Raw genomic sequence first — 88,503 nt, 5'->3', positions numbered from 1 at the left:
ACGTAGGCGTTGTGGTGCTTGCCGTAGTGGTACTCGAGGGTCTCCTTCGAGTACTCGGGTGCCAGCGCGTCGAGGGCGTAAGGCAGGGGTGGGAGGGTGTGTTCCATGGTGGGGTCTTCCTTTAGGGTCTAGGGGTTTGGAATGGATCAAGGCGGGTTCTTCGGGCTCACCTGGTAGGCGCAGCGCCGCGCGCCCGCGAGCACGTGCTCGACGCGGCTCACGCTCACGCCGGGCCCCAGCAGATCGTCGAAGAGCTGCAGTTCGCTGCGGCAGAAGCCCGTGCAGGCCCGCGCCGCGGTGCAGATGGGGCAATGGTTCTCGATGAACAGGAAGCCGTCACCCTCGGGCCGGAACTCGGCCATGTAGCCTTCGCGGCTGCGGATGTCGGCCAGCCGCTCTAGCCTGGCCTTGAGGCTGCGCGCGCCGTGCAGGGCCTCGCGGTAGCTGGCTCGCATGGCTTCCTCGCGTGCGCCGATGAGCTGGTCCATGCCCTTGTCGCCGAAGACGTTGATCACTGCGCTGATCATCTGCACCGTCATCTCGGCGTGCGTGTCGGGAAAGCGCGCGTGGCCGGCGCCGGTGAGCCGCCATATCTGCGTCGGCCGGCCGCGGCCCGCGGGGCGGCTCTCGGCATCGACCAGGCCCTCGGCCTGCAGCTTGGCCATCTGCTGGCGCACGGCCTCCACCGTGACGTCGAGCACCTTGGCGATGTCGGGAATGCCCAGCGCGCCACGCGTCTTGAGCGTGGACAGGATGCGGTCTGCCGGCTGGTGCGGCATCCAGGCGGGCTTGGCATCGAGGGGGCGCGTGGTCATCCTTTTTCTTTTATTCAAAGATGGTCCTTTGATTATCAAGGGACACGCCAGCCGTTGTCGAGCACTTTGAAAAGTGGGGATGCCTTTACGGTTTCTTTATGCGCCGCCACCGACTCTGTTCCCTGTTTTTACGGGCGCCTGCCGAGACTCGAGGTCTTGTTTCGCTGCAGGAGTGATGAATGGATTTCGTCTGGATGGGCGCCTTGCTGGCGCTGTGGGCGGTGATGGCGGCCATGGCCGTCGGGCTGGACCGGCTCAACGGGCCGAACGCGCCAGGCGCGCCGAAAGCCGGCATGGGAGAACGGCCATGATCAGCCTCGAAGCTCTTTATGGTTTCGGCGCATTGATCGCCGTGGTGCTGTTCGCGTACCTGGTGTTCGCATTGATCTGTGCCGAGGAGTTCTGAAATGACCGCCTCCGCCTGGTCCTTGCTGGCTTCCTTTCTCGTCGTGCTTTTGCTGCTGGCCTGGCCTGTCGGCAAGTTCCTGGCCGCGCTGTGCGACGAGCGCGTGCCGCGCTGGATGCAGCGCATCGAAGCACCGATCTACAAGCTCGCCGGCACCCAGCTGGGGCAGTCGATGCATTGGCTGACCTATGCGCTTGCGCTGCTGGCCTTCAATGCCGTGGGCGCGATCTTTCTCTACGCGCTGCAGCGCCTGCAAGGTTCGCTGCCGCTCAACCCCGCCGCCATGGGCGCCGTGTCGCCCGACTCGGCCTTCGACACCGCGGTGAGCTTCGTCTCCAACACCAATTGGCAGGGCTACGCCGGCGAATCGACCATGAGCTATCTCACGCAGATGCTCGGGTTCACGGTACAGAATTTCTTCTCGGCCGCCACGGGCATTGCGGTGGCATTCGTGCTGGTGCGCGGCTTCGCGCGCCGCGGCGACGGCAAGAGCCGCGGCCTGGTCGGCAACTTCTGGGCCGACCTCACGCGCATCACGCTCTGGCTCCTGGTGCCACTGTCGTTCGTGCTCGCGCTGATCTTCGTGGGCCAGGGCGTGATCCAGAACTTCGACGGCTACAAGACCGTGCAAACGGTCGAGGCCGCCGCGAGCCCGCAGACACAGACGCTCGCCATGGGCCCTGTCGCGTCGCAGGAAGCCATCAAGATGATCGGCACCAACGGCGGTGGCTTCTTCAACGCGAACTCGGCGCACCCGTACGAGAACCCGACCGCGCTCAGCAACCTGCTGCAGATGATCGCGATCTTCCTGATTCCCGCGGCCCTGTGCTTCGCCTTCGGGCGCGTGGTTGGCGACCGGCGCCAGGGCTGGGCGGTGCTCGCGGCCATGGCGGTGATGTTCGTGGTCGCAGTGGCGGTCATCATCCCGGCCGAGCAGGCCGGCAATCCGCTCTTCGGCGCGCTGGGCGTCGACCAGGTATCGAGCGCGCTGCAAAGCGGCGGCAACATGGAAGGCAAGGAAGTGCGTTTCGGCACCGACGCCTCGGCGCTCTTTGCGGCCATTACCACCGCGGCATCCTGCGGCGCGGTGAATGCCATGCACGACTCCTTCACGCCCATCGGCGGCATGGTGCCGATGGTGCTGATGCAGCTCGGCGAGGTGGTCTTCGGCGGCGTGGGCAGCGGCCTCTACGGCATGCTGATCTTCGCGATGCTCGCGGTGTTCATCGCGGGGCTGATGATCGGCCGCACGCCCGAGTACCTGGGCAAGAAGATCGAGGTGCGCGAGATGAAGCTGATCTCCATCGCCATCCTGGTCACGCCGATCCTGGTGCTGGCCGGCACCGCGGTGGCGGTGATGGCCGGCGCCGGCAAGGCCGGCATCGCAAACCCCGGCGCGCACGGCTTCTCGGAGATCCTGTATGCGCTGAGCTCGGCCGCCAACAACAACGGCAGCGCCTTCGCGGGGCTCTCGGCCAACACGCCGTTCTACAACGGCCTGCTCGGGCTTGCCATGTGGCTCGGCCGCTTCGCGGTGATCGTGCCGGTGCTGGCCATCGCCGGTTCGCTCGCGGCCAAGCAGCGCCTCCCGGTCACCGGCGGCACGCTGCCCACGCACGGGCCGTTGTTCGTCTCGCTGCTGATCGGCACCGTGCTGCTGGTCGGCCTGCTCAACTACGTTCCGGCATTGGCCCTCGGGCCCGTCGTCGAACACCTCGTGCTCTGGAAGTGAAGGAGCGCACCATGACAAACACCAAGACTTCCCTTTCGCTCTTCGACGCCGCGCTGGTCAAGCCCGCGCTTTGGGGCGCCTTCGCCAAGCTCGATCCGCGCACCCAGTGGCGCAACCCGGTGATGTTCATTGTCTACATCGGCAGCATCCTCACGACGCTGCTCTGGGTGCATTCGCTGACCTTCCCCGGCGACACCGGCATGAAGCCGGCCTTCGTGCTTGCCGTGTCTGTCTGGCTGTGGTTCACCGTGCTGTTCGCCAACTTCGCGGAGGCCCTGGCCGAAGGGCGCAGCAAGGCGCAGGCCGCCTCGCTGAGGGGGCTGCGCAAGGACACCTGGGCCAAGAAGCTGCAGGAGCCTCGCCACGGCGGCCAGTGGCTTCCGGAGCAGGCGCCCAACTTGCGAAAGGGCGACGTCGTGCTGGTTGAAACGGGCGACGTCATCCCGCTCGACGGCGAAGTGATCGAAGGCGTGGCCTCGGTCGACGAGAGCGCCATCACCGGCGAATCGGCGCCTGTGGTGCGGGAGTCGGGCGGCGACTTCTCGGCTGTGACCGGCGGCACCCGCGTGCTGTCCGACTGGCTGGTGGTGCGCATCTCGGTGAACCCGGGCGAGTCTTTCCTCGACCGCATGATCGGTATGGTCGAAGCCGCCAAGCGCCACAAGACGCCCAATGAGATCGCGCTCACCATCCTCCTGGTGGCGCTGACGCTGGTGTTCCTGATGGTCACGGTCACGCTGCTGCCGTTCTCGCTTTTCAGCGTCGAGGCTGCGGGCGCCGGCACCGTGGTGTCGCTCACTGCGCTGGTGGCGCTCCTGGTGTGCCTGATCCCGACCACCATCGGCGGCCTGCTCTCGGCCGTGGGCGTGGCCGGCATGAGCCGCATGATGCAGGCCAACGTGATCGCCACTTCGGGCCGCGCGGTGGAAGCGGCCGGCGACGTCGACGTGCTGCTGCTCGACAAGACCGGCACCATCACGCATGGCAACCGCCAGGCCAGTGCTTTCCTGCCGTCACCCGGCGTACCCAAGAGCCGTCTTGCGCGCGCTGCCATGCTCGCATCGCTGGCCGACGAAACGCCTGAAGGGCGCAGCATCGTCGAACTTGCGCGCCGCGATGGGCTGGAAGCCGCATCTGTCGAGGGCGCCCGCTTCGTGCCCTTCACCGCGCAGACGCGCATGAGCGGCGTCGACCTACCGGCCCCGCCCAACAGCCTCGATACCAACGCCATCCTGCTGCGCAAGGGCGCGGTCGATGCGGTACGCCGCCATGTGGAGTCGCTCGGCGGTGCCATGCCGGCTGAAGTGCTGCGCGCGGCCGAAGAAACGGCGCGCCGCGGCAGCACGCCGCTGGCCGTGGCCGAGGGTGCCCGCGTGCTCGGCGTGGTCGAGCTCAAGGACATCGTCAAGACCGGTATCAAGGAGCGCTTTGCCGAGCTGCGCCGCATGGGCATCAAGACGGTGATGATTACCGGCGACAACAAGCTCACCGCCGCGGCCATTGCGGCCGAGGCGGGCGTCGACGACTTCCTGGCCGAAGCCACGCCCGAGGACAAGCTCGCGCTGATCCGCAAGTACCAGTCCGAGGGCCGCCTGGTCGCGATGACCGGCGACGGCACCAACGACGCGCCCGCTCTCGCGCAGGCCGACGTGGCCGTGGCCATGGGCAGCGGTACGCAGGCCGCCAAGGAGGCCGGCAACATGGTCGACCTGGATTCGAACCCCACCAAGCTGCTCGAAGTGGTGGAGACCGGCAAGGCGCTGCTCATGACGCGCGGCTCGCTCACCACCTTCTCGATCGCGAACGACGTGGCGAAGTATTTCGCCATCATTCCGGCGATCTTCGTCTCGACCTACCCGCAGCTCGGCGCGCTCAACGTGATGCGGCTCGCAAGCCCGTCGTCGGCGATCCTGTCGGCCGTGATCTTCAACGCGCTGGTCATCGTCTTTCTGATTCCGCTCGCGCTCAAGGGCGTGCGCTACAGGCCGGTGGGCGCGGCCGCGCTGCTGCGCCGCAACCTGGCCATCTACGGTCTGGGCGGCCTCGTCGTTCCCTTCATCGGCATCAAGCTGATCGACTGGCTGCTCGTTGCCGTACATCTTTCTTGAGAAGCGCTCCATCATGAACAATCTCTTTCGTCCCGCGCTCGTGCTCTTTGCGCTGCTGAGCGCGCTCACCGGCCTGATCTATCCGCTGGCCGTCACCGGCGCCGCCAAGGCGCTGTTTCCGTCGCAGGCAGCCGGCAGCCTGATCGTGCAGAGCGGCACCACGGTGGGTTCGACGCTCATCGGCCAGAACTTCAGCGATCCGAAGCACTTCTGGGGCCGGCCATCGGCCACTGCGCCGCAGCCCTACAACGCGAGCGCTTCGGGCGGCTCGAACCTGGGCCCGCTCAATCCGGCGCTGGTGGATGCGGTCAAGGCGCGGGTCGAAGCCCTGCGCGCCGCCGACCCGGGCAACACCGCACCGGTGCCGGTCGATCTCGTCACGGCCTCGGCCAGCGGGCTCGATCCCGACATCAGCCCCGCCGCCGCGCGCTACCAGGCGGCGCGTGTGGCGCACGTGCGCGGCGTGCCGGTCGAACAGGTGAATGCGCTGGTCGCCAGCCACACGCAGGCGCCGCTCTGGGGCTTGCTGGGCGAGCCGCGCGTCAATGTGCTGGCGCTGAATCTCGCGCTCGATGGGAGCGGGCCGATGCGCTAACCTGCGCAGCCACCGCCATGTCCGACGCCCGCCCTGATCCCGACGCCCTGCTTGCGCAATTGCGCAGCGATGCAGCGCGCGCGCAGCGCGGCAAGCTGCGCATCTATTTCGGTGCCAGCGCGGGCGTGGGAAAGACCTGGGCCATGCTCAGCGCCGCACAGCGCGAGCACGCGGCGGGCCGCAACGTGCTGGTCGGCGTGGCCGAAACACACGGCCGCAGCGAAACCGCGGCGCTGCTTGGGGGCCTGGACGCGTTGCCGATGCGCGAGCTGGACTACCGCGGCCGCAGGCTGGCCGAGTTCGATCTCGACGCCGCCCTGGCGCGCAAACCCGCCGTGCTGCTGGTCGACGAGCTGGCCCACACCAACGCGCCCGGATCCCGCCATGCCAAACGCTGGCAGGACGTGCAGGAGCTGCTGACCGCGGGCATCGAGGTCTGGTCCGCGCTCAATGTGCAGCATCTCGAAAGCCTCAACGGCACGGTGGGGGCCATCACCGGCGTGCGGGTGCACGAGACCGTGCCCGACACCGTGCTCGACGAAGCCGATGAGGTGGTGCTGGTCGACGTCACGCCCGACGAGCTCACGGCGCGGCTCGCCGCCGGCAAGGTGTATCTGCCACAGCAGGCCGAGCGTGCCGCGCAGAACTTCTTCCGCAAGGGCAACCTGATCGCGCTGCGCGAGATTGCACTGCGCCGCACCGCTGAGCACGTGGAAGACGACGTGCGCGGCTGGCGCGTCGAGCAATCGGGCGCGGCCGGCAACGGCGAGGGCGGCGCGCTGCAGGCCTGGAACACCTCGGGCGCAATCCTCGCGTGCGTCGGACCGCACGAGGGCGCCGCGCAAACGGTGCGCACCGCGGCGCGGCTGGCGGGCCAGCTCAACGTGCGCTGGCATGCAGCCTATGTCGAGACGCCGCGCCTGCAACGGCTTGCCGCGCAGGAGCGCGACCGCATCCTCGCGGTGCTCAAGCTCGCGGAGGAACTGGGCGCGGCCACCGCGGTGCTCACGGGTTCCGACGTGGCGGAGCAGTTGGCCGAGCAGGCGCGGCGGCTCAACTGCGCGACGCTGGTGCTGGGACGCTCGGCCCCCCCCAAGGGATGGCGTCGCTGGTGGCCCGCCACGCCGATGCCACTGCCGCGCGCGCTGGCGCAACGCGCGCCCGCGCTCGACATCCTGGAAGTGGGCCATGCCGACAGTTCTCGGCGCCTCTCGCGCGCAGCCATCAACGGCATGCGTGCCGACGAGGGCGATCACGAGAAGGCGCCCATTCATTGGCCGGGCTACGCGTGGGCGACGGCCATCAGCGTGGCGCTCACGCTGGTGTGCACGCCCCTGGCCAGCGTGCTGGAGCTGTCCAACATCGTGATGCTGTTGCTGCTTGGCGTGATCGGCGTGGCGATGCGTTTCGGCCGCGGCCCTTCGGCACTCGCGGCTCTGCTCAACGTGGCGGCGTTCGACTATTTCTTCGTGCCGCCGCGCCTGTCGTTCGCGGTGAGCGACGTGCAATACGTGCTGACCTTCGCGATCATGCTGGGCGTGGGCCTGCTGGTGGGCCAGCTCATGGCGGGACTGCGCTTTGCGGCCGGCGTGTCTACCAGCCGCGAGCGCCGGGCACGCTCGCTGTTCGAACTTACGCGCGAACTCTCGGCGGCGCTGGAGAGCACGCAGGTCGTCGCGCTGGGCGCTGCCGCGGTGCAGGGCCACTTTGGCGGCCATGCGCTGGTGCTGGTCACCGACGCGGCCGACCAGCTCGTGCTGCCCGGGAACCCGCCAGAGGGTTTCGATGCGCACGTGGCCGACTGGGCCTTTCGCCATGGCCAGCCCGCCGGCCTTGCCACCGCCACGCTCGCAGCCCAGCCCTGGCATTACGTGCCGCTGCAGGCGCCCATGCGCGTGCGCGGCGTACTCGCGCTGTCGCCGGCGCAGCCGCGCTGGCTGCTGATTCCCGAGCAGGCGCAGCAACTCGACACGCTGGCCCGGCAGATCGCGATCGCGCTGGAGCGCGTGCACTATGTCGAAGTGGCGCAGCAAGCCGTGGTCGAGATGGAATCGGAGCGGCTGCGCAACGCTTTGCTCGGCGCCATTTCGCACGACGTACGCACGCCGCTCACGGCATTGATCGCACTCGCCGAATCGCTGCAGACCCTGCCGCCCGAAGCGCATGCCGAAGCGGCTCGCGCCATCGTCGCGCAGGCGCATGAACTGCACGCGCTGGTCAACAACCTGCTCGACATGGCGCGGCTCGAAAGCGGCATTGCGGGCGGCGCGGTGAATCTGCGGCGCGACTGGCAATCGGTCGAGGAAGTGGTGGGCTCGGCCATTCGCGCGGCGCGCACGTCGTTGGGCAGCACCATCGTGCAAACCGCGCTCGACCCGGATCTTCCGCTGGTCGAATTCGATGCCGTGCTGATCGAGCGCGTGCTGGTCAACCTGCTGGAGAACGCCGCCAAGTACGGCGCGCCGCCGATCGTCGTCGGCGCACGGGCCGAGCCTGGCACGCTGGTGCTCACGGTGCGCGACCACGGCCCCGGCCTGCCCGCCGCGCTGCTGGGCCGCGAGCAGAAGCTGTTCGACAAGTTCACCCGCGGCGAGACCGAATCGGCCACGCCGGGCGTGGGGCTGGGCCTGGCCATCTGCCGCGCGGTGGTGAGCGCGCATGGCGGCGAGATTGCGGCGGCCAATGCAGAGGGCGGCGGTGCAGAATTCACGGTCACATTGCCGCGCCGCGAGCCACCGGAACCGGCCGAAGCACAACTCTGAAACCATGCCATCCCCCACCGCCATCGTGATCGAGGACGAGCCGCAGATACGCCGCTTCGTGCGCGGCGCGCTCGAGGCCGAAGGCTGGCTGGTGCACGAGGCTGGCACGTTGCGCGATGGGCTGGCGGCGGCCGGCACGCGTCAGCCTGATTTGCTGGTGCTTGACCTGGGCCTCCCCGACGGCGACGGTGTTTCGCTGATTCGCGATGTGCGCGGCTGGTCGGCCGTGCCGATCATCGTGCTGTCTGCGCGCAGCGACGAGGCCGACAAGATTGCCGCGCTCGATGCAGGCGCCGACGACTACCTGACCAAGCCCTTCGGCACCGGAGAGCTTCTGGCGCGCGTGCGCGCCAACCTGCGCCGCCCGCGTGCGGCCGGCGGTGGCGACGAACCTGCGGATCCGCTGTTTCGTTTCGGCGAAGTCGAACTCGACCGCGCCGCGCGCATCGTTCGCCGCGCCGGCGCCGAGGTGCACCTGACGCCGACCGAGTACCGGCTGCTGTCAGTGTTGGTTGCCAACGCTGGGCGCGTGCTCACGCAACGACAGCTGCTGCGCGAAGTGTGGGGTCCGTCGCACACGGATCAGAGCCACTATTTGCGGATCTACATGGGGCATTTGAGGCAGAAACTGGAAGCGGATCCGGCGCAGCCGCGGCATCTGCTGACGGAGACTGCGGTGGGGTATCGGTTGGTGGTTTAGCCGGTGGACGCCGCGCTTTGTCGAAGGCACAGTGCCCTCACCCTAGCCCTCTCCCAGAGGGAGAGGGGACAAGACGGGAGGGGACGGATTGCGTGTTGCTCCCTCTCCCTCTGGGAGAGGGCTGGGGTGAGGGCATCGGCATTGACGCCGCCACCCACCCGAAAAAGCGATCAGCCCGCCAAGCCCTTGTTCGGATTCAACAAGAACTTCTCCCCCGTCGCCTGCTTGCCATACACGCCAATGGCATCCAGCTGCAGCGCCTCGAACAAGGAAACTTCCCGCGTGTAGTGGCTCGCAAACGTGGTCTTCAATTCAGCCACCACCCGAGCCCGCAACCGCCGCGTGCCTTCATCCCCAAGCTTCTGCAGGAACGGAAACAGCAGCCACCCGCCCATGGCCCACGCCATGCCGAAGTTGCGCACGAACTCCGTCGGCGAGCGGTCGAGCCCGCCGTAGATGTAGACCTGCTTGTGCGTGGTCGAGCCGTAGCGGCTGTATTCCTTGGCGGTGCGGTTCAGCGCGGCTTCCATGCAGCCGAGGATCTGGCCCGCGAGCTTGCCGCCGCCGGTGGCGTCGAAGGCCAGCGTGGCGCCCGTCTCGACCAGGGCCTGCGTCAAGTCTTCGACAAACGTGGGCGAGCTGGTGCTGCACACGTACTTCGCGCCGATGCCGCGCAGCAGTGCTTCCTGCTCGGGCTTGCGCACGATGTTGACCAGGTCGATGCCGTCCTTCTGGCAGATCTTGTTGAGCATCTGGCCCAGGTTGGAGGCGGCGGCCGTGTGCACCAGCGCCTTGTGACCTTCGCGCCGCATCGTCTCGACCATGCCCAGCGATGTGAGAGGGTTCACGAAGCAGGATGCGCCTTCGGCCGACGGCGTACCCGCGGGCAGCTCAAGGCACTGGGCCGCCGCCACCGCGCGGTACTGCGAGTACATCGCGCCGCCGATCGCGGCCACTGTCTTGCCGAGCAGCGCCTGAGCAGCTGGCGACGAGCCGGCCTTCACCACCACTCCCGCACCTTCGTTGCCCACCGGCAGCGACTGGTCCAGCCGCCCGGCCATCGCGGGCATGCCACGCTCCGGCACCGTGGCGGTCACAACGGGCCGATCGGGCGTGCCGGAGACCTTGGCGGTGCCCATGTCGGCCGCGCCGAACAGCAGCCCCAGGTCCGATGGATTCATCGGCGATGCCTCGACGCGGATCACCACTTCATGCGGCTGCGGTTCGGGAATCGGTTCGTCGTGCAGCGAGAGTTCGAGTTCGCCGCTCGCGCGGATGAGGGAGCGGAGTTGGAGTGCCATGAAGAGCCCCTTGCGACCTTGAAAAAGGTCCGTTCGAAGGTGGCCCAGGGCCACGGGGCGGCCAGTATAGGAGCGGCGTGCGAAAGCTGCAGGCGCCTTCAGGACACCACGGGAATCACCGGCGCATGGGCCAGCGCACGGCGCATCTTCTGCGGGTCGAGCCGGTCGATGTAGCGCGGGATGTTGCGCCACAGCGTGTGGTAGCCGTAGCCGCCGCGGAACATCTCCTGCCGCGCGCTTTCCTTGTCCCAGTCCTGCACCGCCATGCGATAGACCGCGGCGACCACGCCGGTGCGGTCGGCGCCGTGCATGCAGTGGATCAGCACCGGGCCCTGCTTCTCGGCTTCGCGTATCGCCATCAGCGCGCGCAGCACCTTGGCGTCATCGATCGACCAGGTGTTGATCGGCACGCGCACCAGGCGGATGTCGTGGCCCGCGAACACTTTCTTGTCGTCGTTGAAGGAGCGCAGGCTCACGATGGTGCGGATGCCAAGCGACTTGAGCGCCGCCACGTTCGCGATGCGCGGCTGCGCGCTGCGGTACAGCGTGGGCGTGATTCGGTGCAGGTTCTCGACCTGCAGTTCGTCCAGCGGGTCTGCCCAGTGCGAGGGGCGCGGGGTGGTTGTCATGAGGGCGAGCGGGGCCAGTGGCGCCGCAACAGTATGAGCAGGGCCACCGCCAGGCCGCCCCAATAGTCGACCGGCGCGCCCCATATCCAGTGCTTGTGCCAGAACGCATCCACCGCATTGAACCGTGGCCAGCCGAAGGCCGGGTTGATGATGAACCACAGGAAGTCTTCGCAGACCCAGAACACGATCAGCCCCGCCATGGCCAGCCCCACGTCGCGCAGTGTCCAGCGCCCGTTGAACGCCAGCGGCGAGAAGAACACCAGTGCCATGAAGGTGAACACCCAGGCGTGGTAGCCGGTCATGGCGCGTCCGCCCCAGAAGAGGTCGAGCCAGATGCTGTTCTCGATGCGCCACGTGGGCAGCGACGTGGCCCAGCCGGCGCCGCCTTCGATCTGGATCTCGGCGTTGGCAAAGAAGAACGCCATCACCACCACCCATGCCAGGTAGCCGAGCGTGCGGGCCACGCTTGTCTTCTCCGAGGTGCCGATCATTCTTCGCCCAGCACGTGGCGCAGCACCGCGGCCGCGGCGCGCGGCTTGCCGAGCGCGCGACTGCGCCGGGCCATGTCCGCCAGCTTGGCGGGGTCGGCCATCAGGCGCGCCACCTTGTAGTCGAGGCCGATTGCGTCGTATGCGAGCCAGGCCGCGCCTTCTTCCATCAGGAAGCCGGCGTTGTGCTCTTCCTGCCCCGGAATCGGCGAGATCAGCAGCATCGGCTTGCCCAGCGCCAGGCATTCCGACACCGTGAGCCCGCCGGGCTTGGTGACCACCAGGTCGGCCGCGGCCATGAGCTTGTGCATCTCGTTGGTGAAGCCGATGGCGACCACGCGGCCCGGGTGGCGCGCGGCCAGGGCTTGTAGCTTGCCGTGGGTCTCGGCGTTGCGGCCGGCCACGGCAATTACTTGCAAGCCGCTGTCGGCGCCGAGCAGAAGCACGCGCTCGACCATGCTCGCCAGATCGCCCACGCCTGCGCCGCCGGATGCCATCAACAGCACGGGCCGAGCCGGGTCGAGGCCGAGCGCCTTGGCGCAGGCATCGTGGGCGAGCGCCGGCGCATCGGGTTCGGAGAATGCGGGCATCACCGGAATGCCTGTCACGTGGATGCGCTCCGCGGGAATGCCGCGCGCGCGCAGCCTGAAGGCCACTTCTTCGGTCGCGGCAAGGTAGCCTTCCATGCCTGGCACCAGCCACATGTTGTGCAGGTCGTAGTCGGTGACCTGGAGCCACACCGGGTAGTCGATGCGGCCGCCATTGCGCTCGCGCATCAGCAGCTCGGCCGGCAGGAAGTGCGTGCAGACCACGGCGTCGGGCTTTTCGCGGCGTATTTCGCGCACCAGGGTGCCGGTGCTCAGCCGCTCGATGCCGCGGCGCAGCCGCTGCGAGGGCGCATGGTGCGGCGTGGCGTCGGAGCGCTGGTGCAGGTACGACCACAGCTCGGGGGCGCGGTTCACGAGCTGGATGTACCAGTCGGTGTAGACCTTGCGAAAGCCGCCGGCCACATGGGCCATGGCGTCCATGTGGACGGCCGTGTGCGGCGGGGTCGATTGCAAGGCGGATTCGAGGGCTTGCGCTGCGCGCACATGGCCGTTGCCGGCGCTCACACTGAGGATCAGGATTTTTGTCATGCGGGTCCGGGCCGTCGGCGGGCCATTGGCGCGCATTATCCCCATGCAATGCGACACATTCCGGAGACGGCTGCAATGGACGAAAATGCTGCTGCGTACCGCTCCACCGGGCGTGACCTGTTTCCAACTGACCGCGCCCCCTGCATGACCGACGCCACCGCCCCGATCCGCCTCAACAAACGCATGGCCGAGCTCGGCATCTGCTCGCGCCGCGAGGCCGATGAGTGGATCGCCAACGGCTGGGTGAAGGTGAACGGCAAGCCGGCCGAAATGGGCGTCAAGGTCACGCCGGCCGATCGCATCGAGGTCGACAAGGCCGCCAAGGGCCAGCAGGCGAACCAGGTCACCATCCTGATCAACAAGCCCATCGGCTACGTGAGCGCGCAGGCAGAAGATGGCCATGAGCCAGCGGTCTCGCTGTTCACGCCCCAGAACCGCTGGGCGGACGACAACACACGCTTCTTCTTCAACCCCCAGCAACTGCGCGGCCTTGCACCGTGCGGCCGGCTCGACATCGATTCGATCGGCCTCCTGGTGATGACGCAGGACGGCCGCATCGCGCGCCAGCTGATCGGCGAAGACTCGGTGATGGAGAAGGAATACCTGGTGCGCGTGGCGTATCACGGCCTGGGCCAGCCGGCGCCCACCGGGCAACTCGTGCGCATGGACGACGACGATCCCGTCACGACCAATGTGCAGGCGGTCTTCCCGCCCGCGATGCTCGCCAGGCTGCGCCACGGCCTGAGCCTTGACGGGCAGCCGCTCAAGCCGGCGCGGGTAGAGTGGCAGAACCCCGAGCAGTTGCGCTTTGTGCTCACCGAGGGCAAGAAGCGCCAGATCCGCCGCATGTGCGAGCTGGTCGGCCTGAAAGTGGTGGGCCTGAAGCGCGTACGCATCGGCAAGGTGATGCTCGGCAACCTGCCCGTGGGGCAGTGGCGCTACCTCGGTCCGCACGAGAAGTTCTGAGTTCTTGCCGATGCCCGTGGTGCTGAGCCAGCGCGCGCTGAACCGGGCCACGCTGGCGCGGCAGATGCTGCTGGAGCGGCGCAAGGCGACGGTCACGCAGGCCATCGAAAAGCTGGCGGGGCTGCAGGCGCAGGCGCCGAACCCGCCTTACATCGGTCTCTGGAGCCGGCTCGAAGGCTTTCGCCGCGAGCAATTGACCGAAGCCCTGAAGAAGCGCCGCGTCGTGCGCATGTCGACGATGCGTGCGACCCTGCACCTGATGGCCGCATCGGATGCATTGGCCTGGCGGCCGCTGCTCGAACCCGTGCACCAGCGCGGCCTCGCGGGCGAGCACGCGCGAGCTCTCGAAGGCATCGACCGCGCGGCCGTGGTGAAGGCGGGTTGGGCGCTGCTGCGCGAAGGCGCGCTTACCGGTTCCGAACTCGGGCAGGCACTCGCGGCGCGCTGGAAAGACCGTCAGCCTGCCTCGCTCGCCGCACTCATCCGCAACAGCGTGCCGCTGGTGCACCTGCCGCCCGCGGGCAACTGGAACTCGCACCAGAGCGCACAGCTGCAGCCCATCGGGCAGTGGCTCGGCGAATCCGCTGCCGGCGCCGCAGCCGCCACGCAGGACGACCTGCTGCTGCGCTACCTGGCGGCCTTCGGTCCCGCCACGCTCGCCGATGCCGGCGCGTGGTCGGGCCTCACGGGCTGGAAGGCTGTGGCCGAGCGCCTCCGGCCACAGCTGCGTACGTTTACCGGCGAGCAGGGCCAGGAGCTGTTCGATCTTCCGCGCGCGCCGCGCCCCGGTCCCGACGCCTTCGCGCCGCCGCGCCTCGTCGCCGAATGGGACAACCTGCTGCTTTCGCATGCCGACCGCAGCCGCGTGATGAGCGAGGCGCATCGCAGCCGGGTGTTCACCGTCAATGGCATCGTGCGCGGCACCGTGCTGCTCGACGGAATCGTCGCGGGCACCTGGAAGATCGAGCGGGCGAAGAACGCGGCCACGGTGGTGCTGGAACCCTTCGCGCGGTGGTCCCAACCCGACCGGCTCGGCGTGCAGGAAGAGGCCATGCGCCTGCTGGCCTTTGCCGCGGCCGGCGAGGGCGAGCGGCACGACGTCCGCGTGCTGTGACCCTTGTGCCTGCACGGCGCCTAAGCCCCGCCTAAGACTTCGCCTCTACGCTGCGCCACGGCGCAGGGCCACTACCGATCATCCCGATCGCGTGCTACCTTGCGGCCCAAGGAGTCGACGCAATGCGTGTACTGCTGGTGGAAGACGACGAGATGATCGGGCGCAGCCTGAAGCAGGCGCTCGAGGGCGCCGGCTGGTCGGCCGACTGGGTGCGCGACGGCGAGCTGGCGCAAAGCGCGCTCGGCGACGGCGACTACACCTGCGTGTTGCTCGACCTGGGCCTGCCGCGGCAGGACGGCACCGAGGTGCTGCGGCGCGCGCGCGAGCGCGGCGATGCCACGCCGGTGCTGGTGCTCACTGCGCGCGACGGGCTCGACGACCGCGTCCACAGCCTCGACCTGGGCGCCGACGACTACCTGCTCAAGCCGTTCGAATTTCGCGAGCTGCTCGCGCGCATGCGGGCCGTGGTGCGCCGGCGCGACGGCGCCGCGCATTCCCTGATCGGCGGGAGCACCTTGCAGCTCGACCTGACCACGCGCGAGGTAGTGGTCGATGGCGCGCGCGAGGCGCTCACGGCGCGCGAGTTCGCGTTGCTGCACGCCTTGCTCGAGCGGCCCGGCGCCATCCTCTCGCGCGAGCAGCTCGAGAACCGCATCTACGGCTGGGGCGAAGAAGTGACCAGCAACGCCATCGACGTGCTGATCCACGGCATGCGCCGCAAGCTCGGCGCGGATTCGATCCGCAACGTGCGTGGACTGGGCTGGCGCGTCGCGGCATGAGCGCCCACCCGGCCGTTCCGAAGGGGGCTCGCGCCGCAGTGCGAAGCACGAAGGTTTGCCAATGAGCGCTGCGGGCGGCGGCCGCTGGTGGCGCCCGCGCTCGCTGCGCACGCAGCTGCTGTTCTGGCTCGTCACGCTGCACCTTGTGGCGGCGGCGATCACGGCGTGGTTCACCTTCGTGGCGTATGGCGACCTGGTTCACAACGCGCTCGACGAGCAGATGCGGCTGGTGGCCGATTCCTATGCGGGCGGCGACCCGCCTCGGATCCCGCGCCCGCTCGACGCCGAGGCCGCCCTGGTGCGCGGCGCCTTCGTGGTCCAGCTATGGAGCGCCGACGGCCGCATGCTGCGCGCGAGTTCCTGGCCGCCGCTGGCCGTGGTGCCCTTGCAGCCGCAGCCGGGCTTTGGCGATGTGGCCACCGGCGTGCACCCGCACTCGCGCTGGCGCGTGTTCACGGCCGAACCCGGTGCGCGCGCCGACCAGCCGCGCGTGCAGGTCTTGCAGAACGAGGACTACCGCCGGCGCCGGACGCTGCGCCGCGCGCTGCTCGAGGGCCTGCCCATCGCGGTGCTGCTGCCTCTGGCGTTGTTGATCCTGTGGCTCATCGTGTCGGCGGCGTCGCGCTCGCTGCGGGCGGTGGCGCGCGACGTGGCCTCGCAGGACGAGCGCAGCCCGACCGATCTTTCATTGGCGCGCGTGCCGGACGAGATTGCGCCGCTGGTCCACGCGTTCAACAACCTGCTGTCGCGCGTGCGCAATGCCTTTGCCACGCAGCGCCGCTTCGTGCAGGACGCGGCCCACGAGCTTCGTACCCCCATGGCCGCCATTGGCCTGCAGATCGAGAACCTGCGCGCGCACGTGCCCGCCGGCGAAGCCACCGAGCGCTTCAACCAGCTCGAGGCCGGCGTCACGCGCGCGCAGCACCTGATCGAGCAGTTGCTGAGCCTCTCGCGGCAGGATGCGCCGGGCCGCCCCACGGCGCGCGAACCGGTCGACATCGAAACCCTGCTGCGCGAGAGCGTGAGCCAGCTGATGGTGCTGGCCGATGCGCGCCGCGTCGACATCGGCTTCGAAGGCCGCATCGCGCCCGTGGTGATGGCGCCGCCCGCCGAACTGCGCAGCGTGTTCGACAACCTGATCGACAACGCGCTGCGCTATGCGCCCGAAGGCGGTGTGGTCGACGTGCGGCTGCACGAGTTCGAAGGCCATGCGGTGGTCGATGTGCTCGACAACGGGCCGGGCATTCCGGCCTCGTCGATAGCCCGCGTGTTCGATCGATTCTTTCGCGTGCCGGGCGCCCCGGTGGGCGGCAGCGGGCTGGGGCTGGCCATTGCGCGCACGGCCGCCGAAAGGCATGGCTTGCGCATCGAGCTGCGCAACCGAGATGAAGAAGAAGGAGGAAGAGCAGGCCCGGGACTGATGGCGCGGGTGCACCTGCCTTCGTCGTCCATGCCCCTCACGCCGACCTAATTGTTTGCTCACGGCCCGCTCAGTCGGGCTGCCTAGAGTGCGTTCAGGCCCTGCCACGCGCAGTTCGCGCGACGGCACACGGCCCGAGACAACCATCCGCCATTCAGGAGCACACACCATGCGCACTTCCTTCAAGCTTATTGCCCTTGGTTCCTTTGCCGCGTTCGCGGCGCTCGGTGCCGTCCATGCGTCGGCCGAAACGACCGACGGTTCGGACTATCACCCGTTGCAGATGAATTCGCCCGAGAACCCCGACGTGCAGGCGGGCGCGATGGCCGCCGCGCGGCCGAGCGGCACCGAGTCCATCGGCCAGTCGACCAGCGCGCCGGCCATGAACTCGACCATTCCTGTGGCCGATGTGCAGGCTGGCGCCTATGCGGCGTCGCACGCCACGGGCACCGAATCGATCGGGCAATCGACCTCGCTGCCGCTCGTGCAGTCGGCCAGCGGCAGCTGATCGGCTGCCGGCGGCTTCAATCAGTCGTCGTTGCTGTTGCTGAGCAGCACGCGGTAGATCACCGCGCCGATGATCGCGCCCGCGATGGGCGCGGCCCAGAAGAGCCACAGTTCCGACATGGCGTATGACGGACCGAACAGCGCCGGCCCCGTGCTGCGCGCCGGATTGACCGAGGTGTTGGTCACCGGAATGGAGACCAGGTGAATCAGCGTGAGGCACAGGCCGATGGCCAGGCCCGCGAAGCCGCCAGCCGCGCGCCTGGCGGTCGAGCCGAGGATCACGATCAGGAACACCGCGGTCATCACCACTTCGCACACCAGCGCGGCGGTCATGCCGTACTTGCCGGGCGAGTGTTCGCCATAGCCGTTGGTGGCAAAGCCGCCGATGTCGGCGCCGGGCTTGCCGGTGGCAATCAGGTAGAGCACGCCGGCCGCGGCAATGGCGCCCAGCACCTGCGCAACGATGTAGCCCGCGAGCTGCGAGGCCTTGAAGCGCCCCGCGGCCGCGAGGCCGATCGACACGGCAGGGTTGAAGTGGCCGCCCGAGATGGGGCCGAGGGCATAGGCCCCCGTGACCACCGTGAGGCCGAACGCGAGCGACACGCCCAGGAAGCCGATGCCCAGGTTGCCCGGAAAGACCGCCGCCAGGACGGCGCTTCCGCAGCCGCCCAGCGTGAGCCAGAAAGTACCTATGAACTCGGCCGACCACTTTTTGTAGGTGCTATGTTCCATGCTGTTCCATCCTGAAGTTGAGAAAAGCGCATGGCCTCCCGGCCATCGTGCGGGCGGATTCTAGGAACGGAACACGCATGCGCCATGCATGTTGTTGCAGCTAACGGAACCTGTTCACAAATCGACGGCCTTTTGTTTCTGACACGGGGCGTGCAAGAGACTATCGGGCCTCATCAAAGCGTGACGACGATCTTGCCGAACGCGCCTCGCGCGAGATCGTCGAGCGCATCGGGCAGCTCGGCGAAGGCATGGCGCGCCGCGATCACGGGCTTGAGCGCATTGACGTCGATGGCGCGCACCAGCTCTTCGAGCGCGCGGCGATGCCCCACGCCAATGCCCTGCACCGTGATGCGACCGAGCACCATCGCATAGAACGACGCACTCAGCGTCTCGCCGCCCAGCATGCCGATGATCGACACGCGGCCGCCCTGCGCCGTGGCCTGCAGCGAACGATCCAGATTCGGCCCGCTCGCGAGCTCGAGCACGTGGTCCGCGCCGCGGCCGTCGGTGAGCCGGCGCACTTCGGCCGGCCAGTCGCTGTCGCGCATCAGCACGTGGGTTGCGCCGAGCGCCAGCGTTTGCGCGCGCTTTTCTTCGCTGCCCGAGACGACGATGGTGCGCGCGCCGTACAGCTGCGCCAGCTGCAATCCGAACAGCGCCACGCCGCCGGTGCCGTGGATCAGCACGGTCTGGCCGGGCCTGACCGCCTGGTTTGCGCCAGTCTCGGCCAGCGCGAACCAGGCCGTGAGGCCGGCGCACGGCAGTGTGCTCGCTTCGGCGAAGTCCAGCGTGGCCGGCGCCGCCACGGCCCAGGCCGCATCGAGAACCACGTGCGAGGCCAGCATGCCGGGACCGGGCCCGCCGGCCAGCACGGCCCCTGCCGGCCACTGCCCGTCGATCCAGCCGCCCCAGAAGGTGTTGACCACGCGGTCGCCGATGGCAAAGCGCTGCACGCCCGGCCCCACGGCCGCCACCGTGCCCGCCATGTCGGAGCCGGGCGTGAATGGCATGTCGAACTTCATGCCCATGCCGTCGCGAACCATCAGGAGGTCGCGGTAGTTGAGCGACACCGCACCCACCCGCACCAGGATCTGGCCCGGGCCGGGCGTGGGGAGCGGCAGTTCGACCTGCTGGAGGTGCTCGCGGCCGAAGGAAGAGAGTTGCCAGCGGCGAAGCATTTGAGGTTCCTGCATGAAAAAAGACTCCTTCGAAAAACAAGAGAGCCTTCATGCTATTGGCGACTTTCATTATCCAGTGATGGATAATTTTCAACCTCATGGCGCTAAAAAATATCCAATGAGCCAACGCCTTCAAGGTATCGAAGAGTTCGTCGCCGCAGCGGAAGCAGGCAGCTTCGCGCGTGCGGCAGAGCGGCTGCACGTCACGCGCTCGGCGGTGGCCAAGAGCATTGCGCGGCTCGAGGCGCGGCTGGGCACCCGGCTTTTTCTGCGCACCACACGCAGCCAGAGCCTTACCGAAGAAGGCCACGGCTACTACGAGCGCTGCCGGCGCGCGCTGGCGGAGCTCGAAGCGGCCGAAGCCATGACGGACGCCGCGCGCAGCACCGCGGCCGGGCTGGTGCGCCTCAGCATGCCGGCGATGCTCGGGCGCCTGAAGGTCGGTCCGCTGCTGCTCGCGCTGGCGCGCCGGCACCCCGGGCTTTCGCTGGAGCTTTCTTTCAACGACCGGCGTGTGGACCTGGCCGAAGAGGGCCTCGACCTCGCCATTCGAAGCGGCGAGCTGCCCGACAGCGCCGACCTGGTGGCGCGGCCGGTCGGCGTGCAATGGATGGTGCTGTGCGCCGCTCCCGCCTATCTTGCCGAGCGCGGGCGCCCCGCCGACGCGGCCGAGCTCGGCGCCTCGGCGCACGAGGCGGTGCTCTACGCCCGCGACGGGCAGATCTCGCCCTGGCGCTTTCACGACGCCGAGGGTCGGCTGGTCGAGATGGCGCCGCCATCGCGTCTGCGCTGCGACAGCGCCGAGGTGCTGCTCGAAGCCGCTATCGGCGGCATGGGCCTGGCGCGCCTGCCGGCCTGGCTCGCAGCCGATGCGCTGGCCGCCGGCACGCTCGTACGCGTGTTCGACGAGCCGCAGCCCTTCGGCTTCGAGCTCAACGTCATCCGCTCCCGGAGCCGCTATCTGCCTCACAAGACGCGGGTGGTGATCGACTGGCTGGCCGAGCATCTGCCGCCGCTGCTGGCGGCCCGCTGAGCGGCGTTGCCAGCTATCCTGCGGCCTGAGCCTTCCAATAAAACCATTTGCAGGAGAAGAACGCATGCGCCCCTTTGCCACCAGGAATGCCGCGGCCCTTGCCGCATGCGCGGGCGCTATGGCCTTTTTCTTTTCCCCGGGCGCGGCGGCGCAGGGCACGGTCAACGCGCTCTGCAGCACCGATGCCGGATGGTGCGAAGCGGCCGCCGCGGCCTTCACGCGCGAGACCGGCATCAAGGTGCAGCAGGCGCACAAGGGCACCGGAGAAATCGGCGCCCAGCTGCGCGCCGAGGCGGCCAACCCCAAGACCGACATCTGGTGGGGCGGCACCGGAGACCCGTTCCTGCAGGCCGCCGAGCAGGGCCTGCTGGAGCCCTACCGGCCGGCGTACATCAACGACCTGCACGACTGGGCGGTGCGCCAGTACGCGATGTCGCAGAACATGGTGGGCGGCTTCTACACCAGCGCCATCGGGTTCGGCTTCAACACCGACCTGCTCAAGAAAAAGAAACTGCCCGAGCCCAAATGCTGGGCCGACCTGGTCAAGCCCGAGTACAGGGGCGAGATCGAGATCTCGCACCCGGCCACGAGCGGCACGGCCTACACCATCATCGCGGGCCTGGTGCAGCAGATGGGCGAAGACGCGGCCTTCGACTACCTGAAGAAGCTGCATCGCAACGTCACCAGCTACACCCGCAGCGGCCAGGCGCAGGCGCCCAACGTGGCCAAGGGCGAGGTGGCGATCGGCGTGAGCTTCATCTTCGGCTTCGAGCGCTGGCGCTACGACAAATTTCCTGTGAAGACCGCCGCACCGTGTGAAGGCACCGGCTACGAAGTGGGCGGCATCGCGCTGGTCAAGGGCGCACGCAACAAGGAGAATGCAAGGCGCTACTACGACTGGCTCATGAGCCCGGCCGGCCAGGCCATCGGCGGCCAGGCCGGCAGCCTGCAGTCGCCGGCCAACAAGACCTTCAAGCCCGACGCGCGCATCCCCTCGATGAACGACGTGAAGCTCATCAAGTACGACTTCGAGAAATACGGCAAGGCCGCCGAGCGCAAGCGACTGATCGACCGCTGGACCCGCGAGGTCGAATCGCAACCGAGATAGCGCACTTTCAGCGGCTATTGTTTTTTGGGGCGCAAGCCCCAACTCGCAGAGTTGACAAGTAAGCCGGTCGCGCCATGGCGGCCGCCCGGCTTAGAATTTTTCCGTTCGATATTTCTTCTTTCCCATGGCTGATTCCTCCAACACGAAACTCCCTTTCCAGGCTGAAGTCGCGCAACTGCTGCACCTCGTCACGCATGCGCTGTACTCCAACAAGGAAATCTTCCTGCGCGAGCTGATCTCGAACGCTTCGGACGCCTGCGACAAGCTGCGCTTCGAGGCCATCGACCACCCCGCGCTGTACGAAGACCAACCCAACCTGGACGTGCGCCTTTCCTTCGACAAGGCCGCGCGCACCATCACCATTACCGACAAGGGCATCGGCCTGTCGCGCCAGGAAGCCATCGACCACCTCGGCACCATCGCAAAAAGTGGTACCAAGGACTTCATGAGCAAGCTCAGCGGCGACCAGAAAGCCGACGCGCAGCTCATCGGCCAGTTTGGCGTGGGCTTCTACTCCGGCTTCATCGTGGCCGACAAGATCACGGTCGAATCGCGCCGCGCGGGCCTATCGCCGGAGCAGGGCGTGCGATGGGTGAGCGGCGGTGCCGGCGACTTCGAAGTGGCCGACATCACGCGCGCCGAGCGCGGCACCAGCATCACGCTGCACCTGCGCGACGACGCCGACGAATACCTCAACGCCTGGAAGCTCAAGCAGATCGTCGGCAAGTATTCCGACCACATTTCGCTGCCTATCCTCATGGAAAAAGAGGAGTGGAAGGAAGGCGAGAACGACCAGCCCGGCGACATGGTCAAGACCGGCGAATGGGAAACGGTCAACAAGGCCAACGCCCTGTGGAGCCGCAACAAGAAAGACATCACGCCCGAGCAGTACGAAGAGTTCTACAAGACCGTCAGCCACGACTACGAGGCGCCGCTCGCCTGGAGCCACAACCGCGTGGAGGGCAGCACCGAGTACACGCAGCTGCTCTACATCCCCTCGAAGGCCCCGTTCGACCTGTGGAACCGCGAGAAGAGCGCGGGCGTCAAGCTCTACGTGAAGCGCGTCTTCATCATGGACGACGCCGAAGCCCTGCTGCCGAGCTACCTGCGCTTCGTGAAGGGCGTGATCGACTCCTCCGACCTGCCGCTCAACGTGAGCCGCGAGCTGCTGCAGGAAAGCCGCGACGTGAAGGCCATCCGCGAGGGCAGCACCAAGCGCGTGCTCTCCATGCTCGAAGATCTGGCGAAGAAGCAGAAGACCGCGCCCGAAAGCGCCGAAGGCAAGATCGACGTCGGCTCCGGGGAATCGGTGCCCGCGCCCGATCCGACCGAGATTGCGGCCGACGTCACCGACGTGGTCGACAAGAAAGCCATGCCGGCTGCCGAAGCGGCGGCCGAGTACGCCGACGAATCGGGCAAGTACGCCAAGTTCTATGCCGAGTTTGGCGCCGTGCTGAAGGAAGGCCTGGGCGAAGACTTCACCAATCGCGACCGCATCGCCAAGCTGCTGCGCTTTGCCTCCACCACGAGCGATACGGTGAGCGTGAGCTTTGCCGACTACAAGGCGCGCATGAAGGAAGGCCAGGACGCGATCTACTACATCACGGCCGACACGCTCGCCGCGGCCAAGAACAGTCCGCAGCTCGAGGTCTTCAAGAAGAAGGGCATCGAGGTGCTGCTCATGACCGACCGGGTCGACGAGTGGGCGCTCAACTACCTCACCGAGTTCGACGGCACCCCGCTGCAAAGCGTGGCCAAGGGTGCGGTCGATCTCGGCAAGCTGCAGGACGAGGCCGAGAAGAAGGCCGCCGAAGAGGCCGCGGAATCGTTCAAGCCGCTGCTCGAAAAACTCAAGGAAGCCCTCAAGGACAAGGCCGAGGACGTGCGCGTGACCACGCGCCTGGTCGACTCGCCCGCCTGCCTGGTGGTGCAGGACGGCGGCATGAGCACGCAGCTCGCGCGCATGCTCAAGCAGGCCGGCCAGCCGGCGCCCGACCTCAAGCCAGTGCTCGAAGTGAACGCCGAGCACCCGCTGGTGAAGAAGCTCGAAGGCTCGGCGCATTTCGACGACCTGGCCAACATCCTTTTCGACCAGGCGCTGCTGGCCGAAGGCGGCCTGCCGGCCGACCCCGCGGCCTACGTGAGGCGCGTGAACGCGCTGCTGGTGTGAACGCCCGGCCGCACACCGTTCGGGCAACAGCCGCCGCCGTGGCGGTGCCGCTGTTGTTCCTGGTGGGCGGCTGTTCGCACTATCACATCGGCATTCCGCTGGTGCCCGGGCTCTCGCTCGGGCTGGGCGCCACCAAGGACGGCAATTTCTCCGTCGGGCTCAACACCGGCTGGGGCCCGCTCGGCGCGGGCGTGGCGGTCAACAACGGCGGCGTGGTGGCGGGCTCGGTCGGCGTGGGTGTGGGCGTCGGTGTTGGCCCCATCGGCACCGGCGTCGGCGTGGGCAAGAGCGTGGTGCTGCACGACCCCAATGCCGGCAAGGCCGGGTACGCGCCGGCGGGCGGCGCCGCGCCAGTCACTACGGCGGCGATCGGGGCCACGGTCCCGGTATCCGGTACGGCAGGCATTACCGGCGTGGCTCCCGTGGCAACGATTCCGCCCGCTGCTGCGCCGGTCACGGTCACCAAGGGTGGCGTGACCAGGCCGGTAACCGCCGCCGCACCCCAGGCAGCGCCGCAGCCTTCGTCGATGCGCGTGTCTTACCGTGCGCCGGCCGACGCCGCAGCTCTTCCGCCCGGCAGCCTCGGCACGCCGGCCAATCCCGTCGCGCCTTGATGGCCGCGCTTTTCCAATCTTCCGCGCCGCGGACCGGCGCGAGGGTGCCCCGATGACTCTCAGCACAGAAGCCGTCCTGGCGCTCGCTCCCGACGATGCCTCGGCGAAAGCCGCCAAGGGCCTGCTCGCACCGGCCAAGTGGCCCACGCTCGGGTATTCCGACGATGCGGTGTGGGGCGAATGCCAGGGCAGCGGCAGCAAGCCTTACCAGACGCAGGCCGACCTCGCGGGCCCGGTGTTCCGCTGCTCCTGTCCGAGCCGCAAGTTCCCCTGCAAGCACGGCCTCGCGCTGATGCTGCTGCGCGCACAGAGCGAAGCCAGTTTCACCGCCGGCACGCCGCCGGCCTGGGTGTCCGAATGGATCGCCTCGCGGCGCGAGAAGGCCGAGAAGAAGGAAGCGCGCGCCACCGAAGCGCCGGCCGCGCCCGATCCCGCCGCGGCGGCCAAGCGCGACGCGCAGCGCTGGAAGCGCATCGAGGCCGGCACGCAGGAGCTCGCGCGCTGGCTCGACGACCAGACCCAACGCGGCCTCGCCTCGCTCGGCAGCGAGCAGCAGCAGGCTTGGGGCTCGATGGCGGCGCGCATGGTCGATGCGCAGGCGCCGGGGCTCGGCCAGCGCATCACGCAGGCGGCCGAACTCATCGGCGCCGGCGAAGGCTGGCCGGCGCGGCTGCTCGACCGGCTGGGCCGGCTTCACCTGATCGTCGATGCGGTGCAGCGCCGCGAATCGCTCTCGCCCGCCACGCTGGCCGACCTGCGCATCGCGCTCGGCTGGCCCCAGGATCGCGAAGCCCTGCTGGCGGATGGCGAGCGCGTTGCGGACCACTGGCTCGTGCTGGGGCAGTGCACCGACGAGCGCGACACCAAGCTGGTCGAGCGCCATGTCTGGCTGCAAGGCCGCACGAGCGGGCGGCGTGCGCTGCTGCTCGACTATTCGCATGGCGGCCGCGGCTTCGAATCCGCATGGGTCAGCGGCAGCGAGCGTGCCGCGGTGCTGTGCTTCTATCCGGGCCATGCGTCGCAGCGCGCGCTGGTGGCCGAGCTGCTGGCGGATGCACCCGCTGCGTCGGCAGCGTCCGCATCGCACGCATCCGACGAATGGCTACGCATGGCGCAGCAGATCGCCGCCAACCCCTGGCAACCGCTGCTGCCGATGGTGTGGGCCGAAGCCATTCCCGCGCGGCATGGCGACCAATGGTGGCTGCGCCTGGACACCTCGCCGCAGGCCTTGCCGATGCAACTGGCGACGCAGGAAGCCTGGCAGCTGATGGCGCATTCGGGCGGCGCGCCGCTGCGCGTCTTCGGCGAATGGGATGGCGAGCAGTTCGCGCCGCTCACCGCCTGGGCTCCGGGTGCCGCAGCGGGCAGCGCGCCGGTCTGGACCTTGAGCGGAGCGCGGGCATGAGCCGCCGGGCCGCCCCAAGGAGAATACCGCAGCGCGTGAGCGCGGAGGTTATCGAATGAGCCATTGGAACTCGCTGCTGCAGACCGCGCTGGTCGGCACCGCCCGTCAGCCCGTGCCGGCAGCTCAAGGAATGGCAGGCGACGAATTCGCCGCGCTGCTGCAAGCGATACAGGACGGCGAAGCACAGGGCCAGCTCCTGCGTGCCGCGGGCGCCGTGGCCATCGGCCGCCGTGCCGGCTTCGTGGCGCCGGGCCTCTCACCTTCCGACGCACCGGTCGCCGCCGCCGACGAACGCCCCGTGCTGAAAGATTCCGCGCTGCAGGCCGCCATCGCCGACGCACTCGCGAGCGGACCGCTGCGTTTGCAGCACGAAGGCCTCGCCGCGCTGGCCGCCGCCGGCCTGCGCCTACCTCACAAGCTGCTGCCCGCCGCACTCGACGCCGGCCGCCGAGCCGTCGACCTGCGGCCGGCCGTGATTCCTGCGCTTGGCGAGCGTGGACTCTGGCTTGCCGCACGCAACGACGAGTGGCGTTATGCGGTCGGTGCCAGCGAGCTGGCCGACGCGCAGACGCGGTGGGACGAGGGCAGCCTCGAACAGCGACGCGCAGTGCTGGCCGAACAGCGCCGCGTCGATCCCGCCGCCGCGCGCGAACGCCTTGCGGCGGAACTACCGCAACTTCCGGCGAAGGAGCGCGCCGCGCTGCTGGGTGCGCTGGCCGAGAACATCGGCCCCGATGACGAAGCCCTGCTCGACGCGCAGCTCAAGGATCGCGCCCGCGACGTGCGGCAGGCCGCGGTCGAGCTGCTGCAGCGGCTGCCCGCAAGCGCCCACGTGCAGCGCATCGAGGCCTTCCTCGTGCCGCTGCTCTCGCAGGAGGGCGGAGCGTGGCAGCTGAAAGCGCCGGAAGCCGCCGATCCGCGCTGGAAGGACGATGCCGTCGATGCGGCGCGTCCGACCCACGAAAGCCTCGGCGAACGCGCCTGGTGGCTCTATCAGCTCGTGCGACAGGCTCCGCTCGCATGGTGGACCACCCGCACCGGCATGGCGCCCGCCGCGCTGCTCGACTGGGCCGCGAAAGGCGACTGGAAGGATGCACTGCTGCGCGGCTGGAACGACGCAATCGTTGCGACCCCGGATTTCGACTGGTGCGACGCCATGCTCGACCGCGTGCGCGCCCAGCGCGCGTGGGTGGGCCAGCTGCTGGCGCTGCTGCCGCGTGAACGGCGCGAGCGTCATTGGGTCCGCGAACTCGGCGAAACAGGCAACGGCGTGCAGGAGGTGGTCGCCTTCGCCGAGCAGGCCTGCGCACCCGGCGAAACCCCTTCTGCCGAACTCTCGCTGAAGCTTGCGAGCGCACTGCGCACCCGCGTCGAACGCGGCGATCTCGTCAACGATTACGTGCTGCGCCAGGTGCTCGGCGATGCGGCCGCGCTGCTTCATGCGAGTGCGCTGCACCTCCTGGCCGACCTGCCGCGCGCGGCCGAGGAAAGCCCCGGCCTCGCCAACGCACTGGGCGACGCCGCACGCATCGTGCGGGCGCGCCAGCTGTTTTCAACCCTTCGTTCCCAGCCCACCTCTTCATCTTCTCAAGGCCGTCCATGAGCAATGTCCTGCGCCAGCATGCCGAACAGCAATTCGCCGAAGAACTCGATGCGCTCCAGAAGGTCGACGACCGCCAGCGCCCGGCCAACTGGAAGCTCTCGCCCTGGGCCGTGCTCACTTACCTGATGGGCGGCAAGCTGGCCAATGGCTTCGAGGTCAGCCCCAAGTACATCGGCAATCCCCGGCTCATGGAGATCGCCGTCTCCACGCTCGCGACCGATCGCGCGCTGCTGCTGTACGGGGTGCCGGGCACCGCCAAGTCGTGGGTGTCGGAGCACCTGGCCGCCGCCGTGAGCGGCGACTCGACCATGCTGATCCAGGGCACGGCCGGTACCAGCGAGGAACAGCTTCGCTACGGCTGGAACTACGCCGAACTGCTGGCCAACGGCCCCTCCGAAAAGGCGCTGGTGCCGAGCCCGCTGGTGCATGCGATGCGCCTGGGCAAGATCGCGCGCGTCGAAGAGCTCACACGCATTCCGGCCGACGTGCAGGACACGCTGATCACCGTGCTCTCCGAAAAGACGCTGCCCATTCCCGAGCTCGGCAGCGAGGTGCAGGCCGTGCGCGGCTTCTCGGTCATCGCCACCGCCAACAACCGCGACAAGGGCGTGAACGAACTTTCCAGCGCGCTCAAGCGCCGCTTCAACACGGTGGTGCTGCCGGTGCCGGCCAGCGAAGCGGAGGAAGTGCAGATCGTGGTCAAGCGCGTGTCCGAGCTCGGCCGCGCGCTTGCGCTGCCGGCCGAGCCGCCCGCGCTGCAGGAGGTGCGCCGCGTGGTGCAGATCTTCCGTGAACTGCGCAACGGCCAGACCGAGGACGGCAAGACGCGCATCAAGTCGCCGACCTCCACGCTCTCCACCGCCGAGGCCATCTCCGTCATCAACAGCGGCATGGCGCTCGCGGGCCATTTCGGCGACGGCGTGCTGCGCTCGGCCGACGTCGCCTCGGGCCTGATCGGCGCGGTCATCAAGGACCCGGTGCAGGACCACGTGGTGTGGAAGGAATACCTCGAGACCGTGGTCAAGGAACGCACCGACTGGAAGGACCTGTACCGCGCCTGCCGCGAACAGCTCTGAGCCCCGCGCGATCACCTGCGTCCTCACGCGATCCGCACATGGCCTCACCGCTGCACTACTTCGGCATCCGCCACCACGGGCCCGGCTGCGCGCGCAGTCTGCTGCGCGCCTTCGAATCGCTGCAGCCCGACTGCATCCTGGTCGAAGGGCCGCCCGAGGCCGAGGGCCTGCTTTCCTTCATGGCGCATGCCGAACTGCGTCCGCCGGTCGCGATGCTGGTGCATGCGAACGACGACACGCGCCTGGCTGCCTTCTACCCGTTTGCCGAGTTCTCGCCCGAGTGGCAGGCGCTGCAATGGGGCGTGAAGCACGGCCTGCCCACGCGATTCATCGACCTGCCCCAGGCGCATCGCATGGCTATCGACCAGGCGGCGCGCGAGGCCGACGAGGCCAAGGCTGAAGCACCGGTCGAAACACCGCTCGACGACGACGAGACCGACAAGGTGCCCGTCTCCGAAACGCTCGAAGCGCCAGAGCAGGAACCAGTGGCCGCCGCAGCACTGCCCGATGACCCCTTCGACTGGCTCGCCCACGCCGCGGGCTATGCCGACGGCGAAAGCTGGTGGAACCACATGGTCGAGGAGCGCGGCGACGGCGAAGATTTGTTCGGCGCCATCGCCGAGGCCATGACTGCCGTGCGCGCCGAAACGCCCGAGGACCGGCGCGGGCAACGCGCCATGCAGCGCGAACAGCAGCGCGAAGCCTTCATGCGGCAATCGATCCGCGAGGCCGTGAAAGCGGGCCACCAGCGCATCGCCGTCGTCTGCGGCGCCTGGCATGTGCCCGCGCTGCAAGGCGCGGCCACCGCCAAGGTCGATGCCGCGTTGCTCAAGGGCCTGCCCAAGCTCAAGGTGCTCGCCACCTGGGTGCCGTGGACCTATCGCCACCTCACCAGCGCCAGCGGCTACGGTGCCGGCATCGATTCGCCCGGTTGGTACGAACACCTGTGGCAGCAGGGACACGAGGTGGCCGGCCGCACGACGGGCTGGCTTGCACGTGTCGCCAGGCTGCTGCGCGCGTACGACCTCGATTGTTCGTCCGCCCATTTGATCGAGGCCACGCGCCTCGCCGACACCCTGGCCGCGCTGCGCGAGCGCCCCGCGCCCGGCCTGCCCGAACTCGACGAGGCCGTACGCTGCGTCATCTGCATGGGCGAGCAGGCGCCGCTCACGCTGATCCGCGAGCGCCTCACCGTCGGCGACCGCATGGGCCAGGTGCCCGCCGAAGTGCCGACCGTGCCGCTGCAGCGTGACATCGAGCAGGCGCAAAAAAGCCTGCGCCTCAAGCCCGAAGCGACCGCGAAGACGCTCGACCTCGATCTGCGCCAGCCCAACGACCTTGCGCGCAGCCACCTGCTGCACCGCCTGCGCCTGCTCGACCTGCCCTGGGGCGAGATCACCGCCGGCCAGCGCGCGAGCCGCGGTACCTTCCACGAGGTGTGGCAGTTGCAGTGGCAGCCCGAGTTCGCGCTGCGCATCATCGAAGCCAGCCGCTTCGGCGCCACCGTGGCCCACGCCGCGAGCGCGCGCGTGATGGAAGGACTGGCCGCGGAAACCTCGCTCACCGCACTGGCCGAGCAGGTCGACATCGTGCTGCTGGCCGACCTGCCAGTGGCCGTGCAGGCCGTGACCCGCGCGCTCGAAGACCGCGCCGCGCTCACCGGCGATGCGGTGCAGCTCATCGGCGCGGTGCCGCCGCTGGCCAACGTGTTCCGCTACGGCAGCGTGCGCCAGACCGACAGCGCGCTGCTCTCGCACGTGCTGGACAGCCTGATCGTGCGCGGCGCCATCGGCCTGCCGATCGCCTGCGGTGCGCTCGATGCCGAAGCGGCCGAGGCGCTCCGCACCCGGCTCATCGCCGCGCACGACGCGGTTCGGCTGCGAGACGGCGAAGAGACCACTACCGCCTGGCGTGCTGCACTGCGCGCCATCGCCTTCAGCGAAAGCGCGGCCTCGCTCTTGCGCGGCGTGAGCTGCCGGCTGCTGCTCGACGACGCGCAGCTCGACGGCGATGGCGCTTCGCAGCAGCTCGCGCGCAACCTTTCTTCCGGCGCACCGCCGACGGAAGCGGCCGCGTGGCTCGAAGGTTTTCTCAACCGCAATGCGATGGTGCTGCTGCACGACGAGGCCGTCTGGTCGCTGGTCGACGGCTGGCTCTCGGGGCTCGGCGAAGAACACTTCGTTCAGGTGCTGCCGCTGGTGCGCCGCAGCTTCGCGGATTTTTCGGGCGCCGACCGGCGTGCCCTGGGCGAACGCGCCAGGCGCGGCGCCGCGGGCGGTACGGCTTCGACGGCCACCGCCGCGGCCGACTGGGACGAAGGACGCGCGGTGCTCGCGCTGCCAATGCTGCGGGAATTGCTGGGAGTGAAAGCATGAGCGTGAATCCGGACCCCGTCGACATCGAAGAAGAGGCCCCGCCACCCACCGGCCGCCTGCAGCGCTGGAGGCTCGTGCTTGGCAGCGAGGCCAACGCCAGCTGCGGCGCCGTCGAGGGCCGCGTGCGCGAGATCGACCAGGCGCTTGCCGCGCTCTATGAAGCCGACGGCCGCCGCGGCCTGGGCCAAGGCGGCCAGCGCGGCGGACGCGGTGATTCGGCGCCCAGCGTGGCGCGCTGGCTCGGCGACATCCGCAAGTACTTTCCGAGCCAGGTGGTGCAGGTGATGCAGCGCGATGCGATGGAGCGGCTCAACCTGCGCCAGATGCTGCTGCAGCCCGAGATGCTCGAGAACGCGCAGCCCGACGTGCACCTGGTTGCGAACCTCGTGGCGTTGTCGAGCGTGATTCCGGCCGGCACCAAGGACACCGCGCGCGCCGTGGTGCGCAAGGTGGTCGACGAACTCATGAAGCGGCTCGAGGAGCCGATGCGTAGCGCCGTGAGCGGTGCGCTCAACCGCAGCCAGCGCAACCGCCGGCCGCGCCATTCGGAGATCGACTGGAACCGCACCATCCGCGCCAACCTGCGCCACTGGCAGCCAGAGTACCGCACCGTGGTGCCGCAGACGCTGGTCGGCTACGGCCGCAAGGCCCGCCAGCCGCAGCGCGAGGTGATCCTGTGCATCGACCAGAGCGGCTCGATGGCCGCCTCGGTGGTCTATTCGAGCATCTTCGGCGCCGTCATGGCGAGCCTGCCGGCCGTGTCGACCAAGCTCGTGGTGTTCGACACCGCCGTGGTCGACATGACCGAGCAGCTGCAAGACCCGGTGGACCTGCTGTTCGGCGTGCAGCTGGGCGGCGGCACCGACATCAACGGCGCGGTGGGCTACTGCCAGAGCCTGGTGCGGGAGCCGCGCAACACCATCCTGATTTTGATCTCCGACCTGTACGAAGGCGGGGTCGAAGGCAACCTGCTGCGGCGTGCCAACGAACTGGTCGAGGCCGGCGTGCAGTTCATCGCGCTGCTGGCGCTCAGCGACGAGGGCGCGCCCGCCTACGACCGCGACCTGGCCGCCAAGCTGGCCGCGCTCGGCGTGCCGTCGTTCGCCTGCACGCCGGACGCGTTCCCGGGCTTGATGGCCGCGGCCATCAAGCGCGAGGACGTCGCCGCCTGGGCGGCGGGGCAGGGCCTGAAGACCAGCCGGGCGGCATAGCGCAGTCGCCCGCCGGGCGCTCGCTCAGGCATAAAGCGGTTCTTCGGCCATCTGCTCGCACTGCTCCTGCAGCACGAGGATCTGGCCCTTCCAGTAGTCGCTGGAGCCGAACCACGGAAAGTTGATCGGAAAGATCGGGTCTTCCCAGCGCCGGGCGAGCCAGGCGCTGTAGTGGATGAGCCGCAAGGTGCGCAGTGGCTCGATCAACGCGAGTTCGCGGCGGTCGAACTCGCGGAACTGCTCGTAGCCGTCGAGCAGTCCCGAGAGTTGCGCGGTGCGCTGCGCGCGTTCGCCCGAGAGCAGCATCCACAGATCCTGCACCGCAAAGCCCGTGCGCGCGTCGTCGAGGTCGACGAAGTGCGGGCCGCCGCCCGGGCGGTCGGTGGGCGTCCACAGGATGTTGCCGGGGTGCACGTCGCCGTGCAGCCGCAGCTTGCGCGGCTGGAAGCCGGAGGAAGCGGGGGCGTCCACCGCCAGCGCGGTGGCGGCGATCATGTCGAGCGCCTCGTTGCAGGCCTTTTCCCAGTCGCGCTGGACGTCGAGCGGCACCTTGTCGTGCCCCAGCAGCCAGTCGCGCGAGGCGATGCCGAAAGTCTGCAGGTCCAGCGCAGGCCGGGCCTCGAAAGGCTTGGCGCTGCCCACGGTGTGGATGCGCGCGAGAAACCGGCCGACCCATTCGAGCACTTCGAAATCGTCGAGCTCCGGCGCGCGGCCGCCGCGATACGGGCTCACGCTGAAGGCGAAGCCGCAGTGGTGGTGCAGGGTGGTGCCGTCGAAGGCCAGCGGCGCCACGGCGGGCACTTCGGCTGCTGCGAGTTCGAGCGAGAAGCCGTGCTCTTCGAGGATCGCGGCCTCGCTCCAGCGCTCGGGCCGGTAGAACTTGACCACGACCGCACTGCGGTCCTCCAGGAACACCTGATAAACCCGGTTCTCATAGGAGTTGAGGCCGGTGAGCCGACCGTCGCCGTGCAGGCCGAGCGTCGCGAGCGCGTCGAGCACCACGTCGGGCGTGAGGCTCTCGTAAGGATGTGTGTTGGCAGGCGTCGCGGGGGAAGGGGTCATGCAGCGATTGTCGCTACATGGGCCCTCCCGGCGTCACAGCCCGCCGGGTTGTTTGTAAAGCGAAAGAATATGTCCGGTGCGCGGGTCGCCCTTGCCGGCCAGCACCTGCGCATACGCTGTCTGCACCGCCTCGCCGCCATGGTGGTGTTCGGGACGCAGCCAGGGGTTCTTCGCGCGGGTCACCGCGGCAAGGAAGTCGTGCCAGGCGGCCACCATGCGGCGGCCGAATTCGTCGGCGCCCCACTCGGCGGTGCGCTTCTTGATCTGCGCTGGCGCAAAGAACAGCGTGGCGCGCGGGCCCGGCAGGTCCTTGCCCGCGCCCTGGGCGGCGAGTTGCTCGACGTGCGTGCCGCCTATCGAGCAGCTGTACTTCAGGTTCGCGAAGCGCGCGTGAATGGCATTGCGGAGCTCGCCATTGCCGGCGAAGTCCACGTACACGGCGGGCGTGTCGGCCGCGATGGTGTCGAGTGCGTCGTAGGTCACCACCCGGTCGTAGCAGCCCAGGCTTTCGCAGAAGGCCACGTTGGCGGGCGAGGTCAGGCCGATCACCTCGATGCCTTTGCGCTGGTGCAGCTGGAATGCCGTGCCGTAGGCCGTCTTGCTAGATGCGCTCGACAGCAGCATGGTGCTGCCGCCGAAGAAATCGTTGTCGGCCATGAAGTCGTCGATCAGCCACGAGGTGATGAACAGAGGGCGCAGCAGCGCCTGCAGGTCTTCGGTGTCCGGTGTGTACAGCGGATCGGCGTTACAGCGGAAATACTGGTTGTAGACCGCGGGCAGCGCCGCGCGGTGCGCAGCAGCATCGGTGAAGCGCGCGGAAGTGAGACGGTCCGGGCTCAGCACCGCAGTCGACGACATCGGCCAGTAGCCATAGAGCCGCTCGCCCACCGCCACCCCCGGGTGCAGCGACTGCACCACGCTGCCGAACCCCCACACCGGGATGCTGCCCCAGCCTTCTTCGCCGGTCGGGAAGAACTGCCAATAGCTCATGGCATCGCCAAAGGCCGCGTAGGTGATGTTGTTGGAGGTGAGCGCGAAGCTGTCGATGCGAACGCGTACCTGGCCGTCGGCCAGCGGCTCGTTGGTGGCGGTGTGCAGGCGCGTGGTGGGGAGCTGGTCCTTGCGGATCAGGAAGCTGGTGGTGCTCATGGTGTCTCGATCTCCACGGTGGAATGGGTTGCGGTGAGGCGTCGTGCAGCCACATTAGCCAAGCTTGATGAAAGGCGCCATCGCGCGGTGCGTTTCGGCGTCACCCGTGAGACACGGCGCGCACATGAAAAAAGCGCCCCGGCTTGTGGCCGGGGCGCTTTTTGCTGCGTTGAGCTGTGCTGTGCGCGAACTCAGGCGATCGTCAGTTCGACGTCGATGTTGCCGCGCGTGGCGTTCGAGTACGGGCACACCTGGTGGGCGGTGTCGACCAGCTTTTGCTTCTGGTCGGCGTCCAGGCCGGGCAGCGTGATCGAGAGCTGGACGGAAATGCCATAGGCAGCGCCACCGTTCGTCGGGCCGAGGGAAACCTTCGAGTCGATGGCCACGTCTTCAGGCACCTTGACGCCGATCTTCGGGCCGACGGCCTTCATCGCACCGATGAAGCAGGCGGCGTAGCCGACCGCGAACAGCTGCTCGGGGTTGGTGCCGGGCTTGCCCGAACCGGGCGAGCTCAGCTTGACGTCGATGGCGCCGTCGCTGGACTTGCCTGCGCCGTCGCGGCCGCCGACGGTATGGGCTTCAGCGGTGTAGAGAACCTTGTCGAGCTTGGTGGTCATGGTGATTCCTTTGATGATGATGGTGATGGAGGAGGGTGAAAAAGCTGCTTCTCTCTTTTTTCGATCGAAGCGGGGAGAAAACCGGGGTGGCCCGTCGTCAGGCCGCTTTCTTGATGCGGTCGCGCAGCGACTGGATCTGCTGGGTAAGCGAAATCAGTTCGGGCACCGAGCACTGCGCGGCCGCCATCAGGCATTCGGGCACGTTGGCGGCGCGGGTCTTCAGCTTGCGGCCGGCGGCGGTGAGCGTGATGTGCACGCGGCGCTCGTCGGCCGTGTCGCGCACCCTGGCCACGTAGCCGCTGGCTTCGAGCCGCTTGAGCAGTGGCGTGAGCGTGCCGGAGTCGAGTGAAAGGCGTTCGCCGAGTGCGGAGACGGTGGGGCCGTCTTGCTCCCAGAGGGCGAGCATCACGAGGTATTGGGGGTAGGTGAGCTGCAGCTTTTCCAGGACCGGCTTGTAGAGGCGGGTCATGGCCAACGAGGCGGAATAGACGGCAAAGCAGAGCTGGTTGTCCAGCTTGAGCATTTCGTCTGAGGCATGTTGGGTAGGCATAGAGTGAATTGTAGCGTGCAATTCAATTGTGTGCAATGTAATGTTTTTGGCTTGCTTTTGAGTGTTTGTTTTCCGAGGCCGGGTCTCGCCCCGGCGGGCGACCTACTTTTCTTTGCTTCGCCAAAGAAACGTAGGCAAAAGAAAGGCGACCCCACTGTCTGCGACCCTTCGCTTCGCTGCGGGCAACCTGCGGTGCTCGGGTTTCGCGGGGTCTCGCAGAACTCGCTTCGCTCAAACAGCTGCGAGCCCTGATCCGCGAAACCCTGCGCTCCTCGGCGCATACAGAGGGGCTTGGAGACCACGCGGGCCTTTGCTTCGCTCGGCCACCAGGCCCCCGCAGGCGCACAGCGCCTGCGGGGGTTGGTATTGAGTTGGCTGTTGGACTTGGGGCCGAGCGGGAGCGAAGGCCGCCCGCTCCCACCCCTTCTGTATGCGCCGAGGAGCGCAGATGGAGGTGGGATCAGGGCCGCAGCTGTTTGAGCGAAGCGAGTTCTGCGGACCCCCGCCGGAGTCGAGCACAGCAGGTTTCCCGTAGCGAAGCGAAGGGACGCAGACAGTAGGGGTCGCCTTTCTTTGCTTACTTTCCTTGGCGAAGCAAAGAAAGTGAGTCGCCCGCCGGGGCGACACCCGGCCTCGGACAACAAAAAAAATCCAGCAACCAGCTACCCCCGAAACCTCTTTCGAGTCAGCCCCAAAGCAATCCAAAAAGCCACAACCGCATAAACCGCCAACACCACCGCATGCCGCCACCACCCCACAGGCCACTGATCCATGAACAACGGCCTCACCAGCGCCACCGCAGTAGTTAACGGCAGCCAAGCCGCCACGGCCCGAACAGCAGAAGGCAATTGCTCCAAAGGAAAGAACACGCCGCTCAAGAACATCATCGGCGTCATGAACAACGTGAAGTAGTACGTAAAAAAGTCATACCCCTTCGCCAGCGCATTGAAGATCAACGCAATGGATGAGAAGGTGATGCCGGCCCCGATCAGCACCATCCAGGCCACCACAAGTTTCGGACTGTGGCTGATCCCCAGCCCGAGCATCACGAACAGGATCGCGGTCACGGTGAAGATCGACTTGAATGCCGCCCACAGCATCTCCGCCAGCACGATGTCGTCGAGCCCGACCGGCGCGTTCATGATGCCGTCCCAGGTTTTCTGCACGTGCATGCGCGAGAAGGCCGAGTACAGCGCCTCGAAACTCGCGGCATTCATCGCGCTCATGCAGATCGAACCGCTCGCCAGAAACAGGATGTAGGGCACCCGCGTTCCGTTGACTGACACCTCGCCGACTAGCGCGCCCATGCCGTAGCCGAAGGCCACGAGCCAGATCAGCGGCTCGGCGATGTTGCCGATGAGGCTCGGTATCGCGAGCTTTTTCCACACCAGCAGGTTGCGCAGGAAAACCGGCCACCAGCGCAGCGAGAGTTCGGGCGCGCGCCATACCGAAGGCGATGGCGGCGTGCTGCCGAGGGCCGTAGATGGTGTTGTCGTCGTCGTAGCGTTCATGGATCAGCCCTCCTGGCGAATCTGCCGGCCCGTGAGCTTGAGAAAAAGGTCTTCGAGGTTAGCGGGCCGATGAAAGGTGCGCAGCCGGCCGTGCTGCGCCAGCGCATCGAGCAGGCGGCGCGCATCCTGCGTGTAGAAGAACACCGTCTCTCCGCTCACTTCCACGCGGGCCGCCATGGCCTTGAGTTCGGGCGACTCGGCCAGCGAGAGCGCGCCGTTGCCATACACCTCGACCACATCGGGCTCCAGGTGTTCGGCGATCAGGTCGCGCGGCCGTCCTTCGGCAATCTTTCGGCCGTGGTCGAGCACCAGCAGGCGCGAGCACAGGCGCTCGGCCTCGTCCATGAAGTGCGTGGTCAGGAGAATCGACTTGCCTTGCTGCAGCAAAACCTGCAGCCGCTCCCACATCAGGTGCCGCGCCTGCGGATCGAGCCCGGTGGTCGGCTCGTCGAGCAGCAGCAGCTTGGGGTCGTTCACCAGCGCACGCGCCAGCGAAAGGCGCCGCCGCATGCCGCCCGACAGTTCGCCCGGCTTCGCATTCGCCTTGTGCGAGAGGGCGGCAAACTCCAGCAGCTGCGGTACGCGCTCGCTCGCCTTTGCCTTGCTGAAGCCGAAGTAGCGGCCGTACACCACGAGGTTCTCGGCGCAGCTGAAGTCGGGATCGAGCGTGTCGAACTGCGAGACCACGCCAAGCTGCGCCTTGATGGCGAGCGCATCGCGCGGCATCTGCAGGCCCAGCGCCGAGATCTCACCGCCGTCGGGGGTGGTCAGGCCCAGGCACATGCGGATCGTGGTGGTCTTGCCCGCGCCGTTCGGGCCGATCACGCCCAGACATTCACCGGGCGAGATCTCGAACGACAGGTCGTCGACGACGGTGGTGTCGCCATAGCGCTTCTGAAGATGGCTGGCGCGGAAAAGAGGGATGGGCGAAGAAGAGTAGGAGGATGGCACGCGACCATTCTGGCCCAGGCGCGCGAAGCCTGTCGCCCGCGCTTCAACCGATGGACAACGCCGGAGAGTTCGGAGCAGCAGTCGGGGGGGCTACATCCGCATGCCGCTGAATTCGCTCTTCATCCAGTCGATGAACGCCCGCGTGCGCGCCGGTAGCAGCCGCGCGTTCGGGTAGATCACGCTCACGGGCCGCGGTGGCGGTTCGTAGTCTTCGAGCACCAGCTTCAACCGGCCTTGCGCCACGTACGGCAACACCTGGTACGAGAAGAAAGTGCCAAACCCCATGCCCGCGGCGCATGCCTCCACGGCGGGCGCGAGGTGGTTGAACTCGAGCCGGTTGCTAGGCGTCACGTTCACGGTCTTGCCGCGCTCGTGAAACTGCCACTGCGGCGGCGCGTCGATGCGGCCGCGCACGCAGGGGGCGCCGGCAAGGTCGCGTGGATGCCGCGGCGTGCCATGGTTCGCGAGGAAGTCGGGGCTCGCCGCCACCACGCGCCGGATGGTGCCGAGCGTCTGCGCCACGAGCGATGAATCCTGCAGCGGGCTGATGCGGATGCCGATGTCGATGTTTTCCTCCAGCAGGTTCACCGTGCGGTCGTACAGCAGCACGCTGCAGCGCACCTTGTCGTAGCGCTTCATGAAGCGCGTGATGGCCGGCGCCACGTACATATGGCCGAACAGCACCGGCGCAGTGATGGTGAGCAGACCCGCGGGCTCGTGCGCCTCGGCCTTGAGCGCAAGGTCCGCGGCATCGGCTGCGAGCAGCACTTCGCGCGCGCTGGGCAGATAGTGGCGGCCTTCCTCGGTCAGCGAGAGGCGGCGCGTGGTGCGATGAAAGAGTCGCACGCCCAGGTGCGCCTCGAGTGCGGCAAGAGAGCGCACCACCGCGGGCAGCGAACTGCCCATCGATTCGGCGGCGCGGGTCAGGCTCCCCTGATCGGCAATCTGCACGAAGGTCTGCATGGCTTTGAAGCGGTCCATGGCGCAATTAAACCGGAAAACGCAGCAGTCAAATCCAAGAATGGCTATTCATTCATTTGCCGCAAGAGAGAAGAATCGGGTCACGCCATCCACCATTCCAAAAAGGACCTCTCCATGAACGCCGTCGCCCGCCTTCCCGCACAACCCATCAAGCTCTACGGCAGCGCCATCTCCGGCCACGTGCACCGGGTGCGGTTGTTTCTCTCGATGCTCGGCCTGCCCTTCGAGAGCATCGAACTCGACCTCAAGCAGCGCGCGAACCGCACGCCCGAGTTCCTGGCGCGCAACCCCTTCGGCCAGGTGCCGGTGATCGAGGACGGCGAGGTCACGCTGGCCGACTCGAACGCGATCCTGGTCTACCTCAACGAGCGCTACGCGGCCGATCCGGCGGCCTGGATGCCGCGCGACCCGGTGGGTGCGGCGCGCGTGCAGCGCTGGTTCTCGGTGGCGGCCGGACCGCTTGCCTATGGCCCCGCGGCGGCGCGCGTCATGGCGCTGTTCGGCCGCGCCGACTCCGGCGAAGCCGCGACGCGCTCGCACGCGCTGCTCGCGGTGATGGAGATCCACCTGGCGCAGCAGCCCTTCCTGGCCGGCCCTTCCGCCACGCTGGCCGACATTGCGAACTATGCGTACGTTGCGCATGCGCCCGAAGGCAGCGTGTCGCTCGATCCGTATCCGCATGTGCGCGCCTGGCTGGCGCGCGTGGAGGCCTTGCCCGGTTTCGTGTCGATGGTGCGCACGCCGGTCGGACTCGCAGCGGCGGCATCATGATCGCCGCACCCTTCCACGCCGGCGAGCGCGCGCTGCAAGCCCAGACCGGCTGGCGCGATCGCATGGAGGCCGCGGGCCCGCGCGTGATGCGCGACTACATGCCTGACCAGCACCGCGAATTCTTCGCGCAGCTGCCGTTCCTCGTGTTGGGCAGCCTCGATGCCAGCCTGCAGCCCTGGGCCAGCGTGCTCGCGGCGCCCGCGGGGTTCGTGCATTCACCCGATGCCACGCACCTGCGCGTCGATGCGTTGCCGGCGGCCGGCGATCCGCTGGCCAGCCAGCTCGCGCAAGGCGCTTCGCTGGGTCTCTTGGGTATCGAGCCCCACACGCGGCGGCGCAACCGCATGAACGGCACGGTCGAGTCGCTCGATGCCACGGGCTTCATGGTCGAGGTGCAGCAGAGCTTCGGCAACTGCCCGCGCTATATCCAGGCGCGTGAGCCCGTGTTCGCGGCTGCGCGCAACAACATTGGCGCGCCGGTGCAGCGGCTCGACAGGCTCGACTTGGCCGCTGAGCGGCTCATCGGCAGCGCGGACACGCTGTTCATCGCCACGGCGTATCCCGAAGAAGCGGCCGCCGGCGACGATGCCGATGCAAGGTCGCACGGTGTCGACGTGTCGCATCGCGGCGGCCTGCCGGGCTTCGTTCGCGTCGACGAAGGCGGTGTGCTGACCGTGCCCGACTTCAACGGCAATCGCTTCTTCAACACGCTGGGCAACCTGGTGGCGCATCCGCGCGCGGGCCTGCTGTTCATCGACTTCGACAGCGGCGAGCTCTTGCACGTGGCGGCCACGGCCGAGATCGTGCTGGACGGGCCCGAGCTTGCCCAGTTCGAAGGGGCAGAGCGGCTGCTGCGGCTGCATGTCGACCATGCATTGCGCCGGCCTGCCGCGCTGCCGCTGCGCTGGGGCGATGCCGAGCTGTCGCCGCACCTGGCGGGCACGGGGCGCTGGGCTCGTCAGTGAAAGACCGGAATGCGCGCGTTGGCTGAAGGGCGGTAGCTCCAGCCGCGTTCGCGCATCGCATCGAGATCGGGCGCGCGACTCAGCAAAGCCTCGAGCCCCGCGGCCGCGAGCGTGCAGGCCAGCGCCTGCCCCGGACAGGCGTGCACGCCGTGGCCGAAGCCCAGCATGCGGCGCCGTGCGCGCACGAGCGTGAAGCGGTCGGGGTCGGGGTTGAACGCCGGGTCGCGATTGGCCGCCGCCAGCACGAGCAGCACTGCGTCGCCCGCCGCCAACGTCGTGCCTGCGATGGCGATGGGTTCAACGGCGAAGCGGCGCGTGTTCTGCACCGATGGGTCGTGTCGCGCGGTCTCCTCGACGACGGCCTGCAATCCGTCGCGTGTTCGCGCGACTTCACGCAGCGAAGGCTCGCGCATCAGGGCGATGAGGCTGTTGCCCAGCAGACCCGCCGTCGCATCGCAGGTTTGCGAGAGCAGACCGACGAGGTTGGCGAGCAGCGAACGCGAAAGAGGCGCGGCGGCATCGCTCTCGGCCAGCACCGCCGCGAGCAAGCTTCCGTTTCGCGGCGGCATGCCCGCGGCCAAGGTTTCGAAGCGCGCCATGAGTTCGTTCGCTGCGACGCTGGCGCCTTGCAACTGGTCGGCGCTGGAGAGCGGCGACAGGCAGGCGACGAAATCGCGCATCCAGCGGTCGACTTGCGGCAACGCGTCGTCGGCAAAGCCGAGCAGATGAGCCACCGCCCGAACCGGCATGGAGAACAGCGCATCCGACAAGGGTTGTGTGGGCACGCTGCGCGCAACCTGCAAGGCCGCCGAATGAACGGTATCGAGGTCCAGCCCGGCCAATGCGCGTTGCAGGGCGGGCCGGTGCGCCTGGTGCGCTGTGCCATCGTTCATGCGCACCAGATGGCCGAACACCTCACCGGCCGGGCTGCCCAGGATGGCGCGCGGCACCGGTTCGGCGGCCGGCCGTACGCGCAGCGCGCCGTGCGCGAGCAGCAGCGACTGGATGACGTCGGCGCGGCTCGCGACCCACGCGCGCAGCGTCTCGTTCCACACGAGCGGCGGACCCGCGCGGAGTTGGGCATAGAAGGGATAGGGGTCGGCATGCGTGGCGGCTGCGACGGGATCGAGAGGGCTGTCGGCGTAAGAAGTGGGGCAGGTGGGGCTCGAATTCATGTCCGCAGTGTGCAATCGAAGCTTCCGCCACACTTCGCCCGCGAACGAAGTGTGGATTGCGCCGGCGACTTACGATTGGCGCATGGACACGTCCTCTCCATCCTCTCCATCCTCTTCAACTAATGCCGATTTCCAGCTGGCCCGCCTGGCCGGCGCCATTGCCGAGCCCGCGCGCGCGCGCATGCTGAATTGTCTGATGGACGGCCATGCGCGCACCGCGACCGAGCTCGCTGCGGTGGCCGAGGTGGCCGCCTCCACCGCCAGCGCGCACCTTGCGCGCCTGAAGGAAGAGCGGCTGGTCGAGCTGCTGGTGCAAGGCAAGCACCGCTACTTCCGCCTGGCCGGCGACAACGTCGCGGCCGCGCTCGAGAGCCTCATGGTGGTGGCCGGCGCGCCGCGTGCCGCCGAGTTCAAGCCGAGCACCCCAAGCCGGCTGCGCACTGCGCGCACCTGCTACGACCACATGGCGGGCACGGCCGGCGTCGCGTTGCATGACCGGCTGCATGCGCAGGGCTGGCTCAGCGGACTAGAGAGCGGTTCGTACGAGCTCACGCCCGAAGGCGCGATCGCGCTGGAAAGCCTGGGTGTCGAGATCGACGCGGTGCGCCGCTCTCGGAGACGCTTTGCCTGCGCCTGCCTCGACTGGAGCGAGCGTCGTCCGCATCTGGGCGGCGCGCTCGGTGCGGCGTGGCTCCAGTTGTCGCTGCGCCGCGGCTGGGTGCGTCAGGCGCTCGACGGGCGCGAACTGACGCTCACGCCCAAGGCGCAGCGCGAGATGCCGGAGCTCTTCGCCTGAAAAGCGTCTTCAGGCCTTCAGCTTGAGCAGATAGATCATCGGACCGGCCATGGCGAGGTCCAGCTCGAGAAAGCTCTCGAAATCCTTGCCTGCCATCCAGTACGCATCCCAGTTGTTGCGCTTGATGGTCTTCTGCCAGACGTCGGCGGTGGTGGCGCGGTGCACGGCTTCGAGCAGCACGGCCTTGCGGTCCGCAGGCACCTTCTTGCCGGTGAGTACGCCGCGCCAGTTGGCAAGGTCGGCATCCACGCCCTGCTCGCGCACCGACGGAATGCCGAGAAACGGCCGCTTCGACGACACGCCAATGGCGCGCAGCTTGCCGCTGGACAGGCTCTCGCTGAATTCGCTGAAGCCCGAGATGCCCGCCACCGCCTTGCCGGTCGTGAGTGCCTCCACCACCTGGGCGCCGCCAGGGTACGGCTGGTAGACCAAGTTCGCGGCGTTGCCTGCCACGCGCGCCAGCATGCCGGCGTACATGTGGTCCACGCCACCCGCCGAGCCGCCAGCGATCACGGTCTTGGCCGCATCGGCGCGCAACTGGGCGATCAGATCCTTCGGCGTCTTGATGGGGGAGTCGGCTTTCACCGCCACCACCTCGTAGTCGCTGGTGAGACGCGCGACGGGCGCGACCTGTGCCATGGTGACGGCCGGCTTCTGCAGCGCCACCGCACCGACCATGACCATGCCGCTCATCAGCAGCGTGTCGGGGTCGGCATCGTATTTTTCGACGTATTTGGCCAGCCCGATGGTGCCGCCCTTGCCGCCAATGTTTTCGTACGCCACCTCGCCCGCCGCGCCCGAGGCCAGCAGCGCCGCGCCGAGCGCGCGGCCGGTCTGGTCCCAGCCGCCGCCTTCATTGGCCGGAATGACGATGCGCAGCTTCGAGACGAGTTGCGGCTCGGCTGCCCCGGCAGCACGCGGCCACAGAGCGGCGTGCCCGGCGCCCGCGACGGCGGCCGCGCCCGCCATCCATGCGTTGAAATTGCGGCGTGAAAGGCCCGCGAGCGACGAACGAGGCATTTTGTTTCCAGTTGTTCAGAACAGTAACTGAATGATCCACGCGAATTGCGTCGCCTGCCTACACCTGGAGGTAGGTGAAAACCCTAGGAAGTGCCAACTATTACTGAAAAGCGACCTCCGCGAAGCTGCGCAGCTTGCGGCTGTGCAGCCGTGTGGAGCCCTGTTCGCGAAGGATGTCGATGGCCCGCATGCCGATGCGCAGGTGCTGCTCCACGCGTTCGCGGTAGAAATGGTTGGCCATGCCCGGCAGCTTGATCTCGCCGTGCAGCGGCTTGTCGCTCACGCACAAAAGCGTGCCGTAGGGCACCCGGAAGCGGAAGCCGTTGGCCGCGATGGTGGCGCTTTCCATGTCCAGCGCCACCGCCCGGCTCTGGCTGAAGCGGCGCTGCGGCTGGTTTCCGGGCAAAAGCTCCCAGTTGCGGTTGTCGGTGCTCGCCACCGTGCCCGTGCGCATGATCTTCTTCAGGTCGGGCCCTTCGTAGCGCGTGACGTCGGCCACCGCTTTCTCCAGCGCGAGCTGGATCTCCGAGAGCGCCGGAATCGGCACCCACAGCGGCAGTTCTTCGTCGAGCACATGGTCCTCCCGCACATACGCGTGGGCCAGCACGTAGTCGCCGAGCTGCTGCGCGTTGCGAAGGCCCGCGCAGTGGCCCAGCATCATCCACGCGTGGGGGCGCAGCACGGCGATGTGGTCGGTGATGGTCTTGGCATTGGCCGGGCCGACGCCGATGTTCACCATGCTGATGCCGCTGCAGTCCTCGCGCACCAGGTGGTAGGCCGGCATCTGGGGCAGGCGCGGCGGCGCCGTGCCCTGGCTGCCATCGAGCAGGCCGCCGTAGTTGGTGCTTGCGCCCGCGGGCAGCCCGCGCCGGCGGGTGATCACGTTGCCGGGCTCGATGAAGGCGACGTATTCGCTTTTTTCGTCGGCCATGGCCTCGTGCCCCAGGCGCACGAACTCGTCGATGTAGAACTGGTAGTTGGTGAACAGCACGAAATTCTGGAACCACTCGGGCGCCGTGCCGGTGTAGTGCCGCAGGCGGTGCAGCGAGTAATCCACCCGCGCGGCCGTAAAGAGCGAGAGCGGCTGCGCCTCGCCGGCCTGCGCCTCGTAGGTGCCGTTGGCAATGCCGTCGTCCATCACGCCCAGATCGGGGAGGTCGAACACGTCGCGCATCAGCGCGCGCCGCTCCTCGCTCATCGTGCCTTCGATGTGGTCGTTCTCGGCGAACGAGAAGTGGATGGGGATCGGCTGGGTGCTGGTGCCGACCTCGATGTCGACCTGGTGGTTTTCGAGCAGCAGGCGGAACTGGTCGAGGTAGTAGCGCGAGAAAAGATCCGGCCGCGTGAGCGTGGTTTCGTAGCGGCCCGGTCCGGCGACGAAGCCGTAGCTCAGCCCCGCGTTGGCCGGCGGCGTATGGCGCGACACGGTGTGCGTGTGCACCCGCACGAACGGATAGCAGGCCCGCACCCGGCCCGGCAACGCCTCGCCGGCCACGAAACGCAGCATCGACTCGCGCAGGTGGGCAAGCCCGCCCTGGTAGATGGACTTGACCTGTTCGAGAGCGGCGGCGGCGTCGGTGAAACGGGCGGGAGCGACGAAGGTGGGCATGTAGGGCATGTCGGCATTGTGCAATGCCGCCGCGGCCTTATCAGTTCGTATCGCCGCGCCAATATGCGCGCAGCAACGATCCCGCCATGGCCGGCTCGCGCTGCAAGATGAGCTGTGTCTTGCGCAGCACCATGTCGCAATAGAGGGCTGGGTGCGCTTCGCGCCACGCGGGGTCCTTGGTGCGGATGGCGTCGTCGCCGAACTCGCCCTGCATCTGATCCATCACGCGCCGGTATTCCATCTGCAGCGCCTGCAGCTCGACGTGCGGGTCCTTGCGGTCGGTGTCGTGGCGCATGCCGGCCGAGGCGGAAGCGTAGACATCCGCGACCGCCTTCAGGAAGGCGGCATTGCCGGCCTCGTTCAGCACCGGCTCCGAGAGCGGATGCGGCCTTCCCGCGACGGGATGCAGCGTGCGAACGCACTTCTGCGGATCGGAGGCCTTCACCTGCTGCAGCACGTCGCGCATGAGATGGGTCCACATCACGGCCGTGGCCTGGTCGGCAAAACCCAGCCGCTCACGGGTCAGCGTTGCGAACACCGGGCGGATGCGCTCGAAGGCATCGGCGACGCTCGCGCCGCCGGCAACCTCCTTGCCGAGCGCCTCCCGCACCGTGATCAAGTCGCTCGGCGAGTATTTTTCGATGGCCTGGTACGCGATGTTCGCGTGGAGCTGGTCCTGGACCTTGACCTCTGGATTGATGCGCGACTGAACCGACGGCAAGCGGCTGATGCCCCAGGTTGCGGCCGCGAAGATGGCCAGGAACAACAGGAACTGCCGCACCAGGCTGCCGTCTTCCGGTGACTGGCCGCGGTTCGAGATGCCCACGACAACGCCGGCAATCGCCGCGCATATCGGCAACAGCATCAGCACGACGGCGTAGCTCAGCCACAGGCTGGCCTGCTGGCCGACAGGGATTGCGAACATGCTGTTGCCGCTCATCGTGGGCCGCCGGCTTTCTTCACGATGCCTTGGCGCCGAGCAAGCCCACGCGCCAGCCGGCGGCGCGCAGCAACCGGTTGGTCCTGGCACTCAGGTAGACCAAGGCGATCAGGTTCACCAGCGGAACGAATGCCAGCACCATGAACAGAACCTTGCCCGAGGTGCCATGGCCCAGCCCCGAGCAGATGCGCACGATGCCGAACAGGCTCACCGCCGCCGTGGCGATGTACAGCGCCGAGGCGATCAGCGGCGGGATCGATCCTCCGCGCGCGGCGGCCGACAGCACGAAGTTCGCGATGAGGCAGTAGATGACGGTTTTCTGCCCGCTGGCGACGAGCGACAGAGACAGCTCCTGTTCTTCGTACGGCTCGACGGATTCGCGGGCCGGTTGTCGGCTGCCCGGCCTGGGGCGGCCTCCCGCGGCGGAGTTGGGCGCAGGCGCCTCGGCGGGAAGGGTGCCAAGAATTTCCCAGCCCCGCGCGCCGAAGATGTACAGAAAATTCGATACCCGATGTTCGCTCGCCGCATGGTGCAGGCGTGATGCCATGCGCGCGAGTTCTTCGGTCGCAGCGCTGTCGCCGGCGTCCGCGAAGAACAGGCTGCCGCGCCGCGGGATTGCCGCGACCACGCCCTTGGGAAAGGCCTGCAGCTGGGTGCGCCAGAAGCCGCGGTCCAGCAGGTAGCTGGCGTCGGTGTCCGCGTTGCCGCGGCCGGTGAACTGGTAGACGCTCTGGCCGAACAGCGCATGCTTGGGCGCGCCGCGCGCACGGCGCGTGTTCACGGTCGCTTGCGTCATCGCGAGCTCGGGTGTGAGGTTCAGGCGTTGCAGGTCGGCCTCCTTGGCGACCGCCTGGGTGCCGTCGGGCGCCGTGAACATGAAGCGCAGCTGCATGTCGCCCAGGTAGTCGTAGACAGCCGGTGGGTCGTCGCCTGCGACGGCCGGCGCGCCCAGTGGCCCGGTGCGCTGCTCGCTCCCCTTGCCGCGCTGGAACGCGACAGACAGGTTTTCGCGCAGGCGAAGGGCGGAAACGCTCATGGCAGAGACCTTGGGGGCAGAGGGTTGGAGAACTGTGGGGCCGCGCGATTGTGCCCGGCTTCAGAACGTTTAACCTCGACGGCTTTCCCCTCAACAACCGCGAAAGGTGAAGCAATGAAGGTCGCAGTCATGGGCGCCGGCGCAGTCGGCTGCTACTACGGCGCCATGCTGGCGCGGGCGGGCCACGAGGTGGTGCTGATCGGGCGGGCCTCGCATGTGGAGGCCGTGCGCGCCAACGGGCTGCGGCTGGAGACAAAGGCTTTCGACGAGCAGGTAAAGCTCGACGCGAGCACCGAAGCGAGCGCGGTGCAGGGCGCCCACCTGGTGCTGTTCTGCGTGAAGTCCACCGACACCGAATCGGCCGCGGCGCAGATCAAGCCGCATCTTTCGCCCGATGCGCTGGTGCTCACCTTGCAGAACGGGGTGGACAACGACGAGCGCGTGCGCTCGGTGCTGACATCCAGCGACGTGGCCGCCGCGGTGGTCTACGTGGCCACCGAAATGGCCGGGCCGGGCCACGTGAAGCATCATGGCCGCGGCGAACTGGTGATCGCGCCTTCGCGCAGCAGCGAGCAGGTGGCGCAACACCTGGCCGCGGCCGGCGTGCCCACGCAGATTTCCGACAACGTGCGCGGCTCGCTCTGGGCCAAGCTGGTTCTGAACTGCGCCTACAACGCGCTATCGGCCATCACCCAGCTGCCCTATGGCGAGGTGGTGAAGGGCCAGGGCGTGGCCGAGGTCATCCGTGACGTGGTGGCCGAATGCCTCGCCGTCGCCAAAGCCGAAGGCGTCGCCATACCCGGCGACACCGACGCCGCCGTGCGCGGCATTGCAGAGACGATGCCCTCGCAATACTCATCGACCGCGCAAGACCTCGCGCGCGGCAAGCCGAGCGAAATCGATCACCTCAACGGCTTCGTCGTGCGGCGCGGCGAGGCGCTCGGCGTGCCCACGCCCGCCAACCGCGTGCTGTTTGTGCTGGTGAAGCTGCTCGAAAGTAAGCCGCGGTCCTGTTGAGGGGCCCATTCGCGAAACACCGCGGAACCGGCTTTGCCGGGCCGCCGGTGTTGCCCCCGGTAGGGGGTTGGCGTAGCGACACGAAGTGCGCGAAGACTGGGGGCGAGCCCTTCCTCTAGCCTGGCATCGGTTCGCGCATGGTCACGAATTCTTCAGCCGCCGTTGGGTGGATGCCCACGGTGCTGTCGAACAGCGCCTTGGTCGCGCCCGCGCGCATCGCCACGGCAAAGCCCTGCACGATCTCGCCCGCGTCGGCGCCCACCATGTGCAGGCCGACCACGCGGTCGGTGGCCTTCTGCACCACCAGCTTCATGAAGGTGCGCTCGCCGCGTCCAGAAAGCGTGTGGCGCAGCGACTTGAATTCGCTCGAGAACACCGCGACCTCGCCGAACCTGGCGCGCGCGTCGATCTCGGTGTAGCCGCAGGTGCCGATGTTCGGGTGCGTGAACACCGCCGTCGGAATGAATTCGTAGTCGAGGGCGCGCTTGCCCTGGCCGAACAGGGCATCGACCACCACCATCGCTTCCGCCAGCGCCACGGGCGTGAGCTGCACGCGGGTGGAAACGTCGCCCACCGCATAGATCGACGGCACCGAACTGCGGTAGTTCGCATCGACCGCGATCGCGCCGCGCTCGTCGAGCGCCACGCCCGCGGCCTCCAGGCCGAGGCCCTGCGTGTTGGGCACGCGACCGGTGGCAAAGAGCACCGTGTCGGCGTCGATCTGCTGGCCGCGCGCCAGCGTGACGACGGGCCCGTTCGGGCCGCGCGCGATCGACGTGGCCTCGATGTTGAGCCGCACGTCGACGCCCGCCTTGCCCATTTCGTGCGCCACGAACTGCCGCAGGTCGTCGTCAAAACCGGTGAGCAGATGCGCGCGGCGATGCAGCTGCGTCACCTTGGCACCCAGGCCGTTGAAGATCGATGCGAACTCGCAGGCAATGTAGCCGCCGCCCACCACCAGCAGGCGCTTCGGAAAAGGACTGAGATCGAACATCGCGTCGGAGGTCACGATGTGTTCTCGTCCCGGTATCTCCGGCACGAAGGGCGTGCCGCCGGTGGCCACCAGCAGATGGCGGGCCGTGTGCCGCTTGCCGTCGACCTCGACCGTGTGGCCATCGGCCAGCTGCGCCCACCCCGTGACCAGCGTGACGCCTGAATTCTTCAGCAGCGAGGCATACACACCGTTGAGCCGCGTGATTTCCTTGGCGCGCTGCGTCTTGAGGTAGGCCCAGTCGAATTGCGGCGCCTCAGGCAATTTCCAGCCGTAGCCGGCGGACTCCTCGAAGGATTCGGCATAGCCGGCTGCGTAGCTGTAGAGCTTCTTCGGAATGCAGCCCACGTTGACGCAGGTGCCACCGAGTTCGGCCGCCTCGGCCAATCCCACGCGCGCGCCTTGCTGCGCGGCCATTCGCGCGGCGCGAACGCCGCCACTGCCGCCGCCGATGACGAAAAGATCGAAGTCGAATGTGGGCATGGAAAAGACGCTCCTTGGCGGCGACTGTAGCCGCCAAGGAGGCGCCGGTGCTGGAGAGGCTTGCGCGCGGCGCCATGCACGGCCGCGCGCGCGGCGTTCAGCGCTGCTGGTCTGGAGAGGTCAAGAGCCGGCGGCGTTCGTCGGCGCCGAGCTGGCCTGGCTGGGCAGGGGGATGCGGCTGGGGCTGGGCCTGAGGGGGCGGCGCGAAGCCGCGTTGCTGCTGCATCGCGCGCACCTGCGCTTCCTGGGCCTGGCGCTGGGCCTGCTGTTGTGCCTGGAGCTGCTGCTGCGCCTGGACGGCGCGTTGCTGAGCCTCTTGCTGCTGGCGCAGCATCTGTTGCTGGGCCAGGGCTTGCTGCTGTGCCGCCCGCTGTTGCTGCTGCAACTGCTGCTGGGCTTGTGCCTGTGCCTGGGCCTGCGCCTGCGCCTGCGCCTGCGCAGCGGCGCGCTGCTGCATTTCCTGCTGCTGCCGCTGCGCCTGTTGCTGCTGTTGATGTTGCTGTTGCTGGAGTTGCATCTGCTGCTGGTGCTGCTGGCGTTGTTGCGACTGGTCCGGGGCGCCGCGTTGCGGCCACTCCTGCTGCTGCTGCTGCTGGCGCAAGCCCTGCTGGCGCTGCCATTCCATTTGCTGTTGTTGCTGCAGCTGCTGGGAGGGTTGTCCCTGCAATGCGCGCTGCTGGGCCTGCTGCATCTGCCGGGCCTGCCGCGCCTGCTCGTACTGCAGCTCCTGCTGCTGGCGCACCATCGGCGGGGTCGGCGGCGGCAGCACGGCCGCAGGCCGGCCAAAGCCGCTGCCGAAGTTGTGCACGGGAACTCCCGGCGCCGGCGCCACCGGCACGCGCGCAAAGCGGTCGTCCGGCACCCGCACCAGGTCGCGCCGGCCGAAGGGGCCGCGGCCGAAGCGGTCGGCCGGCAGCACGGTCACGGCGCCCGGCATCCGCTGGTTGGCATAGAAGTCGTTGCGCACCTCGCCCTGCCGGTTCCGGTAAGCCGCCATGCGGTTCACCTGGTCCACGTAGCGCGGGCTCGCGCGATAGCCGGGCCGCCATGGCTCGCCGGGCGCCAGCGGGAACCAGCCCACGCCGCTGCGGCCGTCGCCGATCTGCAGGGTGGCGTTCGCGCCGCCGCCCACGAAGCCAACCAGCGCTGGCGAATACACCGGCCGCGTGGTCGTCCGCCCCGGCACCCAGGCCCAGCGCGGACCCACGCGGGCCCAGCGGCCATAGTGGAAAGGCGCAAAGCCCCAGGGCGCGGCATCGACCCAGGTCAGGCCCCAGGGCGCGATGTTCACCCACTGGCCGTCGCGGTAGGGCGCCCATTCGGCGTCCACGTTGCGTGGAAACCAGACGTCGCCGTAGGTGGGGTCGCTTTGCCAGTCGCCGTAGATGTCGAGCTGCTGGTAGCCGACGACTTCGCGCGACACGTAGCGCGCGGAAATCGACTGGTCCTCGATGCGGTTGCGCTCCGCCACCCATGCATCGAAGCTGCCGTTCTGCCCCGGCGCGCCGCCCACCGCGGCCAGGTTGCGGCCGCCGACCGTGAGCTGCTGCCGAGCGCCCAGCGATTGCGATTCGCCGTTCTCGCCGTGGAGCGTGACGCGGCCCGAGGCCACCGCGATCCAGGTGGTGTCGGCGGCGGGGTCGGCCGCAATGCGGTATTCGCCGGGTGCGTCGATCACCACGGCAAGGTTGCCGGTGTCGACCTCGACGCGCTGGCCGGAGAGGTCGTCGCGTACGCGCAATTGCAGGTTGCCCTGGTTCGCGGTGAGGCGCACGGTGTCGTCGTCCAGCTCGGAGAACTCGACATGCGTCTGGCCGTCGATCCGCAGCGTTGCCGAGCCGATGTGCACTTCAGCGCGCGCATTGCGGTCGGTCCAGAGCCGGTCGCCGGTGGTGATGGGGCGATTGGGCTGCGCGTCGTACCAGCTGTCTTCGCCGGCGGGCGCGAAGCTCACCGCGCCCTCCTGCAGGTTCAGGCGGGCCACCCGGCCCGGCGGGTCTTGCTGTGCGCTGGCTGCCGCGCCGAGGCACAGCAGCGCCAGTCCGAGCAGCCACCGGTGCAGCGGCCGGGGAGGAAGGATGGAAAGAGCGGGGCGTTTCATGGTTTGTCTCTGGTTCGCGGGACCGGATGAAAGCAATGGATATGTAACGCGCGAGAATCCGCTGCCGCTGTCAGCGCAGGCCCCCTGCTTGGTGAAGCGCACGCACATTCGGCAACCGCTTGTAATGAGGGACCCTGCATGAAAAACGACAAATATCAAGGCGTATCGGGCCAACCGCGCTACCGAAACAAGAGCAAGCCGCGCTGGCTCGCGACGCTGGCGCTGGGCGCGATGTCCATCGCCATCCTGCCGGCGGAAGCCCAGCTGGCGCGCAAGCCTTCCTACTACCAGCAGCAGAACAACAAGGCCGCTCCGGAAAGTGCGGCCGGGCAGCCCGCAACGCGCGTGGCGGCACCTGCGTCGCTGCCCGCGCTGCGCAGTCGCGGCGACTTCGACAGCCTGGCGCGCGTCTACGACCCCGGCACGCCGATGCAGCTGGCCCACGTGCTGTTCGCGGTCGACCGCCAGGCCAGGCCGGTGCGCACCTACTACATCGACACGCCGCGCTACCAGTTGCACGTTCGCTTCGTGCGGGACACCGGGCTTGCGCCGAGCGCGGGCAAGCGAGAGATCGACCGCAACTATCTCGTGCCCGATCGCCGCTTCCTCTTCGGCACGCTGAGCTGGCAGCAGAACATCGGAAGCTTCACCTACGAGTTCTGGGAGGGCGACCAGCTCACGCCCGCGCTGCTGCGCCAGGTGGATGCAGAGGTGAAGGCCAGCTTCTTCGCGCCCGTGAAGTTCAAGACCAACTCGACGCAGCACGATCGGGTCGCCAAGGAAGCCGGCATCGATTTCGTCAGCCAGGAAGCGCTGATCCGCGAACAGCCCTACATGCCGATGAATCTGGGCACGGCCACGGGCCGCGTTCGCATCGTGGACGAGGCTTCGGGCGCGAACGCATTGAATGCGCTGTTGCCCGACGACATCGCCGTGCTGCGCCAGGTGCCGATCAACCTGCCGCCCGTGGCCGGCGTGGTGACCGAGCGGCCGTCTACCGCGCTCTCGCACGTCAACCTGCTGGCCAAGGGCTGGGGCATTCCCAATGCCTATGTGCGCGATGCCGCATCCGTGCTGCGCGAGCACGCGGGCCAGTGGGTGGCGCTCAAGGTCGCGGCCTCGGGCTACCAGGTGCGCCGCCTCACGCCCGACGAGGTTGCCGCGCTGCCGCCGCGCAACGTGCGCACCGCGGCCATCGGCGCGGTGCCCGGCAGTGCCAAAGCCGCCAAGCCCGACCTGCGCGAAACCCGCCTGCTGCCGCTCGCCTCGCTGCGTGCGCGCAACAGCGCGCAGTGCGGTTCCAAGGCCGCCAATCTTGGCGCCGTGCTGGCCGCGCGCATTCCCTCCACCACGGTACCCGACGGTTTCTGCATTCCCTTTGCGCACTACGACCGCTTCATGCGCGCGAACGGCCTCGCCGACCGCATCGCACGCATGCAGCAGCAACCCGGCTTTGCGAGCGATCCGCAGATCAGGCAGAAGGCGCTGGCGCAGTTGCGCGACGAGATCGTCAAATGGCCGGTCGATCCCGCCACCGCGGCGTCGTGGCGCGCCGCATGGCAATCGCAGCTGGGCGGCGGCGGCGTGTTCGTGCGCAGCTCGTCCAACTCGGAAGACCTGCCCGGCTTCAGCGGCGCGGGGCTCTACACAACGATGCCCAACGTCAAGACCGGCGACGCGCTGGAGCTCGCGGTGAAGAAGGTCTGGGCCTCGGTCTTCAATCCCGAAGCCTGGGAGGCGCGCAGCGCCGCGGGCTTCGGCGCCGAGTCGGTGCTGATGGGCGTGTTCGTGCAGACCGCCATCGATTCGACCAACGCCGGCGTGATGATCACGCGCGACCCCTTCGACGCCGGGCATCCGCACGTCACCTACATCTCGGCCAAGCGCGGCATCGGCATCCGCGTGGTCGAGGGCCAGCGCGTGGCCGAGCAGGTGATGTATTCGAGCTGGTCGAAGGCGATCCAGGTGCTGAGCCGCTCGGCCGAGGAGACGGCGCTGCAGCTCGACAAGGACGGCGGCGTGAAGGAAGTGCCGGTGGAGCTTGGCCGCAACGTGCTGACCGATGAGCTGGTCGTGCGGCTTGCCAACGTGGGGGCGGCCGTGAAGCGCACGTTCAATGCGGTCGATCAGGACATCGAGTGGGCGACGGTAGGCGACAGGATCGTGTTGTTGCAGGTGCGGCCGTATGTGGAGCGGCGGCGCTGATCGGGCTGACCTCGCAGCCTGCTCACGGTGCTGGCGGCCGCGTTGTGGATCGCCAGCACGCCAATGTCACCCATACAGGTACTGCGGCAACCACAGCGTCAACCCTGGCCAGATGTACATGAACACCATGCACAGGATCACGATCAGCATGTACGGCATCATCCCCGCGAAGATCTGGTTGATCGTCACGTGCGGTGGTGACACCCCCTTCAGGTAGAAGGCCGACATTGCCACCGGTGGCGACAGGAACGCCGCCTGCAGGTTCACGAACACCAGCACGCCGAACAGCAGCGGGTCGATCTGGAAGTGCGTGAGCAGCGGCAGGAAGATGGGCACGAAGATCACGATGATCTCGGTCCACTCGAGCGGCCAGCCGAGGATGAAGATGATTGCCTGCGACAGCAGCAGGAACTGCAGCGGGCTGAGGTTCATGCCCAGCACCCATTCCTCGATGATGCGCTGGCCGCCCAGCAGCGCGAACACCGCCGAAAACAGCGCCGAGCCCACGAACAGCCAGCAGACCATCGAGGTGGTCTTGAGCGTGAGGAATACGGCCTCCTTGGTCTTCTTGAAGTTGAGCGTGCCGGCTTGCCACGCCATCAGGAAGGCGCCGGCCGCGCCCACCGCGGCCGATTCGGTGGCGGTCGTGATGCCGAACAGAATCACGCCCAGAACCACCAGCGTGAGCGTGGCAAGCGGCATCACCGACGACACCAGCATGCGCAGGATCTCGAACTGCTCCGCATCCAGGCGCCAGTAGTACCAGGCCAGCATCACGAGCGTGAAGAGGCTGGCGATCAGAAAGCCCGTGTAGAAGGCTTCGGGCACCGCGGCGGTCTTCGGCGCATCGACTGCTTCGCCGAGCTGTTGCAGGCCGCCCTCTGAAGCCGCCGCCGGTGAAGCGGCCTCGCTGCCGGGTGGCTCCTCGACGCCGCCAGGCGGCTCCTGCAGGCCGCCGTCCGATGCCGGCTCCTTCGGATCTTCCGAAGCCGGCGGTTCGGCCAGCCCGGTGCTGGAAGAGGACGAAGCCTCGGGCAGCGGCGCAGCAGTTCCCGCGGCCTTCTGTGTCGCCTGCTGCTGCGCCACCGGCGCGTTGTTGTCTTTCTGCGAGTAGATGGCCACGTACCACCAGACCGAACCCAGCGTCACGGCCGCGAGTGCGAGCGGCACCAGCGCGCTGAGCAGGCTGCGCAGCAGCAGCCACCAGGTGATGCGCACGCCCTCGACCGTGGCGCGCAGCGCGCGCGCCGGCGACACCACGGCCGCGGCGAGAGCGGGCAGCATGCGCGGCGAATAGCTGGCTGCGATGTGCGCGACCCAGGGCGAGATGGGGGCGCGCTGCTTGTCGGCCGGCAGCTTGGGCGCGACCTTCGGCTGCAGCACGGCCCAGCCGATCACGTAGACCAGATAGAGAAAGGCGAGGAAGAAGCCGGGGAACATCGCCGCCGCATAAAGCTTGACCACCGACTGTCCGGCCACGGCTGCGTACACGATGATCATCACCGAGGGAGGAATCAGGATGCCGAGCGTGCCGCCCGCCGTGATCACGCCGGCTGCAAGGCGCGTGTCGTAGCCGGCATTGAGCATCGGTCGCATCGCGATCACGCCCATCAGCACCACCACCGCGCCGACGAGGCCGCTCGCGATGCCCCAGAAGGTGCACACGATCAGCGTCGTCACCGCGAGCGAACCCGGCACGCGGCGAAAGGCGAGCTGCACGCTGTGGAACATCTTGTCGACCAGCGCACCACGCTCCATCACATAGCCCATCAGCACGAAGAGCGGGATCGACAGCAGCGTCTCGTTGGTCATGGCACCGAAGGCGCGCTGCACCATCAGGTCGAAGATCTTGTTGTCGAGCCAGGGCGAGGCGGGATCGTAGAAGGCGATGAAGCCGAAGAACATGCCCAGCCCCATCAGCGTGAACGCCGTGGGAAAGCCGAGCATGATCACGACCACGATCAGGCCGAGCATCGAGAGGCCGAGTGCGGGTTCGCTCATTCGGCAACCTCCGTGCTTCGCACTTCGGTGCGAGCTTGCTTGGGGCGGCCCGGCGCGGCGCTCATGCGGAACCTCCCGTGCTGTCGCTCTTGCGTTGCTGCGCGGCCTGCTCGATGGCCTTGGCCTTCTCGATCACCTCGCGCTTGTCGGCTTCGTCGACATAGCTGCTGCCGGCGAGCTGGTCGCCGACCACGTCCATTTCTTCCGCGTCCTTCAGGCGCGGCGTCCATACGCCGGTCTTCAGGCACAGCACGCAGCGCACCATCTCGGCGATACCCTGCAGCAGCAGCACCGCGCCGGCCACCGGAATGACGAACTTGAACGGGTAGACGGGGATCGGGTCTGCATTGAAGGTCTGCTCGTGCATGGCGAGCGATTCGCCGAAGTAGGTCCAGCCCGACCAGGTGAGCGCCACCACGCCGGGCAGGAAGAAGAGCGCGAACAACACGAGGTCGAGCGCGGCCTGCGTGCGCGGCTTCATGCTGCCGTAGAAGAAATCGCCACGCACATGGCCGGCCTGCGAGAGCGTGTAGGCCCCGCCCATCATGAAAAGCGTGCCGTAGAGCATGTTGTTGGCGTCGAAGATCCAGGCGGTGGGCGCGTTGAGCGCGTAGCGCTTGAAGACCTCCCCGCATACCAGCAGCATCAGCGCCACGATGAGCCACGAGAAGGTCTTGCCGACGGCCATGCTGAACCGGTCGACGGCGTGAAGGAAGCGTTGGGTGTTCATGTCGTGGCACACCGTGGAGGTACAGACCGGCGGTCAGCCCTTCTTTTTGCCGAAGTAATGCGCGTAGGCCATCTTGAAGTCGACCGCGTAGTCGTTCTGCCACTGCAGCGCACGCTCGGCGAACACGCGCTGCGACTCCAGCACCTTCTTGAAGAGCGGGTTCTCCTCGGACTTCTTCGCCACGGTCTTGTCCCAGGCCGCGAGCTGCGCGCGCAACACCGCGTCGGGCGTCTTGTAGAACTTGATGCCGGCCTTCTTCATGTCGGCATAGTCCTGCGAGTTGCGCTGCACCGCCTTCCAGCTCATGTCGGCGCTCGCGGCCTGCACGGCGTAGTCGATGATGGAGCGCAGCTCTTGCGGCAGCGCGCTGTACTTGCCCTTGTTGAACAGCACCTCGAACTGCTCGCCCGACTGGTGGAAGCTCTGCAGCATGCAGTTCTTCACCACGTCGGGGAAGCCGAGCACGCGGTCGCTCGACGCGTTGTTGAACTCGGCCGCGTCGATCAGCCCGCGGTCGAGCGCGGGCACGATCTCACTGCCGGGCAGCGGGTTCACGGCCGTCCCCATCTCGGTGAACATGTCGACCGCCAGCCCAACGGTGCGGAACTTGAGCCCCTTCATGTCCTCGACCTTGGCCACCGGCTTCTTGAACCATCCCAGCGGCTGCGTCGGCATCGGGCCGTAGAGGTACGACACCACCTCCATGTTCAGGCTCTTGTAGATCTCCTCGAGCAGCGCCTTGCCGCCGCCGTAGCTGTGCCAGGCCAGCACCGTGTTGGCGTCCATGCCGAAGCCCGGGCCCGATCCCCACAGTGCGAGCGCCGAGTTCTTGCCGTAGTGGTAGGCCACCACGCCGTGGCCGCCGTCGAGCGTGCCCTTGTTCACCGCTTCGAGCAGCTGGAACGCCGGCACCACCGCGCCCGAGGGCAGCACCTCGATCTTGAGGCGGCCGCCGGCCATGTCATTGACCTTCTTGGCGAAGTCTTGCGCGTATTCGTGGAAGATGTCCTTGGCAGGCCAGGTGCTCTGGAAACGCAGCGAGGTGGTCTGGGCCATGCTGACCATCGGCGCCGACATGGCGCCTGCAGCCACGGCCACACCCTTGAGAAGGTTGCGGCGGCGGGGCGATTTGCTGTCTGTCATGTTGTCTCTCTCCATACAAGTTCCGACCGAAGAAATCCTGCCCACCCTTCCTGGCGTTATGTTCGGCAGGCCCATCCGCATCTTTGGCGCGCCGGAATATGCGACAAACAGGGTTTTCACGAACTGGTGAAAAATTCCATCATCCGGACGGGGGCTGGAACAAAGCTCAAGGGAGCCGTCCCCTGTAGTTACCCTGTCTATCGAAAGGACGCAGAGAGATGACCGAACCCGTTGGGGAAAAAGGCTATGCCGGCGACGTGACGCCCGAGCAGGCGGCGCTGTGGATGGCGAGCGGCGAGGCTGTGGTGGTCGACATACGCAGCGACGCCGAGCGCGAATGGGTCGGCTACGTACCCGGCGCCGTGGCGGTGCCCTGGAAGCAGTGGCCGGGCATGGTGCCCAATCCGGCCTTCGACGACGGCATCCGTGCCGCGGGCGAGGGCAAGCAGAAGCTGGTGCTGCTGTGCCGCAGCGGCGTGCGTTCCATTGCCGCCGCCAAGCGCGCAACCGACCTGGGCTTTGAGGCCTACAACATTCTCGAAGGCTTCGAGGGCAACGCCGACGACCAGGGGCACCGCGGCACGATCGGCGGCTGGCGCAAGCGGGGACTGCCCTGGAAGCAGAACTGAAATGAAAAACGCCCGCCGGAGCACGGCGGGCGTCTACTTGGGTGCCGGGCGATCAAGGCGCCGGAATGCGCAGCTTCTGGCCTGGGTAGATCTTGTCCGGGTGGGTCAGCATCGGCTTGTTGGCCTCGAAGATCGCGTTGTACTTGTTGGGGTCGCCGTAATATTTCTTCGAAATGGCCGAGAGCGTGTCGCCCTTCACCACGTCGTGGTACTGGGCGGGCGGCGCGGCCGGTGCGACCAGATTGTTGTCCACGCTCGTCACGTTGGCCACGTTGCCCGCCGCAAGCGCGGCTTTTTCGCTGGCCTCCTGCGAGGGCGCCTGGCCGGACAAGGTCACCAGCCCGCTGCTGGCGGTGTAGGCCACCTGGAGGCCCGTGAGCCCGAGATTCTGCGTCTCGATGTAAGTCTTGATGGCCGCCGCAGCCTTGGTGTTGGCGTCAGGCTCGGCGGCCTGGGCCGACGATCCGCCGAACAGTTTTTCACCGGCTTCCTTGATGAAACTGAGCAATCCCATGGTGATCTCCTTGTGCCGTGGTGGATGGAACTGGCGAATGTAGCGGCGGAACGGGAGGTGCCGGCGTAGGCCCGCGCCGCGTGTGTCAGCGACGTGCCAGCATGAATGCCGACAAAGTCGCAATAATCCCGCGCATGGCATCCCCCTTCCTCGCGATCGACATCGGCAACACCCGCCTCAAATGGGCTCTCTACGATGCCGCGCATCCGGGGGCTGTGCTGCAGGCGCATGGGGCCGAGTTCCTGGACCACATCGAGCGGCTGGCCGAAGGCCCCTGGGCCGACCTGCCCGCGCCCGGTTCCATGCTGGGCTGCGTGGTGGCGGGCGATGCGGTGCGCCGCCGCGCCGAGGAGCAGATCGAGGAGCGCTTCGACTGCGCGCCGCGCTGGGTGGTGTCGAGCGCGGCCGAGGCCGGCATCGTCAACGGCTACGACCATCCCACGCGGCTGGGCGCCGACCGCTGGGTGGCGATGATCGGTGCGCGCCAGCGGATGCTGGACGCCGGGCCGGCGCGGCCGATGGTGGTGGTGATGATCGGGACGGCCGTCACGGTCGAGGCCATCGACGCTGGGGGCAAGTTCCTCGGCGGCTTGATCCTGCCGGGCCACGGCATCATGCTGCGCGCGCTCGAATCCGGCACCGCCGGGCTGCACGTGCCAACCGGCGAGGTGCGCGAGTTTCCTACCAACACCAGCGACGCCCTGACCAGTGGCGGCACCTACGCCATTGCCGGCGCCGTCGAGCGCATGGTGCAACACGTGCGCTCGCACTGCGGCGCCGAGCCCGCCTGCTACATGACGGGCGGCGCTGGCTGGAAGATGGCGCCCGTCATGAACGGCGACTTCGAACTCGTCGAAAGCCTGATCATGGACGGACTCCTGGTCATTGCCCGTGAGCGCGCCGCGGGCTGAGCCTTTCAAGAAGGCTCAGGGGCGCATCAGCGCCTCGGCCACCGCCTGGAAGGCCGGCAGCGTGAGCGGGTCGTTGCCGGCGCTGGCGGCCACCGGATGCGCGGCGTAGCGCACGATCACCATCTCGGCCTTCGGATCGACATAGATGCTCTGCCCGTGGATGCCGCGCGCCATGTAGGCGCCGTGCGCGTTGTTCGTGACCCACCACATGTTGCGGTACGACCAGCCCGGCAGCAGCGCGTAGCCGGCCTTGGCAAACTTGGCCGGATCGCCGCCGCGCTGGATGTCTTCGACTACCGCCTTGGGAATGGCCTGCTGCCCATTGGGCGCGCGGCCGCCGTTGCGCATGGTTTCGCCGAAGCGCGCAATGTCGCGCAGCACGGTGTTGAGCCCGCCGCCGCCCGACTCGGTGCCAATCCGGTCGACCATGAAATAGGCGTCCTGCTCGGCGCCGATGCGACGCCAGATCTTCTCGCTCAGCAGATCGGCGAGCGGCTGGTTGCTGACGCGGCGCAGGATCCAGGCCAGCACTTCGGCGTTCACCGTCTTGTAGGCAAAGGCGGCGTCGTGTGCGCCTTCCTTCTTCAGCGTGGCGAGAAATTCGTAGAACGACTTGGGACCGGCGTAGTTCGGCCCTTGGGTCAGCATGCCGCCGGCGCGCGCGTAGTCCCAGATCTCGGCCTTCGGGTCGGCGTAGTTCTCCGAGTAGTGCACACCGATGGTCATGTCCATTACCTGGCGCACTGTGGCGTCGCCGTAGGCGGTGTCCTTGAGTTCGGGCAGGTAGCGGGTGACCGGCGCCGACGGGTCGAGCTTGCCTTCGTCGGCGAGGATGGCCGCCAGCGTGCCCACGAAGGACTTGGTGACCGACATCGCGAGGTGCGGCCGCTCGGGCGTGAGCGCGCCGAAGTACTTCTCGTAGACCACGCGGCCGCGGTGCAGCACCAGGATGCCATCGGTGTAGGTGCGCGGGATCATCTGCGCGAAGGTCACGGTCTCTTCGCTACCGAGTGGTTTGAAAGTGACGGCTTCGATGTCGTTGCGCGGCGCCGCAGGCAGCGGGCTCGCCGCGCCGCTGCCGCGCCACACGTTGGCGGTGGGCACGGTTTCACGCACGTGCGAGAAGCTCCAGCGCGTGCGCGGAAACACGCCGCCGGCCGGGTTGTCGAAGGTGATCAGCTTGTCGGGCGGGGGCGGAAATCCCTTCATCCAGCCCAGGGCCTCGACCGAAGTGGCCGCGGGGTCGGGGGGCGCGGCGGGCGGGGAAGTCTGGGCGTTGGAGGTGTTCACGGCAAGGAGTGTGAAGGCGGCGGCAAGCGCCGTGCGTTTGATAAATGACATGGGCAGCGGCGCTCCGGTGGAATTCATCATCATCATCATCAAAGGCCGCTGAAGCGCGCGGGCCGGCGTTCGACGAAGGAGCGCACGCCTTCGGCTGCGTCCTCGCTGTTCGACAGGCGCTTCTGCGTCTCGATGAATTCCGACACTGCCGCGAGGGGCCCCTGTTCCACTGCCTTGATCACGTTGAGCCGGGTGGCCACCACCGCCAGCGGCGCCTGCGCCGCGATGCGCTGCGCAATGGCCAGCGCCGCGTCGAGCTCCTGCCCGGCCGGCACCACCTTCTGCACGAAGTTGAGGCGATAGGCCTCGGCGCTGTCGAACTCGTCGGCCGTGAGCAGGTGCAGCATCGCGTTGCCCACACCCGCGCGCTCGGCCATGCGCAGCGTGGCGCCGCCTGTGGCCATGATGCCGCGCTGCACCTCCATCTGCGAGAAGCGGCAGTTGTCGGCCGCCACCACGATGTCGGCGCCCAGCATCAGCTCGATGCCGACCGTGAAGCAGATGCCCTTCACCGCCACCACCATCGGCTTGGTGCGGCGGCGGTAGCCGGGCAGGCCGAAGTCGTGCGGCTCCACCAGCCCGGCCGGAATGGCCTTCTCGCCGCGCTTCATGTACTCGGTGACTGCCGGCAGGTCGAGCCCGGCCGTGAAGTGGTCGCCGAAGGCGTGCAGCACGCCCACGCGCAGGTCGGGATCGTCGTCGAGCCGGGTGTAGGCCTCGGCCAGTTGCTTGAACATCGGCGGCGTCCAGCCGTTGCGCTTGGCCGGGCGGTTGATGCCGATCAGCAAGACATGGTCGATCACCTGGGCGTCGATGCAGCCTTCCGGCGGAGGGTTGGTGGGCACGGCGGTCATGGTTTTTGTCTCCTTTTGTTCTTGTTGGATGACGCTCAGTAGGCGTACACGCCGCGCCCCGTCTTGCGCCCGAGCTGGCCGGCCGCGACCATTTCCTTCAGGAGCGGGCAGGGGCGGTACTTGGAATCGCCGAACTGCTCGAGGTAGACCTCCATCACGGCCAGGCACACATCGAGCCCGATCATGTCGGCCAGCGCCAGCGGACCGATCGGCTGGTTGCAGCCCAGCTTCATGCCGGCGTCGATGTCTTCGGCCGTGGCGATGCCTTCGGCCAGCACGAAGAAGGCCTCGTTGATCATCGGCACCAGGATGCGGTTCACCACGAAGCCAGGCGCGTTCTTCACCGTGATCGGCGACTTGCCGAGCGTCTCGGCCAGCGCCTTGACGGCGTCATGCGTCGCGTCGCTCGTGAGGTAGCCGCGGATCAGTTCCACCAGCGCCATCATCGGCACGGGGTTGAAAAAGTGCATGCCGATGAAGCGGTCGGGCCGCGAGGTGGCGGCCGCGAGCTGGGTGATCGAGATCGAGGAGGTGTTCGAGGCAATGATCACCTCGGGCGCCAGCAGCTCGTCGATCTGCTTCAGGATCTTGAGCTTGAGCGCATGGTTCTCGGTGGCGGCCTCGATCACCAGCTGCGCGCTCTTCAGGTCGTCGTAATTCGTCGAGCCCTTGATCAGCGCAAGCGCCGCGGCCTTTTGCTCGGCCGTGAGCTTCTCTTTCTTGATCAGCCGGTCGAGGCTGCCCGAAACGGTGGCCAGGCCCTTGTCGACCGCCGCCTGGGCAATGTCGACCATCACCACGTTGACGCCGGCCACCGCGCAGGCCTGTGCAATGCCATTGCCCATCGTTCCGGCGCCGATGATGCCGACAGTCTGGATCGTCATGAGAAAACTCCTTGAAGAAGAAAAAAACGGGGGAAGGGGAGCGGGTGGGGCGCTGGCCGCCGCCGCGGCAGGAGATCGATTGTGAAGCAGCCCCGCCAGGCCTCCGTTGCCGCGCGTGACACGGGGCGCCCGCGGGTGGCTTACAGTGCGGCGGTTGACTTTTCTTCTCTCTTTTCGATCCCGACCATGACCACCCTCGGCACCCCTCTTTCCCCCTCCGCCACCCGCGTGATGCTGCTCGGCTCCGGCGAGCTCGGCAAGGAGGTGCTCATCGCCCTGCAGCGCCTTGGCGTCGAGACCATCGCGGTCGACCGCTACGACAACGCGCCCGGCCAGCAGGTGGCGCACCACGCACGCACCATCACCATGAGCGACCCCGAGCAGCTCAAGGCGCTCATCGAGGCCGAGAAACCCCTGCTCGTGGTGCCCGAGATCGAGGCCATCGCCACGCCGATGCTGCAGCAGCTCGAAGACGCCGGCGTGGTGCGCGTGATTCCCACCGCCCGCGCCGCCCGCCTCACGATGGACCGCGAAGGCATTCGCCGCCTGGCGGCCGAAACGCTGGGCGTGCCCACCAGCCCTTACAAGTTCTGCGACTCGCTGGCCGAGCTCCAGGCCGCCATCGACGGCGCGGACGGGAAAGGTATTGGGTATCCCTGCATCGTCAAGCCCGTGATGAGCAGCTCCGGCAAGGGCCAGAGCAAGATCGACGGCCCGGCCGACGTGCAGAAGGCCTGGGACTACGCCATGGCCGGCGGCCGCGTGAGCCACGGCCGGGTCATCGTCGAGGGCTTCATCGACTTCGACTACGAGATCACGCTCCTGACCGTGCGTGCCAAGGACGCGGCCGGCGCGGTGCAAACGCAGTTCTGCGAACCCATTGGCCACGTGCAGGTGAGCGGCGACTATGTCGAGAGCTGGCAGCCGCATGCCATGGCACCGGCCGCGCTGCAGAAGGCGCAGCAGATCGCAGAGGCTGTCACGGCGGACCTCGGCGGCCAGGGCCTGTTCGGCGTCGAGCTGTTCGTGAAGGGCGATGAAGTCTGGTTCAGCGAAGTGAGCCCGCGTCCGCACGACACCGGCATGGTCACCATGGCCACGCAATGGCAGAACGAGTTCGAGCTGCATGCGCGAGCCATCCTCGGCCTGCCGGTGGACACCTCGCTCAAGAGCCCAGGCGCCAGCGCGGTGATCTACGGCGGCGTCGATGCCACCGGGATTGCGTTCGACGGCGTGGCCGAGGCGCTGCAGGTGCCCGGCAGCGACATCCGCCTGTTCGGCAAGCCCGAGAGCTTTGCCAAGCGCCGCATGGGCGTGGCCCTGGTGCATGCGGCCGACACCGACACCGCCCGCAAGCTGGCCAAGGAAGCCGCCTCGCGCGTGAAACCGCGCAAGGCCTGAAGCGCCACGCGCGGCACAGTCAAAAGGTTGACAGCCAGTTTTCGCAAGCGGCGAGCGGCGCCTGCGGGCATCGTGCGGATGAGATCGGGAGAACCTCTGCCCGACCCACCGGAGACACCATGCTGCACCCCCAGGCGCGCGCCTTGCTCGACTTCATCGAGGCGCGCAGCATCCCGCCGACTCACACCCTCTCGCCGGCCGAGGCGCGCGCGTTCTATCGCGACCGGCGCGCCGCCACCCAGCCCGAGGCGCCGCAGGTCGCCGAAGTCCGTGAGCTGAACGCCGAAGGGCCGCGGGGCGCCATCCCGGTGCGCCTGTATCGCCCCTTGGGCTCCACGGCCGGCGCTGCACTGCCGGTGCTCGTCTACTTTCATGGCGGCGGCTGGGTCATCGGCGATCTCGACACCCATGACGTGCTGTGCCGATCGCTCGCCAACGGCGCGGGCTGCGCGGTCGCATCGATCGACTACCGCATGGGACCGGAGCATCGGTTTCCGGCTGCCGTGGACGACGTGCTGGTGGCCACGCGCTGGGTGCATCGCCAAGCCCTTTCGCTGGGGCTCGATGCAGGGCGCCTGGCCGTGGGCGGCGACAGCGCCGGCGGCAATCTCGCGGCGGTGGCCGCCATTGCGGCGCGCGATTCGGGCGACCTGCCCATCGCCTTCCAGCTGCTGATCTATCCCGCCACGGACCAGCGCCGCGGCCACCCCTCGCATGAGGCCAACGGCCAGGGATACCTGCTGACCCGCGACACGATGGCCTACTTTCACGACCACTACATCGACAACGCCCGGCACGACCTCGATTGGCGCGCATCGCCGTTGCTGCACGGCGACCTCTCGGGCCTGCCGCCCGCGCTGGTGCTCACCGCCGGCTACGACCCGCTGCGGGACGAAGGCATGGCCTACGCCGAGGCGCTGACAGCCGCCGGCAATCGCGCGGCGTACGTTTGCTTCGAGCGCCAGATCCATGGCTTCATCACCATGGGCAAGGTGCTCGACGAGGCCCATACGGCCATTGCGCTGTGCTGCGCCGAGCTCCGCCGCGCGCTTCTGCCGGCCTAGGGAAAGTCCCCGCGCAAATGGACGCCTTGCAGCAGGCCCCGGCCGCTACGATCCAGCCAACGCAACGCCGGCCCCTGGCCGACGGCGGCCGGATGCAGGAGACAGACACCATGCAGCGAACGAAGACGGCGCCGCCCGAAAGTGGCGGCCCGGAGCGCGGGGAGCGCCTGATGTGGCTCACGCATCAGCGGGTGTTCTACGCGGGCCTGCTCGGTGCCGCGGCGGAACGCACGGTGGGCGGGCATGGCGTGTACGTGTCGCCGGCCGGTGCGCCGCCCAACCGCCTCTGCATCGGCGGGGGCGCCTGGCAGACGGGCGAGCTGCTGGTGGTGCCGCCGCACGTGCCGCATCGGGTGGAAAGCGCGCATCCGCTCATCTTCAATTTGCTGATCGAATCCGAGTCCGTCGATCCCGCGCGCCTGCCCGGCTTTCTGCAGCATTGCGGGCCGGTCGATGCGCCGGCGTTCGTGCAGCACATGCGCGATGCGCACGCGCAGCTGCTTGGACTCTCGGGCCGCCAGAGCTTCGAAGGCCTGGAGTTCGACCGCATCTTCTTCGGCGAGGCGCTGGCGCCGCGCGCGCTCGATGCACGCATCCGCAAGGTCATCGACGCCATCAATGCCGACCCGGCCGCGCCCGCCTCGGCCGAAGACTGCGCGGCCTCGGTGCACCTCTCGTTCTCGCGTTTCCTGCATCTGTTCAAGCAGGAGACCGGCATGGCGTTTCGCGCCTTCCGGGCCTGGAAGCGCGCGCGCAGCCTGCTGCGCTACGTGCGCCAGACCAGCACGCTGACCGATATCGCGCTGGACGCCGGCTACCCCGATTCGACGCACTTCAGCCATTCGATTCGCCAGGTCTACGGACTCAAACCGAGCGACATCCTGGCCGGCTCGCGCCGCCTGGCGCTGCATGACGCAGCCGGCGGCCTCAGGCACTAGGCGCAGGGAGACAGAAGCCGCATGCAGACTCTCCAGCTCCTTCTCTCAGGCATTGCTCAGGGTTGCATCTATGGCTTGATCGCGCTGGGCTTCGTGCTGATCTACAAGGCCACCGAAACCGTGAGCTTTGCGCAGGGCGATCTGATGATGCTCGGCGCCTTCGGTGCATTTGCCGGCATGTCGCTGTTCGGCCTGCCGTTCTGGCTCGCGGCCATCCTCGCGGTAGTGGCTATGGCCGCCTTCGGCGTGCTGCTCGAACTGGTGGTGATCCGCCCGATCCTCGGGCAGCCGCAGTTCTCCATCGTGATGCTGACCATCGGCATTGCCTACGTGGCGCGCGGCCTCATCACCATGGTGCCGGGCATCGGCACCGACACCCACACGCTGGCCGCGCCCTACAAGGACCAGATCTGGAAGCTCGGCGGACTGGTGGTCAATCTCGAGCAGCTGGCCATCATCATTGCCACGGCCATTCTCTGCGGCCTGTTGTTCGCGATGTTCCGCTACAGCAAGCTCGGCATTGCCATGCAAGCCTCGTCGCAGAACCAGCTCGCGGCGTACTACATGGGCATTCCGGTGAAGCGCCTGAACGGATTGGTGTGGGGGCTCGCGGCGGCGGTCGCGGCCATTGCCGGCATGTTGCTTGCGCCCATCACCTTCGTGCACGCGAACATGGGCTTCATCGGGCTCAAGGCCTTTCCGGCCGCGGTGGTGGGCGGCTTCGGCAGCCTGCCGGGAGCCATCGTCGGCGGGCTGGTGATCGGCATCGTCGAATCGTTCGCGGGTTTCTATTTGCCCGACGGTTTCAAGGACACGGCGCCCTACATCGTGGTGCTGCTGATGCTGATGATCAAACCCAATGGCCTGTTCGGCGAAAAGCTGCGCAAGAAGGTGTAGTCCGATATGCGCTTCATCTTCAAGACCAGCTACGACCAGGACATCCGCCTTGCGCGGCACGGCGGCCATGTGTTCTGGTATGGGCTCCTGGTCGCGTTCCTCATCGTCGCGCCATGGGTGATCGACGAATACTGGCTCGCGCAGCTGACCTTCGTGCTGATCTACGGCATCGTCGGTCTGGGGCTGATGCTGCTGGCGGGCTTCACGGGGCAGTTCTCCATCGGCCACGCGGCGTTCCTTGGCGCGGGCGCCTATACGCAGGGCGTGCTGACCAACCTGGGCGTGCCGTTTCCGATCGCGCTGCTCGCGGCCGCGGCGCTCTCGGCGGCGGTGGGCGTGGTGGTGGCCCTGCCGGCCTTGCGCGTGAAGGGTATCTACCTCGGCATCGCGACGCTTTCGTTCGGCTTCATCGTCGAGGAAGTGTTCGCGCGCTGGGATAGCGTCACGGGTGGCAATTCGGGGCTTCACGTGAAGTCGCCGCAGCTCTTCGGCTGGTCGCTGGGGTCGGGCAACGGCTTCTACTTCTTGTGCCTGGTGGTGGCGGTGCTCAGCACGCTGGGCATCCTGAACCTGCTGCGCTCGCCGACAGGCCGCGCTTTCGTCGCCATCCGCGATTCAGAGATTTCCGCGCAGAGCATGGGCATTCACCTGGCGCGCTACAAGACGATGTCGTTCGCGATTTCGGCCGCGCTCGCGGGGCTGGGGGGCGCGCTGTACGCGCACAAGCTCAGCTTCATCTCACCAGACCAGTTCAACATCCTGCAGTCCATCGACCTGCTGCTGATGGTGGTGATCGGCGGACTCGGTTCGGTGCACGGTGCGTTCCTGGGTGCGATCTTCCTGATCGCGATGCCGCAACTGATCTCGATGGGCAAGGACTGGTTGCCGGCCGTGGTCGGACAGGCACCGGGGCTGCAGGGGCTGGTGTACGGCCTGGTGCTGATCGCCTTCGTGCTGTTCGAGCCGCTGGGGCTTTACGGACGCTGGCTCAAGATCCGGACCTGGCTGCAGCTCTTTCCGTTCTACCGCAAGGGGCTGTTCAAGCGACAGAAGTCGTTCACCAAGTCGGATCGGCTGAGATGAGCAGCGGCGACGTTCTTCTTTCGGCGAAAGACCTGAGCGTGCGCTTCGGCGGCGTGCTCGCGGTCAACAAGGTGAGCTTCGACGTGCGCCGCGGCGAGGTGTTCACGCTGATCGGCCCCAACGGTGCGGGCAAGACGACGGTGTTCAACCTCATCAGCCGCATCTACACGCCGACCATGGGCGAGATCACGTGGCACGGCGAAGCGGCCGGCCCATTGGCCTTGACGCACCAGGCACCCCATGCGATTGCTGCGCTCGGCATTGCGCGAACCTTCCAGAACATCGAACTCTTCGAACACGCCACCGTGTTGCACAACCTGCTGATCGGCCGTCACACTCATCGGCAGACGGGTTTCTGGAGCGAGGTGTTCTTCACGCCCGCCACCCGCCGCGCCGAGATCGCGGCGCGCGAGAAAGCGGAGCAGGTGATCGAGCTGCTGGACCTGCAGCATCACCGCGATTCGATGGTGGCGGGCCTGCCTTATGGGGTCCGCAAGGTGGTGGAGCTTGCTCGGGCCTTGTGCACAGAGCCCAAGCTGCTGCTGCTCGACGAACCATCGTCGGGGCTCAATGTCGAGGAAACGGCCGACATGGCGTTCTGGATCCAGGACATCCAGCAAGAGCTGGGCGTGTCGGTGCTGATGGTCGAGCACGACATGTCGCTGGTGTCGAAGGTGTCCGACCGCGTGCTGGCTATGAACATGGGCGAGGTCCTGGCCACCGGCACGCCGCGCGAAGTGCAAGCGGATGCGCGTGTCATCGAGGCTTATCTCGGGACCGTGGACGATGTGAGCAGCTTGAGAAGGGTGGCGGCATGAATGCCTTGTTCGCTGCTTCGTTGGAGACGCCCGGCATGCGGCACGGCGCGGGCGCCCCCACTATGCCGGCCGCTTCGCGGCTCCCCTGCGGTGCTCGCGTTTCGCGGGGTCTCGCAGAACTCGCTTCGCTCAAACAGCTGCGAGCCCTGATCCGCGAAACGCTGCGCTCCTCGGCGGCACAGAGGGGGCGCCCACCCCGCACCGCACACCGGGCTTTGGGGTGGAGAAATCACCCTGAGCGTGCCCACGGCGTTGGGGCCCATGCCCCCGGCGGGCCGTTGAGGCACCGCCGAGCAGCGGAGCGACGGGCGGATCAGGGCTCGCAGCTGTTTGAGCGCAACGCAGTGGAGCGAGTTCTGCGAGACCCCGCCTGTCGTGAGCAGCGCAGGGGAGCCGCGAAGCGGCCGGTGACGTCGGCCCGCCGGGGGCATGGGCCCCAACGCCGCTCCCCGTTTGAAGCAAAAAGACCAACGCCATGACCGACGTCGTCCTCCAACTGCTCAACGTCGAAAGCGCCTACGGCCCTATCAAGGCCATCCGCGGCGTGAGCCTGAAAGTCAGGCAGGGCGAGATCGTGACGGTCCTGGGTTCGAACGGCGCAGGAAAAACGACCATCCTGAAAACCATCTCGGGAATCATCGACCCGAGAAAGGGCAGCATCGAATTCCAGGGCAAGAACATCACCGCCAAGGACCCGGCCTACATCGTGCAGCAGGGCCTGAGCCACGTGCCCGAAGGCCGCGAAGTGTTTCCGTTGCTCTCGGTGAGAGAAAACCTGCTCATGGGCGCTTACACCCGCAAGGACCGCGACGGCGTGGCGAGAGACATGGAGAGCGTCTACAGCTACTTTCCCATCCTGCGTGAGCGTGCCACGCAGGACGCCGGCCTGCTCTCGGGCGGCCAGCAGCAGATGCTCGCGATTTCGCGCGCCATCATGGCTGCGCCGCACCTCATCCTGCTCGACGAACCCAGCCTCGGCCTCAGCCCCAAACTGACGAAAGAGATTTTCGAGATCGTCGTGCGCATCAACCGCGAGCGCGGCACCACCATTTTGTTGGTCGAGCAGAACGCCAACATGGCGCTCAACGCCTCCGACCACGGGTACGTTCTCGAGAACGGCCGCATCGTGATGGAAGACACCTGCGAACGCCTGCGCGAGAAAGAGGACATCAAGGAGTTCTACCTTGGCGTCAAGGACGACGGCGTGCGCGGCGAGCGGCGTTGGAAAAAGAAAAAGACGTGGAGATGACCGCATGACCACCCCCGTCGCCTTGCGCCCTCCCGCCGGCCTGTGGGACCTGGCGCACCTCGAGGCCAAGCCCGGCATCGTCGTGCCCGGCGACACCATCCCGGCCGTGTTCTGGAAGGCCGTGGAACTGCGCGCCGACAAGGTCTGGATGCGGCAGAAGGAATTCGGCATCTGGCGCAGCTGGACCTGGCGGCAGACCGCCGAGGCCGTGCGCGAGATCGCGGGCGGCCTGCTGGCGCTCGGCTTCGGGCCGGGCGAATGCGCCTCGATTCTGGCCAACACCGTCATCGAGTGGGTGCTGTGCGACATCGCCGTGCTCAGCTGCGGCGGCGTGTCGAACGGCATCTACCCGACCGACGCGGCCTCGCAGGTGCACTATCTTTGCGAAGACTCGCGCACCACCGTGCTCTTCGTGGAGGACGACGAGCAGCTCGACAAGGCGCTCGAAGTGCGCGCCCGACTGCCGCTGCTGCGCAAGGTCGTCGTGTTCGACATGGAGGGCTTGCGCGAGCTCGACGATCCCGGCGTCATGAGCCTGGACGCGCTGCGCGCGCTCGGCCGCGCGCATCTGCAGGACCATCCGCAGGCGCTGGAGCAACGCATTGCCGCCTGCCGGCCCGAAGACCTTGCCATCCTCGTCTACACCTCGGGCACCACGGGCAAGCCCAAGGGCGCGATGCACAGCCACCGCGGGCTGGTGTACACCATGCGCGGCTACAACTCCTTGCTGTCGCAGGGCGAGGGCGACGAGCGCATGTGCTTCCTGCCGCTGTGCCACATCGCCGAGCGCATGGGCGGCGAATACTTCGCGATGTACACCGGCTCGATCCTCAACTTCGTCGAAAACCCCGAGACGGTGCCCGAGAACGTGCGCGAGATTTCGCCCACGGTGTTCACGGCCGTGCCGCGCGTGTGGGAGAAGTTCTATTCCGGCGTGATGATCACGCTGAAGGAGGCGAGCCGGCTGCAGCAGGCCGCCTACGGCTGGAGCATCGGCGTGGGCCGGCAGATTGCCGAGCGCGTGCTGCAGGGCCAGCCGGTGGGCGCGGGGCTGCGTTTCAAGTTTCGCCTGGCGCGCTGGCTGGCGCTGGACAACGTGCGCAAGCTCATCGGGATCCACCGTGCGCGGTTCCTCGTCACCGGCGCGGCGCCCATCTCGCCCGAACTGGTGCGCTGGTACCTGGCGCTCGGCGTGCCCATGCTCGAGGTGTGGGGCATGACCGAATCGTGCGGCGCGTCCACGGGCGTGCCGCCGTCGCGCATCATGCCGGGCTCCATTGGCCCGGCCACCAGCTACAACGAGGTGCGCCTCGATCCGCAGACCGGCGAAATCCTGGTGCGCGGCCCCAATGTCTTCATGGGGTACCTCAACCTGCCCGAGAAAACCGCCGAGACCATCGACGCCGACGGCTGGCTGCACACCGGCGACGTGGGAACGGTCGACGCGGGAGGGTATTTCCGCATCACCGACCGCATGAAGGACATCATCATCACGGCAGGTGGAAAGAACATCACGCCGAGCGAGCTGGAGAACGAGCTCAAGTTCAGCCCCTACATCACCGATGCGGTGGTGATCGGCGACAAGAAACCGTACCTGACGGTGATCGTCATGATCGACCAGGAGAACGTCGAGAAGTTTGCGCAGGACCACGATGTGCCTTTCAGCAACTACGAAAGCCTCACGCGTGCGCAAGAGGTGCTGGACCTGATCCAGGGCGAGATCGACCGCGTCAATGCCAAGTTTGCGCGGGTCGAGCAGATCAAGAAATTCTTCCTGCTCGAAACGCAGTTGAGTGCCGAGGACGAAGAGCTCACGCCGACGATGAAGCTCAAGCGGAAATTGGTGCAAACCAAGTATGCCGAGCGCATCGATGCGATGTACCGCTGACCGGCATCGCCGAACCTTTTTTTGTCAACCCGAGGAGACAACGCCATGATGAAGCTCAAGACAGTGACGACCTTGGCCGTGCTGGGCCTGGTCGCGACGTTCGCGTCCGCGCAGCAGCAACAGGGCGTGAGCAAGGACGAAATCCGCATCGGCACCATTCAGGACCTCTCGGGGCCGCTCGCGGGCTTCGGCAAGCAGGCGCGCAACGGCATGCAACTGCGCGTGGACGAACTCAACGAGCAGGGCAGCATCAACGGCCGCAAGCTCAAACTCTTCGTCGAAGACTCCGGCTACGACCCGAAGAAGGCCGTCCTTGCGGCGCAGAAGCTGGTCAACCAGGAAAAGATCTTCATCATGGCGGGCCACATCGGCACCGCGCAAAACATGGCGGCCATGCCGGTGCAGTTCGAGAAGAACATCGTCAACTTCATGCCGATCACCGCGGCGCGTGAAATGTACGAACCGCTGAACCGGCTCAAGTACTCGTTCGCGGCCACCTACTACGACCAGATCCGCCTGGCCCTGCCCAAGATGATCAAGGAGAAGGGCGCGAAGAAGGTCTGCACCATCTACCAGGATGACGAATTCGGGCTCGAAGTGCAGCGCGGCGCCGAGGCCGGCCTGAAGACGGCGGGCCTGGAGCTGGCCGAGAAAACATCGTTCAAGCGTGGCGCCACAGACTTCAGCTCGCAGGTCGCAAAAATGAAGGCGGCCAACTGCGACCTCGTGGTGCTCGGCACCATCATCCGCGAGACCATCGGCACCGTGGGCGAGGCGCGAAAGACCGGCTTCAACCCGACCTTCCTGGGCTCGAGCGCCTCCTATACCGACCTGATCCACAAGCTCGGCGGCAAGGCGATGGACGGCATCTACGCCACCATGACGGTGCAGAACCCCTACACCGACGAGCAGTCGCAGCCGCTGCGCTTCTGGGCCAACAAGTACAAGACCAAGTTCAACGAAGACCCGACGGTGTTCTCGGTGTACGGCTACGTCATCATCGATTCGTTCATCAAGGCGGCGCAGAAGGCCGGCCCCAACCTGACGACCGACAGCTTCATCAAGGCGATGGACACCATGACCTTCGAGCCCGACATGTTCGGCAGTGCCAAGAGCACCTACACCGCCACCAAGCGGCTGGGCAACGACCAGTCCCGCCTGTCGCAAATCAAGGACGGAAAATGGGTCGTCGTCTCTGACTATGTGACACCATAACGGGCACCATGCCCAATTACTGGTTGATGAAATCCGAGCCCGGCGAGGTCTCGATCGACGATGCGCTTGCCGCACCCAACGCCACGGTGGCGTGGACCGGCGTGCGCAACTACCAGGCACGCAACTTCATGCGCGATGGCATGAAGGTAGGGGACGGCGTGCTCTTCTATCACTCGAGCTGCCCCGAGCCGGGCATCGCGGGCATTGCGCGCGTGGCTTCGGGCATCAAGCCCGACCCGACGCAGTTCGACTCCGAGTCGCCGTACTACGATGCGGCCTCGAAGAAGGACGATCCGCGCTGGCTGCTGGTCGACGTGCAGGCCGTTCGCAAGACCCGGCTGCTGGCGCTGCCCGAGCTGCGCGCCAGACCCGAGCTGGCCGACCTGGTCGTGCTGCGCAAGGGCAACCGGTTGTCGATCACGCCGGTCGAGCCCGCGCATTGGCGGATCATCGAGAAGATGCTGGCCTGAACAGGCGCTAGCCCACGCGCTGCAGGATCGGGAACAGCTTGCCGAGCCCGTCGGCCATGACCTCGACCGCGAGCGCCGCGAGGATCAGGCCCATGAGCCGCGTCATGATGTTGATGCCGGTCTTGCCGAGCACACGCGCAATCGGCTGCGCAAGCGAAAAGGCCAGCGCGGTTGCCAGCGCCACCACCACGCCGTAGCCCACCAGCAGCCCGAGCTCCCACAGATGCTGCGTCTTGTCGGCGTAGATCACCACGGTCGATATGGTGGCCGGCCCGGTGAGCAGCGGAATGGTGAGTGGCACCACCGCGATGGACGCGCCCATGGAGGCCTTGACCTCGGTGGCGCGCAGCTCCTCCACGTTGGTCTTGCTCTCGGCCGGCTTCGCATTGAGCATGGACAGCGAACTCATGAGCAGCAGCAGGCCGCCGCCCACCTGGAAGCTGGCAATCGAGATGCCGAAGAACGCCAGCAGCTGCAGCCCGATCAGCGCGCTGACCGCAATCACCACGAAGGCGCTGAAGGCCGACATGCGCACCGTGTGCCGGCGCTGCGCATCGGAGTACCCCTGCGTGTAGTGGATGAAGAAGGGCACGATGGCCAGCGGGTTGACGATGGCCACCAGCGTGACCAGCGGCTTGATCAGGTCCATCGAGGTACTCACCTACCTCCCCCCGGTCACGTCGAGCAGGGCCATGGTGGTGTAGCTGGCCTCTTCGGACAGCAGCCACAGGATCGCGCCGGCAATTTCTTCCGCGCTGCCGGTGCGCTGCATTGGCACGGTGGGCGCCAGCTCGAAGGCGCGGTCGGGCATGCCGCCGGAAGCGTGGATTTCTGTGTCGATCAGGCCGGGGCGCACCGCGTTGACGCGGATGCCCTCGGCGCCGATCTCCTTGGCCAGGCCGATGGTGAAGGTGTCGATGGCGCCCTTGCTGGCCGCGTAGTCGACGTACTGGCCGGGCGAGCCCAGCCGCGCCGCGGCGCTGGAAACATTGACGATCGCCCCGCCCGCGCCGCCGTACCGGGTGCTCATGCGCCGCACCGCTTCGCGTGCGCAGATGAAGCTGCCGATCACGTTGGTGCGGAACATGCGCTCCAGGCGCAGCGCGGTCATTTCATCGACGCGGGCCTGCACGTCGACAACGCCGGCGCTGTTGACCAGCGCCGTGAGGCGGCCGAGCCTGGCATCGACCTTCTGGAACATGGCGGTCACCTGCGCCTCGTCGCCCACGTCGGCCTGCACGGCCACCGCTGTGCCGCCGCCGGCGCGGATGGTGCGCACCACCTCGTCCGCTGCAAGCGAGTTGCTCGCGTAGTTGACGGCCACCGCGTAGCCGCGCTTTGCCGCCAGCAAGGCGGTTGCGGCGCCGATGCCCCGGCCGCCGCCCGTGATCAAGAGTACCTGGTCCAAATCCGACCTCCTGCACAAAAACTGCGTGTCAGTTAAAACCGTTCGCTTGGATTACATCATCGAGGGCGAGCGCATGAGCCATACGATCGACTATTACTTTGCGCCACAGAGCCCATGGACGTATCTGGGGCATGCCCGGTTCGCCGCCATCGCGGCCGCGGCGGGTGCCACGGTGCGCGTGCGGCCCGTCGACCTGGGCAGCGTCTATCCGATCTCGGGCGGGCTGCCCCTCGGCAAGCGGGCACCACAGCGCCAAGCCTACCGGCTGGTCGAACTGGCGCGTTTTTCGCGCCACCTCGATCTGCCGCTGAACCTCAAGCCCAAATTTTTTCCGGTGTCGGGCGACGATGCGGCGCGGCTGATCATCGCGGTCGACCTGCACGACGGCACCGATGTCGCCATGCGCGTGTGCGGCGCAATATTTGCAGCGGTATGGGTGCAGGAGCGCAACATCGGCGACCCCAAGGTGCTCGAATCGCTGGTCGCGGAATGCGGCCTGCCGCCCAAGCGCACGGAGCAGTCGCTGAGCCAGGCCGTGCAGGAGCGTTACGAGGCTTACACCCAGGAAGCGATCGACATCCAGGTGTTCGGTGCGCCAAGCTATGTCATCGACGGCGAGATATTCTGGGGCCAGGACCGGCTCGATTTCGTCGAGCGCGCGCTGCAGCAAAAGCGCTAGCGGCAACCCTTTCATTCGATTCAACTCATTCGCTATCAAGGAGCATGACAACCATGGGTCAATTCATCGATCTCACCGCCAAGGACGGCTTCGTCTTCCCGGCCTACGTGGCCGAACCTGCCGGCAAGCCGCGGGGCGCCGTGGTGGTGGTGCCGGAAATCTTCGGCGTCAACTCGCACATCCGATCGGTGGCCGACGGCTATGCGGCGGACGGTTACCTGGCCGTCTCTCCCTCGACCTTTCATCGCGTGAAGCCCGGCGTCGAGCTCGGCTACAGCGACGAGGACATGAAGGCCGGCTTTGCGCTGAAGACCGCGGTCGAGGCGCTGCCCGCGCCCGGCGTGCTGCAGGACGTCGAGGCCGCCGTGGCCTATGCGGCCAAGGCCGGCAAGGTGGGCATCGTGGGCTATTGCTGGGGCGGCCTCCTGGTCTGGCGCGCCGCGAGCCTGGTTCCGGGCATTGCCGCCGCGGCGCCTTACTACGGCGGCGGAATGACGACGCCGGAAGAAACCGCGCGCCAGCCCAAGGTCCCGGTGCTGGCGCATTTCGGCAATCAGGACCACTGGATTCCGCTGGACACCATCGAAGCCTTCAAGAAGGCGCATCCCGAGGTTCAGGTGCATGTCTACGAGTCGGGCCATGGCTTCAACTGCGACCAGCGCGGTTCGTACAACGCCGAGGCCGCCAAGCTCGCGCGCACGCGCACGCTGGAGTTTTTTGCCAAGCACGTCGGCTGAACGAGCCTGCGCCAAGCGAAGCCCGGCCCGTGCCGGGCTTTTCTATTTCTTTTGTGAGCCTGGCCCTTTGCCGACGCGGGTCTGGAGAAAGTCGAGCAGCGCGCGCAGCGCGGCGCTGTTGTGGCGCCGCTGCAGGTAGGCGGCAGAAAGCCACATGTCCTTGCGCGCATAGTCCTGCAGCACCGGCACCAGTTCGCCTTGGTCGATGTGCGACTGCACGAGGATCGAGGGCAGGTAGATCACGCCGAAGCCGCGCATCGCGACCCGGATCAGCGGCGCGCCTTCGGTGCAGTCCATGCGGCTCTTGACCGGTACGTCCAGCGGCTGGCCGCCATCGTCGAAGCGCCAGACCGGCTGCGCGCCCAGCAACGAATGCGTGAGCGCCTCGTGGCCGGCAAGGTCGCGCGGATGCTCGGGCTTGCCGTGCTTCTTCCAGTAGACCGGCGATGCGCAGACCACCATCTCCATGAGCATCAGCTTGCGCACGATCAGGTTGGCATCCGCGACCGGGCCGCTGCGGATGTCGACGTCGATGCCTTCCTCCGCGAGATCGACCGTGCGGTTGGTCAGCTGCAGGCTGATGCTCACATCGGGGTAGTAGCGCATGAAGTCGGCCAAAAGGCCCGGAAATTCGCCGTTCCCCATGCCGTGCGGGGCCGAAATCCGCAGGCGCCCGCCGGGCTGCCTGGCGCGCTCCTGCAACTCGGCCTGGGTGAGCTCGACCATCTCGAGAACCGGCGTGCTGCGTTCGAGCAGCAGTTGGCCGGCGTCGGTCAGGCTCACCGAACGCGTGGAGCGGTTGAGCAGGCGCACGCCAAAGCGCGTTTCAAGCTCCGCCACGTATTTGCTGACGGTGGCTTTCGACATGTCGAGCTTCTTGGCCGCGTGCGAAAAGCTGCCCTGCGAAGCAACCTCCCGGAAGGTTCTGATCAGATCGAGACTGTCCATGTCAAAGTGCCCATTGTTTCCGTTTCAGGATCGGCATGCGTTGATTTTTCGGGAAGACCGGCTTGTGCAGCCGCGAAGCGCTCACTCAATCGAAGGCATGCCTTCGGGCTGTCATTGTTTCAATAGAGGAAACACGGTGTCTCTGTTCCACGTGTTTTGCGCGGCTGTTTCAGTTGGAAACTCGCCGCACAGGTGAGCGAACGAGCGAGCCTGGTGGACGAACCATCCAACGAACACAAGGAACTGAAAATGAAGACCTCGCACATCCTCGCTGCCGCCGCCCTGACCCTGTTGGCCGCCACCGGCGCCCAAGCTGAAAGCTACGATGGCGTGAACACCGCCGTCTCGACCAAGAGCCGTGACGAAGTGAACGCCGAAGCCGTGCGCACCGCAGCGGCTCCGAACCAGAACGTGACCCGCGGTTCGCGCGGCCCGGAAACGGTCGCCGTGTCGAAGGAGCGTTCGCTCGTCGAAGCCGAAGCGGTCCGTACCGCCTACGCTCCCGACCAGAACGTGAGCTCGGGTTCGCGCGTCAACAGCAAGGTCGTCTCGACGATGGCCCACCCGATGGACGCACGCGTTCAAGCCCAACAAGGCTCGGGCGCCGTCGCCAAGTAAGCCGGCAAGAAAGGCGGGCCCTTCGGGACTGCTTTTAAAAAGAAAGCCACGCGAAAGCGTGGCTTTTTTGTTGGGCAGGGGTCAGCGTGTGCGCGCGAGATAGCGCTTGCGCCAGAAAATCACGACCAGCAGCACCGCGATGGCCAACATTGCGCTCATCGCGATCCAGAAACCGTCTGCCTTGTGCACCAGCGGAATGAACTCGAAGTTCATGCCGAAGATGCCGGCAATGAGGTTGAGCGGAAGGAAGATGGCGGTCAGCACGGTGAGCACCCGCATGATGTCGTTGGCGCGGTGGCCCTGGACGCTGAAATGCATCTGCACCGCGGTTTCCGCGTTCTGCTCGAGCCGGCGCACGTGATGCACCACGCGCTCGATGTGTTCGAGCACGTCGCGGCTTCGCACCATGATCAGTTCCCGCTCGCGCTGCTCTGCTTCGCCTTTCGGTGACGGCAGAGTTTCGAGCAAATCGATCCAGTCCTGTATGGCGGCGCGCTGGTCCTCGCAGATTTCGTCCAGGTGATGCAGCGACTGCCGGGTTTCCATCAGCGCGCCCCAGTTGGTGAAGCGGCTGCGCGGATCGATCAACTCGGTCTGCCAGTGGTCGAGCTGGCGGGTGAGCTCGCGGCGCATGTCCAGATAGCCATCGACGATCTGGTTGATGACCCGAAGCATCAGGTCGGCGGTGCCGGTCGGCACGCGGGCCGAGGTGGCGCGCACGTCGAGCGCCGGGGCACCCTGGTCGTCGGGCGACCCGGCCGCCAGCAGCCGGGCGGCAAAGGCGTCGCGCACTACGCCGTCCTCGGGGTGAACCGAGAGCAACACGCGGTCGAACACGGCGAAACCCACCGGTCGGGTGTCGACCCGGCGCAGCACCGGGGGGCCGCGGCGCCCGGCAAGGGGCGGTTCGCCGCCACCGGCGTCCTTGCCATTGCCCGCGGCCGCCTGGCCCGGACCGCTCGAGAGGCGCCGGAACACCAGCACGTCGTATTTCGAGGTGTAGTCGAAGTGCGACGGCAACTGGTCGTTGAGCAGGTCGGCCACGTGCAGGTCGACCAGCTGGGTGAGGCAGAGCGACTGCAGGATCTGCTGAACTTCCGGCAGCGAGGCGCGAAACTCGTTCCGCGTCAGCGAGATCCAGAGATAGCCTTGCGCGCCGCATGCGCCCGGCACCGTGAGCGGCGCCAGCGCCTGGTGCTCGCTCACCTGCGAGCGGTTGATTTCAATGATTCGCATGGGCCGCCTTGTTGCTCTCTTTCATTGCCGGTCGGGCCCGCCCTCGGACCCCGAAGGTGTTGAGCTATTGTTTTTGTAGCAAACGTGCAGCGTCAAGTGCGAAGTAGGTGAGAACGCCGTCGGCGCCGGCGCGCTTGAAAGCGAGCAGGCTTTCGAGCACCACCGCATCGTGGTCGAGCCAGCCGTTCTGCGCGGCGGCCTTGAGCATCGCGTATTCGCCGCTGACCTGGTAGGCGAAGGTGGGCACGTGGAATTCGTCCTTCACGCGGCGCACGATGTCCAGGTAGGGCATGCCAGGCTTCACCATCACCATGTCGGCGCCCTCGGCGATGTCGAGCCCGACTTCGCGCAGCGCCTCGTCGCTGTTTCCCGGGTCCATCTGGTAGACCTTCTTGTTGCTCTTGCCGAGCGTCGCGGCCGAGCCCACGGCATCGCGGAACGGGCCGTAGAAAGCGCTGGCGTACTTGGCGCTGTACGCCATGATGCGGGTGTGAACGTCGCCGCGGGCCTCCAGCGCGCTGCGGATGGCGCCGATGCGGCCGTCCATCATGTCGCTGGGCGCCACGATGTCCACGCCGGCTTGCGACTGCGCGAGCGCCTGCTTCACCAGCACCTCGACGGTGGCGTCGTTGAGGATGTAGCCGGTGTCGTCGAGGAGGCCGTCCTGCCCGTGGCTGGTGTAGGGGTCGAGCGCCACGTCGGTCATCACGCCGAGTTCCGGAAAGCGCGACTTGAGCGCCGCGACCACCCGGGGAATCAGCCCTTCGGGGTTGAAGGCTTCGTCGCCCGACGGTGTCTTGAGTCCAGCATCGATCACTGGAAAAAGCGCCATCGCCGGAATGCCGGCTTCCACGCACTGCTCCGCCAGCGGCAGCAGCAGGTCGAGGCTCAGGCGGTCCACGCCGGGCATGGAAGACACGGCATCGCGCTTCTTCTCGCCTTCCTGCACGAACACGGGATAGATCAGATCGTGCGCCGTCAGCGCATGCTCCCTGACCAGATTGCGGGTGAAGGCATCGCGGCGCAAGCGGCGCGGCCGGCCGGCGGGGTACATGGCAAAGGAGGAGAAGGAGGAGGGCGTCGTCATAAGCGGAAAATTGTGCCTGAAGCGCCAATCCACGTACGGGCCGTCCTGCGAGAAGGCCCCCTGATCACCTTTCAAATTGGTAGACCGAAGGTTCTCTTTTTTTGCGCGGAAATGTCAAAGAAAGTGGCCGTTTCGCTTGAAACCTTGTTTCGTCTTTGTTAAATTCTGAAGCGGGCGGCTTGCCGCTCCCCGCTTTTCCTCCCTGAGCGGGTGCCTTGATGTGTGACAGCAAAAGGGCTTCCCAGCCCGACGTGCAGACGTCGGGCTTTTTTTTGCCTGCTGCGTCCGTGCCGGCAGGCAAAGGCCGGAAGAGCGCGGCCGGCCACTAAACTGCCGCCATGCTCTGGGTCAAATCTTTTCACATCGTCTTCATTGCGAGCTGGTTCGCGGGGTTGTTCTATCTGCCCCGGATATTCGTCAATCTGGCGATGGTGCCGCCGGAGTCCGTTGCCGAACGTGAGCGCTTGCTGCTGATGGCGCGCAAGCTGTTGCGGTTTACGACTTTGCTGGCCATTCCGGCCTTGGGTTTTGGTCTTTGGCTCTGGTTGGGCTATGGCATCGGACGCGGACCGGGCAACGGCTGGATGCATGCCAAGCTGGCGCTGGTCCTGGCCGCCGTCGGGTATCACCATGGGTGCGGCGTGCTGCTGCGCCGCTTCGTGGCCGGAGGCCAGCAGCGCAGCCATCGCTGGTACCGCTGGTTCAACGAACTGCCCGTCTTGCTGCTGCTGGGCATCGTGGTGCTGGTGGTCGTCAAGCCGTTCTGAGCCGCCAAGGTGGAGACGCAGCACAAGACCGCCGCGCTGCCCCTTGCGCTCGCCTATGCGGCGCTGATCGTCTATGCCAGCCTTTATCCGTTCGCCGACTGGCGCGACCAGGGCATTGCACCCTGGGCCTATTTGTCGGCGTCGTGGCCCAAGTATTGGACGGGGTTCGATTTCGCGATCAATGTCGGCGGCTACGTGCCCTTCGGCTTTCTTTGCGCGCTGGCCGTGCTGCGCACGCGACGCGACGCGAGCGTCTGGCGAGCCATGCTGCGCGCAACCGTGGCCGGCGCAGCGGTGGCTTTTGCGATGGAGACGCTGCAAAGCTATCTTCCGGCGCGCATTCCTTCCAATGTCGACCTGGGGCTGAACACCTCCGGCGCCCTTCTGGGGGCGATGCTGGCGGTGGGGCTGGAGCGCCTTGGCGCGGTGGCGCACTGGAGCCGCACGCGCTCGCAATGGTTCGTCGAAGAGTCTCGCGGCGCGCTGGTGCTGCTGGCGCTGTGGCCCATCGCGCTCCTGTTTCCGGCAGCCGTGACCTTCGGGCTCGGCCAGGTGTTCGAGCGGCTCGAGGTCGCAATCTCGGAGTGGCTGCTCGACACGCCTTTCATCGACTGGATGCCGCTTCGCCAGTTCGAGCTCGAGCCGTTGGTGCCCGCTGCCGAACTGCTGTGCGTGATGCTCGGTGCCCTGGTGCCTTGCCTGCTGGCCTTCCTGGTGACGCGCACGGTGGCCCGTCGCGCCGTGCTGCTGCCGCTCACGCTGCTGGCCGGCATTGGCGCCTCGGCGCTGTCGGCGGCCTTGAGCTACGGACCGGAGCATGCGTGGGCCTGGCTGGGCCTGCCGGTGCAGGTCGGCATTGCGAGTGCTTTGATTGCGGGCATGCTGCTGCTGGGGGCGCCGCGCCGGCTGTGCGCGGCCTTGCTGCTGGTGGGCCTGGTGATCCAGCTGAGCCTTTTGAACCAGGCGCCCGAGAGCGCGTATTTCGCGCAGACCCTGGCCACCTGGGAGCAGGGGCGCTTCATCCGCTTTCACGGCCTGGCGCAGTGGCTGGGTTGGGTGTGGCCGTTCGCGGTGCTGGCCTATGTGGTGGCCGCGCTGTCGCGCCGCGGACGCCAGGCCGGTTGAGAGCGTGCTCGATGGCGCATGGCGGGCGTCACTAAAATCCATGGATGCCCAGTTCCACTCCCGCCGCGCCGCACGGCTACTACGGCCGCCACATCTTCTTCTGTCTCAACGAGCGCAAGAACGGTGAAGACTGCTGCGCCCTGCACAACGCCCAGCAAGGTTTCGACCGCTGCAAGGCAAAGGTCAAGGAGGCGGGGTTGGCCGGCCCGGGCAAGGTCAGGGTCAACAAGGCCGGCTGTCTCGATCGTTGCGCGGGCGGGCCCGTGGCGGTGGTCTACCCCGAGGCGGTCTGGTACACCTTCGTCGATGCCGAAGACATCGACGAAATCGTCGAGTCGCATCTGAAGAACGGCAATGTCGTCGAACGCCTCGTGCTGCCGCCAGATGTCGGCCGCTGAACTTTTCCGGAAGTCCCGCGCTCGTACCGTCCACCCAGCCTGCCGCCGCCGGGCCGTTCCATTCCCAGCCCCATGAACTCCCAGACCGAAAAGATCCGCCTCCAAGGCGCCGCCGGCGTCATCGAGGTGCAGCGCGACCAGCCGTCCGAAGCCGATGGCGCGCGCGGCATCGCGGTCATCGCCCATCCGCATCCGCTGTTCGGCGGCACCATGGACAACAAGGTGGTGCAGACCCTGGCGCGTGCATTCGTCGCCTGCGGCTGGACCGCGGTGCGCTTCAACTTTCGCGGCGTGGGTGCGAGCGAAGGCGTGCACGATGAAGGCCGCGGCGAGCGCGAAGACATGCTGAACGTCGTCGAACAACTCGCTCCCGAGGGGCCGCTGGCCATTGCCGGGTTTTCGTTCGGCGCCTTCGTTGCGAGCTGCACGGCCGAAAAGCTCTGGGCGTCGCGCGACATTCGGCAGCTCGTTCTGGTCGGAACTGCTGCCTCGCGCTTTGCCGTGGCCACGCTGCCGGCCGACGCGCACGAGCGCACGCTGGTGGTCCACGGCGAAGCCGACGACACGGTGCCGCTGTCGGCCGTCATGGACTGGGCGCGGCCGCAGTCACTTCCTGTCACGGTTGTCCCCGGGGGCGGCCATTTCTTTCACGGACAATTGCCGCTGCTCAAAAGTCTGGTCGTCCGCCATCTGCGCGCGGGCATCGCGTGAAAGCCCTGCGGGCTTGTTTTCGTTTTCTCCCAATCTCTCCCATGAATCGTTTTCTTGACGCGTTTCGCGCCCTGGTGCTGAGCGCCGCCGCCTCGGTCTGCATGATTGCCGCCGCCCAGGTGCCGGCACCGCCGGAAATTGCCGCGCGCAGCTATCTGCTGCTCGACGTCACGGCCAACCAGATCCTCGCCCAGAAGGACATCGACAGCCCGGTCGAGCCGGCCTCGCTCACCAAGCTGATGTCGGCCTACATCGTCTTCGACGCGCTGCGCGCCAAGAAGATCACGCTGACCCAGACCATGCCCGTCAGCCAGCGCGCCTGGAAGATGCCCGGTTCGCGCATGTTCATCGACCCGAAGATGCAGGTGCCGGTCGAAGACCTGATCAAGGGGCTCATCGTCCAGTCGGGCAACGACGCCACGGTGGCGCTGGCCGAAGGCGTGGGCGGCACGGTGGAGCATTTCGTCGAACTCATGAACGCGCAGGCCAAGGCGCTGGGCATGAAGAACACCGCCTACAAGAACCCCGAGGGCCTCACGGCGCCCGGCCACACCACCACGGCGCGCGACCTGAGCATTCTTGCGACGCGCCTGGTTCGCGACTTCCCCGAGGAAGCCAAGTACTACGCCATCAAGAAGTACCGCTACCCCGGCACGCCTTCGACCAACGACACCAACCGCAACCTGCTGCTGTTCCGCGACCCGACTGTCGACGGCCTCAAGACCGGCCATACCGAGGCGGCCGGCTACTGCATGATCGCCACCGCCAAGCGCGATTTTCCCAACCTGACCGGCGGCCGCCGCCTGCTGTCGATCGTGCTGGGCACGTCGGGCGAAACCGTGCGCGCCAACGAGTCGCAAAAACTGCTGAACTGGGGCTACACGGCCTACGACGCCGTGCGCCTGTTCGACGCCGGCCAGCCCGCTGCCACGCCGGCGGTCTGGAAGGGCAAGGCCAATACGCTCAAGCTGGGCCGTCCGGAAGCGATCGTGGTCGCGGTACCGACGGGTACCGCCAACAAGATCAAGACCCAGGTGGCGCGCCCCGATCCGCTGGTGGCGCCGTTTACCAAGTACCAGGCCGTGGGCTCGCTCAAGGTGACCCTGGACGACCAGCCTTTGGCCGATGTGCCGCTGGTGGCCCTCGAGGGCGTCGAGCAGGCGGGTATTTTTGGCCGCGCCTGGGATGCCGTTCGACTCTGGATCAAGTGAAGCCAGCGCGTAGCAATTGCTGACGGCGGGGTCGACTGCTATACTCGTGGGCTTTTCGGAATTTTCCGAAGGGTTTCACGTTTTCGTTATTCCCGGTTTCCTTTCCTTGCGTCACGTCAAGGAAAGGACGGCTTCAGGGCCAGGACCGGGGTGTTTTGGGACTAATTCATTCATGCCAACCATCAATCAACTGGTGCGTCAGGGTCGAACGGTCGAAAAGATCAATTCGAAGAGCCCTGCCATGCAGAACTCGCCGCAACGCCGCGGCGTCTGCACCCGCGTCTACACCACGACGCCCAAGAAGCCCAACTCGGCGCTTCGTAAAGTTGCCAAGGTCCGTCTGACCAATGGCTTCGAAGTCATTTCCTACATCGGCGGCGAAGGCCACAACCTGCAGGAACACAGCGTTGTGCTGGTTCGCGGCGGTCGTGTCAAGGACTTGCCCGGTGTTCGCTACCACATCGTGCGCGGCTCGCTCGACCTGCAAGGCGTGAAAGACCGCAAGCAGTCGCGTTCCAAGTACGGCGCGAAGCGCCCCAAGAAGGCTTAAGCCTTCCTGTCGTAAAAAAACAAACGGTGTTCGGTTGCCTTGGCGGGCACATCGAACGAAGTGACCCAATGTCGGGTCGAGTAAGTGAGGGTCCGGAATGGCTCTCGCGGTGCCGGAAACGGTGCCAACTGAAGCAAAGAGGTTAGTAACATGCCACGTCGTCGCGAAGTCCCCAAACGTGAAATCCTGCCGGATCCCAAGTACGGCAATGTCGAGCTGTCGAAGTTCATGAACGTGATCATGGAAGGCGGCAAGAAGGCGATCGCCGAGCGCATCATTTATGGCGCGCTCGAGTTCATCGAAAAGAAGAACCCTGACAAGGACCCGCTCGAAGCTTTCACCGTTGCCATCAACAACGTGAAGCCGATGGTCGAAGTGAAGTCGCGCCGCGTCGGTGGTGCGAACTACCAGGTGCCGGTCGAAGTGCGTCCGGTGCGCCGTCTGGCGCTCTCGATGCGCTGGATCAAGGAAGCCGCCCGCAAGCGTGGCGAAAAGTCGATGGCCCTGCGTCTGGCCAACGAGCTGATGGAAGCCACGGAAGGCCGTGGCGGCGCCATGAAGAAGCGCGACGAAGTGCACCGCATGGCAGAAGCCAACCGCGCTTTCAGCCACTTCCGCTTCTAAGAATCAAACTTCGCTTGGGCGTTGGGTGTTGAGTGTCGGGCGATGTCGCCCGGGCTCAAGGCCCAGCGCTCAACGCATTTAACCCGAAAGTAAATCATGTCCCGCAAGACCCCCATCGAGCGCTACCGCAACATCGGCATCTCCGCGCACATCGACGCCGGCAAGACCACGACGACCGAGCGCATCCTGTTCTACACCGGTGTGAACCACAAGATCGGTGAAGTGCACGATGGCGCCGCCACGATGGACTGGATGGAGCAAGAGCAAGAGCGCGGCATCACGATCACCTCGGCTGCCACCACCTGCTTCTGGAAGGGCATGGCGGGCACGTTCGACGAACACCGCATCAACATCATCGACACCCCCGGCCACGTGGACTTCACCATTGAAGTCGAGCGCTCGATGCGCGTGCTGGACGGCGCGGTCATGGTGTACGACGCGGTCGGCGGCGTGCAGCCCCAGTCCGAAACCGTCTGGCGCCAGGCCAACAAGTACAAGGTTCCGCGTCTCGCGTTCGTCAACAAGATGGACCGCACCGGCGCCGACTTCCTGCGCGTGCGCCAGATGATGGTGGACCGCCTGAAGGCCAACCCCGTCGTGATCCAGATCCCGATCGGCGCCGAAGAGCGCTTCCAGGGCATCGTCGACCTCGTCAAGATGAAATCGATCATCTGGGACGAAGAAAAGGGCGTGACCTTCAAGTACGGTGAAATCCCGGCCGACCTGGCCGAGGTGTGTGCCGAGTACCGCGAAAAGCTCGTCGAAGCCGCTGCCGAAGCGAGCGAAGAGCTCATGAACAAGTACCTCGAAGGCAATGAGCTGACCGAAGCCGAAATCAAGGCTGCGATCCGCCAACGCACCATCGCCGGCGAAATCCAGCCGATGCTGTGCGGCTCGGCCTTCAAGAACAAGGGCGTGCAAGCCATGCTCGACGCTGTCGTCGAATACATGCCCGCACCGACGGACATCCCGCCGGTCAAGGGCATGGACGAAGACGAAGTGCCGACGACCCGCAAGGCCGACGACGACGAGAAGTTCTCCGCGCTCGCATTCAAGCTCATGACCGACCCGTTCGTCGGCCAGCTGACCTTCGTTCGCGTCTATTCCGGCGTGCTGACCAAGGGCGACAGCGTCTACAACCCGGTGCGCGGCAAGAAAGAGCGCATCGGCCGGATCGTGCAGATGCACGCCAACAATCGCGTCGAAGTGAGCGAAATCCGCGCCGGCGACATCGCTGCCTGTATTGGCCTCAAGGAAGTGACCACGGGCGAAACCCTGTGCGATCCCGCCGCCATCCTGACGCTCGAGCGCATGGTGTTCCCGGAATCGGTGATCTCCCAGGCCGTCGAGCCCAAGACCAAGGTCGACCAGGAAAAGATGGGCATCGCCCTGCAACGCCTGGCACAGGAAGACCCGTCGTTCCGCGTCAAGACCGACGAAGAATCGGGCCAGACCATCATCGCCGGCATGGGCGAGCTTCACCTCGAAATCATCGTGGACCGCATGAAGCGCGAGTTCGGCGTGGAAGCCAACGTGGGCAAGCCCCAGGTGGCCTACCGCGAAACGATCCGCAAGACCGTCGAAGATGCCGAAGGCAAGTTCGTTCGCCAGTCGGGCGGCAAGGGCCAGTACGGTCACGTCATCCTGAAGCTCGAGCCGCAGGAAGCGGGCAAGGGCTTCGAGTTCGTCGACGCCATCAAGGGCGGTGTGGTTCCTCGCGAATACATCCCCGCAGTGGAAAAGGGCGTTGTGGAAGCACTGACCCAGGGCGTGCTGGCGGGCTACCCCGTTGTCGACGTCAAGGTCACGCTGCACTTCGGCTCGTACCACGACGTGGACTCGAACGAAATGGCGTTCAAGATGGCCGCCATCTTCGGTTTCAAGGAAGGCGCCCGCAAGGCCAGCCCCGTGATTCTCGAGCCGATGATGGCCGTGGAAGTCGAAACGCCTGAAGACTACGCCGGCAACGTGATGGGCGACCTGTCGTCACGTCGCGGCATGGTGCAGGGCATGGAAGACATGATCGGTGGCGGCAAGGCCATCAAGGCCGAAGTGCCGCTGTCGGAAATGTTCGGCTACTCGACCACGCTGCGTTCGATGTCGCAAGGCCGTGCCACGTACACGATGGAGTTCAAGCACTACGCTGAAGCTCCGCGCAACGTTGCAGAAGCCATCGTGGCAGCTCGCGCTAAGTAATGTCTTTGCGGGACAGACCAGGATTTGCGCAGCAAATCTGCTCTGTCCCCAACTGATTAAAAGAATGCAGGGTCACGCAGTGCGCGGCTCTCTTTGTCTGCGATCCGGTGCCGCCACGTTCCCGTGCGAGGCGAACCAGCAATCGGGTGCAGACATAAAACCAATACACGGGAATGCTCTTTCAAGGATTGAAAAATGGCAAAAGGTAAATTCACCCGCACCAAGCCGCACGTGAACGTGGGCACGATCGGTCACGTCGACCACGGCAAGACCACGCTGACGGCG

Annotated in this window: 83 protein-coding genes and 1 pseudogene; 50 read left to right on the top strand and 34 right to left on the bottom strand. The window is 67.1% G+C overall.

Features of this window, described 5'->3' with window-relative positions; translation table 11 throughout:
* Both BLR24_RS29085 and BLR24_RS29080 read right to left on the bottom strand, forming a co-directional pair.
* Nucleotides 1-107: pseudogene (locus BLR24_RS29085) on the bottom strand (superoxide dismutase [Fe]); the annotation flags it as partial.
* Between the two features lie 39 nt (nucleotides 108-146).
* Entirely contained in the window at nucleotides 147-815 is a 669-nt protein-coding gene (locus BLR24_RS29080) for a helix-turn-helix transcriptional regulator (protein WP_093023950.1), read from the bottom strand.
* Nucleotides 816-994: 179 nt separating this feature from the next.
* Between BLR24_RS29080 and BLR24_RS31205 the strand changes: the two genes are divergently transcribed.
* From BLR24_RS31205 to kdpE, 7 genes are read left to right on the top strand one after another with little or no spacing between them, the layout of a single operon-like run.
* Nucleotides 995-1,126 carry a hypothetical protein gene (locus BLR24_RS31205; RefSeq protein ID WP_302848523.1) on the top strand — a complete coding sequence of 44 codons (132 nt, stop codon included), beginning with the start codon at nucleotides 995-997 and terminating at the stop codon, nucleotides 1,124-1,126.
* Nucleotides 1,123-1,221, top strand: coding sequence for a K(+)-transporting ATPase subunit F (gene kdpF, locus BLR24_RS29075; RefSeq protein ID WP_041943086.1), 99 nt, complete (start codon nucleotides 1,123-1,125; stop codon nucleotides 1,219-1,221). The genes BLR24_RS31205 and kdpF overlap by 4 nt, the downstream gene beginning before the upstream one ends.
* Nucleotide 1,222: 1 nt before the next feature.
* Nucleotides 1,223-2,953 carry a potassium-transporting ATPase subunit KdpA gene (gene kdpA / locus BLR24_RS29070; RefSeq protein ID WP_093023948.1) on the top strand — a complete coding sequence of 577 codons (1,731 nt, stop codon included), beginning with the start codon at nucleotides 1,223-1,225 and terminating at the stop codon, nucleotides 2,951-2,953.
* Nucleotides 2,954-2,964: 11 nt separating this feature from the next.
* A complete protein-coding gene (kdpB, locus tag BLR24_RS29065) occupies nucleotides 2,965-5,061 on the top strand; it encodes a potassium-transporting ATPase subunit KdpB (protein ID WP_093023963.1) in 2,097 nt (698 codons plus the stop codon).
* A 13-nt stretch (nucleotides 5,062-5,074) separates the two neighbouring features.
* Nucleotides 5,075-5,656, top strand: coding sequence for a potassium-transporting ATPase subunit KdpC (gene kdpC, locus BLR24_RS29060; RefSeq protein WP_093023946.1), 582 nt, complete (start codon nucleotides 5,075-5,077; stop codon nucleotides 5,654-5,656).
* A 17-nt stretch (nucleotides 5,657-5,673) separates the two neighbouring features.
* A complete protein-coding gene (locus BLR24_RS29055) occupies nucleotides 5,674-8,418 on the top strand; it encodes a DUF4118 domain-containing protein (RefSeq protein ID WP_093023944.1) in 2,745 nt (914 codons plus the stop codon).
* A 4-nt stretch (nucleotides 8,419-8,422) separates the two neighbouring features.
* Entirely contained in the window at nucleotides 8,423-9,118 is a 696-nt protein-coding gene (kdpE, locus tag BLR24_RS29050; RefSeq protein WP_093023942.1) for a two-component system response regulator KdpE, read from the top strand.
* Between the two features lie 170 nt (nucleotides 9,119-9,288).
* Here kdpE and BLR24_RS29045 read toward each other — a convergent pair whose 3' ends face one another.
* From BLR24_RS29045 to BLR24_RS29030, 4 genes are all read right to left on the bottom strand, one after another.
* Nucleotides 9,289-10,419, bottom strand: a complete 1,131-nt coding sequence (locus BLR24_RS29045; RefSeq protein WP_093023940.1) for a zinc-binding dehydrogenase — start codon at nucleotides 10,417-10,419, stop codon at nucleotides 9,289-9,291.
* Between the two features lie 98 nt (nucleotides 10,420-10,517).
* Nucleotides 10,518-11,048, bottom strand: a complete 531-nt coding sequence (locus BLR24_RS29040) for a tyrosine-protein phosphatase (RefSeq protein ID WP_093023938.1) — start codon at nucleotides 11,046-11,048, stop codon at nucleotides 10,518-10,520.
* The gene (locus BLR24_RS29035; protein WP_093023936.1) at nucleotides 11,045-11,539 is read right to left on the bottom strand and encodes a hypothetical protein; all 495 of its coding nucleotides are present in this window, start codon (nucleotides 11,537-11,539) and stop codon (nucleotides 11,045-11,047) included. Before BLR24_RS29035 ends, BLR24_RS29040 begins: the two co-directional genes overlap by 4 nt.
* A complete protein-coding gene (locus BLR24_RS29030; protein ID WP_175543377.1) occupies nucleotides 11,536-12,672 on the bottom strand; it encodes an MGDG synthase family glycosyltransferase in 1,137 nt (378 codons plus the stop codon). Before BLR24_RS29030 ends, BLR24_RS29035 begins: the two co-directional genes overlap by 4 nt.
* A 144-nt stretch (nucleotides 12,673-12,816) precedes the next feature.
* Between BLR24_RS29030 and BLR24_RS29025 the strand changes: the two genes are divergently transcribed.
* The 5 genes from BLR24_RS29025 (at nucleotide 12,817) to BLR24_RS29005 (ending at nucleotide 17,459) form a co-directional block, all read left to right on the top strand.
* Nucleotides 12,817-13,638, top strand: coding sequence for a pseudouridine synthase (locus BLR24_RS29025; RefSeq protein WP_093023932.1), 822 nt, complete (start codon nucleotides 12,817-12,819; stop codon nucleotides 13,636-13,638).
* 10 nt (nucleotides 13,639-13,648) lie between these two features.
* Complete coding sequence (locus BLR24_RS29020) at nucleotides 13,649-14,752, top strand: winged helix DNA-binding domain-containing protein (protein ID WP_093023930.1); 1,104 nt, start codon at nucleotides 13,649-13,651, stop codon at nucleotides 14,750-14,752.
* A 122-nt stretch (nucleotides 14,753-14,874) separates the two neighbouring features.
* Entirely contained in the window at nucleotides 14,875-15,531 is a 657-nt protein-coding gene (locus tag BLR24_RS29015; RefSeq protein ID WP_093023928.1) for a response regulator, read from the top strand.
* Nucleotides 15,532-15,592: 61 nt separating this feature from the next.
* Entirely contained in the window at nucleotides 15,593-17,002 is a 1,410-nt protein-coding gene (locus BLR24_RS29010; RefSeq protein WP_093023926.1) for a sensor histidine kinase, read from the top strand.
* A gap of 118 nt (nucleotides 17,003-17,120) precedes the next feature.
* Nucleotides 17,121-17,459, top strand: coding sequence for a hypothetical protein (locus tag BLR24_RS29005; protein WP_093023924.1), 339 nt, complete (start codon nucleotides 17,121-17,123; stop codon nucleotides 17,457-17,459).
* Between the two features lie 20 nt (nucleotides 17,460-17,479).
* Here the strand turns inward: BLR24_RS29005 and aqpZ are convergent, their stop codons facing one another.
* Together aqpZ and BLR24_RS28995 are read right to left on the bottom strand one after the other, a co-directional pair.
* Nucleotides 17,480-18,190, bottom strand: coding sequence for an aquaporin Z (gene aqpZ, locus BLR24_RS29000; RefSeq protein ID WP_093023922.1), 711 nt, complete (start codon nucleotides 18,188-18,190; stop codon nucleotides 17,480-17,482).
* Nucleotides 18,191-18,363: 173 nt separating this feature from the next.
* On the bottom strand, nucleotides 18,364-19,383 hold the full coding sequence (locus tag BLR24_RS28995) for a zinc-dependent alcohol dehydrogenase family protein (protein ID WP_093023920.1): 1,020 nt from the start codon (nucleotides 19,381-19,383) through the stop codon (nucleotides 18,364-18,366).
* Nucleotides 19,384-19,486: 103 nt separating this feature from the next.
* Here BLR24_RS28995 and BLR24_RS28990 point away from each other — a divergent pair, with 103 nt between their 5' ends.
* The 9 genes from BLR24_RS28990 to BLR24_RS28950 all read left to right on the top strand — a co-directional run bounded on the left by BLR24_RS28990 (nucleotide 19,487) and on the right by BLR24_RS28950 (nucleotide 31,963).
* Nucleotides 19,487-20,401 carry a LysR family transcriptional regulator gene (locus BLR24_RS28990; RefSeq protein WP_093023918.1) on the top strand — a complete coding sequence of 305 codons (915 nt, stop codon included), beginning with the start codon at nucleotides 19,487-19,489 and terminating at the stop codon, nucleotides 20,399-20,401.
* A 64-nt stretch (nucleotides 20,402-20,465) separates the two neighbouring features.
* Nucleotides 20,466-21,509 carry an ABC transporter substrate-binding protein gene (locus tag BLR24_RS28985; protein ID WP_093023916.1) on the top strand — a complete coding sequence of 348 codons (1,044 nt, stop codon included), beginning with the start codon at nucleotides 20,466-20,468 and terminating at the stop codon, nucleotides 21,507-21,509.
* Nucleotides 21,510-21,633: 124 nt separating this feature from the next.
* Nucleotides 21,634-23,679, top strand: a complete 2,046-nt coding sequence (gene htpG / locus BLR24_RS28980; protein WP_093023914.1) for a molecular chaperone HtpG — start codon at nucleotides 21,634-21,636, stop codon at nucleotides 23,677-23,679.
* The gene (locus BLR24_RS28975) at nucleotides 23,676-24,293 is read left to right on the top strand and encodes a hypothetical protein (protein WP_093023912.1); all 618 of its coding nucleotides are present in this window, start codon (nucleotides 23,676-23,678) and stop codon (nucleotides 24,291-24,293) included. Before htpG ends, BLR24_RS28975 begins: the two co-directional genes overlap by 4 nt.
* 52 nt (nucleotides 24,294-24,345) lie before the next feature.
* Nucleotides 24,346-25,698, top strand: coding sequence for an SWIM zinc finger family protein (locus BLR24_RS28970; protein WP_093023910.1), 1,353 nt, complete (start codon nucleotides 24,346-24,348; stop codon nucleotides 25,696-25,698).
* A 55-nt stretch (nucleotides 25,699-25,753) separates the two neighbouring features.
* Nucleotides 25,754-27,301, top strand: coding sequence for a DUF5691 domain-containing protein (locus BLR24_RS28965; RefSeq protein ID WP_093023908.1), 1,548 nt, complete (start codon nucleotides 25,754-25,756; stop codon nucleotides 27,299-27,301).
* A complete protein-coding gene (locus BLR24_RS28960) occupies nucleotides 27,298-28,377 on the top strand; it encodes an ATP-binding protein (RefSeq protein WP_055802383.1) in 1,080 nt (359 codons plus the stop codon). The genes BLR24_RS28965 and BLR24_RS28960 overlap by 4 nt, the downstream gene beginning before the upstream one ends.
* Nucleotides 28,378-28,415: 38 nt before the next feature.
* Nucleotides 28,416-30,752 (top strand): DUF5682 family protein, encoded by a 2,337-nt coding sequence (locus BLR24_RS28955; RefSeq protein ID WP_093023906.1) that lies wholly within the window; start codon nucleotides 28,416-28,418, stop codon nucleotides 30,750-30,752.
* Nucleotides 30,749-31,963 carry a VWA domain-containing protein gene (locus BLR24_RS28950; protein WP_093023904.1) on the top strand — a complete coding sequence of 405 codons (1,215 nt, stop codon included), beginning with the start codon at nucleotides 30,749-30,751 and terminating at the stop codon, nucleotides 31,961-31,963. Before BLR24_RS28955 ends, BLR24_RS28950 begins: the two co-directional genes overlap by 4 nt.
* Nucleotides 31,964-31,987: 24 nt before the next feature.
* Here BLR24_RS28950 and BLR24_RS28945 read toward each other — a convergent pair whose 3' ends face one another.
* From BLR24_RS28945 to BLR24_RS28910, 7 genes are all read right to left on the bottom strand, one after another.
* Nucleotides 31,988-33,025 (bottom strand): serine/threonine protein kinase, encoded by a 1,038-nt coding sequence (locus tag BLR24_RS28945; RefSeq protein WP_093023902.1) that lies wholly within the window; start codon nucleotides 33,023-33,025, stop codon nucleotides 31,988-31,990.
* Between the two features lie 33 nt (nucleotides 33,026-33,058).
* A complete protein-coding gene (locus BLR24_RS28940; RefSeq protein WP_093023900.1) occupies nucleotides 33,059-34,174 on the bottom strand; it encodes a DUF2855 family protein in 1,116 nt (371 codons plus the stop codon).
* Between the two features lie 191 nt (nucleotides 34,175-34,365).
* Entirely contained in the window at nucleotides 34,366-34,791 is a 426-nt protein-coding gene (locus BLR24_RS28935) for an organic hydroperoxide resistance protein (protein ID WP_093023898.1), read from the bottom strand.
* 97 nt (nucleotides 34,792-34,888) lie between these two features.
* On the bottom strand, nucleotides 34,889-35,341 hold the full coding sequence (locus BLR24_RS28930) for a MarR family winged helix-turn-helix transcriptional regulator (protein WP_093023896.1): 453 nt from the start codon (nucleotides 35,339-35,341) through the stop codon (nucleotides 34,889-34,891).
* A gap of 662 nt (nucleotides 35,342-36,003) precedes the next feature.
* Nucleotides 36,004-36,852, bottom strand: coding sequence for an ABC transporter permease (locus tag BLR24_RS28920; RefSeq protein ID WP_093023894.1), 849 nt, complete (start codon nucleotides 36,850-36,852; stop codon nucleotides 36,004-36,006).
* Nucleotides 36,853-36,855: 3 nt separating this feature from the next.
* Nucleotides 36,856-37,803: an ATP-binding cassette domain-containing protein gene (locus tag BLR24_RS28915; protein WP_093023892.1), complete on the bottom strand. Its 948-nt coding sequence runs from the start codon at nucleotides 37,801-37,803 to the stop codon at nucleotides 36,856-36,858.
* Nucleotides 37,804-37,893: 90 nt separating this feature from the next.
* Nucleotides 37,894-38,784 (bottom strand): LysR family transcriptional regulator, encoded by an 891-nt coding sequence (locus tag BLR24_RS28910; protein WP_093023890.1) that lies wholly within the window; start codon nucleotides 38,782-38,784, stop codon nucleotides 37,894-37,896.
* A 114-nt stretch (nucleotides 38,785-38,898) separates the two neighbouring features.
* Between BLR24_RS28910 and BLR24_RS28905 the strand changes: the two genes are divergently transcribed.
* Both BLR24_RS28905 and BLR24_RS28900 read left to right on the top strand, forming a co-directional pair.
* Entirely contained in the window at nucleotides 38,899-39,555 is a 657-nt protein-coding gene (locus BLR24_RS28905) for a glutathione S-transferase family protein (protein WP_093023888.1), read from the top strand.
* Nucleotides 39,552-40,520, top strand: coding sequence for a pyridoxamine 5'-phosphate oxidase family protein (locus tag BLR24_RS28900; RefSeq protein ID WP_093023886.1), 969 nt, complete (start codon nucleotides 39,552-39,554; stop codon nucleotides 40,518-40,520). Before BLR24_RS28905 ends, BLR24_RS28900 begins: the two co-directional genes overlap by 4 nt.
* Here the strand turns inward: BLR24_RS28900 and BLR24_RS28895 are convergent.
* Nucleotides 40,514-41,695: a cytochrome P450 gene (locus BLR24_RS28895; protein ID WP_093023884.1), complete on the bottom strand. Its 1,182-nt coding sequence runs from the start codon at nucleotides 41,693-41,695 to the stop codon at nucleotides 40,514-40,516. The genes BLR24_RS28900 and BLR24_RS28895 overlap by 7 nt on opposite strands.
* Nucleotides 41,696-41,777: 82 nt before the next feature.
* Between BLR24_RS28895 and BLR24_RS28890 the strand changes: the two genes are divergently transcribed.
* Nucleotides 41,778-42,491 (top strand): ArsR/SmtB family transcription factor, encoded by a 714-nt coding sequence (locus BLR24_RS28890; RefSeq protein WP_093023961.1) that lies wholly within the window; start codon nucleotides 41,778-41,780, stop codon nucleotides 42,489-42,491.
* Between the two features lie 9 nt (nucleotides 42,492-42,500).
* Here the strand turns inward: BLR24_RS28890 and BLR24_RS28885 are convergent, their stop codons facing one another.
* The 4 genes from BLR24_RS28885 to BLR24_RS28870 all read right to left on the bottom strand — a co-directional run bounded on the left by BLR24_RS28885 (nucleotide 42,501) and on the right by BLR24_RS28870 (nucleotide 47,096).
* Nucleotides 42,501-43,511, bottom strand: a complete 1,011-nt coding sequence (locus BLR24_RS28885) for a Bug family tripartite tricarboxylate transporter substrate binding protein (protein WP_175543376.1) — start codon at nucleotides 43,509-43,511, stop codon at nucleotides 42,501-42,503.
* 100 nt (nucleotides 43,512-43,611) lie between these two features.
* A complete protein-coding gene (locus BLR24_RS28880; protein WP_093023882.1) occupies nucleotides 43,612-45,129 on the bottom strand; it encodes an AMP nucleosidase in 1,518 nt (505 codons plus the stop codon).
* 31 nt (nucleotides 45,130-45,160) lie between these two features.
* The gene (locus BLR24_RS28875) at nucleotides 45,161-46,045 is read right to left on the bottom strand and encodes a hypothetical protein (RefSeq protein ID WP_139188814.1); all 885 of its coding nucleotides are present in this window, start codon (nucleotides 46,043-46,045) and stop codon (nucleotides 45,161-45,163) included.
* A gap of 34 nt (nucleotides 46,046-46,079) precedes the next feature.
* Entirely contained in the window at nucleotides 46,080-47,096 is a 1,017-nt protein-coding gene (locus BLR24_RS28870; RefSeq protein ID WP_093023878.1) for a DUF1444 domain-containing protein, read from the bottom strand.
* Nucleotides 47,097-47,120: 24 nt separating this feature from the next.
* Between BLR24_RS28870 and BLR24_RS28865 the strand changes: the two genes are divergently transcribed.
* Nucleotides 47,121-48,113, top strand: coding sequence for a ketopantoate reductase family protein (locus tag BLR24_RS28865; protein ID WP_368086205.1), 993 nt, complete (start codon nucleotides 47,121-47,123; stop codon nucleotides 48,111-48,113).
* 115 nt (nucleotides 48,114-48,228) lie between these two features.
* On the opposite strand, the gene gorA is transcribed toward BLR24_RS28865, so the two are convergent.
* On the bottom strand, nucleotides 48,229-49,587 hold the full coding sequence (gene gorA, locus BLR24_RS28860) for a glutathione-disulfide reductase (protein WP_093023875.1): 1,359 nt from the start codon (nucleotides 49,585-49,587) through the stop codon (nucleotides 48,229-48,231).
* A 97-nt stretch (nucleotides 49,588-49,684) separates the two neighbouring features.
* Nucleotides 49,685-51,688, bottom strand: a complete 2,004-nt coding sequence (locus tag BLR24_RS28855) for a DUF6600 domain-containing protein (RefSeq protein ID WP_093023874.1) — start codon at nucleotides 51,686-51,688, stop codon at nucleotides 49,685-49,687.
* Between the two features lie 138 nt (nucleotides 51,689-51,826).
* Between BLR24_RS28855 and BLR24_RS28850 the strand changes: the two genes are divergently transcribed.
* Complete coding sequence (locus tag BLR24_RS28850) at nucleotides 51,827-53,893, top strand: PEP/pyruvate-binding domain-containing protein (RefSeq protein WP_093023873.1); 2,067 nt, start codon at nucleotides 51,827-51,829, stop codon at nucleotides 53,891-53,893.
* Between the two features lie 66 nt (nucleotides 53,894-53,959).
* Here the strand turns inward: BLR24_RS28850 and BLR24_RS28845 are convergent, their stop codons facing one another.
* The 3 genes from BLR24_RS28845 to BLR24_RS28835 all read right to left on the bottom strand — a co-directional run bounded on the left by BLR24_RS28845 (nucleotide 53,960) and on the right by BLR24_RS28835 (nucleotide 57,767).
* Nucleotides 53,960-55,894: a TRAP transporter large permease gene (locus tag BLR24_RS28845; protein ID WP_093023872.1), complete on the bottom strand. Its 1,935-nt coding sequence runs from the start codon at nucleotides 55,892-55,894 to the stop codon at nucleotides 53,960-53,962.
* A 61-nt stretch (nucleotides 55,895-55,955) separates the two neighbouring features.
* Nucleotides 55,956-56,624 carry a TRAP transporter small permease subunit gene (locus BLR24_RS28840; RefSeq protein ID WP_093023871.1) on the bottom strand — a complete coding sequence of 223 codons (669 nt, stop codon included), beginning with the start codon at nucleotides 56,622-56,624 and terminating at the stop codon, nucleotides 55,956-55,958.
* Between the two features lie 33 nt (nucleotides 56,625-56,657).
* Nucleotides 56,658-57,767 carry a TRAP transporter substrate-binding protein gene (locus tag BLR24_RS28835; protein ID WP_093023870.1) on the bottom strand — a complete coding sequence of 370 codons (1,110 nt, stop codon included), beginning with the start codon at nucleotides 57,765-57,767 and terminating at the stop codon, nucleotides 56,658-56,660.
* Nucleotides 57,768-57,985: 218 nt separating this feature from the next.
* On the opposite strand from BLR24_RS28835, the gene BLR24_RS28830 reads away from it, so the two are divergent.
* The gene (locus tag BLR24_RS28830; RefSeq protein WP_093023868.1) at nucleotides 57,986-58,396 is read left to right on the top strand and encodes a rhodanese-like domain-containing protein; all 411 of its coding nucleotides are present in this window, start codon (nucleotides 57,986-57,988) and stop codon (nucleotides 58,394-58,396) included.
* A 52-nt stretch (nucleotides 58,397-58,448) separates the two neighbouring features.
* Here BLR24_RS28830 and lysM read toward each other — a convergent pair whose 3' ends face one another.
* On the bottom strand, nucleotides 58,449-58,910 hold the full coding sequence (lysM, locus tag BLR24_RS28825) for a peptidoglycan-binding protein LysM (protein WP_093023866.1): 462 nt from the start codon (nucleotides 58,908-58,910) through the stop codon (nucleotides 58,449-58,451).
* A gap of 134 nt (nucleotides 58,911-59,044) precedes the next feature.
* Here lysM and BLR24_RS28820 point away from each other — a divergent pair, with 134 nt between their 5' ends.
* Nucleotides 59,045-59,821, top strand: a complete 777-nt coding sequence (locus BLR24_RS28820) for a type III pantothenate kinase (RefSeq protein ID WP_093023864.1) — start codon at nucleotides 59,045-59,047, stop codon at nucleotides 59,819-59,821.
* Between the two features lie 15 nt (nucleotides 59,822-59,836).
* Here BLR24_RS28820 and BLR24_RS28815 read toward each other — a convergent pair whose 3' ends face one another.
* The 3 genes from BLR24_RS28815 to BLR24_RS28805 are packed head-to-tail and all read right to left on the bottom strand — an operon-like array spanning nucleotide 59,837 to nucleotide 62,900.
* Complete coding sequence (locus BLR24_RS28815; protein ID WP_093023958.1) at nucleotides 59,837-61,162, bottom strand: serine hydrolase domain-containing protein; 1,326 nt, start codon at nucleotides 61,160-61,162, stop codon at nucleotides 59,837-59,839.
* Nucleotides 61,163-61,200: 38 nt separating this feature from the next.
* Entirely contained in the window at nucleotides 61,201-62,016 is an 816-nt protein-coding gene (locus tag BLR24_RS28810) for a crotonase/enoyl-CoA hydratase family protein (RefSeq protein ID WP_093023862.1), read from the bottom strand.
* Between the two features lie 35 nt (nucleotides 62,017-62,051).
* Nucleotides 62,052-62,900, bottom strand: a complete 849-nt coding sequence (locus tag BLR24_RS28805; RefSeq protein ID WP_093023860.1) for a 3-hydroxybutyryl-CoA dehydrogenase — start codon at nucleotides 62,898-62,900, stop codon at nucleotides 62,052-62,054.
* Nucleotides 62,901-63,086: 186 nt separating this feature from the next.
* Between BLR24_RS28805 and purT the strand changes: the two genes are divergently transcribed.
* The 10 genes from purT (at nucleotide 63,087) to BLR24_RS28755 (ending at nucleotide 73,923) form a co-directional block, all read left to right on the top strand.
* Nucleotides 63,087-64,301 (top strand): formate-dependent phosphoribosylglycinamide formyltransferase, encoded by a 1,215-nt coding sequence (purT, locus tag BLR24_RS28800; RefSeq protein WP_093023858.1) that lies wholly within the window; start codon nucleotides 63,087-63,089, stop codon nucleotides 64,299-64,301.
* A gap of 119 nt (nucleotides 64,302-64,420) precedes the next feature.
* Complete coding sequence (locus tag BLR24_RS28795) at nucleotides 64,421-65,365, top strand: alpha/beta hydrolase (protein ID WP_093023856.1); 945 nt, start codon at nucleotides 64,421-64,423, stop codon at nucleotides 65,363-65,365.
* A gap of 110 nt (nucleotides 65,366-65,475) precedes the next feature.
* On the top strand, nucleotides 65,476-66,303 hold the full coding sequence (locus BLR24_RS28790; protein ID WP_093023957.1) for a helix-turn-helix domain-containing protein: 828 nt from the start codon (nucleotides 65,476-65,478) through the stop codon (nucleotides 66,301-66,303).
* Between the two features lie 21 nt (nucleotides 66,304-66,324).
* On the top strand, nucleotides 66,325-67,200 hold the full coding sequence (locus BLR24_RS28785; protein WP_093023854.1) for a branched-chain amino acid ABC transporter permease: 876 nt from the start codon (nucleotides 66,325-66,327) through the stop codon (nucleotides 67,198-67,200).
* Nucleotides 67,201-67,206: 6 nt separating this feature from the next.
* Nucleotides 67,207-68,283, top strand: coding sequence for a branched-chain amino acid ABC transporter permease (locus BLR24_RS28780; protein ID WP_093023852.1), 1,077 nt, complete (start codon nucleotides 67,207-67,209; stop codon nucleotides 68,281-68,283).
* Nucleotides 68,280-69,101: an ABC transporter ATP-binding protein gene (locus BLR24_RS28775; protein WP_055798234.1), complete on the top strand. Its 822-nt coding sequence runs from the start codon at nucleotides 68,280-68,282 to the stop codon at nucleotides 69,099-69,101. Before BLR24_RS28780 ends, BLR24_RS28775 begins: the two co-directional genes overlap by 4 nt.
* 475 nt (nucleotides 69,102-69,576) lie before the next feature.
* On the top strand, nucleotides 69,577-70,350 hold the full coding sequence (locus tag BLR24_RS28770) for an ABC transporter ATP-binding protein (protein WP_093023850.1): 774 nt from the start codon (nucleotides 69,577-69,579) through the stop codon (nucleotides 70,348-70,350).
* A 4-nt stretch (nucleotides 70,351-70,354) separates the two neighbouring features.
* Complete coding sequence (locus BLR24_RS28765) at nucleotides 70,355-72,238, top strand: AMP-dependent synthetase/ligase (protein ID WP_093023848.1); 1,884 nt, start codon at nucleotides 70,355-70,357, stop codon at nucleotides 72,236-72,238.
* A gap of 48 nt (nucleotides 72,239-72,286) precedes the next feature.
* Entirely contained in the window at nucleotides 72,287-73,453 is a 1,167-nt protein-coding gene (locus BLR24_RS28760; RefSeq protein ID WP_093023955.1) for an ABC transporter substrate-binding protein, read from the top strand.
* A gap of 8 nt (nucleotides 73,454-73,461) precedes the next feature.
* Complete coding sequence (locus BLR24_RS28755; RefSeq protein ID WP_093023846.1) at nucleotides 73,462-73,923, top strand: EVE domain-containing protein; 462 nt, start codon at nucleotides 73,462-73,464, stop codon at nucleotides 73,921-73,923.
* Nucleotides 73,924-73,930: 7 nt separating this feature from the next.
* Here the strand turns inward: BLR24_RS28755 and BLR24_RS28750 are convergent, their stop codons facing one another.
* Nucleotides 73,931-74,572 (bottom strand): MarC family protein, encoded by a 642-nt coding sequence (locus BLR24_RS28750; RefSeq protein ID WP_021012807.1) that lies wholly within the window; start codon nucleotides 74,570-74,572, stop codon nucleotides 73,931-73,933.
* 12 nt (nucleotides 74,573-74,584) lie between these two features.
* Nucleotides 74,585-75,331: an SDR family oxidoreductase gene (locus BLR24_RS28745; protein WP_093023844.1), complete on the bottom strand. Its 747-nt coding sequence runs from the start codon at nucleotides 75,329-75,331 to the stop codon at nucleotides 74,585-74,587.
* Nucleotides 75,332-75,404: 73 nt separating this feature from the next.
* Here BLR24_RS28745 and BLR24_RS28740 point away from each other — a divergent pair, with 73 nt between their 5' ends.
* Together BLR24_RS28740 and BLR24_RS28735 are read left to right on the top strand one after the other, a co-directional pair.
* Nucleotides 75,405-76,010, top strand: a complete 606-nt coding sequence (locus BLR24_RS28740; RefSeq protein WP_093023953.1) for a 2-hydroxychromene-2-carboxylate isomerase — start codon at nucleotides 75,405-75,407, stop codon at nucleotides 76,008-76,010.
* Between the two features lie 53 nt (nucleotides 76,011-76,063).
* Nucleotides 76,064-76,747: a dienelactone hydrolase family protein gene (locus BLR24_RS28735; RefSeq protein WP_093023842.1), complete on the top strand. Its 684-nt coding sequence runs from the start codon at nucleotides 76,064-76,066 to the stop codon at nucleotides 76,745-76,747.
* A gap of 42 nt (nucleotides 76,748-76,789) precedes the next feature.
* Here the strand turns inward: BLR24_RS28735 and BLR24_RS28730 are convergent, their stop codons facing one another.
* A complete protein-coding gene (locus BLR24_RS28730) occupies nucleotides 76,790-77,695 on the bottom strand; it encodes a LysR family transcriptional regulator (protein WP_093023840.1) in 906 nt (301 codons plus the stop codon).
* Nucleotides 77,696-77,944: 249 nt separating this feature from the next.
* Here BLR24_RS28730 and BLR24_RS28725 point away from each other — a divergent pair, with 249 nt between their 5' ends.
* On the top strand, nucleotides 77,945-78,313 hold the full coding sequence (locus tag BLR24_RS28725) for a DUF4148 domain-containing protein (protein ID WP_055798257.1): 369 nt from the start codon (nucleotides 77,945-77,947) through the stop codon (nucleotides 78,311-78,313).
* Between the two features lie 81 nt (nucleotides 78,314-78,394).
* On the opposite strand, the gene BLR24_RS28720 is transcribed toward BLR24_RS28725, so the two are convergent.
* Together BLR24_RS28720 and hemB are read right to left on the bottom strand one after the other, a co-directional pair.
* Nucleotides 78,395-79,549: a magnesium transporter CorA family protein gene (locus BLR24_RS28720; RefSeq protein WP_093023839.1), complete on the bottom strand. Its 1,155-nt coding sequence runs from the start codon at nucleotides 79,547-79,549 to the stop codon at nucleotides 78,395-78,397.
* A 64-nt stretch (nucleotides 79,550-79,613) separates the two neighbouring features.
* The gene (gene hemB / locus BLR24_RS28715) at nucleotides 79,614-80,603 is read right to left on the bottom strand and encodes a porphobilinogen synthase (protein WP_093023952.1); all 990 of its coding nucleotides are present in this window, start codon (nucleotides 80,601-80,603) and stop codon (nucleotides 79,614-79,616) included.
* A gap of 371 nt (nucleotides 80,604-80,974) precedes the next feature.
* Here hemB and BLR24_RS28710 point away from each other — a divergent pair, with 371 nt between their 5' ends.
* The 9 genes from BLR24_RS28710 to BLR24_RS28670 all read left to right on the top strand — a co-directional run.
* Nucleotides 80,975-81,403, top strand: a complete 429-nt coding sequence (locus BLR24_RS28710; protein ID WP_093023837.1) for a CopD family protein — start codon at nucleotides 80,975-80,977, stop codon at nucleotides 81,401-81,403.
* A 9-nt stretch (nucleotides 81,404-81,412) separates the two neighbouring features.
* Complete coding sequence (locus BLR24_RS28705; RefSeq protein ID WP_093023835.1) at nucleotides 81,413-82,528, top strand: VanZ family protein; 1,116 nt, start codon at nucleotides 81,413-81,415, stop codon at nucleotides 82,526-82,528.
* Nucleotides 82,529-82,572: 44 nt separating this feature from the next.
* Entirely contained in the window at nucleotides 82,573-82,926 is a 354-nt protein-coding gene (locus tag BLR24_RS28700; RefSeq protein WP_093023833.1) for a (2Fe-2S) ferredoxin domain-containing protein, read from the top strand.
* 72 nt (nucleotides 82,927-82,998) lie between these two features.
* Nucleotides 82,999-83,637, top strand: a complete 639-nt coding sequence (locus BLR24_RS28695) for an alpha/beta hydrolase (RefSeq protein WP_093023831.1) — start codon at nucleotides 82,999-83,001, stop codon at nucleotides 83,635-83,637.
* Nucleotides 83,638-83,678: 41 nt separating this feature from the next.
* Nucleotides 83,679-84,848 carry a D-alanyl-D-alanine carboxypeptidase family protein gene (locus BLR24_RS28690; protein ID WP_093023829.1) on the top strand — a complete coding sequence of 390 codons (1,170 nt, stop codon included), beginning with the start codon at nucleotides 83,679-83,681 and terminating at the stop codon, nucleotides 84,846-84,848.
* Nucleotides 84,849-85,020: 172 nt separating this feature from the next.
* Nucleotides 85,021-85,398: a 30S ribosomal protein S12 gene (gene rpsL, locus BLR24_RS28685; RefSeq protein WP_013543948.1), complete on the top strand. Its 378-nt coding sequence runs from the start codon at nucleotides 85,021-85,023 to the stop codon at nucleotides 85,396-85,398.
* A gap of 150 nt (nucleotides 85,399-85,548) precedes the next feature.
* Complete coding sequence (gene rpsG, locus BLR24_RS28680; RefSeq protein ID WP_093023827.1) at nucleotides 85,549-86,022, top strand: 30S ribosomal protein S7; 474 nt, start codon at nucleotides 85,549-85,551, stop codon at nucleotides 86,020-86,022.
* Nucleotides 86,023-86,118: 96 nt separating this feature from the next.
* Nucleotides 86,119-88,218 carry an elongation factor G gene (gene fusA, locus BLR24_RS28675; RefSeq protein ID WP_093023825.1) on the top strand — a complete coding sequence of 700 codons (2,100 nt, stop codon included), beginning with the start codon at nucleotides 86,119-86,121 and terminating at the stop codon, nucleotides 88,216-88,218.
* A 195-nt stretch (nucleotides 88,219-88,413) separates the two neighbouring features.
* The coding region (locus BLR24_RS28670) for a GTP-binding protein (RefSeq protein WP_038111923.1) at nucleotides 88,414-88,503 on the top strand (90 nt) is incomplete at its 3' end.

The sequence above is a fragment of the Variovorax sp. OV700 genome, from assembly GCF_900099805.1.
Lineage (GTDB): Bacteria > Pseudomonadota > Gammaproteobacteria > Burkholderiales > Burkholderiaceae_C > Variovorax.
The sequence above is the reverse complement of the archived record's forward strand: the minus strand, read 5'-3'. Positions and strand labels throughout refer to the sequence as shown.

Excerpts from the sequence above, each read along its gene's own strand:
- BLR24_RS29005 (WP_093023924.1), top strand. The coding sequence starts at position 17,121 with ATGCGCACTTCCTTCAAGCTTATTGCCCTTGGTTCCTTTGCCGCGTTC.
- BLR24_RS29045 (WP_093023940.1), bottom strand. The coding sequence starts at position 10,419 with ATGGCACTCCAACTCCGCTCCCTCATCCGCGCGAGCGGCGAACTCGAA.
- BLR24_RS28740 (WP_093023953.1), top strand. The coding sequence starts at position 75,405 with ATGAGCCATACGATCGACTATTACTTTGCGCCACAGAGCCCATGGACG.
- BLR24_RS28895 (WP_093023884.1), bottom strand. The coding sequence starts at position 41,695 with ATGAATTCGAGCCCCACCTGCCCCACTTCTTACGCCGACAGCCCTCTC.
- BLR24_RS28830 (WP_093023868.1), top strand. The coding sequence starts at position 57,986 with ATGACCGAACCCGTTGGGGAAAAAGGCTATGCCGGCGACGTGACGCCC.
- BLR24_RS29055 (WP_093023944.1), top strand. The coding sequence starts at position 5,674 with ATGTCCGACGCCCGCCCTGATCCCGACGCCCTGCTTGCGCAATTGCGC.
- fusA (WP_093023825.1), top strand. The coding sequence starts at position 86,119 with ATGTCCCGCAAGACCCCCATCGAGCGCTACCGCAACATCGGCATCTCC.
- BLR24_RS28870 (WP_093023878.1), bottom strand. The coding sequence starts at position 47,096 with ATGAGCGTTTCCGCCCTTCGCCTGCGCGAAAACCTGTCTGTCGCGTTC.
- hemB (WP_093023952.1), bottom strand. The coding sequence starts at position 80,603 with ATGTACCCCGCCGGCCGGCCGCGCCGCTTGCGCCGCGATGCCTTCACC.
- BLR24_RS29080 (WP_093023950.1), bottom strand. The coding sequence starts at position 815 with ATGACCACGCGCCCCCTCGATGCCAAGCCCGCCTGGATGCCGCACCAG.
- BLR24_RS28945 (WP_093023902.1), bottom strand. The coding sequence starts at position 33,025 with ATGACCCCTTCCCCCGCGACGCCTGCCAACACACATCCTTACGAGAGC.
- BLR24_RS28735 (WP_093023842.1), top strand. The coding sequence starts at position 76,064 with ATGGGTCAATTCATCGATCTCACCGCCAAGGACGGCTTCGTCTTCCCG.
- BLR24_RS28890 (WP_093023961.1), top strand. The coding sequence starts at position 41,778 with ATGGACACGTCCTCTCCATCCTCTCCATCCTCTTCAACTAATGCCGAT.
- BLR24_RS28690 (WP_093023829.1), top strand. The coding sequence starts at position 83,679 with ATGAATCGTTTTCTTGACGCGTTTCGCGCCCTGGTGCTGAGCGCCGCC.
- BLR24_RS28760 (WP_093023955.1), top strand. The coding sequence starts at position 72,287 with ATGAAGCTCAAGACAGTGACGACCTTGGCCGTGCTGGGCCTGGTCGCG.
- BLR24_RS28845 (WP_093023872.1), bottom strand. The coding sequence starts at position 55,894 with ATGAGCGAACCCGCACTCGGCCTCTCGATGCTCGGCCTGATCGTGGTC.
- BLR24_RS28805 (WP_093023860.1), bottom strand. The coding sequence starts at position 62,900 with ATGACGATCCAGACTGTCGGCATCATCGGCGCCGGAACGATGGGCAAT.
- BLR24_RS28875 (WP_139188814.1), bottom strand. The coding sequence starts at position 46,045 with ATGTTCGCAATCCCTGTCGGCCAGCAGGCCAGCCTGTGGCTGAGCTAC.
- BLR24_RS28780 (WP_093023852.1), top strand. The coding sequence starts at position 67,207 with ATGCGCTTCATCTTCAAGACCAGCTACGACCAGGACATCCGCCTTGCG.
- BLR24_RS28775 (WP_055798234.1), top strand. The coding sequence starts at position 68,280 with ATGAGCAGCGGCGACGTTCTTCTTTCGGCGAAAGACCTGAGCGTGCGC.
- BLR24_RS28820 (WP_093023864.1), top strand. The coding sequence starts at position 59,045 with ATGGCATCCCCCTTCCTCGCGATCGACATCGGCAACACCCGCCTCAAA.
- BLR24_RS28750 (WP_021012807.1), bottom strand. The coding sequence starts at position 74,572 with ATGGACCTGATCAAGCCGCTGGTCACGCTGGTGGCCATCGTCAACCCG.
- BLR24_RS29015 (WP_093023928.1), top strand. The coding sequence starts at position 14,875 with ATGCGTGTACTGCTGGTGGAAGACGACGAGATGATCGGGCGCAGCCTG.
- BLR24_RS28720 (WP_093023839.1), bottom strand. The coding sequence starts at position 79,549 with ATGCGAATCATTGAAATCAACCGCTCGCAGGTGAGCGAGCACCAGGCG.
- kdpA (WP_093023948.1), top strand. The coding sequence starts at position 1,223 with ATGACCGCCTCCGCCTGGTCCTTGCTGGCTTCCTTTCTCGTCGTGCTT.
- BLR24_RS28910 (WP_093023890.1), bottom strand. The coding sequence starts at position 38,784 with ATGGACCGCTTCAAAGCCATGCAGACCTTCGTGCAGATTGCCGATCAG.
- BLR24_RS28790 (WP_093023957.1), top strand. The coding sequence starts at position 65,476 with ATGCAGCGAACGAAGACGGCGCCGCCCGAAAGTGGCGGCCCGGAGCGC.
- BLR24_RS29020 (WP_093023930.1), top strand. The coding sequence starts at position 13,649 with ATGCCCGTGGTGCTGAGCCAGCGCGCGCTGAACCGGGCCACGCTGGCG.
- BLR24_RS28835 (WP_093023870.1), bottom strand. The coding sequence starts at position 57,767 with ATGACAGACAGCAAATCGCCCCGCCGCCGCAACCTTCTCAAGGGTGTG.
- htpG (WP_093023914.1), top strand. The coding sequence starts at position 21,634 with ATGGCTGATTCCTCCAACACGAAACTCCCTTTCCAGGCTGAAGTCGCG.
- BLR24_RS28995 (WP_093023920.1), bottom strand. The coding sequence starts at position 19,383 with ATGCAGGAACCTCAAATGCTTCGCCGCTGGCAACTCTCTTCCTTCGGC.
- BLR24_RS28885 (WP_175543376.1), bottom strand. The coding sequence starts at position 43,511 with ATGCCTCGTTCGTCGCTCGCGGGCCTTTCACGCCGCAATTTCAACGCA.
- BLR24_RS28755 (WP_093023846.1), top strand. The coding sequence starts at position 73,462 with ATGCCCAATTACTGGTTGATGAAATCCGAGCCCGGCGAGGTCTCGATC.
- BLR24_RS28795 (WP_093023856.1), top strand. The coding sequence starts at position 64,421 with ATGCTGCACCCCCAGGCGCGCGCCTTGCTCGACTTCATCGAGGCGCGC.
- BLR24_RS28710 (WP_093023837.1), top strand. The coding sequence starts at position 80,975 with ATGCTCTGGGTCAAATCTTTTCACATCGTCTTCATTGCGAGCTGGTTC.
- BLR24_RS28730 (WP_093023840.1), bottom strand. The coding sequence starts at position 77,695 with ATGGACAGTCTCGATCTGATCAGAACCTTCCGGGAGGTTGCTTCGCAG.
- BLR24_RS28965 (WP_093023908.1), top strand. The coding sequence starts at position 25,754 with ATGAGCCATTGGAACTCGCTGCTGCAGACCGCGCTGGTCGGCACCGCC.
- BLR24_RS28765 (WP_093023848.1), top strand. The coding sequence starts at position 70,355 with ATGACCACCCCCGTCGCCTTGCGCCCTCCCGCCGGCCTGTGGGACCTG.
- BLR24_RS28960 (WP_055802383.1), top strand. The coding sequence starts at position 27,298 with ATGAGCAATGTCCTGCGCCAGCATGCCGAACAGCAATTCGCCGAAGAA.
- kdpF (WP_041943086.1), top strand. The coding sequence starts at position 1,123 with ATGATCAGCCTCGAAGCTCTTTATGGTTTCGGCGCATTGATCGCCGTG.
- BLR24_RS28850 (WP_093023873.1), top strand. The coding sequence starts at position 51,827 with ATGAAAAACGACAAATATCAAGGCGTATCGGGCCAACCGCGCTACCGA.
- BLR24_RS28920 (WP_093023894.1), bottom strand. The coding sequence starts at position 36,852 with ATGAACGCTACGACGACGACAACACCATCTACGGCCCTCGGCAGCACG.
- BLR24_RS28725 (WP_055798257.1), top strand. The coding sequence starts at position 77,945 with ATGAAGACCTCGCACATCCTCGCTGCCGCCGCCCTGACCCTGTTGGCC.
- BLR24_RS28815 (WP_093023958.1), bottom strand. The coding sequence starts at position 61,162 with ATGTCATTTATCAAACGCACGGCGCTTGCCGCCGCCTTCACACTCCTT.
- kdpC (WP_093023946.1), top strand. The coding sequence starts at position 5,075 with ATGAACAATCTCTTTCGTCCCGCGCTCGTGCTCTTTGCGCTGCTGAGC.
- BLR24_RS29010 (WP_093023926.1), top strand. The coding sequence starts at position 15,593 with ATGAGCGCTGCGGGCGGCGGCCGCTGGTGGCGCCCGCGCTCGCTGCGC.
- BLR24_RS28695 (WP_093023831.1), top strand. The coding sequence starts at position 82,999 with ATGAACTCCCAGACCGAAAAGATCCGCCTCCAAGGCGCCGCCGGCGTC.
- BLR24_RS28700 (WP_093023833.1), top strand. The coding sequence starts at position 82,573 with ATGCCCAGTTCCACTCCCGCCGCGCCGCACGGCTACTACGGCCGCCAC.
- BLR24_RS28900 (WP_093023886.1), top strand. The coding sequence starts at position 39,552 with ATGATCGCCGCACCCTTCCACGCCGGCGAGCGCGCGCTGCAAGCCCAG.
- gorA (WP_093023875.1), bottom strand. The coding sequence starts at position 49,587 with ATGCCCACATTCGACTTCGATCTTTTCGTCATCGGCGGCGGCAGTGGC.
- BLR24_RS28810 (WP_093023862.1), bottom strand. The coding sequence starts at position 62,016 with ATGACCGCCGTGCCCACCAACCCTCCGCCGGAAGGCTGCATCGACGCC.
- BLR24_RS29030 (WP_175543377.1), bottom strand. The coding sequence starts at position 12,672 with ATGACAAAAATCCTGATCCTCAGTGTGAGCGCCGGCAACGGCCATGTG.
- purT (WP_093023858.1), top strand. The coding sequence starts at position 63,087 with ATGACCACCCTCGGCACCCCTCTTTCCCCCTCCGCCACCCGCGTGATG.
- BLR24_RS28950 (WP_093023904.1), top strand. The coding sequence starts at position 30,749 with ATGAGCGTGAATCCGGACCCCGTCGACATCGAAGAAGAGGCCCCGCCA.
- BLR24_RS31205 (WP_302848523.1), top strand. The coding sequence starts at position 995 with ATGGATTTCGTCTGGATGGGCGCCTTGCTGGCGCTGTGGGCGGTGATG.
- BLR24_RS28905 (WP_093023888.1), top strand. The coding sequence starts at position 38,899 with ATGAACGCCGTCGCCCGCCTTCCCGCACAACCCATCAAGCTCTACGGC.
- BLR24_RS28985 (WP_093023916.1), top strand. The coding sequence starts at position 20,466 with ATGCGCCCCTTTGCCACCAGGAATGCCGCGGCCCTTGCCGCATGCGCG.
- BLR24_RS29025 (WP_093023932.1), top strand. The coding sequence starts at position 12,817 with ATGACCGACGCCACCGCCCCGATCCGCCTCAACAAACGCATGGCCGAG.
- BLR24_RS28970 (WP_093023910.1), top strand. The coding sequence starts at position 24,346 with ATGACTCTCAGCACAGAAGCCGTCCTGGCGCTCGCTCCCGACGATGCC.
- BLR24_RS28785 (WP_093023854.1), top strand. The coding sequence starts at position 66,325 with ATGCAGACTCTCCAGCTCCTTCTCTCAGGCATTGCTCAGGGTTGCATC.
- BLR24_RS28855 (WP_093023874.1), bottom strand. The coding sequence starts at position 51,688 with ATGAAACGCCCCGCTCTTTCCATCCTTCCTCCCCGGCCGCTGCACCGG.
- aqpZ (WP_093023922.1), bottom strand. The coding sequence starts at position 18,190 with ATGGAACATAGCACCTACAAAAAGTGGTCGGCCGAGTTCATAGGTACT.
- lysM (WP_093023866.1), bottom strand. The coding sequence starts at position 58,910 with ATGGGATTGCTCAGTTTCATCAAGGAAGCCGGTGAAAAACTGTTCGGC.
- BLR24_RS28930 (WP_093023896.1), bottom strand. The coding sequence starts at position 35,341 with ATGCCTACCCAACATGCCTCAGACGAAATGCTCAAGCTGGACAACCAG.
- BLR24_RS28990 (WP_093023918.1), top strand. The coding sequence starts at position 19,487 with ATGAGCCAACGCCTTCAAGGTATCGAAGAGTTCGTCGCCGCAGCGGAA.
- BLR24_RS28940 (WP_093023900.1), bottom strand. The coding sequence starts at position 34,174 with ATGAGCACCACCAGCTTCCTGATCCGCAAGGACCAGCTCCCCACCACG.
- rpsG (WP_093023827.1), top strand. The coding sequence starts at position 85,549 with ATGCCACGTCGTCGCGAAGTCCCCAAACGTGAAATCCTGCCGGATCCC.
- BLR24_RS29040 (WP_093023938.1), bottom strand. The coding sequence starts at position 11,048 with ATGACAACCACCCCGCGCCCCTCGCACTGGGCAGACCCGCTGGACGAA.
- BLR24_RS28880 (WP_093023882.1), bottom strand. The coding sequence starts at position 45,129 with ATGCCCTACATGCCCACCTTCGTCGCTCCCGCCCGTTTCACCGACGCC.
- BLR24_RS28955 (WP_093023906.1), top strand. The coding sequence starts at position 28,416 with ATGGCCTCACCGCTGCACTACTTCGGCATCCGCCACCACGGGCCCGGC.
- BLR24_RS28840 (WP_093023871.1), bottom strand. The coding sequence starts at position 56,624 with ATGAACACCCAACGCTTCCTTCACGCCGTCGACCGGTTCAGCATGGCC.
- kdpE (WP_093023942.1), top strand. The coding sequence starts at position 8,423 with ATGCCATCCCCCACCGCCATCGTGATCGAGGACGAGCCGCAGATACGC.
- BLR24_RS28770 (WP_093023850.1), top strand. The coding sequence starts at position 69,577 with ATGACCGACGTCGTCCTCCAACTGCTCAACGTCGAAAGCGCCTACGGC.
- BLR24_RS28935 (WP_093023898.1), bottom strand. The coding sequence starts at position 34,791 with ATGACCACCAAGCTCGACAAGGTTCTCTACACCGCTGAAGCCCATACC.
- rpsL (WP_013543948.1), top strand. The coding sequence starts at position 85,021 with ATGCCAACCATCAATCAACTGGTGCGTCAGGGTCGAACGGTCGAAAAG.
- kdpB (WP_093023963.1), top strand. The coding sequence starts at position 2,965 with ATGACAAACACCAAGACTTCCCTTTCGCTCTTCGACGCCGCGCTGGTC.
- BLR24_RS29035 (WP_093023936.1), bottom strand. The coding sequence starts at position 11,539 with ATGATCGGCACCTCGGAGAAGACAAGCGTGGCCCGCACGCTCGGCTAC.